The sequence below is a fragment of the Pseudomonas sp. MF08875 genome, assembly GCF_059862525.1.
Genome location: NZ_JCBCUW010000010.1, coordinates 57,672 through 146,089 on the forward strand (window position 1 = coordinate 57,672; position 88,418 = coordinate 146,089).

General features: G+C 64.0%; 77 protein-coding genes (1 of these 77 only partly in view). 32 read left to right on the top strand and 45 right to left on the bottom strand.

Features of this window, described 5'->3' with window-relative positions; translation table 11 throughout:
- The 3 genes in view from AC19YT_RS07970 to AC19YT_RS07980 are tightly spaced (at most 12 nt apart) and all read left to right on the top strand, a layout consistent with a single transcriptional unit that may run on beyond the window.
- Positions 1-207 carry the 3' end of a cytochrome ubiquinol oxidase subunit I gene (locus AC19YT_RS07970; RefSeq protein WP_095109566.1) on the top strand. The gene continues 1,224 nt to the left of window position 1, outside the view, so 207 of the gene's 1,431 nt are visible here — the last part of the coding sequence; its start codon lies beyond the left edge, outside the window; the stop codon is at positions 205-207.
- 3 nt (positions 208-210) lie between these two features.
- Complete coding sequence (gene cydB, locus AC19YT_RS07975; protein ID WP_095109565.1) at positions 211-1,218, top strand: cytochrome d ubiquinol oxidase subunit II; 1,008 nt, start codon at positions 211-213, stop codon at positions 1,216-1,218.
- A gap of 12 nt (positions 1,219-1,230) precedes the next feature.
- On the top strand, positions 1,231-1,398 hold the full coding sequence (locus AC19YT_RS07980) for a DUF2474 domain-containing protein (RefSeq protein ID WP_095109564.1): 168 nt from the start codon (positions 1,231-1,233) through the stop codon (positions 1,396-1,398).
- A gap of 352 nt (positions 1,399-1,750) precedes the next feature.
- Here AC19YT_RS07980 and AC19YT_RS07985 read toward each other — a convergent pair whose 3' ends face one another.
- Positions 1,751-2,875, bottom strand: coding sequence for a methyltransferase (locus tag AC19YT_RS07985; RefSeq protein WP_095109699.1), 1,125 nt, complete (start codon positions 2,873-2,875; stop codon positions 1,751-1,753).
- Positions 2,876-3,071: 196 nt separating this feature from the next.
- The gene (locus AC19YT_RS07990; RefSeq protein WP_095109563.1) at positions 3,072-3,782 is read right to left on the bottom strand and encodes a LuxR family transcriptional regulator; all 711 of its coding nucleotides are present in this window, start codon (positions 3,780-3,782) and stop codon (positions 3,072-3,074) included.
- 411 nt (positions 3,783-4,193) lie between these two features.
- Here AC19YT_RS07990 and AC19YT_RS07995 point away from each other — a divergent pair, with 411 nt between their 5' ends.
- Entirely contained in the window at positions 4,194-4,970 is a 777-nt protein-coding gene (locus tag AC19YT_RS07995; protein ID WP_095109562.1) for a ferredoxin--NADP reductase, read from the top strand.
- Between the two features lie 180 nt (positions 4,971-5,150).
- On the opposite strand, the gene mscL is transcribed toward AC19YT_RS07995, so the two are convergent.
- Complete coding sequence (mscL, locus tag AC19YT_RS08000) at positions 5,151-5,564, bottom strand: large-conductance mechanosensitive channel protein MscL (protein ID WP_095109561.1); 414 nt, start codon at positions 5,562-5,564, stop codon at positions 5,151-5,153.
- 338 nt (positions 5,565-5,902) lie between these two features.
- On the opposite strand from mscL, the gene AC19YT_RS08005 reads away from it, so the two are divergent.
- A complete protein-coding gene (locus tag AC19YT_RS08005; protein ID WP_500610084.1) occupies positions 5,903-7,393 on the top strand; it encodes a catalase in 1,491 nt (496 codons plus the stop codon).
- Positions 7,394-7,481: 88 nt separating this feature from the next.
- Positions 7,482-8,849 (top strand): DNA repair protein RadA, encoded by a 1,368-nt coding sequence (radA, locus tag AC19YT_RS08010; RefSeq protein WP_095109559.1) that lies wholly within the window; start codon positions 7,482-7,484, stop codon positions 8,847-8,849.
- Positions 8,850-8,853: 4 nt separating this feature from the next.
- Here the strand turns inward: radA and AC19YT_RS08015 are convergent, their stop codons facing one another.
- Genes AC19YT_RS08015 through cbiE form a run of 3 tightly spaced genes read right to left on the bottom strand, consistent with a single transcriptional unit; the run spans position 8,854 to position 11,889 of the window.
- On the bottom strand, positions 8,854-9,591 hold the full coding sequence (locus tag AC19YT_RS08015; protein ID WP_500610058.1) for a cobalt-precorrin-6A reductase: 738 nt from the start codon (positions 9,589-9,591) through the stop codon (positions 8,854-8,856).
- Positions 9,588-10,685, bottom strand: coding sequence for a cobalt-precorrin-5B (C(1))-methyltransferase (locus tag AC19YT_RS08020; protein ID WP_500610085.1), 1,098 nt, complete (start codon positions 10,683-10,685; stop codon positions 9,588-9,590). Before AC19YT_RS08020 ends, AC19YT_RS08015 begins: the two co-directional genes overlap by 4 nt.
- Complete coding sequence (cbiE, locus tag AC19YT_RS08025; RefSeq protein ID WP_500599208.1) at positions 10,678-11,889, bottom strand: precorrin-6y C5,15-methyltransferase (decarboxylating) subunit CbiE; 1,212 nt, start codon at positions 11,887-11,889, stop codon at positions 10,678-10,680. Before cbiE ends, AC19YT_RS08020 begins: the two co-directional genes overlap by 8 nt.
- Before the next feature lie 129 nt (positions 11,890-12,018).
- On the opposite strand from cbiE, the gene cobG reads away from it, so the two are divergent.
- The 4 genes from cobG to cobJ are packed head-to-tail and all read left to right on the top strand — an operon-like array spanning position 12,019 to position 16,371.
- Positions 12,019-13,320 (top strand): precorrin-3B synthase, encoded by a 1,302-nt coding sequence (cobG, locus tag AC19YT_RS08030; RefSeq protein ID WP_500610086.1) that lies wholly within the window; start codon positions 12,019-12,021, stop codon positions 13,318-13,320.
- Positions 13,320-13,946 (top strand): precorrin-8X methylmutase, encoded by a 627-nt coding sequence (locus AC19YT_RS08035; RefSeq protein WP_095109555.1) that lies wholly within the window; start codon positions 13,320-13,322, stop codon positions 13,944-13,946. Before cobG ends, AC19YT_RS08035 begins: the two co-directional genes overlap by 1 nt.
- A complete protein-coding gene (locus tag AC19YT_RS08040; RefSeq protein WP_371856236.1) occupies positions 13,943-14,677 on the top strand; it encodes a precorrin-2 C(20)-methyltransferase in 735 nt (244 codons plus the stop codon). The genes AC19YT_RS08035 and AC19YT_RS08040 overlap by 4 nt, the downstream gene beginning before the upstream one ends.
- Positions 14,677-16,371 (top strand): precorrin-3B C(17)-methyltransferase, encoded by a 1,695-nt coding sequence (cobJ, locus tag AC19YT_RS08045; protein ID WP_500610059.1) that lies wholly within the window; start codon positions 14,677-14,679, stop codon positions 16,369-16,371. Before AC19YT_RS08040 ends, cobJ begins: the two co-directional genes overlap by 1 nt.
- Before the next feature lie 76 nt (positions 16,372-16,447).
- Here the strand turns inward: cobJ and AC19YT_RS08050 are convergent, their stop codons facing one another.
- The gene (locus AC19YT_RS08050) at positions 16,448-17,092 is read right to left on the bottom strand and encodes a hypothetical protein (RefSeq protein ID WP_500610060.1); all 645 of its coding nucleotides are present in this window, start codon (positions 17,090-17,092) and stop codon (positions 16,448-16,450) included.
- A 258-nt stretch (positions 17,093-17,350) separates the two neighbouring features.
- On the opposite strand from AC19YT_RS08050, the gene AC19YT_RS08055 reads away from it, so the two are divergent.
- The gene (locus AC19YT_RS08055; protein ID WP_176465117.1) at positions 17,351-18,169 is read left to right on the top strand and encodes a hypothetical protein; all 819 of its coding nucleotides are present in this window, start codon (positions 17,351-17,353) and stop codon (positions 18,167-18,169) included.
- A 49-nt stretch (positions 18,170-18,218) separates the two neighbouring features.
- Here the strand turns inward: AC19YT_RS08055 and AC19YT_RS08060 are convergent, their stop codons facing one another.
- The 13 genes from AC19YT_RS08060 to AC19YT_RS08120 all read right to left on the bottom strand — a co-directional run bounded on the left by AC19YT_RS08060 (position 18,219) and on the right by AC19YT_RS08120 (position 35,072).
- Positions 18,219-18,815: a MarC family protein gene (locus AC19YT_RS08060; protein WP_095109552.1), complete on the bottom strand. Its 597-nt coding sequence runs from the start codon at positions 18,813-18,815 to the stop codon at positions 18,219-18,221.
- Positions 18,816-18,877: 62 nt separating this feature from the next.
- Positions 18,878-21,655: a hybrid sensor histidine kinase/response regulator gene (locus AC19YT_RS08065; RefSeq protein WP_500610061.1), complete on the bottom strand. Its 2,778-nt coding sequence runs from the start codon at positions 21,653-21,655 to the stop codon at positions 18,878-18,880.
- Positions 21,656-21,754: 99 nt separating this feature from the next.
- Positions 21,755-23,050, bottom strand: coding sequence for a phosphoribosylamine--glycine ligase (gene purD / locus AC19YT_RS08070; protein WP_500610062.1), 1,296 nt, complete (start codon positions 23,048-23,050; stop codon positions 21,755-21,757).
- A 172-nt stretch (positions 23,051-23,222) separates the two neighbouring features.
- Complete coding sequence (gene purH / locus AC19YT_RS08075) at positions 23,223-24,830, bottom strand: bifunctional phosphoribosylaminoimidazolecarboxamide formyltransferase/IMP cyclohydrolase (protein WP_095109549.1); 1,608 nt, start codon at positions 24,828-24,830, stop codon at positions 23,223-23,225.
- 81 nt (positions 24,831-24,911) lie between these two features.
- Positions 24,912-25,232, bottom strand: coding sequence for a DNA-binding transcriptional regulator Fis (fis, locus tag AC19YT_RS08080; RefSeq protein ID WP_003186237.1), 321 nt, complete (start codon positions 25,230-25,232; stop codon positions 24,912-24,914).
- A complete protein-coding gene (gene dusB / locus AC19YT_RS08085; protein WP_095109548.1) occupies positions 25,229-26,242 on the bottom strand; it encodes a tRNA dihydrouridine synthase DusB in 1,014 nt (337 codons plus the stop codon). Before dusB ends, fis begins: the two co-directional genes overlap by 4 nt.
- Before the next feature lie 196 nt (positions 26,243-26,438).
- On the bottom strand, positions 26,439-27,659 hold the full coding sequence (locus tag AC19YT_RS08090) for a DUF3426 domain-containing protein (RefSeq protein ID WP_095109547.1): 1,221 nt from the start codon (positions 27,657-27,659) through the stop codon (positions 26,439-26,441).
- A gap of 30 nt (positions 27,660-27,689) precedes the next feature.
- Positions 27,690-28,568, bottom strand: coding sequence for a 50S ribosomal protein L11 methyltransferase (gene prmA / locus AC19YT_RS08095; protein WP_500599219.1), 879 nt, complete (start codon positions 28,566-28,568; stop codon positions 27,690-27,692).
- A gap of 270 nt (positions 28,569-28,838) precedes the next feature.
- The gene (gene accC, locus AC19YT_RS08100) at positions 28,839-30,200 is read right to left on the bottom strand and encodes an acetyl-CoA carboxylase biotin carboxylase subunit (RefSeq protein WP_095109545.1); all 1,362 of its coding nucleotides are present in this window, start codon (positions 30,198-30,200) and stop codon (positions 28,839-28,841) included.
- A gap of 17 nt (positions 30,201-30,217) precedes the next feature.
- A complete protein-coding gene (gene accB / locus AC19YT_RS08105; protein WP_095109544.1) occupies positions 30,218-30,676 on the bottom strand; it encodes an acetyl-CoA carboxylase biotin carboxyl carrier protein in 459 nt (152 codons plus the stop codon).
- A gap of 24 nt (positions 30,677-30,700) precedes the next feature.
- Positions 30,701-31,156, bottom strand: coding sequence for a type II 3-dehydroquinate dehydratase (aroQ, locus tag AC19YT_RS08110; RefSeq protein WP_095109543.1), 456 nt, complete (start codon positions 31,154-31,156; stop codon positions 30,701-30,703).
- A gap of 229 nt (positions 31,157-31,385) precedes the next feature.
- Positions 31,386-33,350: a methyl-accepting chemotaxis protein gene (locus tag AC19YT_RS08115; RefSeq protein ID WP_500610063.1), complete on the bottom strand. Its 1,965-nt coding sequence runs from the start codon at positions 33,348-33,350 to the stop codon at positions 31,386-31,388.
- Between the two features lie 51 nt (positions 33,351-33,401).
- Positions 33,402-35,072, bottom strand: a complete 1,671-nt coding sequence (locus AC19YT_RS08120) for a diguanylate cyclase (RefSeq protein WP_500610064.1) — start codon at positions 35,070-35,072, stop codon at positions 33,402-33,404.
- A 259-nt stretch (positions 35,073-35,331) separates the two neighbouring features.
- Here AC19YT_RS08120 and AC19YT_RS08125 point away from each other — a divergent pair, with 259 nt between their 5' ends.
- The 6 genes from AC19YT_RS08125 to AC19YT_RS08150 all read left to right on the top strand — a co-directional run bounded on the left by AC19YT_RS08125 (position 35,332) and on the right by AC19YT_RS08150 (position 42,255).
- Positions 35,332-36,399 (top strand): DUF2333 family protein, encoded by a 1,068-nt coding sequence (locus AC19YT_RS08125; protein WP_095109540.1) that lies wholly within the window; start codon positions 35,332-35,334, stop codon positions 36,397-36,399.
- Positions 36,400-36,402: 3 nt separating this feature from the next.
- A complete protein-coding gene (locus AC19YT_RS08130) occupies positions 36,403-36,939 on the top strand; it encodes an NUDIX hydrolase (protein WP_095109539.1) in 537 nt (178 codons plus the stop codon).
- 224 nt (positions 36,940-37,163) lie between these two features.
- Positions 37,164-37,535: a translation initiation factor Sui1 gene (locus AC19YT_RS08135; RefSeq protein WP_095109538.1), complete on the top strand. Its 372-nt coding sequence runs from the start codon at positions 37,164-37,166 to the stop codon at positions 37,533-37,535.
- Between the two features lie 223 nt (positions 37,536-37,758).
- Positions 37,759-39,672, top strand: coding sequence for an arginine decarboxylase (speA, locus tag AC19YT_RS08140; RefSeq protein ID WP_095109537.1), 1,914 nt, complete (start codon positions 37,759-37,761; stop codon positions 39,670-39,672).
- A gap of 238 nt (positions 39,673-39,910) precedes the next feature.
- Positions 39,911-41,470, top strand: a complete 1,560-nt coding sequence (locus tag AC19YT_RS08145; protein WP_500599225.1) for a type VI secretion system Vgr family protein — start codon at positions 39,911-39,913, stop codon at positions 41,468-41,470.
- Entirely contained in the window at positions 41,467-42,255 is a 789-nt protein-coding gene (locus tag AC19YT_RS08150; protein ID WP_095109535.1) for a DUF4123 domain-containing protein, read from the top strand. The genes AC19YT_RS08145 and AC19YT_RS08150 overlap by 4 nt, the downstream gene beginning before the upstream one ends.
- Here AC19YT_RS08150 and AC19YT_RS08155 read toward each other — a convergent pair.
- On the bottom strand, positions 42,252-43,601 hold the full coding sequence (locus AC19YT_RS08155; RefSeq protein WP_095109534.1) for an MATE family efflux transporter: 1,350 nt from the start codon (positions 43,599-43,601) through the stop codon (positions 42,252-42,254). The genes AC19YT_RS08150 and AC19YT_RS08155 overlap by 4 nt on opposite strands.
- Before the next feature lie 272 nt (positions 43,602-43,873).
- Between AC19YT_RS08155 and AC19YT_RS08160 the strand changes: the two genes are divergently transcribed.
- Positions 43,874-48,769 (top strand): alpha-2-macroglobulin family protein, encoded by a 4,896-nt coding sequence (locus AC19YT_RS08160; RefSeq protein ID WP_500610065.1) that lies wholly within the window; start codon positions 43,874-43,876, stop codon positions 48,767-48,769.
- A 172-nt stretch (positions 48,770-48,941) separates the two neighbouring features.
- Here the strand turns inward: AC19YT_RS08160 and AC19YT_RS08165 are convergent, their stop codons facing one another.
- On the bottom strand, positions 48,942-49,235 hold the full coding sequence (locus AC19YT_RS08165; RefSeq protein ID WP_095109532.1) for a hypothetical protein: 294 nt from the start codon (positions 49,233-49,235) through the stop codon (positions 48,942-48,944).
- A gap of 221 nt (positions 49,236-49,456) precedes the next feature.
- Between AC19YT_RS08165 and pbpC the strand changes: the two genes are divergently transcribed.
- The 5 genes from pbpC (at position 49,457) to AC19YT_RS08190 (ending at position 54,198) form a co-directional block, all read left to right on the top strand.
- Positions 49,457-51,769, top strand: coding sequence for a peptidoglycan glycosyltransferase PbpC (gene pbpC / locus AC19YT_RS08170; RefSeq protein ID WP_500610087.1), 2,313 nt, complete (start codon positions 49,457-49,459; stop codon positions 51,767-51,769).
- Positions 51,770-51,913: 144 nt separating this feature from the next.
- Positions 51,914-52,219 (top strand): MazG-like family protein, encoded by a 306-nt coding sequence (locus tag AC19YT_RS08175; RefSeq protein WP_095109531.1) that lies wholly within the window; start codon positions 51,914-51,916, stop codon positions 52,217-52,219.
- Positions 52,216-52,965 carry a methyltransferase domain-containing protein gene (locus AC19YT_RS08180; protein ID WP_500610066.1) on the top strand — a complete coding sequence of 250 codons (750 nt, stop codon included), beginning with the start codon at positions 52,216-52,218 and terminating at the stop codon, positions 52,963-52,965. The genes AC19YT_RS08175 and AC19YT_RS08180 overlap by 4 nt, the downstream gene beginning before the upstream one ends.
- Before the next feature lie 22 nt (positions 52,966-52,987).
- Positions 52,988-53,596 (top strand): DUF4136 domain-containing protein, encoded by a 609-nt coding sequence (locus tag AC19YT_RS08185; protein ID WP_500610067.1) that lies wholly within the window; start codon positions 52,988-52,990, stop codon positions 53,594-53,596.
- A 41-nt stretch (positions 53,597-53,637) separates the two neighbouring features.
- Positions 53,638-54,198, top strand: a complete 561-nt coding sequence (locus tag AC19YT_RS08190) for a DUF4136 domain-containing protein (RefSeq protein WP_095109528.1) — start codon at positions 53,638-53,640, stop codon at positions 54,196-54,198.
- Positions 54,199-54,336: 138 nt separating this feature from the next.
- Here the strand turns inward: AC19YT_RS08190 and pgi are convergent, their stop codons facing one another.
- The 13 genes from pgi to acs all read right to left on the bottom strand — a co-directional run bounded on the left by pgi (position 54,337) and on the right by acs (position 71,120).
- Positions 54,337-56,001: a glucose-6-phosphate isomerase gene (gene pgi / locus AC19YT_RS08195; protein ID WP_500599231.1), complete on the bottom strand. Its 1,665-nt coding sequence runs from the start codon at positions 55,999-56,001 to the stop codon at positions 54,337-54,339.
- A gap of 237 nt (positions 56,002-56,238) precedes the next feature.
- Positions 56,239-56,619, bottom strand: coding sequence for an aspartate 1-decarboxylase (panD, locus tag AC19YT_RS08200; protein ID WP_003228271.1), 381 nt, complete (start codon positions 56,617-56,619; stop codon positions 56,239-56,241).
- 141 nt (positions 56,620-56,760) lie between these two features.
- On the bottom strand, positions 56,761-57,615 hold the full coding sequence (gene panC / locus AC19YT_RS08205; RefSeq protein ID WP_500610068.1) for a pantoate--beta-alanine ligase: 855 nt from the start codon (positions 57,613-57,615) through the stop codon (positions 56,761-56,763).
- Entirely contained in the window at positions 57,612-58,412 is an 801-nt protein-coding gene (gene panB / locus AC19YT_RS08210; protein ID WP_095109525.1) for a 3-methyl-2-oxobutanoate hydroxymethyltransferase, read from the bottom strand. The genes panC and panB overlap by 4 nt, the downstream gene beginning before the upstream one ends.
- 247 nt (positions 58,413-58,659) lie before the next feature.
- Positions 58,660-59,136, bottom strand: coding sequence for a 2-amino-4-hydroxy-6-hydroxymethyldihydropteridine diphosphokinase (gene folK, locus AC19YT_RS08215; RefSeq protein ID WP_500599233.1), 477 nt, complete (start codon positions 59,134-59,136; stop codon positions 58,660-58,662).
- Positions 59,137-59,140: 4 nt separating this feature from the next.
- Complete coding sequence (locus AC19YT_RS08220; RefSeq protein WP_095109523.1) at positions 59,141-60,532, bottom strand: polynucleotide adenylyltransferase PcnB; 1,392 nt, start codon at positions 60,530-60,532, stop codon at positions 59,141-59,143.
- A gap of 720 nt (positions 60,533-61,252) precedes the next feature.
- The gene (locus tag AC19YT_RS08225) at positions 61,253-62,686 is read right to left on the bottom strand and encodes a sigma-54-dependent transcriptional regulator (protein ID WP_500610069.1); all 1,434 of its coding nucleotides are present in this window, start codon (positions 62,684-62,686) and stop codon (positions 61,253-61,255) included.
- 22 nt (positions 62,687-62,708) lie between these two features.
- On the bottom strand, positions 62,709-65,663 hold the full coding sequence (locus AC19YT_RS08230) for a sensor histidine kinase (protein ID WP_176465116.1): 2,955 nt from the start codon (positions 65,661-65,663) through the stop codon (positions 62,709-62,711).
- Positions 65,647-65,823: a hypothetical protein gene (locus AC19YT_RS08235; RefSeq protein WP_003176118.1), complete on the bottom strand. Its 177-nt coding sequence runs from the start codon at positions 65,821-65,823 to the stop codon at positions 65,647-65,649. The genes AC19YT_RS08230 and AC19YT_RS08235 overlap by 17 nt, the downstream gene beginning before the upstream one ends.
- 77 nt (positions 65,824-65,900) lie before the next feature.
- On the bottom strand, positions 65,901-66,797 hold the full coding sequence (gene gluQRS, locus AC19YT_RS08240) for a tRNA glutamyl-Q(34) synthetase GluQRS (protein WP_095109520.1): 897 nt from the start codon (positions 66,795-66,797) through the stop codon (positions 65,901-65,903).
- Between the two features lie 57 nt (positions 66,798-66,854).
- A complete protein-coding gene (locus AC19YT_RS08245; protein ID WP_500610070.1) occupies positions 66,855-68,033 on the bottom strand; it encodes an acetyl-CoA C-acetyltransferase in 1,179 nt (392 codons plus the stop codon).
- A gap of 228 nt (positions 68,034-68,261) precedes the next feature.
- Positions 68,262-69,134 carry an oxygenase MpaB family protein gene (locus AC19YT_RS08250; protein ID WP_500610071.1) on the bottom strand — a complete coding sequence of 291 codons (873 nt, stop codon included), beginning with the start codon at positions 69,132-69,134 and terminating at the stop codon, positions 68,262-68,264.
- Between the two features lie 48 nt (positions 69,135-69,182).
- On the bottom strand, positions 69,183-71,120 hold the full coding sequence (gene acs / locus AC19YT_RS08255) for an acetate--CoA ligase (RefSeq protein ID WP_500610072.1): 1,938 nt from the start codon (positions 71,118-71,120) through the stop codon (positions 69,183-69,185).
- A gap of 188 nt (positions 71,121-71,308) precedes the next feature.
- Between acs and AC19YT_RS08260 the strand changes: the two genes are divergently transcribed.
- Positions 71,309-73,288 (top strand): pilus assembly protein TadG-related protein, encoded by a 1,980-nt coding sequence (locus AC19YT_RS08260; RefSeq protein WP_500610073.1) that lies wholly within the window; start codon positions 71,309-71,311, stop codon positions 73,286-73,288.
- Here the strand turns inward: AC19YT_RS08260 and AC19YT_RS08265 are convergent.
- Both AC19YT_RS08265 and AC19YT_RS08270 read right to left on the bottom strand, forming a co-directional pair.
- Positions 73,285-76,035: an ATP-binding protein gene (locus AC19YT_RS08265; RefSeq protein ID WP_500610074.1), complete on the bottom strand. Its 2,751-nt coding sequence runs from the start codon at positions 76,033-76,035 to the stop codon at positions 73,285-73,287. The two genes, AC19YT_RS08260 and AC19YT_RS08265, sit on opposite strands and share 4 nt — an antisense overlap.
- Positions 76,032-76,472, bottom strand: a complete 441-nt coding sequence (locus tag AC19YT_RS08270) for a TadE/TadG family type IV pilus assembly protein (RefSeq protein ID WP_095111051.1) — start codon at positions 76,470-76,472, stop codon at positions 76,032-76,034. The genes AC19YT_RS08265 and AC19YT_RS08270 overlap by 4 nt, the downstream gene beginning before the upstream one ends.
- 75 nt (positions 76,473-76,547) lie before the next feature.
- Between AC19YT_RS08270 and AC19YT_RS08275 the strand changes: the two genes are divergently transcribed.
- Positions 76,548-77,018, top strand: a complete 471-nt coding sequence (locus tag AC19YT_RS08275; protein ID WP_500610075.1) for an A24 family peptidase — start codon at positions 76,548-76,550, stop codon at positions 77,016-77,018.
- Between the two features lie 133 nt (positions 77,019-77,151).
- A complete protein-coding gene (locus tag AC19YT_RS08280; RefSeq protein WP_500600085.1) occupies positions 77,152-77,925 on the top strand; it encodes a response regulator transcription factor in 774 nt (257 codons plus the stop codon).
- A gap of 211 nt (positions 77,926-78,136) precedes the next feature.
- On the opposite strand, the gene AC19YT_RS08285 is transcribed toward AC19YT_RS08280, so the two are convergent.
- From AC19YT_RS08285 to cpaB, 8 genes are all read right to left on the bottom strand, one after another.
- Positions 78,137-78,403, bottom strand: a complete 267-nt coding sequence (locus AC19YT_RS08285) for a DUF3613 domain-containing protein (protein WP_095111049.1) — start codon at positions 78,401-78,403, stop codon at positions 78,137-78,139.
- Complete coding sequence (locus AC19YT_RS08290) at positions 78,400-79,134, bottom strand: tetratricopeptide repeat protein (RefSeq protein WP_095111048.1); 735 nt, start codon at positions 79,132-79,134, stop codon at positions 78,400-78,402. Before AC19YT_RS08290 ends, AC19YT_RS08285 begins: the two co-directional genes overlap by 4 nt.
- 10 nt (positions 79,135-79,144) lie before the next feature.
- Positions 79,145-80,026 (bottom strand): type II secretion system F family protein, encoded by an 882-nt coding sequence (locus AC19YT_RS08295; protein ID WP_500610076.1) that lies wholly within the window; start codon positions 80,024-80,026, stop codon positions 79,145-79,147.
- Position 80,027: 1 nt separating this feature from the next.
- Positions 80,028-80,912: a type II secretion system F family protein gene (locus AC19YT_RS08300; RefSeq protein WP_500610077.1), complete on the bottom strand. Its 885-nt coding sequence runs from the start codon at positions 80,910-80,912 to the stop codon at positions 80,028-80,030.
- Positions 80,913-80,929: 17 nt separating this feature from the next.
- The gene (locus AC19YT_RS08305; RefSeq protein ID WP_500600090.1) at positions 80,930-82,210 is read right to left on the bottom strand and encodes a TadA family conjugal transfer-associated ATPase; all 1,281 of its coding nucleotides are present in this window, start codon (positions 82,208-82,210) and stop codon (positions 80,930-80,932) included.
- Entirely contained in the window at positions 82,207-83,400 is a 1,194-nt protein-coding gene (locus AC19YT_RS08310; RefSeq protein ID WP_095111045.1) for a CpaE/TadZ family protein, read from the bottom strand. The genes AC19YT_RS08305 and AC19YT_RS08310 overlap by 4 nt, the downstream gene beginning before the upstream one ends.
- Positions 83,397-84,572: a type II and III secretion system protein family protein gene (locus AC19YT_RS08315; protein WP_500610088.1), complete on the bottom strand. Its 1,176-nt coding sequence runs from the start codon at positions 84,570-84,572 to the stop codon at positions 83,397-83,399. The genes AC19YT_RS08310 and AC19YT_RS08315 overlap by 4 nt, the downstream gene beginning before the upstream one ends.
- A gap of 68 nt (positions 84,573-84,640) precedes the next feature.
- On the bottom strand, positions 84,641-85,594 hold the full coding sequence (gene cpaB, locus AC19YT_RS08320) for a Flp pilus assembly protein CpaB (RefSeq protein ID WP_500610078.1): 954 nt from the start codon (positions 85,592-85,594) through the stop codon (positions 84,641-84,643).
- A gap of 326 nt (positions 85,595-85,920) precedes the next feature.
- Between cpaB and AC19YT_RS08325 the strand changes: the two genes are divergently transcribed.
- From AC19YT_RS08325 to AC19YT_RS08350, 6 genes are all read left to right on the top strand, one after another.
- On the top strand, positions 85,921-86,130 hold the full coding sequence (locus AC19YT_RS08325) for a Flp family type IVb pilin (RefSeq protein ID WP_095111042.1): 210 nt from the start codon (positions 85,921-85,923) through the stop codon (positions 86,128-86,130).
- Between the two features lie 50 nt (positions 86,131-86,180).
- Positions 86,181-86,591: a response regulator gene (locus AC19YT_RS08330; protein ID WP_500610079.1), complete on the top strand. Its 411-nt coding sequence runs from the start codon at positions 86,181-86,183 to the stop codon at positions 86,589-86,591.
- Positions 86,592-86,841: 250 nt separating this feature from the next.
- Complete coding sequence (locus tag AC19YT_RS08335; protein WP_141234012.1) at positions 86,842-87,138, top strand: hypothetical protein; 297 nt, start codon at positions 86,842-86,844, stop codon at positions 87,136-87,138.
- 6 nt (positions 87,139-87,144) lie between these two features.
- Positions 87,145-87,609, top strand: a complete 465-nt coding sequence (locus tag AC19YT_RS08340) for a hypothetical protein (protein WP_500610080.1) — start codon at positions 87,145-87,147, stop codon at positions 87,607-87,609.
- A 3-nt stretch (positions 87,610-87,612) separates the two neighbouring features.
- Positions 87,613-88,083, top strand: coding sequence for a hypothetical protein (locus AC19YT_RS08345; RefSeq protein ID WP_500610081.1), 471 nt, complete (start codon positions 87,613-87,615; stop codon positions 88,081-88,083).
- The coding region (locus AC19YT_RS08350) for a hypothetical protein (protein ID WP_500610082.1) at positions 88,083-88,418 on the top strand (336 nt) is incomplete at its 3' end. The genes AC19YT_RS08345 and AC19YT_RS08350, both read left to right, overlap by 1 nt.

An 88,418-nucleotide genomic window follows, 5' to 3' on the forward strand; every position in this document is an offset into this window, starting at 1 on the left:
ATCACCCTGGTGCTGTTTGTGGTGGTGTATTTCGCGCTGTTCGGTGCAGGCCTGGGCTACATGATGCGCCTGGTGCGCAAAGGCCCGCTCATCGATGAAGGCGCCGAGCCGGCCCATGGTGGCCCCGGCCAGCAACGCACACCTGCCCGGCCACTGTCCGCCGCCGATGATGGCGAAGACGCCGACAGCTTGAACAAGGGGAATTGAGTCATGGGTATTGATCTTGCGCTGATCTGGGCCGTGATTATCATCTTCGGCATCATGATGTACGTGGTCATGGACGGTTTCGACCTGGGCATTGGCATCCTCTTTCCGTTCATCAAGGGCAAGAGCGACCGCGACGTGATGATGAACACCGTGGCGCCGGTCTGGGACGGCAACGAAACCTGGCTGGTACTCGGCGGCGCGGCGTTGTTCGGGGCCTTTCCGTTGGCCTACTCGGTGGTGCTGGAGGCTTTGTACCTGCCGTTGATCCTGATGCTGGTGGGGCTGATCTTCCGTGGCGTGGCCTTCGAGTTCCGCTTCAAGGCCAAGGACGACAAGCGCCACCTATGGGACAAGGCGTTCATTGGTGGTTCGATCACCGCCACCTTCTTCCAGGGCGTGGCACTGGGGGCGTTCATCGATGGCATTCCGGTGGTCAACCGCCAGTTCGCCGGCGGCTCGCTGGACTGGTTCACGCCGTTCACCCTGTTCTGCGGCCTTGCCCTGGTGGCGGCCTATGCCTTGCTCGGCTGCACCTGGCTGATTATGAAAACCGAAGGCAAGTTGCAGGAGCAGATGCACGACCTGGCCCGGCCATTGGCTTTCGTGGTGTTGGCGGTGATTGGCGTCGTCAGTATTTGGACGCCCCTGGCCCATCCGGAAATCGCTTCGCGCTGGTTCAGCCTGCCGAACCTGTTCTGGTTCCTGCCGGTGCCGATCCTGGTGTTGGTGACGATGTACGGGTTGGTGCGCGCCGTGGCCCGCAATGCCCACTACACGCCGTTCCTGCTGACCCTGGTGTTGATCTTCCTCGGCTACAGCGGCTTGGGTATCAGCCTGTGGCCCAACATCGTGCCGCCGTCCATCTCCATCTGGGACGCCGCCGCGCCGCCGCAAAGCCAGGGCTTCATGCTGGTGGGTACGCTGTTCATCATCCCGTTCATCCTGGGCTACACCTTCTGGAGCTACTACGTGTTCCGCGGCAAGGTCACCCACGAAGACGGCTATCACTAGAGGACTGGAACCATGGCTGACAAACCGGTTGCCCACAAACTCGCACACGAAGAACCCAAGCCGCTGTTGCAGCGCCTGGGCTGGCTGGCCCTGATCTGGACCGGCAGTGTGCTGGCCCTGTTCATCGTCGCCAGCCTGATGCGCCTGTTCATGAACGCGGCGGGCCTGTCCACCCACTGAGTGGCACGACTTCCCATCCCGTTGCCTTGCGGCACGGTTTTATAACCCTCCGTTGGAGGGTTTTTTTTGGGCCTGGGGAGGGGGCTGTCGATACCGCGGCCCACCTCTTGGATTGACCGTGTGTGGCTGCCCTGTGGGAGCCTGGTTTGCACAGATGTGCCGGGCATACCGACCTCATCGCGGGCAAGCCCGCTCCCACAGTTGAACGGTGGTGCGGGTGGGATTTTCATTTTCCTTTGTGGGAGCGAGCCTGCTCGCGATGGCCGCACGCAGTGGCGGCGACGAAGGCTAGGAGTAAGACAGTTGCTACCACACAAGCCTGCTTACACAGGGGTATTGATCGCCAGAGGGCTTAGCGCCGCGCCTTGAGGATGACGAACTTAGGCGTGGCGGCCACTTGCTCCACGCCGCGGAACAGGCGCGCCAGTTTGCTGTGATAGCCCAGGTGGCGGTTGCCGACTATATAGAGGGCGCCGCCGGGCACCAGGGCTTCGCGGGCCTGTTGGAACATACGCCAGGCAAGGAAGTCGCCCACCACTTGCTGCTGGTGGAAGGGTGGGTTGCACAGCACCACGTCCAGGGATTGGGGCGCCTGGCCAGCCAGCCCATCGCCGGGGTGGATGTTCACGTCGCGCTCGCCCAGGGCCGCGTGCCAGTTCTCGGTGGCCGATTGCACGGCCATGAACGACTCGTCCACCAGGGTGTAGTGGGCCTGCGGGTTGTTCAGGGCGCTGGCGATGGCCAGCACGCCGTTGCCGCAGCCCAGGTCGGCGACGCGGGCGGTGCCCAGGTTTTGGGGCAGGTGCGGCAAAAAAGCCCGGGTGCCGATATCCAGGCCCTCGCGGCAGAACACGTTGGCATGGTTGAGCAATTCGATGGCCGGTGCGTCGAGGCGGTAGCGGCTAGGGTAGGGCGAGGCGGCCACGGGTTTGGCTTGGTAGGTGGCCACCAGCAGGCGCGCCTTTTTCACCGCCAGCGAGGCCTGCACCGGGCCGATGTAGCGCTCCAGCAGGTCGCCGGCGGCGCGGGGCAGGTGCTTAATCATTGCCCCGGCAATCACCTCGGCGCCGGGGGCCAGTTGGCCTTGCAGGCGGATCAGTTGTTCTTCCAGCAGGGCCAGGGTCTTGGGCACGCGCACCAGCACGCGGTCGAACGGGCCTTGTACCGTGGCGCTGGCCGGCACCTGGGGCACGGCGTCGAAGGCCAAGCCATTGCGCACGAGGTTTTTTTCCAGGGCCTGTGCGGCGAGGAACGAGTCACCGCTGCTGCTGACCTGCACCCGCCCGGCCAGGCTGGCCGCGATTGCGCCGAAACTGTCGTTGAGCACCAGCACCCGAGTGCCCGCGCCGGGCTGTTGCTGGGCCAGGTGATTGAGCAGGTACTCATCGGCCGCATCGAATGCTTGTAGAGGTTCGTTGGGTTGCTCGGGCTGGCGGATCAGGTCGAGTTGGGCGAAGGGCGTTTCAAGCAGGGGCATGGCGCGGGGACTCTGGGTAATCAACGGGTAGCGGGCCATACAGGCTCTGCGGGACCGCCTGAGTGCACTTCGACGCGGCCGGCGGGCGGCGCGGCATCACTCAGAGGGGCGGCAAATGGTACGTTTTTTTTACTTGGATTACTCACTGGTTTATCGGTTGCCAAGGCCTGCGCGGGTGGGGCGTCTGGGCGATGGGTCAGAAGATGCCTTCCTTGACGGCCTTGACCACCGCCGACATTTTGTTGCTGGCCCCCATTTTTTTCACGGCGCTGCACATATGGAAATTCACCGTGCGCTCGGAAAGGCTCAGGATCGTCGCGATATCCGCTGCGGTTTTGCCGGCGGCGGCCCACTTCAGCACTTCGGCTTCCCGTAGGGAAAGTTTGCTCTCGGGGCGAAATCGACCTTCCATCACCAACTTCTGTGCAATGACTGAGTGCAGGGCATGGCACAGCCAGATCAGTTGGCCGGCCTTTTCATAGAGCTCGCCGGGGGTGATGGGTTGTTGGCTGCGCGCCAGGCTGAGCATGCTGAAAAAACCGCGGAAGTCATGCAGCGATTGCGACCAGCCATGGCACAGGCCAAAGCTCTGGGCTTCGCGCCACAAATGCGGTGAGTCGATGAAGGCCTGGTCGGTCCAGACAATCGGCAACACGGAATGGCTGCAATGCCGGACGATTGGATCGCTGTTTTGATAGTTGCTGGTTTCGTATTTTTTATTCCATTCGTTGGGGTAGTTATTAATCCTCAGGTTGTGTTGGTGATGCTCGGGGGAATGGGGGCTTATCGCAAATGCACAGTATTCGAATCCCATCTCTTGGGTCAGGTTGAGGGCGATATCGAATGTGGTCTGTATGTCGTTGCCTTGAGTCAGTCGGCGTAGTTGAGCTTCCTTCCAGATGACCATTGGTAACTCTCCATGCTTGGATACTCCGTGATGCGCGCCATGGAATCAGAGACGGCAGAAACGAGTGTAGGACAGCTGATATTTGGCTGTAGGAAATTTTTCGGTCTGGAAATTGTTACAGCCTGTCCGGTTTGATTCTTAGTGCATTCGCACTGATTCATCAGTGCAACAGTTGGATTACATGCTGTTCGACATTCAGTGGGGCATGTTTGGGTTTTATATCGGTTTGTGTGGTTAATCGTTTTTGCAGCGCTGGCTAAGTTAGGTAAAACGCGATAGCGGCATGTAGAAACAATCTATGGCGCCAGGGCGTGCTCGCCTTGGGAAGTGGCCCTATACCATTACGGTTTATCGGTGTTCTTGCACCGGGCTTTGCGGGACACTAGGCGCTCCTGCCCAGTGGAGTGCCCCATGACCGCCAGTGCCGAGAAGTTCACCCGCCAGACCCTGCTCGATGTCCAGCCCCTGACCGCCAACCTGTTTACCCTGCGTGCGAGCCGCGATGCGGGGTTTCGCTTTCGCGCCGGGCAGTTTGCGCGCCTGGGGGTGACCAAAGCCGATGGCACGACGGTGTGGCGCGCCTACTCCATGGCGTCCTCGCCCCACGATGAGTTCCTGGAGTTCTTTTCCATCGTAGTGCCGGGCGGCGAGTTCACCAGCGAGCTGAGCCGCTTGCAGGCCGGCGACACCCTGCTGGTAGAGCGCCAGGCCTTCGGTTTCTTGACCCTGGACCGCTTCGCCGATGGCCGCGACCTGTGGCTGCTGGCGACCGGCACCGGGATCGCGCCGTTTATGTCGGTGTTGCAGGACTTCGAGGCTTGGGAGCGCTTCGAGCGCATCATCCTCGTCTACAGCGTGCGCGAGGCGCGGGAGCTGGCGTATCAGGAACTGATCGCGGGGCTGGCCCAGCGCGACTACCTGGCCGAGTACGGCCACAAGTTGCAGTTCATCCCCATCGTCACCCGCGAACAGCACCCCGGCGCCCTCAATGGCCGCATCACCGACCTGATCGCCAACGGCGAGCTGGAGCGCGCGGCGGGTGTGACGCTGACGCCGGAGCATTCGCGGGTGATGTTGTGCGGTAACCCGCAAATGATCGAAGACACCCGCCACCTGCTCAAGCAGCGTGACATGCAACTGAGCCTGAGCCGTCGGCCAGGGCAGGTGGCGGTGGAGAACTATTGGTAGGGCACGTTGTGCTTGTGCGGGAGCGGGCGGGCCCGCTCCCACAATTGAACTGAAGCGTGGGTGGGGTTTTGATTTTTCCTCTGTGGGAGCGAGCCTGCTCGCGAGGGCGGCACTGAGTGGCGGTCGCGAATGGCAGGGGTAAGGCAGTTGCTCCCACAAGGTCGCCTTGAGCCGATGGGCTCAAGGCCGGTTTTGCTGGGCCTTGAGCAAGTCGCGGATTTCACTCAGCAACTCTTCTTCCTTGGTTGGCACCGGGGGCAGGCTCGGTGCCACGGCTTCTTCGCGCTTGAGGCGGTTGATGGCCTTGACGCCCATAAAGATGGCGAACGCCACGATGACGAAATCGATCACGCTCTGGATGAACTTGCCATAGGCCAGCACGACCGCCGGGATATCGCCCTGTGCTGCCTTGAGCGTGATCGCCAGGTCAGCGAAATCCACGCCACCGATCAGCAGGCCAATGGGTGGCATCACCACATCGCCGACAAAGGATGAAACGATTTTGCCGAAGGCGGCGCCGATGATAATACCCACGGCCATGTCCACCACATTGCCCTTGACCGCGAAGGCCTTGAACTCACTTATCACGCCCATAGGTTATTCCTTGATACAGATTGAATTGGTGAGCGCAGTGTAAGTCAGCAAAACGACTCCTGCATGAAACCGCTTTTTACAAAACGCCATATAACGGACACATCGATTTGCAGAAAGTTTGCAAGGTGCCGTCAATCACCCGTGGGTAGCCCTTGTGAGCCGGGGCCTCCAGGCATTTTTTTCAATCGCCGGGCCTGGCAATTTCTATTTAGAAAACCCCCGCTGGCTCACTAGCCTCTGATGAGCGCACCTGGTTGCGCTCCATAAATACAGAGGAGTTCCACATGAAAAAGCTGATGAGCTACGGGGCCTTCCCCCCGTATCGCCATGCTTTGGGGATGCTCACCCTTAGTCTGCTTGGGGTCTGTGCCCAAGCCGCCAACCTGACCCGCGACAACGGCGCGTTGGTGGGTGATAACCAGAACTCGCAGACCGCCGGCGCCCATGGCCCGACCTTGCTGCAAGACGTGCAGTTGATCCAGAAGCTGCAACGCTTCGACCGCGAGCGCATCCCTGAGCGCGTGGTGCATGCCCGTGGCACCGGCGCCCACGGGGTGTTCACCGTCACCGACAGCCTCAGTGACCTGAGCAAGGCCCAGGTGTTCGCCGCCGGGCAACGCACGCCGGTGTTCGTGCGCTTCTCTTCGGTGGTGCACGGTAATCATTCGCCGGAAACCCTGCGCGACCCTCGCGGTTTCGCCACCAAGTTCTACACCGCCGATGGCAATTGGGACCTGGTAGGCAACAACTTGCCTACCTTCTTTATTCGCGACGCCATCAAGTTTCCCGACATGGTCCATGCCTTTAAACCCGACCCGCGCACTAACTTGGATAACGATGCCCAGCGGTTTGATTTTTTCTCCCATGTTCCCGAAGCCACCCGCACCCTGACCGAGCTGTATGCCAACTCCGGAACACCGGCCAGTTACCGGGAGATGGATGGCAATAGTGTGCATGCCTACAAACTGATTAATGCGGAGGGCGAAGTGAGCTACGTAAAATTTCAATGGAAAAGCGTGCAGGGAGTTAAAAATTTGAGGCCAGACGACGTGAATAAAATACAAAGTAATGAATACAGCCACATGACCAAAGATCTGGTGGCCAATATCGAGAAAGGCAACTTCCCCAAATGGGACTTGTACGTGCAAGTCATAAAGCCGCAAGACCTGTACAAGTTTGAGTTTGATCCGTTGGATGCCACCAAGATCTGGCCTGGCGTACCGCAACGCAAAGTCGGGCAAATGGTGCTTAACCGCAACCCGGGCAATGTCTTCCAGGAAACCGAACAAGTGGCCATGGCGCCGTCCAACCTGGTGCCGGGTATCGAGGCGTCGGAAGATCGCCTGCTGCAGGGGCGCCTGTTCTCTTACGCCGACACGCAGATGTACCGCGTTGGGGCCAACGCCCTGCAACTGCCGATCAACGCCCCGAAAGTGGTGGTCAACAATGGCAACCAGGACGGCGTGATGAACTTCGGCCAAAGCCGTGGCGGCGTGAAATACCAGCCCAGCCGCCTGGCCCCCCGCGACGAGACCCCGGCGGCGCGCTCCAGCCAATTGGCGCTGTCGGGCACCACCCAGCAGGCGCAGATCAGCCGCGAGCAGAACTTCAAGCAGGCCGGGGATTTGTACCGCTCCTACAGCAAACAGGAGCGCAAGGACCTGATCGCCAGTTTCGGTGCGTCCCTGGCCGCGGCCGATGATGAAAGCAAGCACATCATCCTCTCGTTCCTTTATAAGGCCGACCCGCAGTACGGCGCTGGCGTGGCCCAAGTGGCCGGCGGCGACCTGGCGCGGGTCAAGGCCTTGGCGGCCAAGCTCAGCGATTGATTCATCGGGCGCTGCGGGCGGGCGTCAATTCCCCGGCCCGCAGCATGCTGCGCCTGAGCTATCATCGCGGTTTTTCCCCGGAGTTCAGATGGCCAAGGCAAAGCGCATGTACGGCTGCACCGAGTGCGGCGCCACCTTCCCCAAGTGGGCCGGCCAGTGCGGCGAGTGCGGGGCCTGGAATACCCTGACCGAAACCATGGTCGAAAGCGGCGGCGCCGCGCCCCCCAGCGGGCGTACCGGGTGGACCGGGCAACAGGCCCAGATCAAGACCCTGGCCGAAGTCAGCGTCGAAGAAATCCCGCGTTTCTCCACCGCCTCCGGCGAGTTGGACCGCGTCCTGGGCGGTGGCCTGGTGGACGGCTCGGTGGTGTTGATCGGCGGCGATCCGGGCATCGGCAAATCCACCATCCTCCTGCAAACCCTATGTGCCCTGGCGGCGAAAATGCCCGCCCTGTACGTCACCGGCGAAGAGTCCCAGCAGCAAGTGGCCATGCGCGCCCGGCGCCTGGGCCTGCCCCAGGACAAGCTGCGGGTGATGACCGAAACCTGCATCGAAACCATCATCGCCACCGCCCGCCAGGAAAAGCCCAAGGTGATGGTGATCGACTCCATCCAGACGATTTTCACCGAACAACTGCAATCGGCCCCCGGCGGCGTCTCCCAGGTGCGTGAAAGCGCCGCGCTGCTGGTGCGTTACGCCAAGCAGAGCGGCACGGCGATTTTTCTCGTCGGCCACGTCACCAAGGAAGGCGCGCTGGCCGGGCCGCGGGTGCTGGAGCACATGGTCGATACGGTGCTGTATTTCGAGGGTGAGTCCGATGGCCGCTTGCGCTTGTTGCGGGCGGTAAAGAACCGCTTCGGCGCGGTCAACGAACTGGGCGTGTTCGGCATGACCGACAAAGGCCTGAAAGAAGTCTCAAACCCTTCAGCGATTTTTCTCACCCGCGCCCAGGAAGAAGTCCCAGGTAGCGTGGTGATGGCCACCTGGGAAGGCACCCGCCCGATGCTGGTGGAAGTCCAGGCGTTGGTGGACGACAGCCATTTGGCCAACCCGCGCCGCGTCACCTTGGGCCTGGACCAGAATCGCCTGGCCATGCTCCTGGCGGTGCTGCATCGCCATGGTGGCATTCCCACCCACGACCAAGACGTGTTCCTCAACGTGGTGGGCGGGGTCAAGGTGCTGGAAACCGCGTCCGACCTGGCGCTGATGGCGGCGGTGATGTCGAGCCTGCGCAACCGGCCGTTGCCCCACGATTTGCTGGTGTTCGGCGAGGTCGGCCTGTCTGGCGAGGTGCGCCCGGTGCCCAGCGGCCAGGAGCGCCTGAAGGAAGCGGCCAAGCACGGCTTCAAGCGCGCCATCGTGCCCAAGGGCAATGCGCCCAAAGAAGCGCCGCCGGGGTTGCAGATCATCGCCGTGACGCGCCTGGAACAAGCCCTGGACGCCTTGTTCGAGTAACGCCTCAAGGGCTGGCGAGCAAGCCTGCGGCGGCCAATGCCTGGAGCACCTCAGCCACCGCCGTAAACTCGCGGGCCACGGCCGGCAGCGGCGGGCGGCGCAAAATCAGCACCGGCACCCCGCGCTCGCGGGCCACTTGCAGCTTGGGCTCAGTGGCGCCGCTGCCGCTGTTCTTGCTCACCAATACATCGATGTTGCGGCGCGCGAACAGCGCCCGCTCGTCCTCCAGCAGAAACGGCCCACGGGCACCGATCACTTCGCAGCGCTCATTGCCGGGGCAGGTGTCCAGGGCGCGCAGGGTCCAGAACTGTGCGGCGGGGATTTCGTCCAGGTGCTGCAAGGGCTCGCGGCCCAGGGTGAACAGCGGCCGCCGGAACGGTGCCAGCGCGGCGATCAACTCGGCCCAGTCGGCCACCTCACGCCAGTCATCCCCGGCGCCGGCCTGCCACGCGGGGCGGCGCAAGGCCCAGCAGGCGATGCCCGTGGACTGCGCCGCGTGGGCGGCGTTGGCGCTGATCTGCGCGGCGTAGGGGTGGGTGGCGTCCAGCAACAGGTCGATGCCCTGCTCGCCGATAAACCGCGCCAACCCCTCGGCGCCGCCGTAGCCGCCGACCCGCACCGGGCACTGCAAATCTGTCGGCACGCGACCGATTCCGGCCAGGCTATAGAGGTGCGCCGGGCCGAGGTGGCGGGCGATGGCCAGGGCTTCGCTGACGCCGCCCAGCAGCAACACGCGCTTCATGCCCAGCCCCCGGCGTGGCCGACCACCGCACCCTGGCGGTCGATGGCGAACACTTCCACCTGCACCTGGGCCGGCACCACGCTGCGGGCGAAAGCCAGGGCGTGCTGGCACACCGCGTCGCCCAGCGCCACCCCCGCCGCACTGGCCATTGCCAGGGCCTGCTGGCTGGTGTTGGCCGCGCGTATGGCGTGCTGCAAGGCTTCGTCGGCGCCGACGGCGGCGGCCCAACCGGCCAGTTGCGTCAGGTCGATGCTGGAGTGGCGGCTGTGCAGGTCCATGTGCCCGGCGGCGAGTTTGCTGATTTTGCCGAACCCGCCGCACAGGCTGAGCTTGGCCACCGGCACTTTGCGCAGGTGCTTGAGCACGGCGCCGACGAAATCGCCCATCTCGATCAGGGCGATTTCCGGCAGGCCATAGACGCGGCGCATGCAGTCTTCGCTGGCGTTGCCGGTGCACGCGGCGATGTGCTGGTAGCCGTTGCTTTTGGCGACATCGATGCCCTGGTGGATCGAGGCGATGTACGCGGCGCAGGAAAACGGCCGCACGATGCCGCTGGTGCCCAGGATCGACAAGCCGCCGAGGATCCCCAGGCGCGGGTTCATGGTCTTGAGAGCCAGGGCCTCGCCGTCCTGCACATTCACTGTCACCTCGAAGCCGCCGCCATAGCCGTGTTCGCGGGCCAGTTGCGCCAGGTGTTCGCTCATCATGCGGCGCGGCACCGGGTTGATCGCCGGCTCGCCCACCTCCAGCACCAGCCCCGGGCGGGTGACGGTGCCGACGCCGCGCCCGGCGTTGAAGCGAACCCCCGGCGTGGCTTGCAGGCGCACCTGGGTATAGAGCAGCGCGCCGTGGGTCACATCCGGATCGTCGCCGGCGTCCTTGATCGTGCCCGCCTCGGCGCCGTGGGTGGTGAGGCGGCAGAACTCCAGGCGCATCTGCACCTGCTTGCCCTTGGGCAGCGTGATGTGCACCGCGTCATCCACCGCGCCGCCCAGCAACAGGCGCGCCGCCGCCAGGCTGGTGGCCGTGGCGCAACTGCCGGTGGTCAGGCCGCTGCGCAGGGGCGCCGGTTTTTCGGCGGTTTCGTCACGCATCATGGCCCTTGGCGACCTCCAGCACGGTGATCGGCAGTGCTTGGCGCCAGGTGTCGAAATCCCCCAGGGGCTGGGCCTGGGCGATATGGATACGGGTCAGTTCGCCGCCATGGCGCTCGCGAAAAGCCATCAGGGCGATTTCACTTTGCAGGGTCACCGCGTTGGCCACCAGCCGCCCGCCAGGCTTGAGGCTGGCCCAGCACCGATCGAGCACGCCGTCGCGGGTGACGCCGCCGCCGATGAAGATCGCGTCCGGCGCTTCCAGCCCCTCCAACGCTTGCGGCGCTTGGCCGCGAACCAGTTGCAGGCCGGGCACGCCGAGGGTGTCGCGGTTGTGCTCGATCAGGGCTTGGCGGCCTTCATCGGCCTCGATGGCCAGGGCCCGGCAGGCGGGGTGGCTGCGCATCCATTCGATGCCGATGGAGCCGCTGCCGGCGCCCACGTCCCACAGCAGTTCACCGGGCAGGGGCGCGAGGCGGGCGAGGGTGATGGCGCGCACGTCGCGTTTGGTCAATTGGCCATCGTGGCGAAACGCGCTGTCGGGTAGCCCCGCCAGGCGCGACAGGCGCGGGGTGCCGGGCTCGGCGAGGCACTCGATGGCGATCAGGTTGAGGTCCGCGATGGGCGGGTCGGCCCAGTCGCGGGCCAGGCCTTCGACGCGCCGTTCGGCTGCGCCCGCCAAGTGTTCCAGCACGGTGACGCGGCTGGGGCCGAAACCCCGCTCGCGCAGCAGCCGGGCCACGGCGGCGGGGCTTTGCCGGTCGTTGCTCAGCACCAGCAGGCGCGCGCCGCTGTGCAGGTGCGCGCTGATGGCCGCGACCGGGCGTGCCACCACCGAAAGGGTGACCAGCTCCTGCAACGGCCAACCGAGGCGGGCGGCGGCCAGGGAATAAGAGGAGGGCGCGGGCAGCACCTGCATCTGCGTGCTGTCCAGGTGCCGGGCCAGGCTGGCGCCAACGCCGAACAGCATGGGGTCGCCGCTGGCCAGCACGCATACCGCCTCACCGCGCAGGGCCAGCAGCGGTTCCAGGGAAAACGGCCGGGGCCATTCGTGGCGCTCGCCACGGATGCAGTGGGGCAGCAGCGCCAGTTGCCGGGGGCTACCGACAATCCGCCCGGCGCCCAGCAGCGCGCGCCGGGCCTGCTTGCCCAGGCCACTGAAGCCGTCTTCACCGATTCCCACTACCGTCAGCCAGGGCGCCATTGCGGTTCCTTAAAAATGCAGCGTCCGACGAGGCTTTTCATGCCGCCGGACAAAGCAGGCATAATACCGCGCCTTCGCCAGCGAAGTGCCTCTACTCTCCAACCGGTCATGCCCGTGAACTCACCTCAGATCCCCGTTGCTGTGCGCCCCTCCGGTTGTCCGGGGCTGTTGCGTATCGTCCAGGCGTTGGACGGTGGTATTTGCCGGATCAAACTGGCCGGCGGTGCCATCAGCACGGCCCAGGCGCGGGTGGTGGCCGACGGCGCCGAGCGCTTTGCCGCTGGGGTGATCGAGGCGACCAACCGCGCCAACCTGCAAATCCGCGGCATCGGCGCCGATCACTCAGGCCTGATCGACAGCCTGCTGGCGGCGGGCCTGGGCCCGACCACGGTGGCGGGCGACGATGTGCGCAACTTGATGCTCAGCCCCACGGCGGGCATCGACCGCCAGCGGTTGGTCGACACGCGGCCACTGGCGCAGCAGATCCTCGCGACCCTGCAAAGCCACCCGCGGTTTGCCCAGTTGTCGGCCAAGTTCGCCGTGCAACTCGATGGCGGCGAAGCCCTGGCCATGCTCGACCACCACCACGACCTCTGGCTCTCGGCCTGCACCTTGGCCGGGCAACCGGCGCTGGCCTTCGGCGTGGCCGGGTGCCTGCGGGATCGACCTCTGGCGGCGGTGCCCCTGGCCCAGGGCCATGACCTGGTGGTGGCGGTGCTGGAGTGGTTCCTCGACCACGCCCGCCCCGAGCACAACCGCATGCGCCAACTGCTGGTCGAAACCCCTGTGGATAAGTTGCTGGCAGACCTGGCCGCAGGCCTGCCGCTGCTGGCCATCGCCGATTGGCAACGGGCCGCGCCTACCGCGGGTCTGCACCTGGGCACTTATCCACAGGGCGACAGCGGCTACGTCTACGTCGGCGCTGCTGCGCCCTTGGGGCGGCTCGACCCGGCCAAGCTGCGCGGTGCCGCTCACTTGGCGCAGGCGTTCGGCGATGGCAGCCTGCGCCTGACCCCGTGGCAAAGCCTGCTACTGCCCAACATCCGCGCCGAGGACGGCCCGCAGGTGCTTGCGGCGCTTGAGCAACTGGGCCTGCTCGGCTCGGCGGACCAGGCCCTGGCCCATGTGATTGCCTGCACCGGCTCGCCCGGGTGCGCCAAGGCCCAGGCCGACACCAAGGCCGACGCCGTGCGCCTGGCAGCCCTGTTGCAGGGCACCGAGCGCTGCACCGAGGTGCACCTGTCGGGCTGCCCGCGCTCCTGCGCCGCCGCCCACCCGGCGGCCGTCACCCTGCTGGCCGTCGCCCCGGGCCATTACGACCTGTATTTCTCCGCTGCGGGGCTGCCGGGTTTCGGCGCCCTGCATGCGCGCAACCTTACTATTGAAGCGGCGGGCGCCTTACTCGGCGCCCGCCCACGGAGCCACCCTTGATGCTTGATTACATCCGCGACGGTCAGGAGATCTATCGCCATTCGTTCGCGATCATCCGCGCCGAAGCCAACCTGCAACGGATCCCCGCCGACCTGGAAAAACTCGCGGTACGGGTGATCCACGCCTGCGGCATGGTCGAAGCCATCGATGGCTTGCAGTTTTCCGAGGGCGCCGGCCAGGCCGGGCGCGATGCCCTGGCCGCCGGTGCGCCGATCCTGTGCGATGCGCGCATGGTGTCCGAAGGCGTGACCCGCACGCGGCTGGCGGCCAACAACGAGGTGATCTGCACCCTGCGTGATGAGCGCGTGCCCGAGCTGGCCCGGGAGCTGGGCAACACCCGCTCCGCCGCCGCCTTGGAACTGTGGCGCCCGCACCTGGCAGGCAGTGTGGTGGTGATCGGCAACGCACCCACCGCGCTCTTCTACTTGCTGGAAATGCTCGACGCCGGCGCGCCGAAACCGGCGCTGATCCTCGGCTTCCCGGTGGGTTTTGTCGGCGCCGCCGAGTCCAAGGCAGCGTTGGCCGCCGACAGCCGTGGCGTGCCGTTCGTGATAATGCAAGGTCGCCTGGGTGGCAGCGCCATGGCCGCCGCCGCCGTCAACGCCTTGGCCACGGAGATCGAATGATGGCCCAGCCTGGACGCTTGATCGGCCTGGGCGTAGGCCCCGGTGACCCGGAACTCATTACCCTCAAGGCCCTGCGCCTGCTGCGCGAATCGCCGGTGGTGGCGTACTTCGTGGCCAAGGGCAAAAAGGGCAACGCCTTCGGCATCATCGAAGGCCACCTGCAAGCGGCCCAGACCCTGATGCCGCTGGTTTACCCGGTGACCACCGAGGCGCTGCCGGCGCCCTTGTCCTATGAACAGGTCATCAGCGACTTCTATGACGTGGCCGCGCAAGACGTGGCCGCGCACCTGGACGCCGGCCGCGATGTGGCGGTGATCTGCGAAGGCGACCCGTTCTTCTACGGCTCTTATATGTACCTGCACGACCGCCTCGCCGAGCGCTACCCGGCCGAAGTGGTGCCGGGCGTGTGCTCCATGCTCGGCGGCGCCTCGGTGCTGGGCGCGCCGCTGGTCTATCGCAACCAGAGCCTGTCGGTGCTCTCGGGCGTGCTGCCCCACGACGAACTCAAGCGGCGCCTGGGCGACGCCGACGCGGCGGTCATCATGAAGCTGGGGCGCAACTTCCCCAAGGTGCGCCAGGTGCTGCAAGAGCTGGGCCTGGCCGAGCGGGCGCTGTACGTTGAGCGCGCGACCATGGCCAACCAGAAAATCGTCGCCCTGGACCAGGTCGAGCCGATGTCGTCGCCCTACTTCTCGCTGATTATCGTCCCGGGTGAGAGGTGGCAAGGCTGATGAGCGCTCCCACTCTGGTCATTGTCATCCTCGGTAGCGGCAGCCTGGCCACGGCGCGGCGCATCCAGCAAGGTTATCCACAGGCGCTGATTTATGGCCTGGCCGGGCGGGTCGAAGGCGCCGACCGGGTGTATCAGGAATTCGGCGCCACCCTGCGTCAGCTCTACCAGCAAGACACGCCGATCATCGCCCTGTGCGCCGCCGGCATCGTCATCCGCACCCTGGCCCCGTTGCTGCTGGAAAAAGGCGCGGAGCCGGCCGTGCTGGCGGTGGCCGAGGACGGCAGCGCGGTGGTGCCGCTGTTGGGCGGCCTCAGTGGCGTGAACGACCTGGCGCGGGGCATCGCCGCCGCCCTGGAGGTGGCGCCCGCCATCACCACCAGCGGCGAACTGCGCTTCGGCACCTGCCTGCTCAACCCGCCCGGCGGCTACACCCTGGGTGACGTGGAGCTGGGCAAGCGCTTTGTCTCGGACCTGCTGGCCGGCGAAGCGGTGCGCATCGAAGGCGCGGCGCCATGGCTCGACGCGGCGCCGCTGCTGCGCGACGAACAGGCGCGGTTGGCGATCCATGTCGGCCACGCCGAGCGCTCGCCCACCGCAGACGAACTGCTGATCTACCCACGCAATGTGCTGGTGGCGCTCACGGCAGCCGGCGAAGGCTTGGCGGCGTCGGTCCGCGTGGGCCTGCATGAAGCGGGGATTGCCGCGCAGTCACTGGCTTGCCTGGTGGCGGCGGATCATCTGATGGCCAGTTCGTTGCTGCGTGACGCGGCGCGCGAACTGGGCGTGCCGCTGCGTTTCATGACCCACGCCGGTTCGGCGCTGGAATTGGCCCAAGGGGCGGTGGCCGCGCAGGCGCTGCACAGCGCAGGCGACCTGGCCATCGCGGTCGCCGCCCGGCCCCTGGAACCGGCCGATATCGGCCGCCCCCGTGGGCGCTTGGCGGTAGTCGGCCTGGGCCCCGGCGCCGCCGAACTCATGGTGCCAGCGGTCAAGGCCGAACTGGCGCGGGCCAACGACGTGCTCGGCTATGAAACCTACGTGCGTATGGCCGGGCCGTTTCGCGACGACCAGGTGCTGCACTGCACCGACAACCGCGAAGAAATGCAGCGCGCCCGTCACGCCTTTGAACTGGCGGCCCAGGGACGTTCGGTGGTGGTGGTCTCCTCTGGCGACCCCGGTGTGTTCGCCATGGCGGCGGCGGTGCTCGAAGCCCTGCACGAATCCACCGACCCGTTGTGGCACAGCGTCGATCTGGACATCCTGCCCGGGGTTTCCGCCTCGCTGGCCACCGCCGCCCAGGCCGGCGCGCCCTTGGGCCATGACTTTTGCGTGTTGTCGCTGTCCGACAACCTCAAGCCCTGGGCCATCATCGAAAAACGCCTGGACCTTGCCGCCGAGGCCGACCTGGCGCTGGCTTTCTATAACCCGATCTCGCGCTCGCGCCCCTGGCAACTGGGGCGTGCCCTGGAAATCGTCCGCACCCACCGCACTGGCGCGACGCCCGTGGTGCTGGGCCGCGACATCGGCCGCCCGGGCCAGACCCTGCGGGTCACCACCCTGGGCGACTTGACCCCGGAGCAGGTGGATATGCGCACTATGGTGTTGATCGGCTCCTCCACTACCTGCACGTTCCCTCGCGCCGAGGGGGGCGAGTGGGTGTATACGCCGCGTTGGTACGGTGTAAAACACTGAACCTGAGTTGGCTACCCGCCGGGTAGCCAAGCTAACGATGGGAGAAAGTGGGGGCGGCCTCTGAATTGAGCCAAGGTTATTGCCTATTCAAAGCAAATCGCGGCAAGGTGATTTCGCGAATTTTTTTATCCAGTAGTTGCCGGCGATCTTCCAGCTTAGTTCTATTCAATGTGAAGACAGCGCGCTGTTGTACAAGTATTGTCAGGTTGTCCTCCCATTCCCAGAATAGGAAGCCGGTGCGCTCTATTTGTACGGTAAGTTCAAGATGGAAGACTGCAATGCTCAGATTGTTCTGCGCGCCATAACTGGCGGGGATTATCTGGAAACGCCGCCCATGGAGACTTTCCCTATCTAGGCTTAAGGTCGCGGGTTGGTTGGGCTTTAACGCGTCGAGTGTATCGATCATGGCATTTCCTTGTTGCCGGTTTTGCATGCTTTGCGCGCTTTTTACCAAGTAGTCGGCCACCGTTCCTGATACATCAGTACGGGTCCGGGTAGTGATGGCGCCCTCATGCAGGGACCAGCCTAAAAAGTCCAGAGTGTTTGCATATTCCTCGAACCACAGCTGCGAATTGGTGAAACGGTTATGGCCCATGTCCGCAGACGCTGTTGCGATACGGGTGCAATCGGTCAAATCATCAAGGTCCTGAAGTGATAAGTCTTCGATAAACGACATCAGGTTGTGGCCGGTGACCATGCCGGCTGGAGTTTGACTGTTCATGATGAGATCTCGGTGGGGTTATTGAAATAGAAGTTTTTATCGAGCGGTGTTTATTGGGTGAAAAAACGTGAAGGTTGAGTGTCATTATTAAATATGAATTTGTCATGGAGGAGGCTGTAACGGAATATTTAAGTGTTGTTATGTTTTAGTTTTTACATGGTTTGAAATTATTGTTTTTTTTTAGGTTTTTCGGGTGTTGTCTAAGCTCGTTGTAGCCCCCAGTGGGGTTTGATGTTTAATTACAAAGGAATGTGAGTTATGGAGAATTTTGAGAGTCGGTACGATGAAGACGAGTGCGTGGCGCGAATAGAGGCTCGCGCAAGCAAGTATTTGACAAAGGCCAGTTTTATTTCCCGCCCGCGCCGGTCCGTACTGTCACCCCCTTCCATCCCAACTAAGGACTTCGATGCGGTGGTGCTGAGTAATTCTTTGGTGGGTTATGGCGATGATATTTCGCTGGATAACATGCTTATTATCGAGAACCTCATCAAGTTCGCAAAACTGGAGGCCAATGCTGAGGTTCCCGACGTAAGCGACGCCGAGGGATGGTATTTGGCTTTCTTGAAGTGTATGGAAGAAGCGGGCTGTCTTGTGGCCGATGCGGGTTACAACGCATACGACAAAAGTTCTCTCCAACTGACAATGGACAATATCGTTACGGATATCATCCTCGCCGGAGTTAACGCGGCTAAAGCAGCGATTCCCGCAGCTGGGGTACTTGGGGCTATCGCTGACTCAACGCTGTCGGCCCTGAAGAAGGAACCCGAGGCCATTACCCTGTTCAATCGCGAGGTTGTGAAAGCCCGTGGTGGAAGGCTGGCGGTGATGCCCTGTAATCAGTTGAAGAACGGCGCGATCATCACCTCGTTATGGTCCATCCGCGCGACCACTGTTAGCAATGACAGCGGGGTGTTGTTCTTCGACTGGAAAAGTTCTGGGCGCGGTATTTTCTACGGGAACGCCTACATCACATTTAACCCGCAGCGCTATGCCGGAATCCGAGACAAGATCGAGAGTGTGGTCAACGGTTACTTCAGCGCGGCATTAAGCCGACGGTTTGCCCGGTACAAGGGCTAGTTGGCACGGGTGGGTAAGGGCCGAAGGCTTATAACTTCGGCCTCAATATTCAAGGCACCAGATACCCTCTGATCCCGGTGAAGATGATCTGTGCCGCCAGGGCACATACGAACAGCCCCATCAAGCGGCTGACGATCTGTAGGCCCTGGTCTCCGAGGATGCGTTCGATACGGTGCGAGAGGTAGAGCACCACGCCCACGGTGAAACTGGCCAGTGCGATGCTGAGGATCGCGGCGAGCTTGTCATCCCAGTGTGGCTGGCTGACGCCCATCACCAACAGGGCGCCGATAGTGCCGGGGCCGACGGTGAGGGGAATGGTCAACGGCACGATAGTCACGTCCTGCTGGACGTTGTCGGTTTGCACGGCGGACTTGCCCTGGGCCATGCCCAGCGCCGAAATGAACAACACACTTCCCGCGCCGATGCGAAAGGCGTCCACGGTAATGCCGAAGACACTGAAAATCACCCGCCCGAACAGGTACAGCAGAATGCTGGACACCAGTGTCGCGAGGGCGACTTTCCAAGCCAGACGCCGGCGTTCCTTGCTGGAATAACCGCGCGTGAGGCTGATAAAGCACGACAGGACGAAGAACGGGCTGTAAAGCACCAGCATCTTCAGATAAACGCTGAACAGCACATGCAGCATGGTGGGAGCTCGCAGCGAGGGAGGGCCCGCAGAGTCTATCAGGGGTTAGGCAGCCTGTCGGCTCACAAGGTGGGTGCGGTGGCTTGGCTATGGGCGTCGCGCTGGGCGACCCAGTGCTCGATCAGTTCGCGCAGCTGCGACAATTCCACTGGTTTGGCCATGTGCCCATCCATGCCGGCCAGGCGTGCGCGTTCTTTGTGCTCGGTCAGGATGTGGGCGGTGAGGGCGACGATGGGGGTGCGCTGGCGCTGGTTGCCAACTTCCCAGGCCCGCAGTTGTTGGGTGGCGGAGAAACCGTCGAGGATCGGCATTTCACAGTCCATAAGCACCAGGTCGTAGCGCGTGGCTTTCATGGCGCGCAGCGCTTCTTCGCCGTTGCTGGCGGTGTCGGGCTGCAGGTTGAGCTTGCCCAGCATGCCGCGGATGACCTTGGTGGAGATGCTGTTGTCCTCGGCCACCAGGATGCGGAAATCGCCGGGTACCTGGACATTGTGCAGGTTGGCCTGTGGGGCTTGGTAAGGCTTGGTCTGGCCTTTGCTGCGTTGGGTCAGCTCGTCTGCCAGGGTGGTCTTGAGGGTGTAGCCGGCCACGGGTTTGGCGAGGATGCGCTTGATTCCGCAGTTGCGCGCAATGATCTTGCTCGGCGCATTGCTGATGCCAGTGAGCATTATCAGCAGGATGTCGTGGTTCAGGCTCGGGTCTTCCTTGATCTTGGCCGCCAGTTGCATGCCGGTCATGCCGGGCATGTTCTGGTCGAGTAGGACCACGTCGAAGTAGTCGCGCAAATGGGCCTTGGTGCGCAGCAGCGCCAGGGCCTCCTTGCCCGACGGCACGGCGCTGACGTTCAGGCCCCAGGCGCTGCACTGCTGCACCAGGACTTTGCGACACGTGTCGTTGTCGTCCACTACCAGTACCCGCGCGCCCTGGAGCGGGCTATCGAGGTCGCTGGTGGGGTGTTCTAGGCGTTCCGGATCCAGGGGCAACGTCAGCCACAGGGTGCTGCCACGGGGGCTGCCGCTCTTGATGCCGAACTCGCCATTCATCAACAGGATCAGTTGCCGGGCGATCACCAGCCCTAGGTTGGCGCCCAGGCGTGTGGTGGAGAGGAAGTTCTTGCTGTGCAGCTCGGCGTTGAGCAGGGCGTCGCGCTCGTCGTTTTCCATGGGCTCGCCGCTGTCTTTGACGGCGATGCGCAGTTGCGGCTTGGCGCTACGGTCGTCCAGGGCGACGACAATCAGGATTTCGCCTTCATCGGTTTTCTTCAGGGCGTTTTCCAGCAGGCTCAACAGGGCCTGGCGCAGGCGCGTGGGGTCGCCGCTGATGACCCGGGGCACTTGCGGCTGGATGAAACTGATGAGTTCCACGTTCTGCTGTTCAGCCTTGGCGCGGAAGATGTTCAGGCAATCCTCGATCAGGGCGTTGAGGTCGAACTGCACGTCATCGAGTTCGATCTGCCCGGATTCGAGGCGGGAAATGTCGAGAATCTCGTTAATCAGGGTCAGCAGTTCGTTGCCGGCGCTGTGGATGGTTTGCACGTAGTCGCGCTGTTTGACCGACAGCGGTGTGCCCAGCAGCAACTCGGTCATGCCCAGCACGCCGTTCATCGGGGTGCGGATTTCGTGGCTGATCTTGGCCAGGAACTGGGCTTTGGCGTTGATCTCGGCATTGCTGGCGGCCAGGTCGCGGCTGGCGCTGAAACGGTCTTCGGCGATGCTGCGCTGGCGCTCGCCCAGGGCCACGCTCATCAGCAGGCCGCTGATGCAGATGAACACGAGCAGGGTCATTATCAGGTTCTGCGGCGACACCAGGGTCAGGCCCAACAGTGCCGGGAGAATGATGAGGCTGCCGACGTTGAATATCACCATCGCCACCACATACAGGCGCGCCGGGCGGTAGCCCTTGTGCCAGTGATACGCGCCCACCAACAGCATGCTCAGGCCGGCCAGCGACACCAGGCAGTAGGTCATGATGTTCAGTGGCAGGGTGGAGACGAACAGCAACAGCAGGCTACCCAGGGAAATCACCACCAAGTCGCCGATCAACAGTTTGTTCAGCGGATGCGGGCCCAGGGGCTCGAAAAACCGGTAGGCGAACATCAGCCCACAGGGCGCAGTCAGCAGTAACGCGATATAGGCGCCCGGGGTCTGCAGCGAGTGCCAGCCCGGAAACCAGGGCGAGGCCAGGTTCAGCAGCAGGAGCAGGCTGAGCAGCAGCAAGGCTTCGCACGCGGCCAGCCATAGGCTGCTGCGCGAACGGGTGTAGGAATAGCGTGTGAGGTTATGCAGGATGAGCATGGCCAGGCAGCCGAACAGCAGGCCGTAGATCAGTGTCTGGCCCTGATCCGCCGCGGCCTTTACCGCCGGTTGCAGGCTGACGTGAGGGCGTAACTGGTATTCGGAGACCAGGCGCACATACACATCGAGGGTATTGGGGCTCTGCGGCAAGGCCAGCATGAAATCGCTGCTGGGCAGTGGCCGTTCGGTACGCGGCGGTTCGCTGCCGGTGTTGACCTGCTCGATCAGTTTGTCGCCATCGAGCACATAGAGATTGAGGTGGGCCAGGTCGGGGGCGAAGACCCGCAGCAGTTGTTCATGCTTGCCTGGTTGCAGCTTGAAGCGCAGCCACAGTGCGCCATCGGGTTCGGCAGCCTTGAGCTGGTTGAGTTCGATGGGGCTGAATTGGTTGGTGTAGCGCGAGGAGCGGATGTCGCTCAGTTGCAGGTCGGCCTGTTCGTCGAGCAATACCGCCCAGCCACTGCCTTGCGCGGCCTGGGCCGGGAGCAAACAGAACAGGGTCAGCAGGCTGACGGTGAAACCTATGGCGATCCTGAGCCAGCGCACGGCGAAATCCCTTCGTAGATAGAGGCCGGATAGTAACTATGCGCGGCGCTGCAATAGCGCGGCAAGGGCCGGGGGCCCCTGCCTGTCCGAACGGATAGCTTAGTCCTGATTTTCGCCACGCTCGCGGGCAATGGCGCGGTAGCCGATGTCCTTGCGATAGAAGCAGCCCTGCCAGTCAACCTTGGCGGCCAAGGCGTAGGCTTGTTGCTGGGCGGCATCGACGCTTTGGCCCAGGGCGGTGGCGCACAGTACGCGGCCGCCAGCGGTAACGACCTGATCGTCCTTGAGCGCGGTGCCTGCGTGGAAGATCTTGCCTTGCAGTGCCGCCGCCGCGTCCAGGCCTTCGATGGCCACGCCTTTGGCGTAGTCACCGGGGTAGCCGCCCGCCGCCAACACGACGCCGACGCTCGGGCGTGGGTCCCATTGCGCTTCGACCTTGTCCAGGGCTTGCGCCAGGGCGGCTTCGACCAGCAGCACCAGGCTCGATTGCAGGCGCAGCATCACCGGTTGGGTTTCCGGGTCGCCGAAGCGGCAGTTGAACTCGATGACTTTCGGGTTGCCGGCCTTGTCGATCATCAGGCCCGCGTACAGGAAACCGGTGTAGACGTTGCCTTCCTCGGCCATGCCGCGCACGGTCGGCCAGATCACCAGGTCCATGACCCGCTGATGGACTTGGGCTGTGACCACCGGGGCCGGGGAGTAGGCACCCATGCCACCGGTGTTGGGGCCGGTGTCGCCGTCGCCGACGCGCTTGTGGTCCTGGCTGGTGGCCATGGGCAGCACGTTCTTGCCATCGACCATGACGATGAAGCTGGCTTCTTCACCATCGAGGAATTCTTCGATAACTACCCGCGAACCTGCCTCGCCAAAGGCGTTGCCGGCGAGCATGTCGCGCACAGCGTCCTCGGCTTCAGCCAAAGTCATGGCGACGATCACGCCTTTGCCGGCCGCCAGGCCATCGGCCTTGATGACGATGGGCGCACCTTTTTCACGCAGGTAAGCCAGGGCCGGCTCGATTTCGGTGAAATTCTGGTAGTCGGCGGTGGGGATCTTGTGGCGTGCCAGGAAGTCCTTGGTGAACGCCTTCGAGCCTTCGAGCTTGGCGGCGCCAGCGGTCGGGCCGAAGCAATCCAGGCCACGGCTGCGGAACAGGTCAACCACGCCGGCCACCAGCGGTACTTCCGGGCCAACGATGGTCAGGGAAACGTTCTTCTGCGCGAAATCCGCCAGTTGTTCCAGGGCCAACACGTCGATGGCGACGTTCTCGCACTTGGCTTCAATGGCCGTGCCGGCGTTGCCGGGGGCGACGAATACTTTCTGGACGCGAGGGTCCTGGGCGACTTTCCACGCCAGGGCGTGTTCACGGCCACCGCTGCCAATAATAAGGACGTTCAAGTCAGACTCCTTTGGAGGACATTGCGAGATGCAAGCTGCAAGTCAAAAGCTGCAAGTTTAAAAGCGCTGAGTCAGCGTGCAATTTTCTAAGTTTTAGGGCTGCAAGCGGCAAGTTAAGGGCGACGCGGGTCTGCTCAAACTTGCCGCTTGTGGCTAAAAACCGGCCACTGCCTTAATGGCGGAAGTGGCGCATACCGGTGAAGACCATGGCAATGCCCGCTTCGTCAGCGGCAGCGATCACTTCTGCATCACGCATCGAGCCACCTGGCTGGATCACGGCGGTGATGCCGGCCTTGGCCGCGTTGTCGATGCCATCGCGGAACGGGAAGAACGCGTCCGACGCCATCACTGCGCCCTGCACTTGCAGGCCGGCGTGTTCGGCCTTGATCGCGGCGATGCGCGCGGAGTTCACGCGGCTCATCTGGCCCGCGCCGACGCCGATGGTCTGGCGGTTCTTGGCGTAGACGATGGCGTTGGACTTGACGTACTTGGCCACTTTCCAGGCGAAGATCAGGTCATGGATTTCCTGTTCGGTCGGCGCGCGCTGGGTGACCACTTTCAGGTCTTCGCTGCCGATCATGCCGATGTCGCGGCTCTGGACCAGCAGGCCACCGTTGACGCGCTTGAAGTCCCAGGCTGCGGCACGTTCAGCCGCCCACTGGCCGCACGCCAGCAGGCGCACGTTGGCCTTGGCGGCGACGATGGCGCGGGCTTCGGCGCTGACGCTCGGGGCAATGATAACTTCGACGAACTGACGCTCGACGATGGCCTTGGCCGTTTCGGCGTCCAGTTCACGGTTGAAGGCGATGATGCCGCCGAACGCCGACTCGGTGTCGGTGGCGTAGGCCAGTTCGTAGGCCTGGCGGATGCCGCCCTCGTCGTCCGGGCTCACCGCAACACCGCACGGGTTGGCGTGCTTGACGATGACGCAGGCAGGTTTGACGAAGCTCTTGACGCATTCCAGCGCGGCGTCGGTGTCGGCCACGTTGTTGAACGACAGTTCCTTGCCTTGCAGTTGGGTCGCGGTGGCGATGCCCACTTCGGCAGGCTTGGCTTCCACGTAGAACGCCGCGCTCTGGTGCGGGTTCTCGCCGTAGCGCATTTCCTGGGCCTTGATGAACTGGCTGTTGAAGGTGCGCGGGAACTGGCTGCGGCCTTCGGTGGACAGGGTCTGCGCCGCCTGGTCCACGGTGCCCATGTAGTTGGCGATCATGCCGTCGTAGGCGGCGGTGTGCTCGAAGGCCTTGAGCATCAGGTCGAAACGCTGGGCGTAGGTCAGGCCACCGGCCTTGAGGCTTTGCAGCACCTGAGCGTAGTCGCTGGCGTTGACCACGATGGCCACGTCTTTATGGTTCTTGGCCGCCGAGCGGACCATGGTCGGGCCGCCGATGTCGATGTTCTCGATGGCGGTCGGCAGGTCGCAGCCGGGCTTGTTGATGGTGGCTTCGAACGGATAGAGGTTGACCGCCACCAGGTCGATTGGCTTGATGCCGTGCTCGCTCATGATGGCGTCGTCGATACCGCGACGGCCGAGGATGCCGCCGTGGATTTTCGGGTGCAGGGTCTTGACGCGACCGTCCATCATTTCTGCAAACCCGGTGTAATCCGCGACTTCCACTGCGGCCACGCCGTTGTCCCGCAGCAGCTTGAATGTCCCGCCGGTGGAGAGGATCTCGACGCCCAGGGCTTCCAGCTCACGGGCGAATTCGAGGATCCCGGTCTTGTCGGAAACGCTTATCAAGGCGCGGCGGATCGGCAGGCGGGTAGTCTGGTCGGTCATCTCAATTTCCATCAAAAGCAAAGGAGTCAGCAAAAAAGGCGACCGGTTTGACCCGTTCGCCTTTCTGGTTTGATTGAATGCTTACAACAAATCGTACTGCTTGAGTTTCTTGCGCAAGGTGCCTCGGTTGAGCCCCAGCAGTTCGCTGGCCTTGGTCTGGTTGCCCTTGACGTAGTTCATCACGCTTTCGAGCAGCGGCGCCTCGACTTCGGAGAGCACCAGGTTGTACACATCCGTGACGGCCGCGCCCTCAAGGTGGGCGAAATAATTGTGCAGCGCCTTCTCGACACTCCCGCGCAGGGTCTGGCCCTCTTCGCTGGGTGTGTTGAGGTGCTGTTTCAAATTCACGTTGTCGCTCACGGGTGTTGTTCCACTCACTAAAGTCTCGGTCATCATCGTCATGCGGCCACCCCTTCTCCGTCCCCTGTCGCCAGGCTCTTGTAACGCTCGGCGAAGAACGCCTGAACGTTGGCGCATTGTGCTTCCGTATCATCCAAACGATTGAAGTGGGCGCGAAACTCCCTGGCGCCCGGCAGGGTTGCGAGATACCAGCCGACATGCTTGCGCGCAATGCGTACACCCATGACATCCCCGTAAAAGGCATGCAGTGCGGCCAGATGCTCAAGCAGAATACGTTCCACCTCGAACAGCTGCGGTGCCGGCAGGATTTGCCCGGTACGCAGATAGTGTTCGATTTCACGAAAAATCCATGGCCGCCCCTGGGCGGCCCGGCCGATCAACAGACCGTCGGCACCGGTGGCATCCAGAACCTGGCGCGCCTTGTGGGCCGAGTCGATGTCGCCATTGGCAAAGACCGGGATCGACACGGCCTGCTTGATCGCGGCGATGGTGTCGTACTCGGCTTCACCGGTATACAGGTCGGCGCGGGTGCGGCCATGCACCGCCAGTGCCGTGATGCCTGCCTGTTCGGCGATCTTCGCCACCGTCAGGCCATTCTTGTTCGCTCGGTCCCAGCCCGTGCGGATCTTCAACGTCACTGGCACATCGACCGCCGCCACCACGGCGTGCAGGATCTCGGTGACCAGCGCTTCATCCTTCAACAACGCGGAGCCGGCGGCCTTGTTGCAGACCTTCTTCGCCGGGCAACCCATGTTGATGTCAATAATCTGGGCCCCCAACTCGACGTTGGCCCGGGCCGCGTCCGCGAGCATCTGTGCATCGCCGCCGGCGATCTGCACCGAGCGGGGCTCGGGATCGCCTTCGTGGATCATGCGCAGACGGGATTTGCGGGTGTTCCACAAACTCATGTCGCTGGTGACCATTTCCGAGACTACAAGACCGGCGCCCAAACGCTTGCACAGCTGACGAAAGGGCTGGTCGGTGACGCCCGCCATGGGGGCGAGGATCAAGCCGTTGTGCAATGTGTATGGGCCGATGCGTACCGCCGACATAGGACTTCCCTGTTGTGGGGCCGGATCATGAGACTACGAAAAAGGGTTGGCATGATACCCGCTCTCGATGACTGGTTAAAGGCGCAATTGGATAAAATCTGAGCAGTTATTGCGTTATCGCCAGCGGTTTGGTTGGCGGATCAGCCAGTCAGAAAACCGCCGTCAATGGGCGGTCGAGCTTGTGGGCTGAACCGTTTTATTCGGGCGAATGAAAGCTGAGGCTGTAATTGACGGCCTTGGTACCGGGGTCAAGGATGTCCAGGGCGATGTGGATGGGCGTTTGCGGCGGCATTTCCGCTACGCCTTCGAGGTCGCCGCCCAGGTATTCCGCCGGCTTGAAGCGCCGGCTGGCGATCAAGTGGCCGTTCAGGTCGGCGAAGCGTAGCTCCAGCAGCGGAAAAGGTTGGGAAAACGGTGCGCGGTTGTAGATGATCGCGTCCACCACCAGAGCACCGCTGAAGTCCGGGTGGCTGCGCACCACCAGGTTGCTGCTCTTGATGCGGGCGATATCGACCTTGGACGGCACGGTGCAGCCGATTTGCGGGCACAGTTGCTGGAACCACGGGCGGTACTGATCCTGGCGCGCCAGTTCTTCAAAGTGGTAGGCGATGTACTGCCCGGCCAGTGCGCCGGCGGCGAGCAGGATCAGCAGGCCCCAGAGTAGACGGCGGCCCCAGGGCGAGCGGCGTTTTTGCGAGTCCAGGTGCAGCGGGTCGTCTTCCAGGTCCTGGAGGATTTCTTCGTGCATGGGCGGTTCGCTGCGTTCGCGTTTTTTGCGCGGTGCGGCAGGTTGCGGCGTGGCTTCGTCGAGGTCGTCGGCCGCGGACAGGCGTTCGTGGCGCGGTGCGGCTTGCTGCTCCAGGCGCAAGGGCGGGGCCGGGGGGGCGTCGTCCAGGTCGAGGGTGGAGAAGGACAGCGAGGGTTCGGTGCGCTCGGCCTTGGCCGGGGCTTCTTCGATGTCGTCGGCCAGGGGTGGCTCTGCGCTGACCGGCGGCTCGTCATTCAGGGCCCGGTCGGCGGCCGATTCGCTGAACAGGCTGTCGGACCACTGTTCTTCTTCGCCGGCCTGGCTGTCGCGGCTGGCGCTCAGGCTGTCTTCGCGGGGTTTGCTGGCGTCGGTGATGGGCTGGATTTCCCGCTGTTCGAGGCGAGCCAGCTCCTTGTCGAGGTCGAGGCTGTCCAAGTCCAGCTCGGTGGCGCTCCATTGCTTTTGGCTGATGGCGCGCGGCACTGGCGGTTGGGCGGCAGCGGGCGGCTGCACTTGCTTGCCCCGTTGCTCCAGCAATTGCTTGGCCGCGTTGAACACTTGCAGGCAGGAGCCGCAGCGCACCACGCCACGGGCCACGCTCAATTGGCCGTGGCTGACGCGAAAACGGGTCTGGCAGTGGGGGCACTGGGTGACGAAGCTGTCGCTCATGCGGCTATCCGGTTCGGGCGGGCGGCCATTTTAGCGCCGACGCCCGCTAATGCGCACCCAGCCGTCGCGATTGGCGATGGGGTCGAGGTCGAAGTCCTGGGCGTAGGCGGCGGCCACTTCTTCGCCCTGTTCGGCGAGGATGCCCGACAGCGCGAGGCGCCCGCCCGGCTTGACCAGGCTCGACAGCTGTGGCGCCAGGGCCACCAGCGGGCCGGCGAGGATGTTGGCCACCAGCACGTCGGCCTGGGTTTGCGGCAGGTCCTGGGGCAAGTACAGCGGGAACAGCGCTTCGGCGATGTGGTTGCGCCCGGCGTTGTCGCGGGACGCTTCCAGGGCCTGCACGTCGATGTCGGTGCCCACGGCTTGCTTGGCGCCCAGCAGCAGCGCGGCGATGGCGAGGATGCCGGAGCCGCAGCCGAAGTCCAGCACGTCGCAGCCTTTGAGGTCCTGGCCGTCGAGCCATTCCAGGCACAGCGCAGTGGTGGGGTGGGTGCCGGTGCCGAAGGCCAGGCCCGGGTCGAGCAGCAGGTTCACCGCCTCAGGCTCGGGGGCCGCGTGCCAGCTCGGCACGATCCACAGGCGCTGGCCGAAACGCATGGGTTGGAAGTTGTCCATCCAACTGCGCTCCCAATCCTGGTCGGCGATGATTTCGCTGTGATGCTCGGGCAACGGGCCGCCGGTCAGCAGTTCCATGTGGGCCAGGACGCTGTCGGCGTCGGTGCCGTCCTCGAACAGGGCCAGCAAATGGGTGTGGGACCACAGCGGCGTGGTGTTGAGCTCGGGCTCGAAGATCGGTTGGTCTTCGGCGTCCATGAAGGTCACCGATACGGCGCCCACTTCCAGGAACGCGTCTTCGTAGGTTTCGGCTTGTTCTGGGCTGATGGCCAGACGGACTTGCAGCCAAGGCATGGCGGGCACCTTTGAAAAATGAGGGTGCAGCCGGGTGCGGCTGCGAAAGCGCGCAAGTTTACGCCAGCGGGGGGCAGAAAACGAATCCTGGCATCAAGGTATGAGGTGCGGCAGATCCTGTGTGGGGGCTGGCGGGCTTGTAAGGGCGTAATGGCCGACGATAAATGCCGGGCTGAACCACCGCCATCGCGGGCAAGCCCGCTGCCACAGAGGAGCAGTGCAGATGCGACAAAGCCGCCCGTAGGCGGCTTTGTCGTAGTGCGGCGGGCCTTAGTGTTGCGCGGCCAGCTTGTGCTCCAGGTAGTGAATGTTGACTCCGCCTTTGCAGAAGCCTTCATCACGAACCAGGTCACGGTGCAGCGGGATGTTGGTCTTGATCCCGTCGACCACAATTTCGTCCAGGGCATTGCGCATGCGTGCCATGGCTTCGTCGCGGGTGGCGCCGTAGGTGATGAGCTTGCCGATCAACGAATCGTAGTTCGGCGGCACTGCATAACCGCTGTACAGGTGCGAGTCGACCCGCACGCCGTTGCCGCCCGGGGCGTGGAAGTGCTTGACCGTGCCTGGGCTTGGCATGAAGGTTTTCGGGTCTTCGGCGTTGATCCGGCATTCCAGCGAGTGACCGCGGATTACCACGTCATCCTGGGTGAACGACAGCTTGTTGCCAGCGGCGATGCTCAGCATCTCCTTGACGATGTCGATGCCGGTGACCATTTCCGATACCGGGTGCTCGACCTGGACGCGGGTGTTCATCTCGATGAAGTAGAAGCGGCCGTTCTCGTAGAGGAACTCGAACGTGCCGGCGCCACGGTAGCCAATGTCGATGCAGGCCTTGACGCAGCGTGCAAAGACTTCCTGGCGCGCCGTCTCGTCGATGCCCGGTGCCGGGGCTTCTTCAAGGACCTTCTGGTGGCGGCGTTGCAGCGAGCAATCGCGGTCGCCCAGATGGATGGCGTGGCCCTGGCCGTCGGAAAGCACCTGGACTTCCACGTGGCGTGGGTTGGTCAGGAATTTTTCCAGGTAGACCATCGGGTTGCCGAACGCTGCGCCCGCTTCGGAGCGGGTCAGTTTCGCCGAGGAGATCAGGTCTTCTTCTTTATGCACCACGCGCATGCCACGGCCACCGCCGCCGCCAGCGGCTTTGATGATGACCGGGTAGCCCACTTCACGGCCAATGCGCAGGGCGGTTTCTTCGTCCTCCGGCAGCGGGCCGTCGGAACCCGGAACCGTCGGCACGCCGGCAGCGATCATGGCGTGCTTGGCCGATACCTTGTCGCCCATCAGGCGGATGGTGTCGGCTTTGGGGCCGATGAAGGCGAAACCGGAGTTCTCGACCTGTTCGGCGAAGTCGGCGTTTTCCGCGAGGAAACCGTAGCCGGGGTGAATGGCGGTGGCGCCGGTCACTTCGGCGGCCGCGATGATCGCCGGGATGTGCAGGTAGGACTGGGCCGCTTGTGCCGGGCCAATGCACACCGACTCGTCGGCCAGACCCAGGTGCATCAGCTCCTTGTCGGCCTTGGAGTACACGGCGACTGTCTTGATGCCCATCTCTTTGCAGGCGCGCAGGATCCGCAGGGCGATTTCACCGCGGTTGGCGATCAGGACTTTTTCCAACTTCGCAGGTTTGTGCATCAAAGAATCTCCGCGGCTCAAACGATGGTGAACAGCGGTTGGTCGTACTCAACCGGCTGGCCGTCTTCAACGAGGATGGATTCGATCACACCGCTGGTTTCAGCTTCGATGTGGTTCATCATCTTCATGGCTTCGACGATGCACAGGGTGTCGCCTTTCTTCACGCTCTGCCCGACTTCAACGAAGGACGGCGAAGTAGGCGAGGATTTGCGATAGAAAGTGCCCACCATCGGCGAGCGGGCCACGGTGCCGTTGAGCACGGGGGCGGTAGGCGCGGCAGGCGCAGCGGCGGCTACCGGGGCAGCAGCAGGTGCGGCGGCCGGCGCGGCCATTGGGGCTGGCGCGTAGTATTGCTGTTGCGGGGTCTTGCTGTTGCGGCTGATGCGAACGGACTCTTCGCCTTCTTTTATTTCCAACTCGTCGATGCCGGATTCTTCCAGCAGTTCGATCAACTTCTTAACTTTACGAATATCCATGAATCGTCAACTCCCAAGGGTCGGTCAGGGGCGTTTAGCTTGTTGTTCAAGCTGTTCCAGGGCGGCCTCCAGGGCCAGTCGATAACCGCTGGCGCCAAGGCCGCAGATCACTCCGACTGCAACGTCTGAGAAGTAGGAGTGATGGCGGAAAGGTTCGCGTTTGTGCACGTTAGACAAATGCACTTCGATGAATGGGATGCTCACCGCTAGCAGCGCGTCACGTAATGCGACGCTTGTGTGCGTAAAAGCTGCGGGATTAATCACAATGAAGTCCACGCCTTCATCGCGGGCGGCGTGGATGCGGTCGATCAATTCGTACTCGGCGTTGCTTTGCAGGTACAGCAGGTGATGGCCGGCATTGCGGGCGCGCTGCTCCAGATCCTGATTGATCTGCGCCAGGGTGGTTGCCCCGTAGACGCCCGGTTCGCGGGTGCCGAGCAGGTTCAGGTTGGGGCCATGCAGCACCAGTAGGGTCGCCATCTGCTGTTCCTTGTTATCGATGTGCAGTTGTCAGAACCCGGCGACTATGCCGCAAAGCCTTTGTGACTGTCCAGTTCCCTGCAATAGCCAGCACGATGAGCGATGTTCGCGCGAGATATGTGACCCGCAGCGCGCTTGTGGTCAGTGTGGGACGGATCTTGCCGGCCCGCAGGCTGCCCCGCCGAGCAGGCTCGGTTCTACAAAATCCCTGCGCAACAGCGGCCGGGCGCTACACCCGAAACGCCTGCACCGCCGTATTGAGCTGCCCGCCCAGGGCCAGGAGGTGGTCGCCTTGCTCGCGGCCTTCGCCGATGCGCAGCAGGTTGTCGCCGCCCAGTAGATGGATGCGCTCGCTGTGGTCGCGGATTTCGCTCACCGCACCGCTTTGTTGTGCGGTGACGTCGGCGATGCGCACGGCGGTGTCGGCGATGGTCTGGATCGCACCGACGATTTCGTCCAGTGCGCCGTCGGCGGCCTGGGCCTGGTTGGCGGTGGCTTCGGCGTGTTCAACCTGGGCGCGCATGCCTTCCACCGACTGGCGCGCGGCCAGTTGCAGGCCGGCGATCAGGGTCTGGATCTCGGCGGTGGCGCCCGCGGTGCGCTGGGCGAGGGTGCGCACCTCTTCGGCGACCACCGCAAACCCGCGGCCCATCTCGCCGGCGCGGGCCGCTTCGATGGCCGCGTTGAGGGCCAGCAGGTTGGTCTGGTCAGCGATCGAGCGGATCACCGTGAGCACGCCGCCAATGGTGGCCGACTCTTCGGCCAGGTGTTCGATCATTTGTGCATTGCCCTGCACTTCGCCCACCAGAGCGTGCAGCCCGGTCAGGCTCTGGCCGATGACTTTCTGCCCGTGTTCCACCGCCAGCCCCGCGTGGCGGCTGGCGTCGGCGGCCTGGCTGGCGTCGCCGGCTACTTGCACGATGGTGGCTTCCAACTCGCCGAGCGCATCGCGGATTTGCGCGGTGTCCCCGGCCTGGCGCTCGGCGCCGCCGTGCAGGCCGCTGCTCAACTCGGCCAGGGCATGGCTGCTGGCCGCCACTTGCTCGGCGTTGAGGCGGATGGTGCCCACCAGGTCCACCAGATAGGCGCGCAGGCGATTGAGGGATGCTTCGATGTCATGCAGTTCGCGGTTGGTGGGGCCCAATTTGATGTCGCGGCTGAAATCGCCCTCGGCCCAGGTGGACAGGGCCGGCGCCAGGTTGGTCAGGACGCGGGCGAGGCGGCGTTGCAAGGTGTCGATCAACAGTGCGATCAGCAGGATCAGGCCGATCATCAGGCCTTGGATCAGCCGCACTTCGCTTTGTATCTGCCCGTGTTGGGCGCGCACGGTGGGTTCGAGGCCGGCGATGGCGAGCTGCACGGTGCTGATTTTTTGCCGCGTGGCGGCGCCCAGGCCAGCCCGTTGTTCGATTTGGCTGCGGGTGCGGGCCAATTCCGCCGGGTAACGGGCCAGCAAGCTATTGAGTTCACGTTTGAGGCCGATCCCTGCATCTTCAGCGACCTTCTGTTCATTGCTTTCCAGCCCCATCAGCGCTGCGAAGTCGTTGCTGTTGGAGTCGCTGCTGGCAGCGACGCCGAGCAAGGGGAGGGCGTCGAGGCGTTCGGCCTGGGCGCGGATGTTGTCCACTTCGCGCTCGACGTCGGCGGCCAGTTCGGCGCGCCCGCTGCTGACCAGTTTTTCCCGGGCCAGGGACAGGGTGGTGAGGTGCTGGGAGGCGTTGAACAGCAGCGGCAAGTAGCCCCACGCGGCAGGGTTGGCGCCGGCGCCGCTGGCGTACTGGTTCAGTTGCTCGACACTGGCCGCCAATTCGCGCTCGGCTTGCAACAGCAAGGCTTGCGGGTCGCCGGCCAGTTTGCCGGCGGCCAACAGGTCGGTTTTGCTGAAGTCTATGAGTTCGCTCAGGCTCGGGCGCACGCGCTCGGCCAGGTCGGCGGGCATGGCCGCCAGTTCCTGCTGCAAGGCATCCATGGCCTGGCTGGCGCTGCTCAAGCGCAGGGCGTCGCCGTTGGCCAGGTAGTCTTCGATGTTGCGCGCCACTTGGTTCTGGAATTGCTGCGACAGGCCCAGGTAGCGCTCCATCAGCAGGTAGGGGCGCTCCAGCGCCCGCTGCGACCACCACAGGGTGGCGGCCAGGGCCAGGCAGACGGCAACCAGCAGGAGGGTGTTGAGATTGGTCAAACGCTTGAGGCGCATCTAAGTCTCTACCAGTGACAGAGGTAAGCGCCTGAATTTATTGCGTTTGTGTTACGGGGTTGTGACGGCTTCGGTGGATTCCGGTGAAAAGATGGCACTTTGCTTTGATTGCTGGGCCGCTTGTACCCGGTTGCGCCCGGCATCTTTGGCGCGGTACAGCGCTTCGTCGGCCTGGCTGGCCATCATCAGGCTGTCAGAGCCTTCGCGCAGTTCCACCACCCCGGCGCTAAAGGTGCACCACAAATCCTGGGGCTGGGCCGGGTAGTGAATTTCGGCAAAGCGCTGGCGGATTTGGTCGAGCACCTTGTAGGCCGATTCAACGTCTGTGTCGGGCATCACAATGGCGAATTCTTCGCCGCCGTAGCGCCCGATGAAGTCGGTCTTGCGCAGCCGCTGCTTCAAAAACAGCGCCAGGCTCTTGATAACGCGGTCGCCCATGGGGTGGCCGTGGCTGTCGTTGACCCGTTTGAAGTGGTCGATGTCGAGCATGGCAAAACTCAACGGCTTGTTCTCGCGCCGCGCACGGAAGCTGCAGTCTTCGAGCAATTGCAGGATGTGGGTGTGGTTGTACAGCCCGGTCAGGCTGTCGCGCACCATGCGCGCCTTGAGGTGGCGGGCGCGGGCGGCGCGGTTGCGCACGGTGGTAATCAGGTGGCGCGGCTTGATCGGCTTGGTGAGGAAGTCGTCGCCGCCCTCGCTCATGGCGTCGAGCTGCTTGTCCAGGTCGTCTTCGGCCGACAGGTAGATGATCGGCACGCTGACGTAGCGGTCGTTGTGGCGGATCACCTTGGCCAGTTCCGTGCCGGTGCAGGCCGGCATGTACATGTCGAGGATTATCAGGTCGGGCTGGAAGTCCGCCAGTTCGGCCATGGCCTGGATCGGCTCGATCAGGGTGCGGGTGACGATCCCGGCGCTGTTGAGCAAGCGCTCGGTCTGCAGGGCCTGGGCGCGGGAGTCATCGATAATCAGCACTTTATAAGGCTCGTACTGGGCGACGCAGGTCAGCACCTCGATTTTTTCCAGCAGGCTGGAGGCCTCCAGGGTGCCGGTCAAAAACTCCTGGCCCCCGGCCCGCACCGCCGCCAGGCGTGTGGGGGTGTCGGTTTCGTGCAGGCTGAAAAACAGCAGCGGCAGCTTGTGCTCCAGGCCTTCCTGGGCTTCGGCGGCCAGTACCAGGCCCATGCCCGGGCCGCAGAAATCCACGTCCATGACGATGGCCGCCGGCAGGCGTTCGACCAGGGAAGCGCGGAACACCTCGATGCTATCCAGGGACTGGGCGCTGAGGCCGAAGAATTCCAGTTGCTTGGCCAGCCGCTCGGCGCGGTCGTGGTCTTGCAGCATCACGTAGATGGGTTTGCGCAGCGGCGGCAGGAAGGTTTGCTCGAACTGGTCGCCGTGACGCAGGCCAGTGCGCGACAGGCGTTGCATCAGGCGATTGAGGTCGGTAATGAGTTCACTGCTTAAGCGCCCGCGGTTGGCGTCCACCGCTTGCAGCGCCTGGCTGATGCTGCGGGCCAGCACCGTGTGCTCGGGTTGCTCGAAGCGCTCGGCAAAACGCAGCAGGCGCAGGTTGGCTTCGCCCAACTCCGACAGGTCGACGTTGGACCACTCACTGCGTTGCAGGCGCTGCCATATCTCAAGTATCTGACGTGCCTGATGAATTACCCGCTGGGCAAAGTGGTGCTTGAGGCGCTCGCGGCTGGGGTCTTCTGGCTCGGTCATATCCTGACTACTAGTTAGGCTGCATGCTGAGGTCGACTGGTGGCTCTATGCTAGCACCTCTTTTCAGTGGGATGAGTGTCGTACGTCAATAATCTGCTGGGTGGCACGATTCAGTTTTTGACCGCCGGGTCAATTTGCCTTCTTCAGCGCGTTGGCGCAGATAGTTGGGGTTTAAACCAATCGCCGGTGCCGGTAAAAGGCACGTTGTTGTAAGGTTGCGGTCGAACCGATGAATCCCCAGATCTGAAAGGACATAGCCATGCTGGACTGGAAGAACCGCGCAGGTAGCGCGCCTGAACATGCCGCGCAACCCAAGTCGGCGACCCGCAGCTATTTTGGTGGGCTGTTGTTCAGCCGCGCGTTGGCGACGTTGGTCGGCCTGTATTTATTGGTGGCCATTGCCTTGGGTTGGTACTGGAGCCAGGAGCCGGCGCTGTTCCCGGTGCAGCAAAACGCCCAGGTGGCGGCCGAGAAAGAAGGCAAGCCGATGGTCATCGGCTACACCACGGTGGAAACCCTCAAGACCGTAGCTGGCACGTTGCTCAGCAAGCAGGGTGGCTACATTTCCAACGACCGTTTCCCGCCGGGCCTGTGGATGGACAACATGCCGAGCTGGGAATACGGCGTGCTGGTGCAGGTGCGCGACTTGAGCCGCGCCCTGCGTAAAGACTTCGCCCGCTCCCAGTCGCAGTCCGCCGAGGACGCCGACCTGGCCAAGGCCGAGCCGCGTTTCAACTTCGACAACAAGAGCTGGGTGCTGCCGTCCAGCGAGTCCGAATACCAAGAAGGCATCAACTCCCTGAGCCGTTACCAGGCGCGGTTGTCCGACCCGAACCAGAAGGGCGCGCTGTTCTACTCCCGTGCCGACAACCTGAACAACTGGCTGGGCGACGTGGGCACGCGCCTGGGTTCGCTGTCGCAGCGCCTGTCGGCCAGCGTCGGCCGGGTCAAGCTCAACACCGCATTGAAAACCGAGGCGCCGGCGCCGGGGCAGATCCTGCAAGTGGACGAAGAAGTGGTGGAAACGCCATGGATGCAGATCGACAACGTGTTCTACGAGGCCCGTGGCCAGGCTTGGGCCTTGTCCCACTTGCTGCGCGCCATCGAAGTCGATTTCGCCGACGTGCTGGCCAAGAAAAACGCCACGGTCAGCGTGCGCCAGATCATCCGTGAACTGGAGGCGTCCCAGGAGCCGGTGTGGAGCCCGATGATTCTCAACGGCAGCGGCTTCGGCGTGCTGGCCAACCACTCGCTGGTGATGGCCAATTACATTTCCCGGGCCAATGCCGCGGTCATCGACTTGCGTCAGCTGCTGTCCCAGGGCTGAACCATGGTCGATGCGTCCAACGAGGCGGCCCACCGGGCGGCCTCCGATGCCGAAACCATCGCCTGGGTCGACGAGCAGGACAACCTGCTCGGCGCCCTGGTGCGACGTGACTTGCGCGAACGCGGCCTGATCGGGCGCGGTACGTACATCCTGCTGTTCAACTCTGCCGGTGAGCTGTGCGTGCACCAGCGCACCGAGAGCAAAGCCATCTACCCCGCTTATTGGGACGTGGCGGCAGGGGGCATGGTGGCGGCGGGCGAAACCTACGCCGAATCGGCGGCTCGGGAACTGGAAGAAGAGCTGGGCGTGGCCGGTGTCGAGTTGACCGCCCACGACCATTTCTACTTCGAGGACACGGGCAATCGCCTGTGGTGCTCGGCGTTTTCCGCGGTCTGGGACGGCCCGTTGCGCTTGCAGCCCGAGGAAGTGCAGCGGGCTCATTTCCTGCCCATGGACGTGGTGCTGCGCGAGATCAAGGAAAAGCCCTACTGCCCAGACTCCCTGGCGGCATTGCAGCGCTACCTGAAACGACCGCTATAGCCAGACACCCGCGGACCCTCTGCTTAGCGAGTCGCAAAAGTCGCATAAATTTGCGCGAATTGGCTCTTAGCAAGTAGGCAATTTGCCGTTACACTGCGCGACTTTTCAAGCTGCACCGGCCTGGCCCGGTTCAGTAGCGCTGCCCCTGCCTGAGTGGGGCTTCGCGGTCGAGGGCCCTTGCCAAAGTGCTTCGACCAGTCTTTGTCCTCACAAGAGGATTGCCGGTGGCCAAAAAAGCCGCATCCTTCGCCGCCCTCGGTGGCTTGGTATTTTCCACCGACGCAGGTCGCCACTGCCCGGACTGTAGCCAGCCCGTGGCGGCCTGTATCTGCAAACAGACCCTGCTCCCGGCCGGCGACGGCATTGCCCGCGTGCGCCGCGAAAGCAAGGGCCGTGGCGGCAAGACCGTGACCACCATCAGCGGCGTGCCGCTGGCCGAAGACGCGCTCAAAGACCTGGCCACCAGCCTGAAAAAGCGCTGCGGCACGGGCGGGGCGTTGAAGGACGGGGTCATCGAGATCCAGGGCGATCACGTCGAACTGCTGCTGGCCGAGTTGCTCAAGCACGGCTTCAAGGCGAAGAAGTCCGGCGGCTAGCAGCCTCTGTGAAAACCACCTCGGCTTGACTCTTTGTCCTGTTTTCCTACAGGGCTTGGCGTCGTCTCCATGGTTTTCACAGAGCCTGTTCTGACTGGTTTCTAAACTCTGTCCTGGCAGCGAGGTCTACCTCCCTTACAGGCAAACCGTCACTTTCATTCTCTAGACTGCGCCAGCCTCTGATTGGGCCGGTGCTCTTTGACTTCATTTATAGGGGACTTCGATGTCCGTACGACGCACACGCAAAGACGATGGCAGCCAATGGACAGTTGCGGACAGCCGCAGTGTTTACGGGATTCGCCATTGGGGGGCCGGATATTTCGCGATCAATGACGCCGGTCGCGTCGAAGTTCGTCCGAACGGCCCGAACAGCTCGCCTATCGATCTGTACGAGCAAGTCGATCAACTGCGCCAAAGCGGTTTGTCGCTGCCGTTGCTGGTGCGCTTCCCCGATATCCTGCAAGACCGCGTACGCCAACTGACCGGCGCCTTCGACGCCAACATCGCGCGCCTGGAATACCAGAGCAAATACACCGCGCTGTACCCGATCAAGGTCAACCAGCAAGAGGCGGTGATCGAGAACATCATCGCCACCCAGGACGTGTCCATCGGCCTGGAAGCCGGCTCCAAGCCGGAGCTGCTGGCGGTGCTGGCCCTGGCGCCCAAGGGCGGCACCATCGTTTGCAACGGCTACAAGGACCGCGAGTTCATTCGCCTGGCCCTGATGGGGCAGAAGCTGGGTCACAACGTGTTCATCGTGATCGAGAAAGAGTCCGAAGTTGAACTGGTGATCGAAGAAGCCAAGGCCCTCAAGGTCAAGCCTCAGGTCGGCCTGCGGGTGCGTCTGTCGTCGTTGGCGTCGAGCAAGTGGGCAGACACCGGCGGTGAGAAATCCAAGTTCGGCTTGTCGGCCGCGCAACTGCTGTCGGTGGTCGAGCGTTTCCGCGACGCGGGCCTGGACCAAGGCATCCGCCTGCTGCACTTTCACATGGGTTCGCAGATCGCCAACCTGGCGGACTACCAGCACGGCTTCAAGGAAGCTATCCGCTACTACGGCGAGTTGCGCAACCTGGGCCTGCCGGTCGATCACATCGACGTCGGTGGTGGTCTGGGCGTGGACTACGACGGCACTCATTCGCGCAACGCCAGTTCGATCAACTACGACATGGACGACTACGCCGGTGTCGTGGTCGGCATGCTCAAGGAGTTCTGCGACGCGCAGAACCTGCCGCACCCCAACATCTTCTCCGAGAGCGGCCGTTCCCTGACCGCGCACCACGCCATGCTGGTGGTGCAGGTCACCGATGTCGAGAAACACAACGACGACGTGCCGGTGATCGAGAACAAGGAAAACCTGCCGGAAACCGTGCAATGGCTGGTGGACCTTTTGGGCCCGACCGATATTGAGATGGTCACCGAAACCTACTGGCGCGCCACCCACTACATGAGCGATGTGGCCGCCCAGTACGCCGATGGCAAGTTGACCCTGGCCGAAAAAGCCTTGGCCGAGCAGTGCTACTTCGCCGTGTGCCGGCGCCTGCACAACTCCCTCAAGGCCCGCCAACGCTCCCACCGCCAGGTGCTGGACGAACTCAACGACAAGTTGGCCGACAAGTACATCTGCAACTTCTCGGTGTTCCAGAGCCTGCCCGACACCTGGGCCATCGGCCAGGTGCTGCCGATCCTGCCGCTGCACCGCCTCGATGAAGAGCCGCTGCGCCGCGCGGTGCTGCAAGACCTGACCTGCGACTCCGACGGCAAGATCAAGCAGTACGTCGACGAGCAGAGCATCGAGACCAGCCTGCCGGTCCATGGCTTGAACGAAGGCGAGGATTATCTGCTGGGCATCTTCCTGGTGGGCGCTTACCAGGAAATCCTCGGCGACATGCACAACCTGTTCGGTGACACCGACTCGGTGAACATCTACCAGAACCCCAACGGCACGGTGTACCACGCCGGCATCGAGACCCACGACACCATCGAGGACATGCTGCGCTATGTGCATTTGTCGCCCGAGGAGTTGATGACCCACTATCGCGACAAAGTGGCCAGCGCCAAGATCACGGCCGCCGAGCGCACCCAATACCTGGATGCGTTGCGCCTGGGTCTGACGCGTTCGTCGTACCTGTCGTCTTGAGGTAGCAGCCTCGTTATGCCTGAAAACGCCCCGCCTATGCGGGGCGTTTTCGATTTGGCGTGTACGGTTTTTCCTCTATATGTAAGGGGTTTTTCAGGCGACCCGAGGGTTGCCCTAACGCTCCAGTAGGTTTGTCTGTTTTTTGTGTAGGTCTGTTCCTGATCTGCCCTCTTGCTCTCTACTCGAACCGGTCTCTCGGAGAGAATCCCCAGTCGCCCTTCCTGTTAGAGAGACGCCAATGCCTGATCCAGCCTGCGAGCCTTTATTTCGTCTGGATATAGCGGGCCAGGGCCGCGGCTTCGAGGTGCTGGCGTTCACGGGCACCGAGGCCATTAGCACACCCTTTGTCTTCGACCTGCAGGTGCAGGTGGGCGACTTGGCACCTGACGCCGGGCGCCTGATGTACCGCGATGCCTACTTGCACATGGACGGCCGTTGCGGCATCCACGGGCAAATCCACGGCGTGGTCCAGGCCGACCCCTTGGCCCGGCCCGCCGTATGCCGCTTGCGCCTGGGGCCGAAACTGGCGTGCCTGGGGCAGCGCTTCAATCAGCGGGTGTTCAGTGACCTGGGCGTGCCGCAAATCCTCATGCAAGTGTTGCGCGAGCACGGCATTCACCAGGAGGGCTGGCGTTTCGACCTGGTCGGCGACTACCCGGTGCGCGACTACTGCACGCAGTACAGCGAGACCGACCTGCAATTTCTCCAGCGCCTGTGCGCCCAGGAAAACATCCACTACCACTTCGAGCACCACCGGGCCGGCCATTGCCTGGTGTTTGCCGACACCCACCAGGCTTTCGCCCGGCAACCGCCGCGCCTGCTGGGCACGGAGCGCTTCCACCTGCAATTGCGCGAACCCCTCGGGCTGGGCAGCCCCGGCCCGGTCGAAGGCCACAGTGACCTGGTGGACCTGCGCAGCGGCGTCATCCTGCCGCTGGCCGGGCACAGCCGCAGCGCCTGGAACCGCCTGTGGCTGCTGACGGGCGTGCAGCACCAGGGCGGGCGCTGGGGAGCACCCGATACGGCCGACAGCGGCGGTTATCGCAACCATTTCCGCGCCCACCCCCTGGACATGCCCTACATGCCCGCCCACCCGCCGGCCGAGCCGCTGACAGGCATCGTCCAGCGGGCGTGGGTGGTCGAGCCTCTGGGCGATCAGTCTGTGCATGCTGCCCAGGGGCGGGTGGCGTTGCGTTTTGAATGGCTGTACTCGGGGCGCGGGGCCGCCACGGACTACTGCTGGGTGGCGGTGTCGCCGCTGCTCACTGAGGAAGCGATCAAGGGCTTGCTGCCCGGTGTGGAGGTGCTGGTCAGTTTTGCCGAAGGCAACCCTGACCGCCCGCTGATTATTGGCTACCTGGCGGGGCAGCAGGTACCGGCCGCAGATGCCGGGCAATGGATGATCCCGCCTCAGGAGCCGGACCGCGCCGTGATCGAAGCGACCCTGGACCGCACCCAGTTCATGGAGGCCGGGCGTGGCATTGAAGTGACCGGCGACCTGGAACTGGTGATAAAGGGCGATGGCGAGTTGCAATTCAATGTCGGCCAGAGTCAGGTCAAGACCCAAGGTGACGGGCTTGACCTGTGCGGCGCGCAAGTGGTGCTGGACGCCCGCCCGGCGCAATCGGGGCATAGCGATGAAGGCGAGGGCCAGCAAGGTTTGCTGGAGCTGCTGCAAGGTGGCCACCCGCTGGTGATGCTGTGCATGCTGCCGGCCGGCGGCAGTTACAAACACTGCCGGGAGCGGGTCTGTACCTGTCGGGCGCTGGCCCGGTTCCGCCAGAGTGGTGCGGCATGAACCCGGCACAGATCCCGCAGCAGGCGGCGCAGTGGTTCTTGCTCGATGTACCCGGTTCGCCCCAGGCCCGCCAACAGGCGCACCTGCTGGACGGGCACTGGCACGCGCTGTTCGAGGCCACCGATTTGCGCGCGTTGGCGCAGCAGGGGCCGGTGCTGATCGACCTGGAGCGCCACCCCGCGCTGGCCGTGCTGTGCCGTAGCCAACCTCTGGCCTGGCCAGGGTTATTCCTGGGCAGCAACGCCTCGCTGCCCACCCTGTTGGGCCATTTGCGGCGCATGCTCACGGTGACCATCGGCCTGCACTTCAAGGGGTTGCTCAGCTACTACAACCCGCAAACCGCCAGCTATTTTTTCGACGCCTGCGATGCCACCGAACTGAGCCGCTGGCTGGGGCCGGTCGAGCTGCTGTTCTGGCATGGCGGCACCTGGGCCGACAAAGCGGTCGGCAGCCTCGGCTGGCAGCAACTGACCAACCCCGCGCTGCCCGGGCACCGCTTGCGCATTGAGCAAAGCCTCAACAGCCGCCAGCAAGGCAAGTTGCAAGAATGCCTGCTGGAGCGCCACGCCTACCAATGGAGCCTGGACACCGAGCTTGAATACGAGGTGATCTGGGGCCACTTGCAAGAGGGCCTGCGCCACGGTTTTTGCGAGCATGGGCTGCTCGATGACTGGCTGCGCCTTCGCCTGCGCTACCCCTACGCCAGCGTGCCCGAAGGCCCGGCGGGCAGCGCCAGCGAACGCCTGGCCCGGTTGCGTCAGGTGTGGGAGGGGCGTTCGGGTTAGTGGGCGCCGGCGATAAACCATTGGTCGCGGGCCTGCAAGCGCCAGGCGATGACCGCCAGGGTTGCACTGCGCAGCAGCATGAACAGTAGGAACGTCAACCACAGCCCATGGTTGCCCAGCCCTTGTAGCCCCCAAGCGAAGGGCAGCACCAGCAGCATCGTTAACAGCATGCCGTTGCGCATTTCCCGGGCGCGGGTGGCGCCGATGAACAAGCCGTCCAGCAGATAGCTCCACACCGCGATCAACGGCAGCAGTGCCAGGTAAGGCAGGTACTCGAACGCGGTCTGGCGCACGTCGGGCATGTCGGTCTGCATCTGGATAAACAAATGGCCGCCCAGGCCGAACAGCGCGGCAAAGCCCAGGCTGGCCAGCAGCGACCAACCGCAGGCCACCACCAGTGCGCGGCGCAAGGCCGGCCGGTCGCGGGCGCCGATGGCATGCCCACACAGTGCCTCTACCGCGTGGGCCAAGCCGTCCAGCGCATGGGCGGTGAGCAGCAGGCCGTTAAGCAACAAGGCGTTGGCGGCCACCGTGGCGTCCCCCAGCCGCGCGCCTTGCACCGTGATAAGAAAAAACACCGACTGCAACGCGAGGCTGCGGATAAAAATGTCGCGGTTCACCGCCAGCAACGGCCGCCAGCTCTGCCACAACGCCAGCGCGGCCCAGGCAATGTGCCCGGGGTAGGCGCGCAGGGCTTTGCGGGTCATGGCCAGGCCGATCAGGGCGCCGGTCCACTCGGCAATCACCGAGGCCCGCGCCGAACCGACCACGCCCCAGTCCAGCTCCAGCACGAACCACAGGTTCAGCACGATGTTGACCAGGTTGGTGCTCAGCAGAATCGCCAGCGGCGCCCGGGCGTTCTGGGTGCCCAGGAACCAGCCCACCAGGGCATAACTGGCCAGCGCGGCGGGCAAGCCGAAGAGGCGGGTGTGGAAGAAGTCGCGGGTGAGCTGGTCCAGCTCGGCGGACGGCTGCATAAAGTGCAGGGCCACGCCACTCAGCGGAACTCCCAGCGCCCCCAGCAGCACCGACATGCCCATGGCCAGCAACAGCCCCTGCAACAGCACCTGGCGCAACGCGGCGCCATCGCCGCGCCCGGCCGCCTGGGCGGCGAACCCGGTGGAACCCATGCGCAGGAACCCCATCGCCCAGGCAAGGAAGGTGTAGAGGCTGGCGCCCACCGCGACTGCGCCCAACTGATGGGCGTGGGGCAGATGGCCGATCACCGTGCTGTCCACCAACGCCACCAAGGGCACCGAAATGTTCGACAGAATCATCGGTGCCGCCAACGCCCAGACGCGCCGGTGGGTGGGGCGGTGACGCCAATCGCTAAGCAGGGTAGACATGAAGGGCTCCAGGCAAGAGGCGGCATTGTAGCTGCCCGCCCCCCGGCGCACAGCCCGCGCTCGGCTGCGCGGCGGCCGTAAAAATGCCACGGCATAACGTCGCCATGGGGTTGCTGCGCACCCCCGCGCGGGCAAACCCGTTTGCTACGGGGAAATCAGCCACGCCCGCGAACCAAACCGCCCTCTGTCGGTCAATGTGAGCGGCGCCACAGCCGTGTGGGCGCTGGTGATATATAGTTCAACCCCTCGATGCCCCTGCCGATGAGTGCCCCATGCTTAACAAAGGACTGTTCCTGGCTTGCGCGCTTGCGCTGCTAAGCGCTTGCGATTCTTCGACCCCCGACCCGGCCCCGCCCGCCGCCTCGACGGCCGCGCCTGCCGCTGCCGCCAAAGCTGCGCCGGATGTGAGCGCGCTCAAGCAGCGTTACGCCGGGCGCGAGTTAAGCGTGGTGGACGTCTCCGAGGTGCAACTGGATGGTGCCAGCACCCTGTCGGTGAGTTTTTCCATCCCCCTGGACCCGCAGCAGAAGTTCGCCGACCGCGTGCACCTGGTGGACAGCAAGTCCGGCAAGGTCGATGGCGCCTGGGAGCTGTCGGATAACCTGATGGAACTGCGCCTGCGCCACCTGGAGCCGCAGCGCAAACTGGTGCTCACCGTTGACGCCGGGCTGCGCGCGGTGAACGAGGCAACTCTCGCCGCCGAGCACATCAGCCGCCTGGAAACCCGCGACCTGCAAGCCACCGTCGGTTTCGCCAGCCGTGGCACCCTGCTGCCCACGCGCCTGGCCGAAGGCCTGCCGGTGATCGCGCTGAACGTCGACAAGATCGACGTCGAGTTCTTCCGCATCAAGCCCGAATCCTTGCCCGCATTCCTCGCCCAGTGGGGGCGCAGCACCAGCCTGCAAAGCTACGAGTCGCGTGAATTACTGCCCATGGCCGAACTGGTCTACGGCGGGCGTTTCGACCTCAACCCGGCGCGCAACACCCGCGAAACCCTGCTGCTGCCCATCGCCGGCCTCAAGCCCCTGCAACAGCCGGGCGTGTACCTGGCGGTGATGCGCGCCTCGGGCACCTACAACTATTCGCAACCGGCCACGCTCTTCACCCTCAGTGACATCGGCGTGTCGGTGCACCGTTACCAGAACCGCATCGATGTGTTCGCCCAGGCGCTGGAGGGCGGCAAGGCCCTGGACGGCGTCAGCCTGGAACTGCTCGACAACGAAGGTCGCGTGGTTGGCCAGGGCAAGACCGAGAAGGGCGGCCACGCCCAGTTGCCGCTGCCGAAAAAAGCCGAAGTGCTGCTCGCCCACCAGGGTGAACAGACCAGCCTGCTGCGCCTCAACAGCGCCGCGCTGGACCTGGCCGAATTCGACATCGGCGGCCCCCAGGCCCATCCGCTGCAATTCTTCGTGTTCGGCCCCCGCGACCTCTACCGCCCCGGCGAAACCGTGCTGCTCAACGCCTTGCTGCGCGATAACGACGGTAACGCCGTCAAACCGCAGCCCATCAGCGTCGAAGTACGGCGCCCGGACGAGCAGGTCAGCCGCAAATTCGTCTGGGACGCCGACGCTTCCGGCCTCTACCAATATCAACTGCAACTGGCCGGCGAAGCGCCCACCGGGCGCTGGCAACTGGTGTTCGACCTGGGCGACGGCAAGCCCCAGCTCTATGAATTTCTCGTCGAAGACTTCCTTCCCGAACGCCTGGCCCTGGAACTCAAAGGCAGCGACGCGCCGATCACCCCGGCGGCCACCGCCGAAATCAACGTCAACGGCCGCTACCTCTATGGCGCGCCGGCGGCGGGCAACCGCCTCAGTGGCCAGGTCTACGTGCGGCCATTGCGCGAAGCGGTAAAAGCCTTGCCCGGCTATCAGTTCGGCTCGGTCACCGAGGAAGAACTGAGCCAGGACCTGGAGCTGGAAGAAACCGCCCTCGATGCCGACGGCGAAGCGGTCATTGCCCTTGAAAGCAAATGGGCCGAGGCCAAGTCGCCGCTGCAGCTGATCGTCCAGGCCAGCCTGCAAGAGTCGGGCGGGCGGCCCATCACCCGCCGCGTGGTGCAACCGGTGTGGCCGGCCGAGCGTTTGCCGGGTATCCGTGCGCTGTTCGACGGCGAGGAAACCGACGGCGACGGCCCGGTGGAGTTCGAGCTGCTGGTGGCCAACAACCAAGGGCAAAAACTGGCGGCCAACCAGCTCAAGGTGCGCCTGGTGCGCGAGCGCCGCGACTACTACTGGAACTACTCCGACAGTGACGGCTGGAGCTACCACTTCAACGAGAAATTCCTCAACCTCGACGAACAGAGCCTGAACATCAAGGCCGGCGACACCGCCAAGGTCAGCTTCCAAGTGGAGTGGGGCCCGTACCGCGTCGAGGTCGAAGACCCGCAGACCGGGCTGGTCAGCAGCCTGCGCTTCTGGGCCGGCTACCGCGCCCAGGACAACGCCGAAGGCGGTGCCGTGCGCCCCGACCAGGTCAAACTGGCCCTGGACAAACCCGCCTACGGTGATGGCGACACCGCCAACGTCACGGTGACCCCGCCCGCCGCCGGCAAGGGCTACCTGTTGGTGGAATCGGCCGAAGGCCCGCTGTGGTGGGAAGAAATCGACGTACCGGCCGAGGGCAAGAGCTTCGCCATTCAGCTCGACCCGAAATGGGCGCGCCATGACCTCTACGTCAGCGCCTTGGTGATCCGCCCGGGCGAGCGCAAGGCCAACATCACCCCCAAACGCGCCGTCGGCGTGCTGCACCTGCCGCTGGATCGCACGCAACGCAAATTGGGCCTGACCCTCAGCGCGCCGGAAAAAATGCGCCCCAAACAGCCGCTGACCGTGAAAATCCAGGCGAAAAACGCCGATGGCAGCGTGCCCAAACAGGTGCATGTGCTGGTGGCTGCGGTGGATGTGGGCATCCTCAACATCACCGAATACCCCACGCCCGACCCGTACTCCAGCCTGTTCGGGCGCAAGGCCTACGGCGCCGACCAACTCGACGTTTATGGGCAGTTGATCGAAGCCGGCCAGGGCCGCTTGGCCAGCCTGGCCTTTGGTGGCGACGCGGCGCTGGCCAAGGGCGGTAAACGCCCGGACACCAGCGTCACCATCGTCGCCCTGCAAAGCGCGCCGGTGACTCTCAACGCCCAGGGCGAAGGGGAAGTCAGCGTCAACATCCCTGACTTCAACGGCGAACTGCGCCTGATGGCCCAGGCCTGGACCGACGAGCGCTACGGCATGGCACAAGCCAAGACTGTGATTGCCGCGCCGCTGATCGCCGAATTGTCGGCGCCGCGCTTCCTCGCCGGGGGCGACCAGACCAAAGTCGCCCTGGACCTCTCCAACCTGTCGGGCAAGGCGCAGAAGCTCCAGGTGCAACTGAGCGCCGAAGGCCAGTTGAGCTTGCCGGGCGAAGCCACCCATAGCGTGCAACTGGCCCAGGGCCAGCGCACCACCTTGCAGATCCCGGTGCAGGCCCTGGGCGGTTTTGGCCAGGGCAAGGTCAAGGTGTTGGTCAATGGCCTCGACCTGCCGGGCGAGAACCTGCCGCCGTTCACCCGCGAGTGGACCCTGGGCGTGCGCCCGGCCTACCCGGCGATGCTCAAGCACTACCGCGCCGTGCTCAAGGACCAGCCGTGGACCCTGCCCGAAGGCGAGTTGGCGGCGTTTGAACCAGCCGGCCGCGAAGCCCTGCTCAGCCTGTCAAGCCGCCCGCCGCTGAACCTGGGCGAGCAGATCCGTGCGCTCAAGGCCTACCCCTACGGCTGCTCGGAACAAACCACCAGCGGCCTCTACCCCTCGCTCTACGCCGACGCCGCGAGCCTCAAGCGCCTGGGCCTGGAAGGCGAGCCAGAGGCGGAGCGCAAACGCAAGATCGAACTGGGCATCGAACGCCTGCTGGGCATGCAGCGCTACAACGGCAGCTTCGGCCTGTGGGGCGCGGACGGCGAAGAGGAATACTGGCTGACGGCCTACGTCACCGATTTCCTGCTGCGCGCCCGCGAGCAAGGCTTCGCCGTGCCGCCCGAGGCACTGAAAAAGGCCAACGAACGCCTGCTGCGTTATGTGCAGGAACGCAACCTGATTGAAGTCAATTACAGCGAGAACGCCGAACATACCCGCTTCGCCGTGCAGGCCTACGCCGGCCTGGTTCTGGCCCGCAGCCAGCAGGCGCCGCTGGGCGCCCTGCGCAGCCTGTTCGAGCGGCGCACCGACGCCCGCTCTGGCTTGCCGCTGGTGCAACTGTCGGTGGCCCTGCAGAAAATGGGCGACCAGCCGCGCGCCGACCAAGCCCTGATCGCCGGCCTGGCCGCCACCCGCAGCAGCAAGAGCTGGCTTGCGGACTACGGCAGCCCGCTGCGCGATCAAGCGCTGATACTGGCGCTGCTGGAAGAAAACGACCTGGCCAAGGGCAAGCGTGAAGAACGCCTGTTCGAGCTGGCCGATCAACTGGCGGCCAGTCAGTACCTATCGACCCAGGAACGCAACTCGCTGTTCCTCGCCGGCCGTGGCCTGTTGGGCAAGCCGGAAAGCGGCTGGGCCGCGCAACTGAGTAGCGCCAGCGAAACCCGCGAGCTGAACAACAACCAACCGGGGTTGAAACTCGAAGGCCCGCTGCTGGCCTCGCCGCTGTCGTTGCGCAATGAAGGCAGCGAAGCGGTGTATCAGCAACTGACCATTTCCGGTTATCCGGTGCAGGCGCCGGTGGCAGGGGGCGAGAACCTGAGCATCCGCCGCGAGTACCTGGGCATGAACGGCCAGCCGTTGAACCTCAATGCCCTGGCCAGCGGCGACCTGGTGCTGGTGCACATTGCCGTTGCCGCCAAGCAGCGCGTGCCCGATGCCCTGGTGGTAGACCTGCTGCCCGCCGGCCTGGAGCTGGAAAACCAGAACCTGGCGCAAAGCGCTGCCAGCCTGGAAAACGCCAGCAGCAAGGTCAAGGAATGGCGCGAATCGATGCAGAACGCCGGGCTCAAGCACCAGGAGTTCCGCGATGACCGTTACGTCGCGGCCCTGAACCTGGACGGCTACGGCACCACGCACTTGCTGTACCTGGCGCGTGCCGTCACCCCGGGCACCTACCGCGTACCGCCGCCGCAAGTGGAGTCGATGTACCGTCCCAACTGGCAGGCCGTGGGGGATGCGCCGGCGCAGATGGTTATCAAGGGGCGTTGATCGGATAGGAGTAGGGCAAGCCCCAGTGGGAGTGGGCTTGCCCGCGAGAGTGATCGTGTAGTAAGCGGGCTCGCCCGCGACGCTGTCGTAATCGGCGCTCATTGAGTACCGATTCAGGAGCGCTACGCACTCCAGCGCGGGCGAGCCCGCTTGCTACAACTACAGCCATCGCTCAATGAATAACCCAGCTCAACAGCCACAACCCCAGCAGCAGCCAGATGATCCCCATGATGATGGAGGCGCGCATAAAGGCGCGGATCGCCGAATACAGCAGCATCAGGCCCACGATCAGGGCCAGGATGCTGATGATTGAGGTGTCCATGCCCAGCGTCTGCGACAGCCCTTCGACAAAATTGCCGCCCGCGTGAGTCAGTGCATTGAACAACCCGCTCAACCCATCGACGATAAATCGGATCACCGCGCCCAGCGCCTGGCCGAGCCACTCGAAAAAGCTTTCTACCTGCATATGTGCATCCTGATGAAAAAGTGGGCGGCAATGCCGGACCTGAACCTTGGGCCGCGGATACCGGCGCCGAGTTCCGCAAGCACCATGGCCTTGCGCGCATGAGCCTGCAACCCCCTGCTATGCAGCCAACCCGTTGTGGGAGCGGGCTTGCCCGCGATAGCGGCGCCACAGCCAGTAAAGAGGAGCCGCTGCCTCAGAAAGGGCGGCGTCTATTGCGGTTTTTGCCCTGGGCGGCGGCCACGCTGTTGCTGCTGCTCGCCCTGCTTTGGCTGGCCGACCGCCTCTGGCCCTTGCCGCTGCCCCAGGACGACCTCGCCCGCGTGGTGCTGGCCGAGGATGGCACGCCGTTGTGGCGTTTTGCCGATGCCAACGGCGTGTGGCGCTACCCGGTGGCCACCGACCAAGTGTCGCCGTACTACCTCGATGCCCTGCTGACCTACGAAGACCGCTGGTTCTACCGCCACCCCGGGGTCAACCCGCTGGCGCTGGGCCGTGCCGCGTGGCAGAACCTAGTGGGTGGGCGCGTGGTGTCGGGCGGCAGCACTCTGTCGATGCAGGTGGCGCGCCTGCTCGACCCCCATTCGCGGACCTGGCACGGCAAGTTGCGCCAGTTGTGGCGCACCGCGCAGTTGGAGTGGCACCTGTCCAAGAACCAGATCCTCGCGCTGTACCTCAACCGCGCGCCATTCGGCGGCACCCTGCAAGGCGTGGCGGCCGCCAGTTGGGCGTACATGGGTAAATCGCCGCTGCACCTGACCCACGCCGAAGCCGCGTTGCTGGCGGTGTTGCCCCAGGCGCCGAGCCGCTTGCGCCCCGATCGCCACCCGGCGCGGGCCCAGGTGGCGCGGGACAAAGTGCTGCGGCGCCTGGCCGAGTTCGGTATTTGGCCGCAACCGGCGGTGGATGAGGCCCTGGAAGAACCGTTGCTGCTGGCCCCGCGCCTGGAGCCGAGCCTGGCGCCTCTGCTGGCGCGGCGCCTGAACCGCGCCGACAGCCCACCGCTGATCCGCACCACCCTCGATGCCACCTTGCAGCGGCGCCTCGAAGACCTGCTGCTGGGCTGGCGCGCGCGGCTGCCGGAGCACACGTCGGCGGCGATTCTGGTGGTCGAGGCGCAGACCATGGCGGTGCGCGCCTACCTGGGCTCGGTGGACATCAACGACGCCCGCCGTTTCGGCCATGTCGACATGATTAGCGCCCTGCGCTCGCCGGGCTCGACCCTCAAGCCGTTCCTTTACGGTATGGCCCTGGACGAGGGCCTGATCCATTCCGAGTCGCTGTTGCAGGACGTGCCCCGGCGTTACGGCGATTACCGCCCCGGCAACTTCTCCATGGGCTTCAGCGGCCCGGTGCCGGCCAGCAGCGCGCTGTCCACCTCCCTCAACCTGCCCGCCGTGCAATTGCTCGAAGCCTACGGGCCCAAGCGCTTTGCCGCGCAGATGCGCATCGGCGGCATGCCCCTGGCGCTGCCGGCCCTGGCCGAGCCGAACCTGTCGCTGATCCTCGGCGGCGCGGGCAGTCGCCTGGAAGACCTGGTCAGCGGCTACAGCGCCTTCGCCCGGGGCGGCAAGAGCGCGGCCATTCGCCTGCAACCGGACGATGAGTTGCGCGAGCGGCCGCTGCTGTCGCCGGGCGCGGCGTGGATCGTGCGGCGCATCCTCAGCGGCCAGGCCCGCCCCGACCGCGACCCGCGCGCCGAACTGGTGCAACGCCCGGTGCTGGCCTGGAAAACCGGCACCAGCTACGGCTTTCGCGACGCCTGGGCCCTGGGCGTGGGCCCGCGTTACCTGATCGGTGTGTGGATCGGCCGCCCCGACGGCACGCCGGTGCCCGGGCAATTCGGCCTGGCCTCGGCGGCGCCGTTGATGCTGCAAGTGCACGACGTGCTGATTAACCGCGACAGCCAGCGTGGCATCAGCGCCCCGGTGCAAGCGGTGCCGCTTAATGTCGGCGTAGCGGCGATCTGCTGGCCCCTGGGCCAACCGCTGAGCCGCAGCGACCCCAATTGCCGTCGCCAGCGCTTTGCCTGGACGTTGGACGGCACCACGCCGCCCACCTTGCAGGCGCTGGACCAACCGCTGGGCGTGGGCCTGCTGGAAAACATCTGGGTCAACGACAAGGGCCTGCGGGTGGACGCCAAGTGCCCCGGCGCCGTGGCCCGCGAGGTAGCGCTGTGGCCGGCGCCGCTGGAACCCTGGCTGCCCCGGGCCGAGCGCCGCGAGGCACGCCTGCCGGCCACCGACCCTGGCTGCCCCGGGCCGCTGCTGTCGGCGGCGGCACCGCTGTCGATTGTCGGCGTGCGCGAAGGCGACCAACTGCGCCGCCCGGCTGCCAGCCAAGAGCGGCTGCGCCTGAAACTCTCGGCTCTGGGCGGCAACGGCCGGCGCTGGTGGTTCGTCAACGGCGCGCCCCTGGGCGATAGCGCTCACCAGGACAGCATCAACGCCACTTTCGGCGACGTGGGGCGCTATCAACTGAGCGTGCTCGACGAAGGCGGGCAGACGGCACGGGTGGAGTTCAATGTGGTGGACTGAGTGTTAGGCCGCCATCGCGGGCCGGTTATCGGCCTGTGGGAGCGAGCCTGCTCGCGATGAACCCACCGCAAATCGCGCGCCAGCCACCCACCAGTTGCTTCCCAACCCCAACCCCCCGAAGCTATGCGCCTTGAGGAGAACCCGATGAACCTTGTAGAACTCACCCAACGCCTGCACGCCATCCGTGATCGCAACGATTGGCGGCCCTTCCACAGCCCGAAAAACCTGGCCATGGCTGCCAGCGTGGAAATGGCCGAGCTGGTGGAAATCTTCCAGTGGCTCAGCGAAGACCAATCGCGCCAACTGCCCGCCGACAAACTGGCCCACGCCGGCCAGGAAGTGGGCGACATCGTGCTGTATCTATTGCTGCTGTGCAGCGAGCTGGGGTTGGACATGAACGACGTGGTACGCAGCAAACTGGCCGACAGCGAACGGCGGTTCGGCGCATGAGCGACCGGCATTTCGACCAGTTGGCGACCCGCTTCGCCGAGAAAATCTACGGCGGCGCCAAGGGTGCGATTCGCCTGGCGGTGCTCCAGGCGGATTTGCTCCAAACCCTGCCCGAGCGGCCGCTGCGGGTGCTGGATATCGGCGCGGGCCTGGGCCACATGTCGCTGTGGCTGGCCCAGCGCGGCCATGACGTGACCCTGGCCGAGCCGGCCGAACCGATGCTCGCAGGCGCCCGCCAGCGTTTTGCCGAGGCGGGGCAGAGCGCAACCTTTATCCAGGCACCGTGGCAAGACCTGCTCGGCCAACTCACCGAGCCCTATGACCTGGTGCTGTGCCACGCGGTACTGGAATGGCTGGCCGAACCCCACGCGATCCTGCCGGTGCTGCACCAACTGACCCGCGCCGATGGCTGGTTGTCCCTGGCGTTCTACAACCGCGATGCGCTGATCTACCGCAACTTGCTCAAAGGGCATTTTCGCAAGATGCGCAAGAACGACATGGCCGGCGAAAAGCAAAGCCTGACCCCGCAACAGCCCCTTGATCCGCGTGAACTGGCGGCGCAACTTGAAGGCCTGTGGCAGGTCGAAAGCCAAAGCGGGGTGCGGGTGTTCCACGACTACATGCCGGTGGAGTACCAGGCCCGCGCCGAACTGGCCGATTTGCTCGAAATGGAACTGGCCCACAGGCGCCACCCGGCGTTCGCCGGGTTGGGGCGTTACTTGCACTGGGTCTGCCGTCCCGTCTAGGCAGCCCTCAACGGAGCGCGAGATGAAACGCGGTGCTGGTCTTCTGCTGTTGTGCCTGAGCCTTGGCGCCTGCCAAAGCCAGAACCCTTATGTCGCCGACTCCAAACCCCTGCCGCCCGCGCCGGCGCAAGCGGCCAACACCGTCGACCGCAGCGCCTACCCGGCGCCCGTGCGCGACTACGGGCGCTACCGCAACTGGGCCTGGCGCGACGGGCGCCTGCCCGCCGGCAGTGCCTGGGCCGATTCAGCGCAAGTGGCCGAAGCGGTCAGCGACGCCCTCGACCAACGGGGGCTGCGCCCGGTGCACGACAACCGCCCGGCGGATTTGTCGGTCAGCGCCGACTTGCACCTGGAAAAACGCCTGCGCCAAGTCCGCGACGATTACGCCTATGGCGGCTATGGTGGCTACAACCGCTACGGCAACGGCTATGGCATGTACAACACGGTGCCCATCGTGCGCACCTATGAGGTGGAAGTGGTGGTGGTGCGGGTTCACCTGTTCGATGGCGCCAGCGGCCAACCGGTCTGGAGCGCCAGCGCCGAGGCCAGCAGCCAGGGCAGCCTGAGCGAGCGCGTCGATGCGCTGCGCCAGGCTGTGGAAAACGCCCTGGCGGCGTATCCTCCCAGCTAGCCATCGGGTTTTGCGTTCATGTCTTCCATGGGAGAAACATCATGCTGCGTTACGTCGCTGTACTGGCTTGTGCCGTGTTGCTCAGCGCTTGCCAATCGAACCAGGTCAACCACGACTTCGATGCCAGCCGCGATTTTGCCGGTTATCGCAGTTGGAGCTGGAAAGAACCCGCGTTGCAGTACCGCCCCGACGACCCGCGGATCAAGAGTGACTTGACCGAGCAACGCATCCGCCAGGCAGTGGGCGAACAACTGGACCAGCGCGGCTTGCGCCCGGCAGCGAGCGGGGCGCGGGCGGACCTGAACGTGCAGACCTACCTGATCGTCGAAGACCGCCAGCAGCAAGTCACCACTAACTACGGCGGCAGCGCCTGGGGCGGCCCGTGGAATGGCTACTGGGGCGCGCCGATGTACAACGAAACCCGCAACGTGACCTATAAGGTGGCGACCTTGCAGATCGACCTGCTCGACGGCAAGGACGGCAAACTGGTCTGGCGCGGCAGCGACGAGCAACTGCTCAGCACTTCCCCGAACCCCGCCGACCGTAGCGCCGCCGTGCGCGCGACCGTGAGCCGGATTCTGGCGAACTATCCGCCCAGGTAAGGCGGAGCCAAAAAACACTGTGGGAGCGAGCCTGCTCGCGATGGCGGCCTATCAGCCCTTAATGGTTTGGCTGAAAACCGCTATCGCGAGCAGGTTCGCTCCCACAGATACACACACAGCAAGTGGCAGGGTGACCGCTTACCCGCGATGACGCCCGCGGAAGTAGTCGATCAAACCTTGGGTCGAGGCATCGTCGGCCGGGGTTTCTTCGCTGCCGATCAACCGGTTGTAGACGCCTTTACCCAGCTCCTTGCCCAACTCCACGCCCCATTGGTCGAAGGCGTTGATACCCCAGATCACGCTCTGCACGAAGACCTTGTGTTCGTACAGCGCCACCAGCGCGCCGAGGCGACGGGGGCTGATGCGCTCCACCACCAGGGTGTTGCTGGGGCGGTTGCCGGGGATGACTTTGTGCGGCGCCAGTTTCTGCACTTCGTCTTCGCTCAGGCCTTTGTCGCGCAGTTCGGCTTCGGCTTCGGCGCGGGTCTTGCCCAGCATCAGGGCCTGGCTCTGGGACAGGCAGTTGGCGTACAACCACTGGTGATGGTCGGCCACCGGGTTGAAGCTGACGATGGGCACGATGAAATCGGCCGGGATCAACTGGGTGCCCTGGTGCAGCAACTGGTGGTAGGCGTGCTGGCCGTTGCAGCCGACGCCGCCCCAGATCACCGGCCCGGTGTCGGTGGACACCGGTGTGCCGTCCTGGCGCACGCTCTTGCCGTTGGACTCCATGTCCAGTTGCTGCAAGTGCTTGGTGATGTTGCGCAGGTAGTGGTCGTACGGCAGGATCGCGTGGCTTTGCGCGCCCCAGAAGTTGCCGTACCACACGCCCAGCAGTGCCAGCAGCACCGGCATGTTCTGCTCGAACGGCGCGTTCTGGAAATGCTGGTCCATGGTGTAGGCACCCGACAGCAGTTCCTTGAAGTTGGACATGCCGATGGCCAGGGCAATCGGTAGGCCAATGGCCGACCACAGTGAGTAGCGCCCACCGACCCAGTCCCACATCGGGAAGATGTTCTCTTCACGGATGCCGAACGCCACGGCCGCGGCGTTGTTGCTCGACACCGCGATGAAGTGTTTGTACAGCTCTGCCTCGGAACCGCCCTGGGCCAGGTACCAGGCGCGCGCGGCCTGGGCGTTTTTCAGGGTTTCGAGGGTGTTGAAGGATTTCGACGAAACGATGAACAGCGTCGTTTCAGCGCGGATTTTCTGCGCCAGTTCATGGAACTCACTGCCGTCGATGTTCGCCAGGTAGTGGCAGCGCACGCCTTTCTGGGCGTAGGACAACAATGCCTCAGACACCAGCTCCGGGCCGAGGAACGAGCCGCCGATGCCGATGTTGACGACGTCGGTGATTGGCTTTTCGGTGTAGCCGCGCCACAGGCCATCGTGGATGCGGCCCACCAGTTCGGTGATCTGGTTGAGCACCTTGTGCACGTCGGGCATGACGTTGACGCCATTGACCGACAACTTGTCGCCCACCGGGCGGCGTAGGGCGGTGTGCAGCGCCGGGCGGCCTTCGGAGGAGTTGACGATTTCGCCGTCGAACAGCGCCTTGATGGCGTCCTTGAGCTTGACCTCGTTGGCCAGGGTCACCAGGCGCTCGCGGGTTTGGGTGGTAATCAGGTTTTTCGAATAGTCGAGCAAAAGCCCGCAGCTGCTCAGGGTGAACTGGCTAAAGCGCTGAGGATCGCTGTTGAACGCCTCGCGCATGCTGAAATCCTGCATGGCCTGGCGGTGGTCATTCAACGCCTGCCAGGCAGGCAGAGCGGTCACGTCATGGGGAGTGCGGTAGTACGCCATCGCTGCGGGGTTCCTTAACTTGAACTTGGACTGGCTTTTGGACACTGAACGGCCCGGAACGTCCTGTTCGGTACAAGACAAATCCGGTCAAGCTGCGCCACCACGGCTTACTGGCGCAAGGCCAATACCATAAACCTTGTGCCTGGAGCTGTCTTGATTTTGTCGGAGGCTATTTTCAACGGCCGGCGCCGGCAGGTTGGCTGCCGGCGGGGCGGGTGCGCAGGGCTGCGCGAAGGTTCAGGCGACCTGGACCGGGATGGCGTTGCTGGTGTGGCTCAGTTCGTTGCCCGGCGCCATGTACAGCATGCGTGGCTTGAAATTGAGCAACTCGGCTTCGCTGTAGTGGGCGTAGGCGCAGATGATGACGCGGTCGCCGACCTTGGCCTTGTGGGCCGCCGCGCCGTTGACCGAAATCATGCGCGAGCCTTCTTCGCCACGGATCGCGTAGGTGGTGAAGCGTTCGCCGTTGTCGACGTTGTAGATCTGGATCTGTTCGTATTCACGGATACCGGACAGGTCCAGCCACTCGCCATCAATGGCGCAGGAGCCTTCGTAATCCAGCACGGCGTGGGTGACTTCGGCGCGATGCAACTTGGCCTTGAGCATGATGGCGTGCATGAGTGTTTCCTTGGTCAGAACCCCGAATCGGCGCGCAGTTTGCCCGAAGCGGGAAGGGGGAGCAATTGCTGTCTGCGAGGGCATTTTGGCGGCACCAGGCCCTGGTGAGGAGGGCCTGTGTGCTCCCACAGGGGATGCCCCTCAGGCATCCAGATTCACATGCAAGTTGTCGATCAACCGTGTCGGGCCCAGGTACGCGGCGGCCAGGATCACTAGGTCGCGGTCTTCGCCGGTGGCCGGGCGCAGGGTCAGGGCGTGGCGGATTTCCAGGTAATCGGGACGAAAACCCGCGGCTTGCAGTACCCGGCTCTGCTCGGCCAGCAACGCCGGGTAGTCGCGTTCGCCCTGCTCGATGGCCGCGCCGATCTGGCTCAGGCTGCGATACAGCGCTGGGGCGATGGCCCGTTGTTCGGCGCTCAGGTAACCGTTGCGCGAGGACAGCGCCAAGCCGTCTTCGGCGCGCACGGTGGGCTCGCCGATGATCTGGATCGGCAGGTTGAGGTCATGCACCAGAGCGCGGATCACGGCCAGTTGCTGGAAGTCTTTCTGGCCGAAAATCGCCAGGTCCGGCTGGACCATGTTGAACAGCTTGCTGACCACCGTCGCCACCCCCTCGAAATGCCCGGGGCGGCTGGCACCGCACAGGCCTTCGGACAGTTGCGGAACGCTGACGCGGGTCTGCCCGGCCATGCCGTCGGGGTACATTTCCTCGACTGTGGGCGCGAACAGCAGGTGGCACCCGGCCTGCACCAGGGTTTCCTGGTCGGCGGCGAGGGTGCGCGGGTACTTGTCCAGGTCTTCGCCAGCGCCGAATTGCAGTGGGTTGACGAAAATGCTCGCCACTACGAAATCGACGCGTTGGGCGGCCTTGGTGACCAGCGCCGCGTGGCCGCTGTGCAGGTTGCCCATGGTGGGCACCAGGCCAATGCGTTTGCCTTCGCTGCGAGCGCGGGCGACGGCGGCGCGCAGTTCACGCACGGTTCTGACCATGTTCATGCGCTAAACCCGTGTTCGGTGGCGGGGAAGGTCACAGCTTTGACTTCCTTGACGTAGGCGCTCAAGGCATCCTGGATGCTGGCTTGGCCTTGCATGAAGTTCTTCACGAATTTGGGCGAGCGGCCGGTCAGGGCCAGGCCGAGCATGTCGTGGATCACCAGCACTTGGCCGTCGGTGCCGCTGCCGGCGCCAATGCCGATCACCGGCACTTTTACCGCGTGGGAAATTTCTTCGGCCAGTTCGCTCGGCACGCATTCCAGCAAAATCATCGCCGCACCGGCCTGTTCCAGGGCAATGGCATCGGCGCGCATCTGCCGCGCCTGGGCTTCGTTGCGCCCCTGCACTTTATAGCCGCCCAGCACGTTGACCGATTGCGGGGTCAGGCCCAGGTGTGCGCACACCGGCACGCCGCGTTCGGCCAGCAGGCGGATGGGCTCGGCCAGCCAGGCGGCGCCTTCGAGCTTGACCATGTGGGCGCCGGCCTGCATCAGTTGGCCGCTGTTGTGCAGGGCCTGTTCGATGGTGGCATAGGCCATGAAGGGCAGGTCGGCGACGATCATCGCGCCCTGGTTGCCGCGTTTGACGCACGCGACGTGGTAAGCCAACTCCGCGTTGGTGACGGGCAGCGTGCTGTCATGGCCTTGCAACACCATGCCCAGGGAATCGCCGACCAGCAGCACATCCACGCCAGCCTGGCAGCAGGCCTGGGCGAACGTGGCGTCATAGCAGGTCAACATGGCGATTTTCTCGCCCTTTTGCTTGAGGCCTTGCAGGGTGGTCAGGGTGGTGTCTGGCATGAAAAAGTCCTCGTTCAGGCGCCGGGAAACTACTGCGAGTAACGCGCGTGATGCTTCGTTTATACAGGCGCACGGTCTGTTGTCGTGCTTATAAGGCCTGGATTGCGCCCTTCAGCGCCGGGTTGGCGGCAGCGGGACGCCTATAGTCGTGAGGAGAACTCGGTAAGTCAATTGGATGTGTTACCGCGTTGTTACGTCTGCGGTGTTACCCCTGTTACTGATGCGTTTCAGCAATAAAACAGCGAGGCTACAGGCGTTCGAGGCCGACAAACGGGCAATCGGCCAGCAAGTCCTTGAGCATGCGGCCGTCGGCCAGGCGCAAGTCAGCGGGTGCCAATTCCGCCAATGGATAGAGGACAAATGCCCGCAGGTGCACTTGGTAGTGGGGGACTTTGAGACGCGGCTCGTCGATCAGGCGATCGCCGAACAGCAGGATATCCAGGTCCAGGGTGCGCGGGCCCCAGCGTTCCAGGCGTTCGCGGCCCTGGTCGTTTTCGATGGCTTGCAGCGCGTCCAGCAGTTGCAGCGGCTCAAGGCTGCTGTCCAGCGCCGCGACCGCGTTGGTGTAGCGCGGTTGGCCGGGGAGCAGGGAGTCGCTTTGATAGAACGCGGACGTGCCGACGAGGCGGGTCTGGGGCAGGTGCGCCATGGCCTCGAGGGCGTGGCGCAGTTGTTCGGCCGGGGCGGCCAGGTTGCTGCCCAGGCCTATATAGATGCGTTCCATCGGTTTAGTCGTCGGCGCCGGCGGCGCGTTTACGCTTGCTGCCGCTACTGCGCCGACGTTTGCGGGGGGCAGCGCCGGTGCCGTCGTCCTTGCCGCTGAGCTCGCGAATCATCTCGCGGCGCTCGCTGTCGTTGCTGTCCTGGTAGTCGGTCCACCATTCGCCCAGGCCATCGGTCTGCTCGCCGGCGCTTTCGCGCAGCAGGAGAAAGTCGTAGCCAGCGCGGAAACGCGGGTTATCCAGCAGCAGGTCGGCGCGTTTGCCGCTGCGCCGGGGCAGGCGTTCCTGCATGTCCCAGATCTCGCGGATGGGCAGGGTGAAGCGCTTGGGGATGGCGATGCGCTGGCATTGCTCGGCGATCAGCTCGTGGGCGGCTTCCTGCATCGCCGGGATCGGCGGCATGCCGCGGCTTTGCAGGCGCAGCACTCGGGCGGGCAGGGCCGGCCAGAGCAGGGCGGCGAACAGGAAGGCTGGGGTCACCGGTTTGTTCTGCTTGATACGCAGGTCGGTGTTAATCAGCGCTTCGCTTATCAGCGTGTGGGTGTAGGTCGGGTTGTGCTCCAGCGCCTCGGCACTGGCCGGGAATAGCGGGTCGAACAGTTGCAGGTCGACCAGCATCTCGAAGGTGTCGGCGGCGTGGCCGGACAGGAACAGCTTGAGCACTTCTTCGAACAGGCGCGCCGACGGGATTTCGCGCAGCATCGGCGCCAGGTCGCGGATAGGCGCTGCGGTGTGCTTCTCGATGCCGAAATTGAGCTTGGCGGCGAAACGCACGGCCCGCAGCATGCGTACCGGGTCTTCTTGGTAGCGCTGGCGCGGGTCGCCAATCAGGCGCACCAGGTGGTTGCGGATGTCGTGTACGCCATTGGCGTAATCGAGAATGCGCTCGCTGACCGGGTCGTAGTACAGGGCATTGATGGTGAAGTCGCGGCGTTGCGCGTCTTCTTCCAGGGTGCCGTAGACGTTGTCGCGCAGGATGCGCCCGCTTTCATTGCGTGAGGACTGGTTGCTGTCTTCCTCTTCATCGGCTTGCGGGTGGTTGGCGCGAAAGGTCGCTACTTCAATGATTTCGCGGCCAAAGTGGATATGCACCAATTTGAACCGACGGCCAATGATGCGCGCGTTACGAAACTCGGCCTTGACCTGTTCGGGCGTGGCGCTGGTGGCGACGTCGAAGTCCTTGGGGGTGATGTTGAGCAGCATGTCGCGCACGCAACCACCCACCAGGTAGGCCTGGTAACCGGCGTTTTGCAGGCGTTCGACGATGTTCACCGCATAGCGGCTGAATTGCGCCTTTTGCAGCGAATGTTGGCTGCTGTTGAGCACTTCAGGGGTGCTACGCAGGTGCTGTGTGCGACGCAGGGGAGAACGGAATGACTGGAACAGCTTCTTCAGCATGGGATGCACTGTTTGAAGGAATGTTCGGCCATAACGAAGAATGACCGCATGATGGGCGGGGATTCTAGCATTTAGTCGGGGGATGGTGTAGGAGACTGGAGCAGCCACGTGTTTTAAGCGGCAAACTGCAAGGGAAATGCGCAATTACGGAAACTACAAGGGGAGCCGAAGCTCCCCAAGAAGTAGTTGCATGCTCTGTTTTTATTATTGGTTTCGGGCTTCTTGTTTTTGTTGAGTGCCCTTGCCACAAGGCTGTTGACCGTTGTGACACTCCCAATCGGGAGTCAAGAGCAAACGGATTGCTTTGATCGCTGTGTTGCAATGATCTCGATTGATCCAACCAGTTCAGGCTCTGTCTTAGGACAGTTTTTATTGTTCTCGGCCTGGTTGTGGGGCAAGCCCCAAATACAACGCCTCTCCAAAAGAATCAGTTAGCTGCGCCTCTCGCCGTCTTGTTTTTATTGTGCGTGAGTCGATTCGTCTTATTTTTATTGTCGTGTGCATTGCTTGTTATTGTTCTTGTACTGAATACATAGCAGGTGCCGTGCCAACTTTTGCAAAGCCCAATGAAACAAGGGGTTGGCTGGGTGTCGATGGTTTTTCATGGCCCAAAAAAACCGGGGCTTCGTTACCGTAAGCCCCGGTTTTTGTTACGTGAAAGTTAACGGGTAACAGTTTTTTCACATCGTTACCTGTAACGCACGCCCCTGGCGACGCCGATCAGCTCTCGCTGGCCACACCCGTCTTGCGCCGCGGAATACCCAGGCGCTGGCGGCGTTCCCACAGGCATTTACGGCTGACCCCCAGTTTGCGCGCCAGCTCTGTCTCGGTCATGTGGTCCTGGTGCTCCAGGACGAAATGCTGGAAGTAGTCTTCCAGGGACAGGTCTTCGGTGGGTTCGTGGCTGGTGGTGTTGGCGCTGCCCTGTTGTGGTGCCAAGCCGATGAAGTCGTCGTCTTCCAGGTCGCTGAGTTCGATGTCGATGCCCAGCAGTTCGGCACTGATTTCCGGGTTTTCGCACAGGATCACCGCGCGTTCCACGGCGTTTTCCAGTTCGCGCACGTTGCCCGGCCAGGAGTAATGGCGGATCGCCTGCTCGGCGTCTGGGGCAAACGTGAGGTCGGTGCTGTTGACCCGCGCGCTCTGGCGCGCCAGGAAGGCGCTGGCGATTTCGTTGACGTCGCTGCCACGCTCGCGCAGGGCGGGCAGTTTCAGGGCAATCACGTGCAGGCGGTAATAGAGGTCTTCGCGGAACTGGCCGACCTTGGCCAGGCTCTTGAGGTCGCGGTGGGTCGCGGCGATCAGGCGCACATCGACCTTTTGCGACTGCACCGAGCCGACGCGGCGGATTTCCCCTTCCTGCAACACGCGTAGCAAGCGGGCCTGGGCTTCGAGGGGCAGTTCGCCGATTTCGTCGAGGAACAGCGTGCCGCCGTCCGCCGCTTCCACCAGGCCCGCGCGCCCGGCGCTGGCGCCGGTGAACGCGCCTTTTTCGTGGCCGAACAGCTCGGACTCGATCAGGCTTTCCGGGATGGCCGCGCAGTTGACCGAAATCATCGGTGCCTTGGCGCGCCGCGACAGGTTGTGCAGGGCACGGGCCACCAGCTCTTTGCCGGTGCCGGACTCGCCCTGGATCAGCACATTGGAGTCGGTGGGCGCGACTTTGCGGATCTTCACGTAGAGGTCCTGCATCGGCGGGCAGGAGCCGATGATGCCGATCTCGCCGTTGCTGTTGTCCGGGCCTGGCTTGTCGCCGCCGGCGGCTGCCTTGCCGGCGGGTTTTTCGCCGCTGGCCTGGGCCGACTGGCGGTCACGCAGGATGCGCGCCACGGCCTGGAGCATTTCGTCGTGGTCGAAGGGCTTGGCGATGTAGTCCACCGCGCCCATCTTCATCGAGTCCACCGCCGAGCGCAGGCTGGCATAGCTGGTCATGATGAGCACGGGGGTGCCCTGGCCCAGTTTTATCAGCTCGGTGCCCGGGGCGCCCGGCAGGCGCAGGTCACTGACGATCAGGTCAAAGGTGGGAATGCTGAATCGTTCTTGTGCTTCCTGCACGGAACCCGCCTCGCTGACCTGGTACTGGTTGCGTTCCAGCAGGCGGCGTAGGGCGGAGCGGATAATGGTTTCGTCTTCGACGATCAAAATATGCGGCATTGATTCGATTCTCTCGACGGTCTCAGTTCACAGCGGACGTCGCTTCGACATGACGTGGCAGGGTTACCCGAATACGGGTGCCGCGTTGGCTTTCAAGGTCAGCCGGGCTGTCGATGGTGATTTGTCCATAATGCTCTTCAACGATTGAATAGACCAGAGCAAGGCCCAGACCGGTGCCCTCGCCAGGATCCTTGGTGGTAAAGAAGGGTTCGAACAAACGGTCGACGATGTTCTTGGGAATACCGCTGCCTTCGTCTTCCACGATCAGGTCGACCGTGTGCTCGCTGGCTTCGCTCTTGACCCGCACGGCATTGCCCGGTTGCGAGGCGTCGCGGGCGTTGGACAGCAGGTTGATAAGCACCTGGGCCAAACGTTGCGGGTCGCCGCAGACCCAATGCTCGGGGTCGCACAGGTTGTAGAACTGCACTTCGAAATTGCGCCGGTTCAGGGCCAGCAGGCCAATGGCGTCTTGGGCGACTTCGGCCAGGCATACCGGTTCGTCGCTGTGCTGGTGGCCACCGGCGTGGGCAAAGCTCATCAGCGACTGCACGATGCGCGAGACGCGCTTGGTCTGTTCGAGGATCTGCCCGCTGATTTCCGTCAGCTCGCTGTCGTCCTCGCGTTCTTCGCGCAGGTTCTGCGCCAGGCAGGCGATGCCGGTGATCGGGTTGCCGATTTCGTGGGCCACCCCCGCCGCGAGCCGGCCGATGCTGGCCAGGCGTTCGGAGTGCACCAGTTTGTCTTCGAGCATCTGCGTGTCGGTGAGGTCTTCGACCAGTAGCACCAGGCCGCTGTTGCCCGGCGCCAGGGGCTCGTCGATGGCGGCTTTGTGCAGGTTCAGCCAACGGGTCTGGCCGTCGAGGGCCAGGTGTTGCTTGTGCAAGTGCTCGTCGGGCAGGTCGATGAAACCTTGCAGCAATTGCCGCCACGGGTCGCTCAGGGTACTCAGGCGCGAACCCACCACGCGCTGGGCGGCGATGCCGGTCAGCTCTTCCATGGCTTTGTTCCACATGAGGATTTCCTGGTCCTTGGCCAGGGAGCAGACGCCCATGGGCAGCTCTTGCAGGGTCTGGCGGTGATAGCGGCGCAGGGCATCGAGTTCGGCGGCCAGGCCGGTGAGGCGCGAGTGGTAGTCCTCTAAACGGCTTTCGATGAAGTGGATGTCTTCAGTGACGTAGTTTTCGCCGCCGGCCTTGTACGGCAGGAAGGTTTCGACCATGTCCTGGGCCACGCTCGGCCCCATCAACCCGGACAGGTTGGCCTCGATGCGGTCGCGCAGGCGCCGCAGTGCATAGGGGCGGCGCTCGTCGAAGGGCAGGTAGAGGTCGCGCAGCGCTTGCTCGACTTCCTTTTGCGCGGCCTTGGCGCCCAACGGCTTGGCCAGTTGGGTGGCGAATTCCTGAGGCGAGGCGGCGTGCAATTCGCGCCGTTGCGGGCGGCGCACGTTGTCCACCGCGCAGGCTTCGGCGGCGCTGGCCTCTTCGGCGCTGGCGTTGGTGAACAGGGAGATCAGGGTGAACATCAGCACGTTGGCCGCCAGGGAGGCGATGGCCGCCATATGCCAACTGGTGTCGTCCAGCACGTAGATCATGTTCAGGATGGGTATATAGAAGCCCTGCAAGTTGCCGATCAGCGGCAGCAGCATGGTCACCATCCACACCAGCGTCCCGGCCAGGAGCCCGGCGATGAAACCGCGGCGGTTGGCGGTGGGCCAGTACAGCACCGACAACACCCCCGGCAGGAACTGCAAGGTGGCGACGAAGGCGACGATGCCCAGGTTGGCCAGGTCTTGCTCGGCGCCCAGCATCAGGTAGAAGCCGTAGCCGGCCATGATGATCGCGACGATCAGCGCCCGGCGCGTCCACTTCAGCCAGCGGTAGATATTGCCCTCGGCGGGCGGCTGGTACAGCGGCAGCACCAGGTGGTTGAGGGCCATGCCCGACAGCGCCAGGGTGGTGACGATAATCAGGCCGCTGGCCGCCGACAGCCCGCCGATGTAGGCCAGCAGGGCCAGGGCCTTGCTGTTGGCGGCGATGCCTATCCCTAAGGTGAAGTATTCCGGGTTGGTGGTGGCCCCCAGCTTCAGCCCCGCCCACAGGATCAGCGGCACTGCCAGGCTCATCAGCAGCAAAAACAGCGGCAGGCCCCAGCTTGCGCTCACCAGCGAACGGGGGTTGAGGTTCTCGGTGAAGGTCATGTGGTACATGTGCGGCATCACGATGGCCGAGGCGAAAAACACCAGCAGCAAGGTGCGCCACGGGCCTTCCTGCAACGGCGTGTGCAGGGCGGCGAGGGCGGTCTGGTTTTGCAGCAGCCACAGCTCCAGTTGCTGCGGGCCGTCGAACACGCCGTACAGGGCATAGAGGCCGACGCCGCCGATGGCGATCAACTTGATGACCGACTCAAAGGCAATCGCGAACACCAGGCCTTCGTGTTTTTCCCGGGTGGCGATGTGCCGCGAGCCGAAGAAAATCGTGAACAAAATAATCAGCGCGCAAAAGCTCAGGGCCACGCGGTGTTGCACCGGCTCGCGGGTGAGGATGCCGATGGAGTCGGCCACGGCCTGGATCTGCAAGGCCAACAGCGGCAACACGCCAATGAGCATGATGAGGGTGGTCAGCGCCCCGGCCCAGGTGCTGCGAAAGCGGAACGCGAACAGGTCGGCCAACGACGACAACTGATAGGTGCGGGTGATTTTCAGGATCGGGTACAGCAGCACCGGCGCCAGCAAAAACGCCCCCGACACCCCCAGGTAACTGGACAGGAAGCCATAGCCGTACTGGTAGGCCAGCCCCACCGTGCCGTAGAACGCCCAGGCACTGGCGTAAACCCCCAGCGACAGGGTGTAGGTCAGCGGGTGGCGGATGATCGAGCGCGGGATCATGCCGCGTTCGCTGATCCAGGCCACGCCGAAAAGCACCGCCAGGTACGCGGCGCTAATCAGGATCATCTGGGTCAGGCTAAAGCTCATCGGCATCTTTCTGGCTCTGCAAAATGAAGGTCACGACAATCAGGATCAACCAGAGCAGATAAGGGCGATACCAGGCGCCCGTGGCGTCGATCCACCAATCCATGATGGCCGGGGAGAACAGATAGATCCCCACTACCAGGAGCAGGACCAAACGATAGATGTACATCCTGGCCTCTCTTTCTTATGCGCGTGCCCGAAATCGTGCGGCGATGGTAACGGATGGGCGCCCGGCTGCAAGCACCGTCAACGTAATTGCGCTTCGGGCAGCGCCGGGGTGCGCGGGATCAGTGCGGCGTTCCAGTGCCGGGTGCCCCAGGCCAGTAACTCGCCGGGGCTGGCATCGCCCAGGTCGGTGCCGGGGTTCTGCCCCAGGGCCCGCAGGGCGCGCAGCAGCAAAGGCGTGGCCTGGTCGCGGGTCAGCGGCGGTGAGCGATACGACTTGCCCAGTTTGTGCCCGTCGGGTTGGGTGATGAGTGGCACGTGCAGATAGCGCGGCTGCGCCAGGCCCAGCAGCTCTTGCAGGTATAGCTGGCGCGGGGTGGAGTCCAGCAGGTCGGCGCCGCGCACGATGTCGGTAACCCCTTGCCAGGCGTCGTCCAGCACCACCGCCAGTTGATAGGCGTAGAGCCCGTCGCGGCGGCGGATGATGAAATCCCCGACCTCGCGCCCCAGGTGCTGGCGGAACGGGCCTTGCACGCGGTCCTCAAAGTGGTATTCCAGCTCTGGCACCCGCAGACGGATGGCCGCGCCTTCGCGAGCGTGGCCCAGGTTGCGACACAGGCCAGGGTAGATCCCGGCATAGGGCTCCAATTGCTTGCGCGAACAGGTGCAGGCGTAGGCCAGCCCTTGCTGGAACAGGCGATCGAGCACCTGGGCGTAGGCGTCGTGGCGCTCGCTCTGGCGCACCATCGCGCCGTCCCATTCAAAGCCGTAGCTTTCCAGGGCGTGGAGGATCGCGGCCTGGGCGCCGGGTTCTTCCCGGGGCGGGTCGAGGTCTTCCATGCGCAGCAGCCAGCGCCCGCCCACGCTGCGGGCGTCGAGGTAAGAGGCCAGGGCCGCGACCAGCGAGCCGAAATGGAGGTGGCCGCTGGGCGTGGGGGCGAAACGGCCAATGTACGAGGGGGAATTGATAGCAGTCATGGGCGGCGATATTACGTGGTCTGCCGCCCAAATGGAGCCTGGTGTGCGTGCCGCCGATCAGCGCTCGATCGCCAGCGCCACGCCTTGGCCGCCGCCGATGCACAGGGTGGCCAGGCCCTTTTTGGCGTCGCGCTTGAGCATTTCGTGCAGCAGGCTCACCAGCACGCGGCAGCCCGAAGCGCCAATCGGGTGGCCCAGCGCAATGGCGCCGCCGTTGACGTTGACCTTGGCCGCGTCCCAACCCAGCTCCTGGCCTACCGCCAGGGCTTGGGCGGCGAAGGCTTCGTTGGCTTCGATCAGGTCCAGCTCGGCCAACGCCCAGCCTGCTTTTTCCAGGCAGCGGCGGGTGGCCGACACCGGGCCGATGCCCATGATCGCCGGGTCCACGCCGGCATTGGCGTAGGCAGCGATTGTCGCCAGCACCGGCAAGCCCAGGGCCTGGGCCTTGGCGGCGCTCATCAGCAGCACGGCGGCGGCGCCGTCGTTGAGGCTCGACGCATTGCCGGCGGTCACCGTGCCGTCCTTCTTGAACGCAGGTTTGAGCTTGCTCAGGGACTCAGCGGTGGTGCCGGCGCGGGGTTGTTCGTCGGTGGCGAAGGCCAACGGCTCGCCTTTGCGTTGGGGAATCAGGATCGGGGTGATTTCGTCGGCAAAGCGCCCGGCCTCGATGGCGGCCACGGCTTTTTGCTGGGATTTGGCGGCGAAGGCATCTTGGTCTTCGCGGCTGATCGCGTATTTTTCGACGAGGTTCTCGGCGGTAATGCCCATGTGGTAATCGTTGAAGGCATCCCACAAGCCGTCGCTAATCAGGGTGTCGACCATTTGCGCGTGGCCCATGCGCAGGCCGGTGCGCGCGCCGGGCATGACGTAATGGGCCAGGCTCATGTTCTCCTGGCCCCCGGCAATGATGACCTCGGCGTCGCCGCAGCGGATGGCCTGGGCGCCCAGGTGCAGGGCCTTGAGGCCCGAACCGCAGACTTTGTTCAGGGTCAGCGCCGGCACGGCGTGGGGCAGGCCGGCCTTGATCGCTGCTTGGCGTGCCGGGTTCTGCCCGCAACCCGCGGTGAGCACCTGGCCGAGGATCACTTCATCCACTTCGGCCGGGTCCAGGCCAGTGTGGGCCAGCAATTGGCGGATCACCGCAGCGCCCAACTCCACGGCCGGCACGCTGGCGAGCGAGCCCTGGAAACTGCCGACGGCGGTGCGGGTGGCGGCAACGATAACGACGTCTTGCATGGCGCTGATCCTCAAGTGAAGTCAAAACGCCATGGTGGCACAGACCTGGCGCTGGGTTCCAATTGCGAACCGGGCGGTCGGGAAGTGTTCCCCGGGTCTTGTCTTGGGGGGCGGGCAGTGTGGGAGCAGGGTTGTGTGGGAGCGGGCCCTGCCCGCGATGGCGTACTTGAAACCGCGATCGCGGGCAGGGCCCGCTCCCACAAGGGGTTTACACACCCACCCCGGCGCTCACTCAGAAATCCCCATGCGCCGCTTGGCCCTTTGCACCGACCCGTTGCGCACTGCCCAGCGCAACACCGGCGCGCTGCGTTTGACGCTGGCGCGGATCAGCGAGCGTTGCAGCGGGGTTTGGCTCACGTCGAGCATGGCGCTGGCCCAATCCGGCAGCAGGTCGATGCCGGCCTGCATCATCAGCGCGCCGAAGGGCTTGGCCAAGCGGCTCGGCGCCGGGGCGGCGAGGAGCAGGCGCAGCACTTCGCGGCTGCGTTCGTCGCACAGCAATTGCGGGCGCAGGCGTTGCAGGTAGGTCGCCACTTCCTGGCGCGAGCGGGGCACGTCGCGGGCGCCGAGTTGTTCGGCGATCAGGGCAATTTCGGCGTAGTAACGGTCCTGGTCGGCGGGGCTGAGGTCGGGGTTGCGGTAGCGCAGGTGGGCGGCGAGGAAGCTGCTGACCTCGGCCACGTGCACCCAGGTCAGCAGGTCGGGGTCGCTGGCGGCGTAGGGGCGGCCGTCAGGGGCGGTGCCGACCACTTGCAGGTGGATGGTGCGCACTTTATCGATCAGCCATTGGGCGTCCTGACGTGAACCGAACGTGGTGCCGGAGATGAACTGCCCGGTGCGGCGCAGGCGCCCGAGCATGTCCTGGCGGAAATTGGAGTGGTCCCACACCCCCGCCAGCGCCAGCGGATGCAGGGCCTGCAGCAGCAGGGCGCTGATGCCGCCGATGAGCATGCTGGTGAAGTCGCCGTGTACCTGCCAACTGACGGAGTCGGGGCCGAACAGGCCCGGGTCGCCCTTGGGGTTTTCCAGGTCCAGTCGGCCTAGGGACAGGCCGCTCAGGCTCATGATCTGGGTTTCGATGCGGTTGCGGATAAAGTCCATGGCGGCTCGATAGGGGCGGCGCGCCCGGCCGGCGCGCCGCGTGGTGGGTCAGGTGTTGAGGCGCTTGGCGATCAGGCCATCGACCACGCTGGAGTCGGCCAGGGTGGAGGTGTCGCCCAGGGTGTCCAGTTCATTGCAGGCGATTTTGCGCAGGATGCGCCGCATGATCTTGCCCGAACGGGTTTTGGGCAAGGCCGGGGCCCATTGGATCAGGTCCGGTTTGGCGAAGCTGCCGATTTCCTGGCTGACGTGGTCGCGCAGTGCTTTCATCAGGGCGTCGTCGGTGGCGATGCCGTTTATCGGCGTGACGAAGGCGTAGATGCCCTGGCCTTTGATGTCGTGGGGGTAACCCACTACGGCGGCTTCGGCGATGCTGTCGTGCAGCACTAGGGCGCTTTCTACTTCGGCGGTGCCGATGCGGTGGCCGGAGACGTTAATCACGTCGTCGATGCGCCCGGTGATCCAGTAATCGCCGTCCTCGTCGCGGCGTGCGCCGTCGCCGGTGAAGTAGTAGCCGGGGTAGGGCTTGAAGTAGGTGTCGACCATGCGTTGCGGGTCGCCGTAGACGCTGCGGATCTGCCCCGGCCAACTGGCCTTGATCGCCAGGATGCCGCTGCCGGCGCCGTCGATTTCCCGGCCCTGTTCATCCAGCAGCACCGGTTGCACGCCGAACAGCGGTTGTGTCGCGCAACCGGGTTTGATGCGTTGGGCGCTGGCCAGGGGGCTGAGCATGATGGCGCCGGTTTCGGTCTGCCACCAGGTGTCGACAATCGGGCAGCGCTGCTGGCCCACGGTGTTGAAGTACCAGTCCCAGGCTTGCGGGTTGATCGGCTCGCCGACGCTGCCCAGCAGGCGCAGGCTGGCGCGGGAGGTGCCTTGCAGGGGCCCGTCGCCTTCGCGCATCAGGGCGCGCAGGGCGGTGGGCGCGGTGTAGAAAATATTCACCTGGTGCTTGTCGATCACCTGCCAGAACCGCGAACTGTCGGGGTAGCTGGGGATGCCCTCGAACATCAGGCTGGTGGCGCCGTTGGCCAGCGGGCCATAGACGATGTAGCTGTGGCCGCTGACCCAACCGACGTCGGCGGTGCACCAGAACACTTCGCCGTCGCGGTAGTCGAGCACGTACTTGAAGGTCATCGCCGCTTGCAGCAGGTAGCCGCCGGTGGTGTGCAGCACGCCTTTAGGTTTGCCGGTGCTGCCGGAGGTGTAGAGGATAAACAGCGGTGCTTCGGCGCCCATGGGCTCGGGCGGGCAGTCGGCGCTTACCTCGGCGCAGGCCTGGCGGTAGCCAATATCGCGGCCCGGGGTCCAGTCGACCTCGGCGCCCGTGCGCTCCACCACCAGCACGGTGCTGACTTTCGGGCAACTGAGCAGGGCCTTATCGACGTTCTGCTTGAGGGGCACGAATTTGCCGCCGCGCACGCCCTGGTCGGCGGTTATCACCGTGCGGCAGTCGGCGTTGAGGATGCGGTCGCGCAGGGCGTCCGGGGAGAAGCCGCCGAACACCACCGAATGCACGGCGCCGATGCGGGTGCAGGCGAGCATGGCGTAGGCCGCCTCGGGGATCATCGGCATATAGATGCACACCCGGTCGCCCTTTTTCACGCCGCGGCTTTTCAGCACGTTGGCCAAACGGCAGACGTGTTCGTGGAGTTGGCGGTAGGTGATGTTGGCTGACTGCGCCGGGTCATCGCCCTCCCACAGCAGCGCGACTTGCTCGCCACGGGTGGCCAGGTGGCGGTCGATGCAGTTGTAGCTGACGTTCAACTCGCCACCGTCGAACCAGGTGGCGGTACCGTGGGTGAGGTCGCTGTGCTGCACGCTCTGCCAGGGAGTGGACCAATCCAGGAAGCGCTTGGCCTGCTCGGCCCAGAAGGTGTCGGGATGGTCGATGGATTGGCGGTACAGGCGCTGGTAGTCGTCCTGACTCAGTTGGGCAGCCCGGCGCACGGCATCGGCTTTGGGGAACGTGCTGATATCGAACATGACGGTTCCTTATTGTTGTTTTTGGCGACGAAGCACAACCATGCACGCACTGGCGGCGGGGTTCAACCCTGGCGGCCGCCGCCAGTCGCCTGGGCTGGCCGGTTGCCAGCGCAGTGCCACTGCCTTGTCTACACTGCCCTGCATCAACGGAGGAAGCGCTCGGCCTCAGGCCGGCACAGGAGTGCTCGATGTCTCCCGGTTCAGGACGCAGCAGCCGTACCCGCCAACGCGGGGCCATTGGCCTGGTGGCGGCCATCACTCTGGGGTTGGCGGCATTGATGATGCTGGTGGTGGTCGACAGCGGCCGCCTGTACCTGGAGCAGCGCAAGCTCCAGCGCGTGGCCGACATGGCCGCCCTGGAAGCCGCCAGCCGTGGTGGCCATTGCACCCCGGACACCAGCGCGGCCACCTACGCCGCGCAAAACGCCACCCGCAACGGCTTCACCGTTGACGCCAACCAGACCCTGGCCACCACGTGCGGCGCGCTCACCGTGAATGGGCAAAACCTGCGCACCTTTGCCGTGGATGCGGCCAAGAGCGAAGCCATCCGCGTGGTCGCCACCCGTACCGTCACCACCAGCATTGCCGCGGGCGTGGGCGCCCTGTTCAGCGGCCGCGCGGCGACCACCACCACCACCCTCAGCGCCACGGCGGTGGCAGGCATGCCTTCGCCCTTGGCGATGCTGACTATCCGCACCGTGCTGGGCACCATCGATAGCACCAAGTCGGCCGTGCTCAACGCGGTGGTCGGCGGCCTGCTGGGCGGCACGGTGAACATCAGCGCCCTGGGCTGGGACGGCTTGGCCAAGACCGACATCAAGTTGCTCAGCTTCCTCGATCAATTGGCGGTGGACCTCAACGTCAAGGCCGGCGACTACGACACCCTGCTCGCCACCGATGTGTCGCCGACCAAACTGCTCGACGCCGCGATCAAAGTGCTGCCCAAGGACGGCTCGGTGGCTACCGTCACCTTGCAGGCGATGCAGGCCCTGAGCCTGATAAGCCGCAACACGCAATTGCTCAAACTGGGCGACCTCATCAAGGTGCAGACCGGCACCACCACGGCGGGGTTGGATTCCACCCTGCAACTGTTCCAATTGGTACAAGGCGTGGCGCAGTTGTCCAACAGCAAGACCGCCGTCTCGGTGGACTACAGCGTTGGCGTGCCCAATGTCGCCACGGTCACGATCAAGACCAAGGTCATCGAGGCCCCGCAGATGTCGGCCATCGGCAACCCGAAAGTGGCCAAGGCCGAATACGCCGCCGTCGGCCCGGTGGTGACCGCCAGGCAGATCTTCGTGCGCACCGCCCAGGTGCGTACCCTGGTGACCCTCGACCTGCCGGTACTCAAAAACATTAGCGCGCTGACCAACGGCTTGTCCCAGGTGCTGACCCCGGTGGTGGGGGTGGTCAACAACCTGCTGGGCCTCAAGCTTACGACCCTGCTCGACCCGTTGCTGTGCATCCTCACCAAGCCCTGCGTGCACCCCTCGCTGCAACTGATCTCCAGCCTGGACGTCAGCGTGGAGGCAGCCCCGGCCAAGAGCTTTGTCACCGACTACAACTGCGACACCGACGCCTCCAAAAGCCTCACCGCCCAGGTCACCACGGCGCTGGCCAACCTGGGGGTAGGCCGGGTGAACGCCACCCAGGCGTTTTCTTCGGCGGCGGCCATTGTGGTCGACCCGGTGCGCCTGGTGGATATCGGCACCGAGCGCTGCTACACCCTGCTGTTCATTGGCCTGGGCTGCGAGGCACGCATCCCCAGCGTCGGCGGCTGGCTCGACCTCAAGGTGCAAACCAGCGTGGCCTCGCGCAGCCAGAGCATTCCCTACCCGCTACCGCCCAATATCGGCCTGGGCCCGCTGTACAAAGGCCTGGCCACCACCAACATCATCACCAGCCTGGGCGACACCCTCACCGGCGTGCAGTTGACCTCCTACGCCGCGCCCAGCGGTGGCATCAGCGCGGCAGCCCTGGCCGGGGTGGCGGGGTTGTTGAGCGATATCAGCGCGGCGTTGGTGACGGCGATCAAAAGCATTCTCGGGCCGCTGCTGGACCCTATCGTCAACAGCGTGTTGAGCGTTTTGGGGGTGAGCCTGGGCAATGCCGAAGTGGGCGCCAACCTCAGTTGCCATGCCGGCGGGCGGGCGCAATTGCTCATCTAAACCAGCGGCAGCTCCACGCAAAACCGCGCGCCGTCGGCGGTGTTGCTGGCGCTCAGGCGCCCACCCATGTTGGCGATGATGCCGTAGCTCACCGACAACCCCAGGCCGGTGCCCACGCCCACGGGTTTGGTGGTGAAGAATGGCTCGAAGATGCGCTCCAGCAAGCGCGGGTCGATGCCGCCGCCGTTGTCCTGCACCCACAGGCGCACAGCGTTTTCGTCGCGCTCGGCGTGCACGCTGATCCACGGCTTGAACGGGCGGTCGGCCTCGCGCTTGCTCAGCAGCGCATCGCGGGCGTTGACCAGCAGGTTGATAAGCACTTGCTCCAATTGATCGACATGGCCGTGCACCTGCACCGCAAACGGCACTTCACTGATGCGCAGTTCCACGCCTTTGCCACGCAACCCTTCGCCCAACAGCGCAACGGTGCCCTCCACCGCGCGGGCCGGGTCGAACGGCTGTTGCTCAACCTCCGAGCGGCGGCCGAACACGCGCATGTGGTCCACCACCCGGGCAGCGCGCTGGATCTGCGCGTCGATGCGCTTGAGTTTGTCTTGCAGGTACGCGGGCTCGGCGTCGCCGCTGTCCAGGCGCTTGAGCACGTTGACCACGGCCATGCGCATCACGTTCAGCGGTTGGTTGATCTCGTGGGCCAGGCCCGTGGCCATCTCGCCGAGGGTGGCCATTTTCGCGCTCTGGGTCAGTTGCTGCTGGGCGCGGCGCACCTCGGTGTTGTCGCGGCCCACGGCTTGCACTTCTCGCAACTGGCCGTGCTCGTCGAACACGCCGCGGTCGGACCACACCCACCAGGCGTTGGCGCGCCCGGGCAGTTGCAGGTTGATTTCGGCGGTGCTGATGGGCCGTTGCGGGGTCAGTTGGGCGATGCGTTGGGCGAAGGCCTCGCGCTGTTCGGCGCTCATCCACTGGCCTAGGTTGACCCCCGGCAGCGCCTCGGGGGCGCATTCCAGGTAAGTGGCCAAGGGGCGATTGCCGAAGATCAGGCTTAAGTCCGGGCGATAGCGGCAGATCATCGCTGGCGAATCCTCCACCAGCATGCGGTAGCGCTCCTCGCTTTGGCGCACGTGCTCGCCGGCCTGGGTCGCCTCGGTGATGTCCAGCCACAGGCCCACCGCCTCCACAGGCAGGCCGAGGTCATCGCGCAGCAACTTGGCTTCGTCCAGCAGCCAGTGGTAGCTGCCCGCGGCGTCGCGCAGGCGATAGCGGCTGCGTACCGAGCCCTCGCGCAGCAATTGCCGGGTGCGCTGGAAATACGCCTCGCGGTCGTCAGGGTGCAAGTGCTCCAGCAGGCCGGCAGCGCTGCAATCGGCCAGGGTCCAGCCCAACAGCGGTAACAGGCTGGCGCTGAAGAAGCTCGGCTCCAGCGCCCCTTGTGCGTAACGCTGCACGTAGATCACCGCCGGGGAACTGGCGATCAGGTTATCGAGCCGGGCGTGGGCCGCGGCAGCCTGTTGCTGCTGGTTCTTGATGTCGCTGATGTCGAGCATGAAGCCGACCACCCGCCGAGCATCGCCCACACCCAACGCCTGGCCCTGCACGCGATACCACCGCGGCCCGTGCTCGGCCTCCTCGTGGTGCAGGCGCACGCTCAGCACCAGTGGTTTGCCGTGCTGCTGCAAGTCGAGCAAGCGGCGGTTGAGTTCTTCGCGCTCGGCCGGGTGGATCAGCGCCAGCCACTCTTCGCGGGGCAACTGCCAGGTGTCCGCTGGCAATTGCAGGCTGTGGGCCAGCGGCGGCGCCAGGTGGATCTGGTTGTCGGTCTGCTGCCATTCCCACCACCCGGCGCCGAGCAGGCCTTGCAAGGCGTCGAGGCGTTCGAGTTGCAGGTGGTGGCGCTGCTCGCGCAAGCGGCTGAGCAATGGCCCGGCGAGGGCGGCGGTGAGCAGCAGCCAGTCGCGCTCGCTCAAATCCGGGGCGTGCTGCAACACCGGGTAGAAACCGCACAGCAGCCAGGCGCCGACACCGTGGTCGTCGCGGTACGGCACCAGCCAGCCGTCGCTGTGGGCGAGCAGGCCTTGCAAGCGCGGGTGTTCGCTCAGCCCCTGCTGCACGCTCAGGCGCAGGGGGGTGTTGCCGCTCAGGCTGTCCAGGCTGCTGCCCAGCAACTGGCCGTCGTGCCATAGCTGCGGGGCATCGTGGGCGCGGTATTGGCAGTGGATCTGCCAGCCCTGATTGCGCTCATCGAGCAGCGCCACCGCCACGCAGGGGATGTGCCAGTGCTGGGCGATCATTTGCAGTTGTTCGCCCAGCACCTGGGGCAGGCGCGACAGGCTGCACTGGCGCAACTGCTGGCTGATTTGCGCGGCCAGGCTCTGGCAATGTTCGCGGCTTTGCGCCTGCTGGCGGCCCTGGCGCAGGTCGCTGATGTCGAGCAGTTGTAACAGCCAGCCCTCGGCCAGGGGCAACACCCAGCCGCGCAACTGCAAGGGCGGGCCGATCAGGCTGGCGAAATCCAGGTCCAGGCTGTGGCCCAGCCAATCGCCGGGCGTGCCTTCGACCACCAGGGCGCTGTGGGGCAGCAGAAAATCCAGCAGCGGCGGCGGCCGGTCCAGCGGCCGGAGCTGGGCCAGCATGTGGCGCAGCGGCCCGGCCATGTGCAGCACGCCGCCGTCGTGGTTCAGGTACAACTGCAAGCCGACACTGGGCGCCGGCAGGGCTGCCCAGGGGTCGTTGAGCAACGCCGGGTTGCGGCCCAGCAAGCGGCCGAACAATCGTCCCCCGGAATTCAAAATTGCAGGCTCGACTGGGCGCTCAGGTAGTCCGGCAGGTTAGGCACTTTGCCCACGCCTGGCAGCACGAGGAAGGGCAGTACCTGGTTCAACTTGCTGCTGGGGTACTTGACCTTGGCGGTGAGCACGCCGGCGGTGTAGTCGGCGCTGGTGTCCACGCCCCACGTGATGTTCAGCGTGCTGGGCAGCCATTCCAGCTTCTGGCGCAGCACCGCGTTGGCCAGGGCTTCGACGGCGCTCTTGTAGTTGGGCGTGGCCGGGTCCAGGGCCACGCTGCGGCGCACCGCCTCGGCGGTGGCTTCGTTGAACGATTGCATCATCAGCAGCGGCAGGCTGTAGGTGACGAGGCCATAAAACACCGCGAAAAAAATCACGAACACCAAGGCGAATTCGATCGCTACGGCGCCTTTTTGCTTTCTAGGCAGGCTGGTTTTCATGCGCGCGTCTACCCTGACAACTACGACGTAATGTCAGCATAGAATCATTCGGCAAAAAGGGACGTTTTTTACCTGATGCACACCTTTTTCCTATTCATGTGGCTGGCGCTTTGTGCTGCGCAGGATGCTCGGCAGCGGCAGATCTCCAATGGCTTGACCCTCGGGGCAACAGTGGTGGCCCTGGTCTACCTGTTGTGGAACGACACCACGTGGATCGGTGCCAGCGCCCAGCAAGGCGTATTCGCCTTTTTACTGGCGGCGGCCATGACCTTGCCCGGCTACGCCATGGGCCGCATGGGCGCTGGCGACGTGAAATTGATGGCCGCCCTGGGCCTGGCCACCGACACCCTGCACCTGCTCGGCACCTTCATTGGCGCGGGGGCGGTCAGCGTGCTGTGGCTGTTGATCGCGCCAAAAGTCTGGCCGCTTATGAGTCAACGGGTTAGGGCGCACGTACGGTGGCTCGACCCGAAAGAGTCAAAAAACCAACCCTTCGCGCCCTTCGTCTTGCTGGGCCTGCTGCTATCCCTGGCCTGGATCCACTAGTCGCGTGGCCCCGGCCGCTTTATGTACAGAGTGGCAAAGTGCGTTTACTTTGAAATCACACCCTATACAGCCTATGGCTATTGGTACAGGAAGAGGCTGCCCCCTCCCAGGCTTGCCAGGCATGGAGTTTCGCGTGAACAAGCTAACGTCCCAGGTGAAAGTGCTCGTGGTCGACGACCAGCCACTGATTGTCGAAGAGCTCTGCGAGTTTCTCGAAAGCAGCGGTTATCGGTGCGTGCCGTGTGAATCCAGCCCCCAGGCGCTGGAGCGCTTTAACGAAGACTGCGACATCGGCCTGGTGCTGTGCGACCTGCACATGCCCGACATGGACGGCATCGAACTGGTCCAGGCGCTGCAACGCATTGCCGGCAAACAACGGGCGTTCGAGGCCATCATGCTCACCGGCCGTGCCGACAAACAGGACGTCATCAAGGCGCTGCGCGCCGGGATCGCCGACTACTACCAGAAACCCATCGACCTGGACGAACTGCTGCAAGGCCTGCAACGCCAGGAAGTTGCCCTGCAGGAGCGACAGAAAACCCTGCAACTGGGCCACCTCAACCAAAAGCTGCAAGACCTCTCCACCTCCATCGACGGCCTCTACCAGGACCTCGACAAAGTGCGCCGCAGCCCCGGCACGCCGGCGCCCATGGCCAACGAGGCGGAGCCGGACGAAATCCCGGCGATCTTCCACCAACTCTCGCCCCGGCAACTGGATGTGGCGCGCCTGGTGGGCAAAGGCCAGACCAACTACCAGATCGCCTGCGAACTGGGCATCACCGAAAACACCGTGAAGCTCTACGTCTCCCAGGTATTGCGCCTGACCCACATGCACAACCGCACCCAACTGGCCCTAGCCCTCTCCCCGAGCCGCTCGGGCATGCGCCACCAAGTCACGGCGCATTGAGCCTGCTGTATTTCTGAGCAGTACATCCTCCCTGTAGGAGCGGGCCCACTGTGGCCGCGACGGCGGTAGGCCAGGCAGTGGAGGTGTGTGGGATGTACCGGCGCCATCGCGGGCGGGCCCGCTCCCACAAGGGTTTTGCGGTGTCAGCGGTATTTTGGTTTTGCCTGTGCCTTGTGTGGGGGCGGGCCCACAGTGCCTGGGTGCCTGTGTCCTACTTGCTGATCTCCCCACCCACATCCGCATCATAGAAATCCGGTATCTGGTCTTCGTAGCTCTTGAGCCAGCGCTGCATGGCCAGTTCCCGTTCGGCGCTGCTGGCGGTTTGCGGTGTGGGCGAGGGCGCGGCGTTGCTGCTTTGCAGGTGCAGCCAGCCTTCGGTTTCCTGTTGTTGCTTGGAGGCGGGGCCGGGTTCGATGGCGTTGCCGTTTTGGGGCAGGGCCAGCAGCGCGGCGCAGCACAGCAGGGTGAGTCGTTTCATGGCCACTCCTGGTTCGCTTGGGTCACAGGCAAGTGGCTGGTGGTCGCCACATGTTCGGGTTTGACGGGGGCCGGTTTGGCGCCGGCCTTGAGTTGCTCGGCCCGCGATTGCGCCAGGGTGAATTGTTGCGGGCTCAACCCGGCACGGCTGACCACTTCGCCCGCTTGCGCCCAGTTGTCCTGATACAGCAGCAGGGTCACCAGGTTGACCGCCGCCAGCGAGTCGCTTTGCTTGAGTTCCATGGCGGTGAGGAATTCAAAGCGCGCCTCGTTCAGGCGCAGTTGGTTGAGGTAGACCACGCCCAGGTCGTTGCGGATTTTCTCGTCGGTGGGCGCCAGGCTGGCGGCGCGTTGCAAGTGGGCCAGGGCCTGGGCGTTGTCGCCGCGGGCCGCCGCCAGTTGCCCCAGGCCATGTTCGGCCTCGCCCGCCAGGCAACCGCCGGCCAGGCTCTGGTACAGCGCTTTGGCCTCGCCGCGCCCGAGCAAGCGGTACACCCGCGCCTTGCTCAGGCGCACCTGGCTGAGGGTGTCGGGCAGGCTTTGCAGGTTGGCCAGGCTGGCGTGCAGTTTGCCGTCGCGGGCCATGTCGTCGGCCAGGTTCAGGGCCAGTTCCTGGTCGGCACTCAATTTGCCGCAACTGCTGGCGGCGCCCAGCGTCGCCCAAGGTGCCTGGCCGTTGCTGGCACAGCCGCCGAGCAGTAGCAGGCTGGCGATCATCAGGCGTTTTTTCATGGTGTTCCCTCTAGGAAAAAGCGCGGGCGATGGCGGTGAACCCGGGCCCGGCGAGCACGATCAGCAAGGCTGGGAACAGAAACAGCATCATCACCACGGACATCTTGGCGGACATTTTCGAGATGTATTCCTGCAAGTGCGTCAGGCGCCGGTCGTCGAGCAGTTGCTTGAGGGCCAGCAGCGACTTCATCGCGCCGCCGCCCTGGTGCAGCAGTTGCTGGAGGATCACGCAGGTGTCGGTGAATTCGTCGGTGTCCAGCAACTTGGCCGACAGGTTCAGTTCATGGCCCAGCTCCAGGCCCGAATCGACCCGGGCCAGGATCATGCGCAGTTCCTGGGTCAGCTCCGGCAGCAGCCGTCGCGCTTCCACGCTCAGCACCCGCAGGGCTTGCTCCACCGCCATGCCCGACTCGAACAGGATGCGCAGCAAGGGAATGAAGGTGGCGATTTCTACGCTGATCTGTCTTTGCCGGCGTTTGGCCGCTGCCGCTAGCAGGCGTTTGGGCAGCAGGTAGCCCAGGCACAGGGCGAAGAACGGCGCCAGCCACTGGTGCTCGATGTTGGGGAAAAACAGGGTTTGCGCCAGCAGCACCAGGCACAGCGCGAGGATGGGCAGGCCGACCTGGCTGGCGGCGTACAGCGAGCGCTGGCTGGCCTTGCGCCAACCGAGGCGGTTGAGCAGCCGTTGGGTTTCGTTGTCCAGGCTCACCGAGCGCTGGCCGAAACGGCTGTCGCCCAACAGGCGCAGCCAACTGCCCAGTTTGTTGTCGCGCACCAGGTGCCCTTGCAGGCGTTGGGCGACCTGGCGTTCGCGGCGTTTTTGCCCCAGCAGGGCCAGCAGTGCCAGGGCCAGGGCGGCGACAACCATCAGGGCAGCGGCGAGCAGGGCCATCTCAGATACTCCGCAACATGCGCCACAGCACCAGGCAGCCCGACACTTGCAGCACCACGGCGGTGATGAGCATGCGCTGGCCGCTGGGGTCGTGCCACATGCTGAGCATGTAGTGGGGGTTGGTGAGCATGAAGTAGCCGACCATGCCCACCGGCAGCACGGCCAGAACCACGGCGGTCATGCGGGTTTCGCCGGTCAGGGCGGCGAGTTGGCGCGCGCCCTGTTCGCGCTCGCGGATCATCTTGATGAGGTTTTCCAGCAGTTCGCTGGCGTTGCCGCCGTAGCGGTGGTTGACCTTCAGGCCCAGGGCGAACAGGCGCAGTTCGTCCCGTTCGTAGAGTTCGGCGAAGTCGCTGGCGGCCTCGGGCAGGTTGACCCCCAGTTGCACGTTGCGCTGGATGCGGCTCATGGCGCTCTTGAGCGGGTCGTTGCTGGCCTCGATGGCGCCCAGCACCGCGTCGGCCAGGGTGCGCCCGGCCTTGAGGCTGCGCACCGTGTGGTCCAGCAGCGGCGGCAATTGGGCAATCATGCGGTTGACCCGGCGCCGGTACAGCCAAGCAATCACCAGGCGCACCACCAACGGTGGCAGCACCACCAGCACCAAGAGGCCCACCCAGCCTTCGAGGACAAACCCGAGCATCAGCAGCAGCGCCCACGCCGCCAGCCACAGCCCCAGGCGCTCGGTGGGGCGGCCCAGGCCGGCGCGCAGGAAGGCCCGCTCCAGGCCGGTCCAGGCGGCTTTTTCCGGCGCCAGTTGCGGTTGGCCCTGGGCCAGGCGCTGCATCACCCGCTCGTTGCCGGTTTTGCGCAGGCCCTGGTAGAACAGGCGAATCGACAGGCTCACCAAGAGCAAAAACACCACGCTCAGCAGCAACGGCAGCAACATGGTCGGCACCTCGCGGGTCAGTCCTGGCTCAGGGCGAATTCGCGGCGCAGCTTGTCGCCGGCCGGGTTGAGCGCCTCGCGCAAAAAGCCGAAGCCGCTGCGCCGGTCGAGGCGGAACAGGGTGTTGGTGACGTACACGTCGTCGCGCACGCCTACCACTTCCACCACCTCGCTGACGCAGCGCCGGCCATCGGGCATACGGGTCAGTTGGATCACCACGTCCAGGGCCGCGCAGATCATCTGGCGCAAGGTGCGTTCGGCCACTTGCCGGCCGGTCAGGCCCACCAGGGTTTCCAGGCGCAACAGGGCGTCCTGGGCGTTGTTGGCGTGCACGGTGCTCATGGAACCGTCGTGGCCGGTGTTCATCGCGGTGAGCACGTCGAGCACTTCGACGCCACGGATCTCGCCGAGGATGATGCGGTCGGGGCGCATCCGCAGGGCGTTGCGGATCAGGTCGCTGGCCTTGACCTCGCCGTGGCCCTCGGCATTGGGCGGGCGGGTTTCCAGGCGCACCACGTGGGGGTGGCCCAATTGCAGCTCGGCCACGTCTTCGATGGTCACCAGGCGTTCGTGGGGGTTAATCAACTGGCTGAGGATGTTGAGCAGGGTGGTCTTGCCGGTGCCGGTGCCGCCGCTGATAAGGATGTTGCAGCGCTTGCCCACCGCGTCCTGGAAGAACTCGAAGATGTTCTGGTCGATGGTTTGCATCGCCACCAGGTCGCTGCTTTTGAGCATGTCCTTGCGAAACTTACGGATCGACAGGCACGGCCCGTCCAGGGCGATGGGCGGAATGATGGCGTTGACCCGGCTGCCGTCGGGCAGGCGTGCATCGACCATGGGCGAGGACTCGTCCAGGCGCCGCCCCAGGGGCGAAAGGATGCGCTGCATCACGCGCTCGACGTGGTGCGAGTCGATAAAGCGCAGGTCGCTCAGGTGCAGCACGCCGTCGCGCTCGATGAACACGCGGTGCGGGCCGTTGACCAGGATTTCGGTCACGGCCGGGTCGCGCAGCAGCACTTCGAGGGGGCCGAACCCGGTGAGCTCGTCGACGATCTCTTCGCCCAGGCGTTCCATCTCGTAGCGGGAAATGGCCAGGTGCAGGCGCGCGATGTACTCGGCCACTTTATCGGTGACAAATTGCGCGAGGTTCTGGCGTGAGCCTTCGAGCAGGTTTTTCCCCGACTCCTCGATGGCGTCGATGATGTAGCGGTGCAGCACCAGTTTCAGGCCTTCGTGGTCGGCATTGCCCTTGGCGCCGACACTGGCGGTGGGCGCGCCGAACAGTTTTTCGCCAGTCATGGGGGCGTTCCTCGCAGTCGGCTGAGCCAGCCGCCCTTGGGTTTGGCCAGGCCTTCGGAGCGCTTGGCCAGGCGTTCGCCCAGGGTGTGCAGGCTCTGCGTGAGGCTCTCGCGCGGGGCCAGTTCAAACAGGCTCACGCCCTGGTTCTTGGCGTTGAGGCGCAGCTCGGGGCTCAGGGCCAGCACGGCGATGACTTCCATGCCAAAGGTCTTGCCCAGGGTTTCGGCGTCGGGGGCTACGCTGCGCAGGTAGCTGTCCACCAGCAGGCGCGCGTGGTCGAGCTTCATGCCTTTTTCGCGCCACAGGTTGAGCACCGCCAGGTTGCGCCGGCAGTCCAGCACACTCTGGTCGGTGCGCCACAGCAACTTGTCGCAGTGGCTGACGAAGGTGCGCAGCGCTTCGCTGTCCGACTGCCCGGTGAGGTTCACCACGATGTGCTGGAAATGCTGGCGCAAGGCGCTGAGAAGCATGTACAGCTCGGCGGCGCTGGTGCGTTTGAGGGGCTCATCGCCCGGGGCGTAGGCGAGGATGCGCAGCCCCGCTTCGGCGCGGGTGAAGGCGCTGTCGATCAGGGTGGCGTCGAGGCGGCGCAGGTGGCGCAGGGCATCGCCGAAGTTGAACGAACTCTCCAGGCCCAGCAGCGCCAGGGAGTCGCCCCGGGGCAGGCCCAGGTCCAGCAGCAGGGTTTGCTGGCCGCTCTTTTGCACCACCAGCGCCAAGTGGCTGGCGATCAGCGCGCCGTCGCCGTTGCCCTGGGTGCTGTAGAGCACCGTGAGGCCGCCGAGCAAGGTGCTGTGGGCCACCGGCGGCAGGCGTTTGCCCAGGCGCCGCACCAACCCGGCGACCTCACTGGCCCGCGAGCCGTAGGCGACGAAATCCCGCGCGCCGGCGCGCATGGCGTTGAGCACCAGTTGGTTGTCCATGCCATCGCCCAAGGCGACGATCGCCAGCATCGGCTTGGCCTCTAGGGCGCCCTCGATCATCGCGCACTGGGCCACCACGTTCTCGCGGTCCAGGCCCACGAACACCAGGCTGGCGAAGGTTACGTCCACCAGCGCGAGCAACTCGTCGAGGCTGCCGCCGCCGGCGCTGACCACTTGCCCCAACGGTGCGAGGGCACTTTGCAGCCACTCCTGGTCGGTGGGGTTGCGGGTGATGGCGAGGAACGTCTGGCTCAGGTTCTGGCTCATTGCGATAACCCGCTGCGGTTGTCGAAGTTGCCGTTTTCAAGGAAGAACATGCGGTAGAAATTGGGGTCGTAGTTGCGCATCTGCTCGCCCGGCAGCGACGGCAGGCGCGCATCGGCGGCCAGCGGTTGGACCAGGTGCGGGGTGACGATCATCAGCAGTTCGCGCTCTTCGCGCTTGATCTCTGAGTCGCGGAAAAACGCCCCCAGGATCGGGATGTCGCCCAGGCCCGGAAACTTGTTCACCTGGGAGCTGTTGCGGGTGCTAATCAGGCCACTGATGACGAAGCTCTCGCCGTCGGCCAGGGAGATGCTGGTGTCGGTGCGCCGCACGGTCAGGCCCGGCACCAGGGTGCCGGCGATGTTCACCGCGTTGCTGTAATCCAGCTCGCTGACTTCCGGGGCAACTTTGAGGGCGATGCGGTCGCGGCCGATGATGGTCGGGGTGAGGGTCAGGCGGATGCCGAATTCCTTGTACTCGATGGACACGCTGTCGCTGCCGGAGCTGGGCACCGGAATGGGGATCTCGCCACCGGCCAGGAAACTCGCACTCTGCCCGCTCAGGGCCACCAGGCTGGGCCGCGCCAGGGTGTAGGCAAAGCCGCTGCCTTCGAGGGCGTTAATCATCACCATGGTTTTGCCGCCGATCCACGAGAAGTTGAACTGGCCGTTGTCCACCGGCAGCTTGGGGGTGACCACGCCGTCGATGGTGGGCAGGGTCTTGGGTGCGCCGAACAGGAAGTTGCCGCGGGTGCCGAACAGCGAGGCGGTGGCTTCCTTGAGCTTGCTGCGGCTGACTTCGACGAAGCGGATATCGGTTTGCACCTGGCTGGGCAGCAGGGGGTCCTCGGTGGGGCCCAGGGCGGCGCGGGTGAGGGCGGCGGTGGCCTTGCCGCGCACGAACACCATGCTCTGGCGTGGGGTGCTGGCGCAGCCGGTCCAGACCATCAGGCTGGTGGCACCGCTGGCCATGCCAGTGAGCAGGAAGGATTTGTCGCCGTTGGGGTGCACGTCGGCGACCTTGGGGTCGCCCACCGCCAAGCGCGTGATGGCCACAGGAGATTCGATGTTCTGTTGCAGGCCCTCGCCCACCTCCAGCACCGCCGGCAACCCGGCCAGGGAGCTGCAATTGGCAGGCGCGGCCAGGGCGGTGTGCAGCGGCAGCCCGGCGAGCATCAGGGCGCCAAGCGTGGTGCTGAAGGAAGGTTTTTGCATGCGCATGCATCCTTGCTCGATCAAGGGGTTCATTGGCTGGCCTGGTTGCCGCGGATCACCTCGATGCCGCGCCGTGGCGCAGGGGTGCCGCCGCTGGCGACGGGGCCGGCGACCATGCCGCCCTTGGGTGCCCGGGCCATGGCCAGTTCGGTGAACTGGAACAGTTGGCTGTTGGTTGCGTCGATTGTGCCAATACTGTCATTTTCACCAGCCCAGTAACGCGCCAGGTTTTTCTCTTCGCTGCTGCGCACGGCCAGGCGCAAGGTGCCAACCTGGGTGGCGAGCATCATCCGGCTGAGGAGCTTTTGCGGCACGGCGAGGATCACCGTGCGCGCGCCATAACGGCGCTGTTCGAGCTTCATTTTTTCTTCCGCCGTGGTGGCCGGCGAGGCCGGTTGGCCATCGTTGGTCAGGCCCAATTGTTCGCCCACGGCGAGCAGGCGCATGGCCGGGATCACCACTTGCACCGACTGTTGCAGGTTGCTCGCGTCGGCGCGTAAAAACAGCAGCACGTCCACATAATCGCCGGGGTTCAACTGGCCGCCGGCACCGATGACTTCATCCACCGCCATGGCCAAAGCACGCTCGTTGCTGTGGATCATCCGCGCCAGCGGGCCGCCGGCACTGAAGCTTTCATCGTTGAGCCAGGTGCCCGCTGCGAGGGTGCGCCAGGGGGTGCGGCCCAGGGCCTGGTCTAGGCTGGAAAGACTGCCGGCCGGGACGTTGCGCAGTTTTTCCAGGGTCAGATCCTCGGCGGTCAATGGGGTAAAGGCCGGCACATCGCGCAGCAGCACCACCACTGGTGTGCGGGTCTGGTCTTCGGCTGTGGTAACGGCTTTTTCCACGGTTTGGCTGACGGCCACCGGGGCGGCCGGCTCGGCTACGGGTTCGGGTTGGCGGTTGAGCATCAGGCCCCAGTAGCCGACGAATACGGCGCCCAGCAACAGCAACCCGGCGAGGGCCATGGTGACTCGACTGTTCATGACGGCTCTCCCTTTCCTGCTGCTTCAGCGGCCGTAAAACGGGCCAGTCGGGCAATCAGGCAGCTATGAACATGCAACGATTTTGCTATTTGAAGGTAGTGCAGCTAAGCCAAAACGCCATTACTGCGCGAAAAATAATTGGCGGCGGGTTCTTGGCCCTTTATCCACGGTGTTTTGCTGGTGCAAACCTTTGGATTAATACTTTGTGATTAATCAGTTCTTACACTTGTTGGGTGGGGGATTGTTGACAATGCTCAGGTGGCACAGAGGACTCATGTTGCAGTCCCAGTATCAAGCGCACTCGATGGCGCATAAGGAGAAGTCCAATGATCCTTCAGAACTTTTTGCGCAAAGCGCGGCGTTTTCTGAGACGCGATGACGGTGCATCCGCCATCGAATACGCATTGCTGGTGGCCATGGTGGCGGTGGTATTGGTGCTGTTCGTCACGCCGCTGGGCGGGGCCGTGTGGGATAAATTCAACTCGGTGACCACCAGCCTGGGCGGAACCTCCCCGGGTGGCAAACCAGTGCCTTAGCCGTGGGCGGTTGTGCCTGCACCTTCATCTCTTTGAGTTGAGCCACGCCCATGACCTCTTCTTCGTCGCGACAGCAGTTGCTTTTGGTAGACGACGAAGAAGAGGCATTGCTGGAACTGGCCGAACTGCTCGAAGGCGAAGGCTTTCACTGCTTCACCGCCACCTCGGTCAAGTGCGCCCTGCAAACCCTGACCCAACACCCGGACATCGCCCTGGTCATCACCGACCTGCGCATGCCCGGAGAAAGCGGCATCACCCTGATCCGCCGCCTGCGCGAACACACCCTGCGCCAACACTTGCCCGTGATCGTCACCTCCGGCCACGCCGACATGGACGACGTCAGCGACCTGCTGCGCCTGCAAGTGCTGGACCTGTTCCGCAAACCCATCTACCACGTACGCCTGCTCGAAACCCTGAACAACCTGTTCCCGCAGCCCAAGGTGTTTTTGGTTAATCCGTAGCCGGCCCTGCCTTGCTTTCCTTCTGGTGCCGCACGTCCCACCCCGCCGCCCGTAGTCACCCACTGAACATTGCACCCAATAGGGGGATCAGGAAGTGGCCGTCTTGAAAACGGGAATTCTCCGACATTACGCAAGGATGTTCAGTCTTTACGCTCTGCGTTCTTGTGGGCCCCGGGCGTGAAGGGCTGTTGATGGATGCCTGCTGCACCGGGTTTCGCCGCCCTATTGACCGTTGCCAAAAGGCTTGCCGATGCAAACCACACTGACGCGCTGGCTTCCCCACACAAAAAAAACCGAAAACGGCCCCCCGCGTTCGCCCAACGTATTCAGCGATGCGGCACAACTCCCTGCCCACCCACAGGCGTGCAAAACCCAGCGTTATTACATAGGTGCAATTTTGTTGCGGCTGACCTGGCTGTTGCTCAGCACGTTCAAGCTGCAAGAATTAGTTGAACGATATCAAGACAGTTTGAAGTTTCGATTGCGCTGCTTACTTGGGTGGGGCGATTTACGTACTCCGAGAATCATGCCGCCAATCGAAGGATGATAAACAATGAATAAAAAACTACTGATGGCAGGCCTGTTGCTGACTTTGCTGGCAGGGTGCGGTGATGTTTTTGCACCTGCCTCGAAGGAGGTTTGTATTACTGGGTATAACCAGTATGAGCGGCAGTTTCATAAATTTCGATTGGATGCAGAAAATAAGTCTGGATGTTCGGGGAACCCATCAGGAAGAGAAGGGCGCGGCATTTATGGTGGGGGCGGGGGGTTTGTATGTGGGTGTCGTGTGACTCCCGGGGAAAAAGTTAGTTTAACTTGGAGCTTTGCGCGAAGCTTAGAGGAACTTGAGGCGGGAATTCCCAGGGAGGAATTTTCTACTTGGGTCACTATTCCGCAGCCTGAATCCTCAAGCTCTCGCTATTTCCGAATATTCTTTATGAAAAATGGAATTCCGCAGTTGCAGTGGGTGGATTACATGGGGGCGCCAGAAATTATGCCGCCGCCCGAAGGAGAGTAATTGATGGCTAAAAAGCAATTAGTTGTTGGTGTGGTTGTGATGTTGCTGGCAGGTTGCGGTGATATTTTTGCACCTGCCTCGAAGGAGGTTTGTATTACTGGGTATAACCAGTATGAGCGGCAGTTTCATAAGTTCCGATTGGATGCGGAAAATAAATCTGGGTGTTCGGGAAGTCCTTCTGGACGTGAGGGTTACGGCGTTTATGGTGGCGGTGGTGGTTTTGTATGTGGTTGTCGGGTGACTCCAGGGAAACAGGTGAGTTTGTATTGGAGTTTTGAACCGACTCTTGAAGCCTTCAGGAAGGGTTCTCCCTTAGAGGAATACACTGTCGTGGTAACTATTCCGCAGCCAGAATCCTCAAGCTCTCGATATTTGCGAATCTACTTTATGAAAAGTGGAATTCCTCAGTTGCAGTGGGTGGATGATTTGCGTACTCCAAAAATAATGCCGTCGTCTGAGAATGAGGTGCAGTGATGGATGATATCGAATTAAGCTTGGATGATGTTTTTTTTGACAGAATTAAGTCCGAGTCTGAGCAGTTATGCCCTATATGTCAGCAAGTGCTGTGGGTCAGTTTTTATTTTGATGGGTTCGGCTTTTCTGAAAAGACAGAGCCAGCCTCCAATATATTCAAACTCTATGATGCGGCGTATAGCCGCGAAGAAAAGGGTATTCACACCTATTACTACCCCGGCCTCGGCGCCGACTTTGACCCTGAAACCCGAGTATTGGCCGCTGCCATCGCCGATAAAGCCGGTGACGCTATTTACGATAAAGCCCCTGAGATGGCCCAAGACAAGGCCCGGGAA

Bases quoted from the DNA above. Each gene is read 5' to 3' on its own strand.
- AC19YT_RS08060 (WP_095109552.1), bottom strand. From the start codon at position 18,815: ATGCTGCATGTGCTGTTCAGCGTTTATCTGAAGATGCTGGTGCTTTAC.
- AC19YT_RS08130 (WP_095109539.1), top strand. From the start codon at position 36,403: ATGGTCGATGCGTCCAACGAGGCGGCCCACCGGGCGGCCTCCGATGCC.
- folK (WP_500599233.1), bottom strand. From the start codon at position 59,136: ATGGAACGCATCTATATAGGCCTGGGCAGCAACCTGGCCGCCCCGGCC.
- AC19YT_RS08330 (WP_500610079.1), top strand. From the start codon at position 86,181: ATGACCTCTTCTTCGTCGCGACAGCAGTTGCTTTTGGTAGACGACGAA.
- AC19YT_RS08305 (WP_500600090.1), bottom strand. From the start codon at position 82,210: ATGACTGGCGAAAAACTGTTCGGCGCGCCCACCGCCAGTGTCGGCGCC.
- AC19YT_RS08230 (WP_176465116.1), bottom strand. From the start codon at position 65,663: ATGCCGATGAGCTTTAGCCTGACCCAGATGATCCTGATTAGCGCCGCG.
- AC19YT_RS08335 (WP_141234012.1), top strand. From the start codon at position 86,842: ATGCAAACCACACTGACGCGCTGGCTTCCCCACACAAAAAAAACCGAA.
- AC19YT_RS08285 (WP_095111049.1), bottom strand. From the start codon at position 78,403: ATGAAACGACTCACCCTGCTGTGCTGCGCCGCGCTGCTGGCCCTGCCC.
- AC19YT_RS08005 (WP_500610084.1), top strand. From the start codon at position 5,903: ATGCTCACCCTTAGTCTGCTTGGGGTCTGTGCCCAAGCCGCCAACCTG.
- AC19YT_RS08185 (WP_500610067.1), top strand. From the start codon at position 52,988: ATGAAACGCGGTGCTGGTCTTCTGCTGTTGTGCCTGAGCCTTGGCGCC.
- AC19YT_RS08180 (WP_500610066.1), top strand. From the start codon at position 52,216: ATGAGCGACCGGCATTTCGACCAGTTGGCGACCCGCTTCGCCGAGAAA.
- AC19YT_RS08225 (WP_500610069.1), bottom strand. From the start codon at position 62,686: ATGCCGCATATTTTGATCGTCGAAGACGAAACCATTATCCGCTCCGCC.
- panB (WP_095109525.1), bottom strand. From the start codon at position 58,412: ATGCCAGACACCACCCTGACCACCCTGCAAGGCCTCAAGCAAAAGGGC.
- cobJ (WP_500610059.1), top strand. From the start codon at position 14,677: ATGAGCGCTCCCACTCTGGTCATTGTCATCCTCGGTAGCGGCAGCCTG.
- accB (WP_095109544.1), bottom strand. From the start codon at position 30,676: ATGGATATTCGTAAAGTTAAGAAGTTGATCGAACTGCTGGAAGAATCC.
- AC19YT_RS08160 (WP_500610065.1), top strand. From the start codon at position 43,874: ATGCTTAACAAAGGACTGTTCCTGGCTTGCGCGCTTGCGCTGCTAAGC.
- cbiE (WP_500599208.1), bottom strand. From the start codon at position 11,889: ATGGCGCCCTGGCTGACGGTAGTGGGAATCGGTGAAGACGGCTTCAGT.
- AC19YT_RS08295 (WP_500610076.1), bottom strand. From the start codon at position 80,026: ATGGCCCTGCTCGCCGCTGCCCTGATGGTTGTCGCCGCCCTGGCCCTG.
- AC19YT_RS08325 (WP_095111042.1), top strand. From the start codon at position 85,921: ATGATCCTTCAGAACTTTTTGCGCAAAGCGCGGCGTTTTCTGAGACGC.
- panD (WP_003228271.1), bottom strand. From the start codon at position 56,619: ATGCACGCCATCATGCTCAAGGCCAAGTTGCATCGCGCCGAAGTCACC.
- AC19YT_RS08050 (WP_500610060.1), bottom strand. From the start codon at position 17,092: ATGAACAGTCAAACTCCAGCCGGCATGGTCACCGGCCACAACCTGATG.
- acs (WP_500610072.1), bottom strand. From the start codon at position 71,120: ATGTTCGATATCAGCACGTTCCCCAAAGCCGATGCCGTGCGCCGGGCT.
- AC19YT_RS08155 (WP_095109534.1), bottom strand. From the start codon at position 43,601: ATGTCTACCCTGCTTAGCGATTGGCGTCACCGCCCCACCCACCGGCGC.
- AC19YT_RS08235 (WP_003176118.1), bottom strand. From the start codon at position 65,823: ATGTACATCTATCGTTTGGTCCTGCTCCTGGTAGTGGGGATCTATCTG.
- AC19YT_RS08245 (WP_500610070.1), bottom strand. From the start codon at position 68,033: ATGCAAGACGTCGTTATCGTTGCCGCCACCCGCACCGCCGTCGGCAGT.
- AC19YT_RS07980 (WP_095109564.1), top strand. From the start codon at position 1,231: ATGGCTGACAAACCGGTTGCCCACAAACTCGCACACGAAGAACCCAAG.
- cydB (WP_095109565.1), top strand. From the start codon at position 211: ATGGGTATTGATCTTGCGCTGATCTGGGCCGTGATTATCATCTTCGGC.
- AC19YT_RS07985 (WP_095109699.1), bottom strand. From the start codon at position 2,875: ATGCCCCTGCTTGAAACGCCCTTCGCCCAACTCGACCTGATCCGCCAG.
- AC19YT_RS08260 (WP_500610073.1), top strand. From the start codon at position 71,309: ATGTCTCCCGGTTCAGGACGCAGCAGCCGTACCCGCCAACGCGGGGCC.
- dusB (WP_095109548.1), bottom strand. From the start codon at position 26,242: ATGTCGGCGGTACGCATCGGCCCATACACATTGCACAACGGCTTGATC.
- AC19YT_RS07995 (WP_095109562.1), top strand. From the start codon at position 4,194: ATGACCGCCAGTGCCGAGAAGTTCACCCGCCAGACCCTGCTCGATGTC.
- AC19YT_RS08340 (WP_500610080.1), top strand. From the start codon at position 87,145: ATGAATAAAAAACTACTGATGGCAGGCCTGTTGCTGACTTTGCTGGCA.
- AC19YT_RS08055 (WP_176465117.1), top strand. From the start codon at position 17,351: ATGGAGAATTTTGAGAGTCGGTACGATGAAGACGAGTGCGTGGCGCGA.
- purH (WP_095109549.1), bottom strand. From the start codon at position 24,830: ATGACCGACCAGACTACCCGCCTGCCGATCCGCCGCGCCTTGATAAGC.
- AC19YT_RS08145 (WP_500599225.1), top strand. From the start codon at position 39,911: ATGCCTGATCCAGCCTGCGAGCCTTTATTTCGTCTGGATATAGCGGGC.
- speA (WP_095109537.1), top strand. From the start codon at position 37,759: ATGTCCGTACGACGCACACGCAAAGACGATGGCAGCCAATGGACAGTT.
- AC19YT_RS08125 (WP_095109540.1), top strand. From the start codon at position 35,332: ATGCTGGACTGGAAGAACCGCGCAGGTAGCGCGCCTGAACATGCCGCG.
- mscL (WP_095109561.1), bottom strand. From the start codon at position 5,564: ATGGGCGTGATAAGTGAGTTCAAGGCCTTCGCGGTCAAGGGCAATGTG.
- AC19YT_RS08090 (WP_095109547.1), bottom strand. From the start codon at position 27,659: ATGAGCGACAGCTTCGTCACCCAGTGCCCCCACTGCCAGACCCGTTTT.
- AC19YT_RS08220 (WP_095109523.1), bottom strand. From the start codon at position 60,532: ATGCTGAAGAAGCTGTTCCAGTCATTCCGTTCTCCCCTGCGTCGCACA.
- AC19YT_RS08300 (WP_500610077.1), bottom strand. From the start codon at position 80,912: ATGTTGCTGCCGTTGCTGCTGAGCGTGGTGTTTTTGCTCTTGGTGAGC.
- aroQ (WP_095109543.1), bottom strand. From the start codon at position 31,156: ATGGCGACCCTACTGGTGCTGCATGGCCCCAACCTGAACCTGCTCGGC.
- AC19YT_RS08120 (WP_500610064.1), bottom strand. From the start codon at position 35,072: ATGACCGAGCCAGAAGACCCCAGCCGCGAGCGCCTCAAGCACCACTTT.
- AC19YT_RS08020 (WP_500610085.1), bottom strand. From the start codon at position 10,685: ATGCGTGACGAAACCGCCGAAAAACCGGCGCCCCTGCGCAGCGGCCTG.
- AC19YT_RS08165 (WP_095109532.1), bottom strand. From the start codon at position 49,235: ATGCAGGTAGAAAGCTTTTTCGAGTGGCTCGGCCAGGCGCTGGGCGCG.
- fis (WP_003186237.1), bottom strand. From the start codon at position 25,232: ATGACGATGATGACCGAGACTTTAGTGAGTGGAACAACACCCGTGAGC.
- AC19YT_RS08310 (WP_095111045.1), bottom strand. From the start codon at position 83,400: ATGAGCCAGAACCTGAGCCAGACGTTCCTCGCCATCACCCGCAACCCC.
- AC19YT_RS08190 (WP_095109528.1), top strand. From the start codon at position 53,638: ATGCTGCGTTACGTCGCTGTACTGGCTTGTGCCGTGTTGCTCAGCGCT.
- AC19YT_RS07990 (WP_095109563.1), bottom strand. From the start codon at position 3,782: ATGGTCATCTGGAAGGAAGCTCAACTACGCCGACTGACTCAAGGCAAC.
- AC19YT_RS08035 (WP_095109555.1), top strand. From the start codon at position 13,320: ATGCTTGATTACATCCGCGACGGTCAGGAGATCTATCGCCATTCGTTC.
- AC19YT_RS08290 (WP_095111048.1), bottom strand. From the start codon at position 79,134: ATGAAAAAACGCCTGATGATCGCCAGCCTGCTACTGCTCGGCGGCTGT.
- AC19YT_RS08040 (WP_371856236.1), top strand. From the start codon at position 13,943: ATGATGGCCCAGCCTGGACGCTTGATCGGCCTGGGCGTAGGCCCCGGT.
- radA (WP_095109559.1), top strand. From the start codon at position 7,482: ATGGCCAAGGCAAAGCGCATGTACGGCTGCACCGAGTGCGGCGCCACC.
- AC19YT_RS08175 (WP_095109531.1), top strand. From the start codon at position 51,914: ATGAACCTTGTAGAACTCACCCAACGCCTGCACGCCATCCGTGATCGC.
- gluQRS (WP_095109520.1), bottom strand. From the start codon at position 66,797: ATGACTGCTATCAATTCCCCCTCGTACATTGGCCGTTTCGCCCCCACG.
- AC19YT_RS08275 (WP_500610075.1), top strand. From the start codon at position 76,548: ATGCACACCTTTTTCCTATTCATGTGGCTGGCGCTTTGTGCTGCGCAG.
- cpaB (WP_500610078.1), bottom strand. From the start codon at position 85,594: ATGAACAGTCGAGTCACCATGGCCCTCGCCGGGTTGCTGTTGCTGGGC.
- AC19YT_RS08315 (WP_500610088.1), bottom strand. From the start codon at position 84,572: ATGCTCGCCGGGCTGCCGCTGCACACCGCCCTGGCCGCGCCTGCCAAT.
- AC19YT_RS08115 (WP_500610063.1), bottom strand. From the start codon at position 33,350: ATGCGCCTCAAGCGTTTGACCAATCTCAACACCCTCCTGCTGGTTGCC.
- pgi (WP_500599231.1), bottom strand. From the start codon at position 56,001: ATGGCGTACTACCGCACTCCCCATGACGTGACCGCTCTGCCTGCCTGG.
- AC19YT_RS08345 (WP_500610081.1), top strand. From the start codon at position 87,613: ATGGCTAAAAAGCAATTAGTTGTTGGTGTGGTTGTGATGTTGCTGGCA.
- AC19YT_RS08270 (WP_095111051.1), bottom strand. From the start codon at position 76,472: ATGAAAACCAGCCTGCCTAGAAAGCAAAAAGGCGCCGTAGCGATCGAA.
- accC (WP_095109545.1), bottom strand. From the start codon at position 30,200: ATGCACAAACCTGCGAAGTTGGAAAAAGTCCTGATCGCCAACCGCGGT.
- prmA (WP_500599219.1), bottom strand. From the start codon at position 28,568: ATGCCTTGGCTGCAAGTCCGTCTGGCCATCAGCCCAGAACAAGCCGAA.
- AC19YT_RS08250 (WP_500610071.1), bottom strand. From the start codon at position 69,134: ATGGACTTTATCCGCAACCGCATCGAAACCCAGATCATGAGCCTGAGC.
- AC19YT_RS08150 (WP_095109535.1), top strand. From the start codon at position 41,467: ATGAACCCGGCACAGATCCCGCAGCAGGCGGCGCAGTGGTTCTTGCTC.
- AC19YT_RS08015 (WP_500610058.1), bottom strand. From the start codon at position 9,591: ATGAAGCGCGTGTTGCTGCTGGGCGGCGTCAGCGAAGCCCTGGCCATC.
- panC (WP_500610068.1), bottom strand. From the start codon at position 57,615: ATGAACATGGTCAGAACCGTGCGTGAACTGCGCGCCGCCGTCGCCCGC.